This window comes from Kangiella japonica (genome assembly GCF_039523535.1).
Lineage (GTDB): Bacteria > Pseudomonadota > Gammaproteobacteria > Enterobacterales > Kangiellaceae > Kangiella > Kangiella japonica.
In genome coordinates this window covers 1,036,108-1,151,450 of record NZ_BAAAFM010000003.1, presented here as the reverse complement: position 1 = coordinate 1,151,450, position 115,343 = coordinate 1,036,108, and the positions used below count along the sequence as shown (strand labels likewise).

The following is a 115,343-nucleotide window of genomic DNA, read 5'->3' as shown; positions in this document are numbered from 1 at the left end:
TCCATATTCCTAATCTAGTTTCGTTGGCGGAGTCGCTAGCTGTCGCGGTTGAAAGTCTAAGCCCCGATACTAAGATTCAGTGGCTCGACAACGAGCAGTTTGAATTTAGCCGTCCTTAGTAAACACCTCTACTTCTGCGCTGTACTTTCAAAACCTGAGTAGTTGCTAAGCATTGCATTAAGCTTAGCAACTACTGCTTCACGTTCACTATCCGAATAAGGTTTCGGTTCGACCTTACCCCATACTGGGGCTGGCCACGCCAGATCGGTTTCGTAACGGACAATATGGTGAATATGAAGCTGCGGCACAATATTACCCAAAGCACCTAAGTTCATTTTGTCAGCGTTAAATGTTTTAGCCATCGCTTCTAAAACAAAGTTAGACTCTTTCATCAGTGTTGCTTTCTGAGACCCTGATAATTCATAGGTTTCGCGAATACCACTTACCCGCGGCACTAAAATTAGCCACGGATAATTCGCATCATTCATCAGCAATACCTGACACAGCTCAAAGTTCCCAAGCAGAATACAGTCGCGCTCTAGCCTTGCGTCTAATTTAAAGTCCAAAGAAGCTCTCCTCTTCAGGTTTACAGTTAGCACTATCCGTTGGTGCTGTGCCACGAATAAATGGTACTTCTATCGACTCTTCACAATAGTCATCAGCCAGTAACCCCGTCGCGGGATCAATCAACTTCCACTCAATATTTTCTTCATAGCCTAAACGTAGAGTTTCCGTCGGTATGCCGTTAAATATATCGGTAAACACAGGTAAGGCAGCTGATGAGCCTGTAATGTTTGCTTCCTTATTATCGTCGCGCCCAACCCAAACAACGGCCAAATGCTCGCCAGAGAAACCAGCAAACCATGAGTCTTTCAGGTCATTCGTTGTCCCAGTTTTACCTGCAAAATTAGTGAAAGGGTTTTGCTTATGCAAATAACGCGCAGTACCTTTTTTCACTACTAACTGCATGCCCGCTTTGACCAAGTAAGTATTTAACTCGGAAGCAATTCGTTCAGAGTCGATAGGATAACGCTCAAGCAACTCGCCTTTATTATCGGTCACCGCTGTAATTGCAGCTGGCTTAATCTTTAAGCCACCACTTGCTAGCGACTGGTATAAACCCGCTAACTCAATTGGCGTTAGTTCTAACACGCCCAGTGGCAAGGCATCCAGCGCTGGAACTTCGCCTTCTACGCCTGCTTGCTCGATAAACTCAGCTACGTTTTCAATGCCCACCTGCTGCCCAAGACGCGCCATGGCGATGTTGTAAGACTTCATTAGCGCTACAAATAAGGGTACCTGCCCATGATATTGACGGTCATAGTTTCGTGGCTGCCACAAGGTGCCGTCGCGCTGCTTAAGCGATAAAGCCTCGTCACTGATGATGGTAGATAAGTTGTATTTATTACTTTTTTCCAGCGCCGCTAACACCACGTAAGGCTTTATCACTGAACCGATTTGACGTTTCGCATCGATGGCACGGTTAAAACCAGCCTTATCAGAATAGCGATCGCCAACTAAGGCTAAGATGTTACCGGTGTCACTCGACGTGATAATCACTGCTGTTTGTAGCGAATCCTTTTCGATACCCTTACTTCGCTCAATAGTATCCAGTGTGGAAGCAACCTTCTCCTCGGTATAGCGCTGCATAACTGGATCGAGCGTAGTAAAAATTCGTAAGCCTTCCGACTTTAACTCTTCCTCGGAATAAGAGTCCTGCAAGCGACGGCGCACCAGATCCATAAAGGCTGGTACTCTTGATAGTTTCAATGCCGGCTTTGCCACCACTGATAACGTAGTTTCGCGCTGTTGCTTATACTCTTGTTCGGTTAAATGCTTTTGGTCGTACATCAATTTTAAAACTTGATTTCGACGCTTTAAGGCCGCTTCTTTTTTTCGGCGTGGGTTATAACCAGTTGGGCTTTTGAGCATCCCCACAAGCATTGCAGATTGCGCTGGCGTTAAGTCACGTACTCGTTTATCAAAAAAGTACTGACTAGCGAGCCCTACGCCATGGATCGCACGGCCACCATCTTGCCCAAAGTAAACCTCATTGTAGTAAGCCTGCAAGATATCATCTTTTTCATAGCGGACTTCTAGAATCACCGACATGATGGCTTCTTTAAATTTACGCCAGAGGGTACGTTCATTTGTTAAGAAGTAGTTTTTCACCAACTGCTGAGTAATGGTACTTCCGCCTTGCGAGCGACCGTCGCTGCGAATGTTATGCCATAGAGCACGCATGATGGCTTTCGGCGAGACACCGTTATGCTCATAAAAATCACGGTCTTCAACAGTCAATAACGCTTGCTTAAAGTGCTCTGGAACTTCCTCGAGTTGCACTAAAATACGATCTTCCAGTCGGTTTGGATGGAACTGCCCAATCAATAACGGATCCAGTCGCGCCATCTGTAGGCTTTCTCCAGTATCACGATTTTTTAGATTGGCAATGCGCCCTGATCGTATGTTGAAAGACACAGGAAGGGATTTTTGCTCACCATCCCAAAACTGGAACTCACGAATGTGGATAAAGAACGAACCTTGATAATTTTCGTAGTCCCCTTGGCGCGTGGCTTTAACCACTTTTCGGTAGCCTAGCAGCTCAAGCTCTTGACGTAAGCGAGTCGCGGTCATGGGCTTGCCATTTGCCAGTTCTAGCGACTGGGCATAAACCCTAGCCGGCAGCTGCCATCGGTTTTCGCTAAATTTACTCTGGATCACAGAGTCTAAATACAGTGTAAATCCTGCAAAAACGACCACAAAAACTAATAATAGCTTCCAAAATAAAGAACGGAGTTTTTTGCGACGAGTCTGCTTTGCTTGTGTCGCTTTCGTTTTTTTAGCGATTTTCTTTTTTGGTTTTTTTGACATATTATCAATACTATTCGTTACAATTGGTCTCATCTTAACAAATTAGACGTCGTAAATTATATGTTCTCTATAGCAAATTCTGTTAAAAATAAGGCACGACTCTTTTTTGCTATCGATATCCCACAAAACATCAAAAATAAGCTCGAAAAGCTACAACAAAAGAACCCTGTTTTCGCGGGGCGGGCAGTAAAGGTTCATAATTTCCACATTACCCTGCAGTTTCTAGGTTCCATTGATCGACAAAAGATTCCAGATTTAATCGACACCATCGATTCGCCTGGAATAAAGCCCTTTTCAATAAGCTTAGAGCGCTATGCCTATTACCCCAAAGCAGAGATTGGCTGTATCGAAGTTGTTCAAGGGAAAGACCAGTTAAAGGCAGTCAGGAAGCATATAAACCAATCAATAGCTCAAGAAGGCTTTTTTTCGCCCAAGGAAAAGCATGGTTTTCGACCACACGTCACGCTATTTCGGGAATGTCAGCCGGTTAGTGATTTGCAGCAAACCCTAGCCATAGAGTTAAAAGCAGAACATTTTTGCCTCATGGAGTCGGTGCAAAACGAGAAAGGAGTCTATTACGAAGTTTTGGAAGAATGGCCTTTGTATCAGCCCAGCATCAAAGAGCAGTTTTTTGGAATTAAGGACTAACCATTAGCTTTTAAGTCATCGCGAGTGAGCTGACGAGCGAAGCGTTCTCTATAATGAGATTGCCACGCTCCCGCTAGTCGCTCGCAATGACTAGATATCTTTAGCTTTTCAGCAATTTAGCCGCGATCGTTCTGAAGCCTAAACCAGTACCACCGGCTGACCATTTTGGCGTTGGACTGTCGTTATAAGCAGACGCTAAGTCGACATGAATCCAGCCTTGGCCGTTATTTGGTACAAAACGAGATAAGAAGCCGGCTGCATTACTCGCGCCACCTGGTCCACCACCTTTGACCGCACGGCTGTTTGCCGTATCAGCAAAGTGCGACGGGCAACGGTGCGCATGGAATGCCTCTAGCGGCAATGGCCAGTGACGTTCGTTTTCTTCACGAGCAATTTCTAAGAAGTTCTGGCTAGCATCCTGATCAAGCGCAAATACTGCGTTGTAGTCGCCACCAACGGCAGTTACCGCAGCACCTGTTAATGTCGCCGCATCAATTATCGTTTTAGCGCCCGACTGACCGGCTAATAACAAACCATCGGCTAGCACCACACGGCCTTCCGCATCTGAGTTCTGAATTTCGACAGACACGCCATTCGGGTAAGTCAAAATATCACCGAGCTTATAAGCATGGCCACTAATTAGGTTCTCAGCGCAGCACAAATATAAGTCCACAGGCTTGTCTAAACCACGAAGGATAGCTAAAGCCAAACCACCGGTAACTGTAGCAGCACCACCCATATCGGCTTTCATGTGTAACATGCCAGCGCTTGGCTTGATACTATAACCACCACTATCAAAAGTAATCCCTTTACCGACTAAAGCTGCCACTGGCATGCTGTTATTGTTTTTCGGATCATACTTTAGCTTGAGTAGTGCAGGTGGACGCGAGGAGCCACGACCCACTTCCCAAGTTCCGATATGGCCCTGATCTTTTAAATCTTCACCGACAATAATGTCGAAGCTGACATTGTCCGGAGCAAGGCTTTGTATAAACTGGGCCGCTTCTTCAGCCAAGACTAATGGCGCTAAAACTTCAGGCGTTTCATTAACCATCGAACGCATCCAACGGCTGACTTGGATTCTCGCATCTAACTCGCTATTGTCTTCGTCGCTAAGCTCTGCAAAATCTATCTGCACATCCACTTTCGGCTCGTAGGCGCCTTGGAAAAATGCCCACTGCTGCTCCAACTGCCAGTCGCCTTTCAAGCTAAAAAACGACAAGCCTTGAGTAATTAAACGGCGTGCTGCCACTTGAATTAACTCAGGATCGTTGGTGTGAATCGTCGCACTATCATCTTTGAAGCTCAGGATTGCGCCTTGGCCCCATTGCTCAGGTGCGCTTTCGCTGGAAAGATAAATATCTAAAGTCATAAGAATCCTTATTATTTGTATTTAGGGCAAAGGCTGCAATTAAAACAGATGCCCTAATTTTGACTGTTTAGTGGATAAGTACAGTGCATTATGAGGGTTTTGACCAAACTTCAAAGGCACACGCTCGACCACATCGATGCCAGCATCTTTCATCGAGCTGACTTTTCGAGGGTTATTGGTCATTAAGCGAACTTTACTTACGCCCAATACGTCGAGTGCGTCTGAGGCGACTTTGAAATCTCGCTCGTCGGCACCAAAGCCTAAGTGCTCATTCGCCTGTACCGTGTCCATTCCCTGATCTTGCAGGGAATAGGCTCGAATTTTGTTGGTTAAACCAATACCGCGTCCTTCTTGACGCAAATACAATAAAACCCCAGAGCCTTCTTCGGCAATTTTTTCCAATGCGGCGCGGAGTTGAAAACCACAGTCGCAACGCAAACTGAATAAGGCGTCGCCGGTTAAACACTCAGAGTGAATTCTTGCCAATACCGCCTGCTCTTTATCCCACTCGCCATACGTCATGGCGATATGCTCTTTGCCATCATTGGTTTCAAGCGCATGGATCATAAAGTCTCCCCAAGGAGTTGGGAGTTTGGCCTGGAGGCTATCTAATTGATTCATTTGGTTTGTATTACCACTAATATTGAGAACAGGACTATTTTACACGATGTGTCAACTAATCGACAGTCTGTAGCGAGTCCGATTCATTAACTCATGGCTTGAGGCTTCAGGATTTCCGCCACCTTGACCCAAAATTCATCCCAATTTTCAGGGGTATCTGCGTGCCCCGTGGAATGAATTTGGTGCTCCGCGTCCTGTTTCGCCGCTAAAAGTTTACTCAATGCATCAATCGGCACCGTGCGATCCGCTTCGCCATGCACCAGAAACGCTCGCCCTTTATAGCTTTTCAGCGCGGAAACGTTATCGAAGGGGTCACGCACTAAGAAGTGTGGTACCCAGCGCTGTTTGGCTAAATCCATGACACTCGAGTAAGTAGACATCAAAATCACCGCATAAGGTGTTTTTTCCGACAAGACACTTAAAACAGCACCGCCCCCCATAGAACGCCCAAGCAATGATATATGTTCTTTATCATATTGCGCCTGTTGCTCGACCCAGCTGTATGCCTTGAGCATACATTCTTTAATGGTTCTGTAGCTTGGCTTACCGTCAGAGCGCCCATAGCCAGGATATTCCACTAATACCACGCTGTAGCCTTGCTCACGGATATAGTCCACCCGAGGCGCCCAATCATCAATAATGTTGCCGTTACCGTGCGCCAACATGACGACTGGCGACTTATCGCCGTAGACATTTTTTAGAGGTGGCAAGAGGCCAAGCTCAAACTCGCCTTGTGAAAAAGGCAAGCGAATCAGCTCACCACCCGCTTGGGTAATTAGATCGGCATTATGAGCGGGCAACTCATGCACTGGAAATAGCAGTCGACGCTGTACTGTATAAAAAAACAGCACATAAATTACGTATAAACCGACCACAGCCAGCAAACCCCACAGAATCATTTGCATAAAACTCTATTGCGTCTATTTTTTATACTGATAGAATTCTTACATTCTATACCCATGCCCTTGGAAAAACTATGGGCTGGGCGTGATGAAGTAGCGCAGAATTGCGATAATTTGAGAAACTTTACACAATCATTGGCACTCAATAAAAAACATACTGGATACGATTTACTATGTCACATTTATGCTTAGTTACGGATATCAAAGACGGGCAAGCAAAAGCCTTTCCACACCCCTCGCCGAGCGAAGATCGCGACCTCATTATTGTGCGCCAAGGCTTGAATGTGTATGGCTACGTCAATCGCTGCCCACACGCAGGCACCAACCTCAACTGGCAGGACGACCAGTTCATGACTGACGACGAAAAGTATCTGATGTGCTTCACCCACGGCGCCCTATTCGAACCAAACACAGGCCACTGTGTCGCAGGCCCCTGCGCCGGCGCTAGCCTCAGAGAAGTGAAATTAGAAGTCGAAAACGGCAAAGTGTTTTACGCGGAGTAAGTTTAGAGGCAAGCTCAACTTATCTATTTAATGTCATTATATATTCTGTGTTGCAATTCTTTGACGGTGCCATTTCGATAAATCCCCCTTTATCGAAAGCACTATCAACACAAGCGCTAGTAGATTAAGGTCGAACATAATGCTACTAAAGGCCCACTCCGAAGGCACATCAGAGTAATAATTAGTTGTTAAATTAGACTCCACACCTGCTGGGGTAGTAAACATAGTCAGTATATTAAAAGCTAAATGTGCACCCACTGCGAATGAAATGCTTTTGAAAAGATAAGTGAAGTATGAATAAACCAAGGCAGACACAATTAAAAACCAGCTGTTTTCTAAAGCAGCTGCATGAATAAGTGCAAATAGCACAGCAGACACTAAGCAGCTCAACCACAGTTTAAGACCTAAACCTTGGCCGAGATCGACCAAGTACTTCCGAAAAAGCAGTTCTTCGCAAAGAACACCCACAGCAACAATGGCTATCAGTGGAATGCTTTCTATTACAATATCTTGAAAGTTAGCGACACCATCATCAAACAGTAGGTCTCGGTATAGGTTAACGAGTAGACAAGTAACGAATCCCGCTATAAAAAGCAGATACACCTTTTTTGACTTTATACTAAGTAATAAATTGGTTTTTAAGACAATTTTATATACCAATAAAATGGCGATAAAAAGTATAGAGATAGAAAGTGTCTGATTAAAAATCAAATTGTTTTGTAAGCGCGTTACATCATCGACAAAAGTTGTAGCAACAAATCCTATAGCTCCCCCCGCCAGCAACACAAATAGCACAAGAAACAGCACCGACAGTACCCACTGTTTTTTACTAATCATCTTTTTATTCCCTATATCCTTGATTATTATCCCGCGTATTAAATCATAAAGTACTGCTATTTCAAGCTTGTATCGGTTGCTTTAACTAGCGGTGATTACTAGACTGAAGCAAAGCAACAATAAATTATAAGTATGAAATTCTCTCCACCTTTAATAAAAACCACCCTACTTAAACGCTACAAACGCTTTTTGGCGGATGTGGTGAGTGATGAAGGTGATGGCGAGAGCCGTGAGTTTACGGCACACTGTCCTAATACCGGCTCTATGAAGAACTGTTGGCAGGAAGGCGATACGGCGTGGTTATTGGATTCACAGAACCCTAAGCGTAAGTATTTATACACTTGGGTTCTAAATCACAATCAAGATGGCGACTGGATTTGTATTAATACCCACTTGGCTAATCAGGTGGTCAGTGAAGGAATTGAGAATGGTGTTGTCGAAGAACTTCAAGGCTATGAGTCTTTGCAGCAAGAGGTGAAATATGGCGACGAGAACAGCCGTATCGACCTATTGTTAACAGATCCGAGTAAGCCCGACTCTCCTTTAAAAAAATGTTACGTGGAAATCAAAACCGTAACCTTGCTTGAATCTGGTGTTAACGAAAAAACAGGCGAAGAGTTTCAACCTGGTGCGGGGTACTTTCCTGATGCCGTGAGTACGCGCGGTCAAAAGCATATTCGAGAACTTGTCAGCATGGTCGAGCAAGGTCATCGCGCAGTGTTATTCTTTCTAGTGCAACACACAGGCATTAAAACGGTCAGTCCTGCGGCGCATATTGACCCTAAATATGCTGAATTATTGCACGATGCCGCACAAAAGGGGGTTGAAATCTATGCTTACAATACCCATATCAGCCCCGCAGAGATAAAGTTGCATCAGGCCCTACCAGTAATTATCTAATGATATCAACTGGTTAGGCGAAATCTCTGAAAATTATAGCTTATTTTGCCAAATTTGGCTTTTCAATTGGTACTTAGAGGGCTAATATCCTTCTTTCACTTTTTCAAAAGCTTGTCAATGCAAATATGAAATTGTGATATGACTTTCAGTCAATAGTTACCATAAAGTAAATGGAGCATTGGATTAGATGCCACGTAAAAAAACAGCTACGAATACTACCTTACAGAAGTTAGGTATTGAGCCTTACAAAGAGAAGAAAGGCGAAGAATACATGAACGATGCTCAGTATGGGCATTTCCGTCATATCCTTAGCGAATGGAAGCGTCAGCTAATGGAAGAAGTTGATCGTACTGTGCATCACATGCAAGACGAAGCGGCCAACTTCCCTGACCCTGTCGATAGAGCTTCTCAAGAAGAAGAGTTTTCATTAGAGCTTCGCACACGAGACCGCGAGCGCAAACTTTTGAAAAAAATTATTCAATCGATCAATAAAATCGATGACGAAGAATACGGCTACTGCGAATCTTGCGGTATCGAGATTGGTATTCGTCGTCTAGAAGCACGCCCAACCGCCGAGCTTTGTATCGATTGTAAGACTCTAGACGAAATTAAAGAGCGTCAATACGGCAGTTAATGCCCGCGAGTCCTAAAGAGTCTGTAAGAAATCCCCGAGTTCATGATCAGCGTGAACTCGGTGGCTCTATTTCCCCTATCGAAAAGCCTTCATTACGAGGACGCTTCGCACCCTCACCATCCGGCCCATTACACTTTGGCTCACTTGTTGCTGCTGTAGGTAGTTATTTAGTGGCGCGCTATTACGGTGCAGAATGGCAAGTTAGAATTGAAGATATAGACCCACCTCGTGAAGTCGAAGGCGCCACTGATACCATCCTGCGCCAACTCGAGGCTTTTGGTCTGCACTGGGATGGCCCGATTATCTATCAAAGCGAAAATATTCCACGCTTCAAAGATATTCTCGAGTGGTTAAAAGCTGAAGGGCTGCTCTACGCTTGTGACTGCACCCGCAAGAAGGTGAATCAACTCAGCGATAATGGACGTTACCCTAATATATGTCAGCATAAGAAGCTAAGCTTTGAGGGTGAAGTCGCTTGGAAACTGCGTCACGGCGACGGCGACTACAGTTTCTTTGATCAAATCCAAGGCAACTGTACTTTCGACGAGTCGCTTTATCGCGAAGATTTTACGGTTAAACGCAAAGATGGCTTGATGGCTTATCAGCTTGCGGTTGTTATTGATGATATTGATGCGGGTATTGATCATGTAGTGCGAGGAATTGATCTGCTAGACTCAACGCCACGCCAGCTACGTTTGTATGAAGTGTTAGAAAAGCCAGCGCCCCTATGGTTCCACTTACCTCTTGCCATCAATAACGATGGCAATAAGCTTTCTAAGCAGAACCATGCGCCAGCGATCGAAGCCAAAAACGCTAGCGTGTTACTTCATCAAGCCATTGCATTTTTAGGACAAAAGCCTCCTGTCTCATTACGCAGCGAGCCGCCAGAGATTATCATCGACTGGGCGATTGAGCACTTTCAACTCGAAACCATTCCACAGCAACAACAGATCCTTTATTCAGAATCCTAACCCCAGAATCATGACGTTTTGCCACAGTACGGCTTCAAAGCCCATACAAAGCCACAGTAAAGATCAACAGGGCCCAAGAGCTGTGCTATTATTGCACCATTGAAAATAACACATGACGTATGACACCTATTGATCTCAACAATAAAACGATGGTTCTCTGGCACAAAACATCAAAAAGATGGCGGGACAGCCACTAACATGAAGCAACCAGACCACATTATCCCTCGTGATCAACACACAGTATCACGCAAGGACATCAGCGACAGCGCCCTAAAAGTCCTTTATCGGCTGAATAAAGCCGGCTACGACGCCTTCTTGGTCGGCGGTGGCGTGCGCGATATTTTATTAGGACTAAATCCTAAAGACTTCGATATCACCACCAACGCGACTCCTGAGCAAATCCGTGCACTTTTTAGAAACAGCCGTATTATTGGCCGCCGCTTTAAACTGGTTCATATCATGTTTGGGCGAGAAGTTATTGAGGTCGCCACTTTCCGCGCACATTGTGATAGCAATATTCAACAAGCCAAAGACGGAATGATTCTGCGTGACAATGTCTACGGCACCATCGAAGAAGATGCCGAACGTCGTGACTTCACCATAAACGCCCTGTATTACAACGTTAGAGACTTTAGTGTCCACGATTACTGCAATGGCCTAACCGATTTACGCAAACGCCAGCTTCGCATGATTGGCGACCCAGAAACTCGCTACAAAGAAGATCCTGTGCGTATGCTTCGCGCCGTGCGCTTAGCGACTAAACTAGGGCTGACGATTGAAGAAAAAACACTAGAGCCAATCTCAAGACTCGCCCACTTATTAGAGCAAATCCCTGCCGCCCGTTTGTTTGAAGAATATCGAAAAATGTTCCTCGCTGGTAAGGGTGAAGCCATGTTTGAGGCGCTACAGACTCACGGCTTGCTCAGCAAGCTGTTCCCAGCAACTGAACAGTTACTGGCAGCTCATCCTGATTTTGAAGGCTTTATTCACGCAGCGTTAGAAAATACAGATAAGCGAATAGCCAGTGACAATACAGTCAACCCAGCATTCCTAATTGCAGTCTTCTTATGGCAGCCACTCTTAGAGCGCGCGCATCAGCTAGAAACTAAAGGCCACAGCTATAACGATGCTTTCTTTAAAAGTATGGGGCTGACCTTAGCTGAGCAAAGTCAGTTTATATCGATTCCAAAGCGTTACAGCTTAGTTATCCGCGACATTTGGGCACAGCAAATTCGCTTGCCACAACGTCATGGAAAAAAAGTTTGGGCAGTTTTGAATCACCCACGATTCCGCGCCGCTTATGACTTTTTGGTATTACGCGCCGAGTCAGATCCTTCGTTGCGCGAAATTGCCGACTGGTGGACTAAGTTCCAAGACGCTGACAAAGCTGAACAGCAAGCCATGTTGCCCAAAAACCGTCGTCGCAAGGGCAAGCGCCGTCGCAAACCAAAAAGCAAAGACTAAGCTATGCAGCGCGCAGTGGTGAGCTATATTGCGCTGGGAAGTAATTTGAACAACCCAGCCCAACAGGTACAACAAGCCTTATTAGCGATGGATCAGCTACCTGAAACTTACCTGCTGGCTTACTCAAGCCTTTATCAAAGCGCACCGATGGGGCCACAAGATCAGCCTCCTTTTATTAACGCTGTAGCTAAAATTAAAACATCTCTTGAGCCCCTAGAGTTACTCAACCAACTGCAAGCAATTGAAAATCAACAAGGTCGAGTGCGCAAAGAACACTGGGGCGCTCGAACAATTGATTTGGATATTGTCCTCTACGATCATACAATCATGCAGACAGACCGTTTAACGCTACCTCATTATGGTGCTAAAGAGCGTGACTTTGTGTTATTGCCTCTGGCCGAAATCGATCCACAGCTGGTTTTTCCAGACGGCGAATCTGTTAGCCATGCTTTGCAACATTGCGAGCGCTATCAACTCGAGAAGATTGCGCTCTCGCAATACAAGCCGCAACACAAATAAAGATAATAATGAAATACTATTTAGGAGACTTTGAGTCAGTATGAACATCAAGATACCTCATAACTTTATTGCGGTTGAAGGGCCGATTGGAGTCGGCAAAACCACTTTGGCTCGCAAGTTATCCGAAGTGCTTGATAGTGAGCTGATTCTAGAGCAAGCGGAAGAAAACCCTTTTCTTGAACGCTTCTACCAAGATCCCAAAACGGGAGCCCTACCGACTCAGCTCTATTTCTTATTCCAGCGAGCACGCCAACTTCAAGAACTGCGTCAGTCGGACATGTTCTCGCCACTTCGCATAGCGGATTATCTGATGGATAAAGACCGTCTTTTCGCGCGCTCAACGTTAGACGAAGAAGAGTTACGTTTGTATGAGCAGGTTTACGACAACCTTACAATCGACGCACCAAAGCCTGATTTAGTGATTTATTTACAAGCGCCAGTCTCTGTTCTTGCTGAGCGTATTAAGAAGCGTGGACGTCGTGAAGAAGTTCCTATCAGTGGCAATTACTTGCAAACTATTTGTGATGCTTATACTGACTTTTTCTATTATTATCATGAGTCACCGTTATTAATCGTTAACGCCTCAGGCATCGACCTCGTCGAGAACGAAAAAGATTTTGAAATGTTGCTCGAGCAAATCCACGCCACCGACTCTGGGCGTAATTACTTTAATCCGAGCCCGGTTTAAGCTCGATCAGAATTAGGTTAAGACGCACTTAGCTCAGCAACCCAATAGAATGATTAGCAGGGAATTTTCATGAAGTACACAAGCATTAGTCATATTGAAAAACTGAAAGCCAATGGCGAGAAATTCAGCTGTCTGACGGCTTACGACGCCACTTTTGCCGGCGTTATGTCCGAAGTCGGTATCGATATGATCTTAGTCGGCGACTCGTTAGGCAACGTGATCCAAGGTCAAAAAACCACTGTTCCAGTGACTTTGGAGCAGATGGAATATCATATTGAATGTGTCTCGCGTGGCAACCAAAACTGCTTAATCGCTGGCGATATGCCTTATATGAGCTACAGCACACCTGAAGAAGCTTACGACACCGCGCGCCGCATTATGCAAGCCGGTGCACAGATGGTTAAGCTAGAAGGTGGCGCTTGGTTACTCGACACCATTCAGGGGCTTACCGTGCGGGGCATCCCTGTGTGTGCTCACCTAGGACTAACGCCACAGTCGGTAGATGCTTTGGGTGGCTTCAAAGTCCAGGGGCGCGATCAAGATACGGCTGATGTTTTACTCGATGACGCGAAAAAGCTCGAAGCTGCCGGCGCTAGAATGTTGGTGTTGGAGTGCGTACCAAGCGAATTGGCCAAGAAAGTCGCTGAAGAACTGACTATCCCTGTAATGGGGATTGGTGCAGGCGTTGATGTCGATGGACAAGTTTTAGTGTTGCACGACATGCTAGGCATTTCTCCGTTTCAGGCGAAGTTTGTGCGTAACTTTATGGCGGACTCTAATGGCAACATCAAAGCCGCTATTGAGCTTTACCATCGAGAAGTTAAGGATAAAAACTTTCCTGCACCACAACATTCCTTCGACTAAAACTACTGACTCAATACCTATTCCCTATAGATACCTTGAACTATGATCATCGCAAAAACCATTTCAGAGTTACAGCAAGCTCTTTCTACATCACGCAAAGAAGGTAAAACTATCGGCTTTGTCCCAACCATGGGTAACTTACATCAAGGCCACCTAAGTCTGGTCGAAAAAGCAAAAGAGGTTGCCGATGTGGTTGTGGTTAGTATTTTTGTAAACCCGACTCAGTTTGGGCCGAATGAAGACTTTGATTCTTACCCTAGAACTTTTGACGCCGACTGCGAAAAATTGGACTCGCAATCGACAGATATCGTATTTGCGCCAAGCGTAGACGAGGTTTATCCAGGTTATGCAAGCAATAAAACACAACCGAGTTTAACCAAAGTTCATGTTGAGCAGCTAGGCAAGCAACACTGCGGCGCTTCGCGTCCGGGTCATTTCGATGGTGTGACCACTATCGTCAGTAAATTATTTAATATGGTACGTCCTGATATTGCAGTGTTTGGTCAGAAAGACTTCCAGCAAATTACGATTATTCGTCGTATGGTTCAGGATCTAAATATTCCAGTCAATATTATCAGCGCACCAATTTTACGCGAAGAAAACGGCCTCGCCATGAGTTCTCGAAACGGTTATTTATCCGCTTCAGAAAAAGATCAGGCGGCCGGTATCTACCGCATTTTAACTTGGGCCAAACAGCAACTTGAAGAGCACAAGCTCAGTTTTGATGAAGTTGAGCAAAGCGCGGTAAAACAATTAAACGACCAAGGCTTTAGAGTTGACTACTTCAACGTTAGTAATGCCGATACGCTGCAAGTCGCTGAAACTTCAGATAAGAATTTAGTGATCTTGGTAGCGGCCTTTTTAGGCAAGGTTCGGCTGATTGATAATATTCAAGTCACCTTATAATTCATCCGAAACAACTATAATCGTGTTTAAAAACGCTTAAAAACTCCTGCCAGGCGGGAGTTTTGCTTGCTACAGCCGGACAAAACTTTTCTCCTGCCCAAGCTCTTTTAGTTTTCAGTTACTCCCTTGCCTCGAATACTCTTTAATATTGTCGCTAACTAGCTTTCGCCTTTATACATTTTGATTTATGCTGATAAGTCAGTTTTAGCTGAGCACATAACAAAGACTAATCATTATAGGAGTCAGCGATGTCAGAGGTAAAAACCTACCCTATCATCAATAATCCGCAGTATGAGCCTCATATTGATGAAGACACTTACCACCGTATGTATCAACAATCTGTCTTAGACCCGGATAAGTTCTGGTCGCGTATGGCACACCAGTTTGTTGACTGGTTCGAGCCGTGGGAAGAAGTGAGTAATGTCGACTTCAAGAAAGCTGAAATCAGTTGGTTTAAAGGCGGTAAGCTCAACGTTTCCTATAACTGCATCGATCGCCACCTTAAAGATAAAGCCGAGCATACGGCAATCATATGGGAAGGCGATGATCCAGACCATCAGCGCTATATCAGTTACCAAGAATTACACGACGAAGTTTGTCGTTTTGCCAATGCTTTAAAAGCCCGCGGAGTCAAAAAAGGCGACCGCGTATGTATTTATATGCCGATGATTCCCGAGGTTGGTTACGCCATGCTGGCTTGTGCGCGTATTGGCGCGGTTCATTCGGTAGTATTCGGAGGCTTCTCACCAGAAGCCCTAAAAACGCGCATCCTCGATAGCGACTGTCAGGTGCTTATAACCGCGGATGCTGGCGTTAGAGGTGGCAAGCAAGTACCGCTAAAAGCGAATGCCGACGAAGCGCTAAGCTCCTGCCCCAATGTTCACACCGTGATGGTGGTTAAAAGCCAGAATGCTGATATCGCTTGGAACGAACAGCGTGATATTGACTACAACGAATTTAAAAAAGAGATGGAAGCGGAATGCGCACCAGAGGTAATGGACGCGGAAGACCCTCTGTTTATTCTCTACACTTCCGGCTCAACGGGTAAACCCAAAGGCGTACTACACACTACCGCGGGTTATTTGCTCTATACCGCCATGACTCATAAGTATGTTTTTGATTATCAAGATGACGAAATCTACTGGTGTACAGCAGATGCCGGTTGGATCACAGGCCACTCCTATATCTTTTATGGTCCGCTTGCCAACGGCGCAACCACTTTGGTATTCGAAGGCGTTCCTAACTACCCCACTACCTCGCGTTTCTGGGAAGTGATCGATAAACATAATGTCAGTATTTTTTATACCGCTCCAACCGCTATACGAGCCTTGATGGCTGCTGGCGATGAGGCCGTAAAAAAAACCTCTCGTCAATCACTACGTGTTCTAGGTAGTGTCGGCGAACCAATTAACCCTGAAGCCTGGGAATGGTATTTTAATGTTGTTGGTGAACAAAAGTGTCCGATTATAGATACGTGGTGGCAGACAGAAACAGGTGGCATTATGATCTCACCCTTACCTGGCGCAACTTCGCTTAAGCCAGGCTCCGCCACACGACCATTCTTTGGCGTGCAACCAGCGCTACTCGATACTGACGCGAAGGAGCTCGATGGCGTGGCTAATGGTAGCTTGGTCATGAAAAACTCTTGGCCAGGGCAAATGCGTTCGATTTGGGGTGATCACCAACGCTTCTACGACACCTACTTTTCACAATACCCTGGTTATTATTTTTCAGGGGATGGTGCAGAGCGTGATGCAGATGGTTACTACTGGATCACTGGTCGCATGGATGACGTATTAAATGTCTCAGGTCATCGCATGGGAACCGCAGAGATAGAGAGTGCGCTAGTCCTCCACCCTGCTGTGGCTGAAGCGGCTGTCGTTGGCTATCCGCATGATATCAAGGGACAGGGCATCTACGTCTACGTCAACTTGATGCAAGGCCAGCAAAGCTCTGAAGAGCTTCGAAACGAGCTGGTCGCTCATGTCGCAAAAGAAATAGGCCCTATCGCGAAGCCCGATAAACTACAGTTTGCCGACGATTTGCCTAAAACTCGCTCAGGCAAAATTATGCGTCGAATCTTAAGAAAAATAGCTGAAGATGATGTTGAAAACATTGGTGACACATCTACACTAGCTGAGCCAGCGGTGGTTGAAAAGTTGATCCAAGAAAAACTTTAACCGACAAAGAAGGCACTAGCTGGAGTCTTAACTAGGGGTTTTGATTCGAGCTTTTGCCTTCTGTAACCACTCTGAAGTCACGACAAATCCGCGCATAATTTCAGTGCCACTGCGGACTCCAACAACTTGCTGAATTCGTTGAAACATATAGCGTTCATTATGTCCATGAATTAGAATCGCTTTATTATCAAGCGGGCGGAGCTCTTCAACTTCTTCTGGCGCAATCTTTGAAAGCCAGTACCTTTTTGGTAATAAGTACCAGTCAATACTCGAGCTTAACTGTAAATGTGCAAAGTCTTCCCAGCTAGTCCAAAACCCTTTGAGATGCTTTGTGCTTACTTCGCAAGGATACCTAAAGTCATCATTCATATAATCGTCTAAAGGATAAAATAGTCGCCCTTTAGTTAATAATTTAATGGCATCAATATTGATATTTCTATCAGCAAGCCATTGCTTAATGAGTTCATTTTTTGACAGCGCCAATTGGTGCTCAAACAATCGGTCATATTTATTGTCAAATCGGTCTCGCAGATTGGGTCCAACCCAGTCACTCAAGGATCTGCCTTCACCTACTTTAAGGTAGAACTTAACAGCAAGCTCACAGTGAATATTCTTTTGACTCTCTTTGTCTTTAATAATGGAGTCGAATTCACCTAAAGTATGTTTATCGATAATGACCTGTAGGTTGTGCTCTAAAACTTCTAAGCTTTCACAGGAATAGACCAGGTGTTGCCATAATTGCTCAAAGTACACACCTAGGCGGTGAGTTGCTTTGTAATTAAAATTATTGCTGACCTTCATTCGATGGGTTAGATCTCGAATGCTCAATTCAGAGTTCAACTCCAATAACTCGGGTGATTTTAGCATCCAAGTAAGGTCATTATGATAGCGCGTCATGGCCGTGATTTAGAGGTTTCCTTTTTGATTTGGCTCAATCATAACAAATATTTGGTCGCCTCTCAGAAATAAAAAAGGGCCGACTTAGTCGGCCCTACTCACTAGCGGTATGAATTTATACAGGGGGTAAGTTCAAAAAGGAGAACATTCATACATTGAGTTAGCATCATGCGGGGGTACACACATCGCTAACCTTCGAGGTACACTATACCCAACTAGAACGTCTAAGTGTTCGGGGTTTGAGTAAATTCTAAGAAAAGATATGTAAAGGCGACTGACTATTCTTTACACTAGATCTTAGGCTCGCATGCTACTATGAGCAAAAATTAAGGTAAGCACAGCCCAATGTGCCTATTTATGGGAACTTTTAATGGTCAAATTATTACTTGCAGATGATGATATAGAGCTTTGTCAGCTTCTTCAGGAATACCTGTCTCAAGAAAACTTTGATATTACCGTAGCTCACGATGGAGCCTCTGCGGCAAAGCTAATTTTAAACGATACTTTTGATTTGATGATTCTCGATGTCATGCTACCCAACATGAACGGCTTTGACGTTCTTAAGGAAGTTCGTAAAGAGTCTCAAGTTCCTATTTTAATGCTTACCGCGCGTGGTGATGAAATTGACCGAATCGTAGGTTTAGAGCTTGGCGCTGATGATTATATCGGTAAGCCCTGCAACCCTCGGGAGCTGACAGCGCGTATCCGCTCGATCTTACGTCGCACTGAAACCGACTACAGTCGCAAGAAAAAGAAGCTACGCTCGATCCACCTTGATGACTTATACATCAATCCTGGCTCTCGTGAAGCTCTGGTGAATAATAAAGCCATGAAGCTTACTGCTACTGAATTCGACATTCTATACTTGCTTACTAGCCAAGCGGGCGAATTGGTTAAGCGTGACGACTTATCGGAGAAGTGCCTTGGTCGTTCGCTAGAAGCTTACGATCGCAGCATTGATATGCATATTAGCAATTTAAGACGTAAACTCGGCACCGACAAGACAGGTGAAGAACGAATCAAAACCGTGCGCGGCGTAGGCTATCAATATGTTTCGTACGATTCGTAGGCTAACCAAGCCCAATCTCTTCTGGAAAATCTTTTTGTGGTTTTGGTTAGCGACACTGCTGACTTTAACCACCATCATTTTTTTCTACAGTTTAACCTCAAAAGATACTCGCTTAGTTCCTGTCTCTAGTCAGGAGTCTGAGCTACTGCGCCAAACCGCTATTACCATTCAGCTACGCCACGTTATTGAAGAATATCAAAATGGGTTGCCGATAAAGCCCGAAGGTAGCAATAAAGCTCTCGACAATACTTTTATCATCAACAATCAAGGTTATGAAATAGCCGGCAAGCAGGTTCCTGAGGTTATCTACCAGCTAAGCGCCCATTATAAAAAGCGCAACCAAGCTGCCACAGTAACCATTAATAATTACTCCTATTCTGGACCTGAAATCGTTTTTAGTCGTGGCCAGTATTACCTGTTATTCATCAAACAAAAAAGCCAGCAACACTTTAGTACCGTGATAAGCCAGTTTTACCATTCGATTAGCGTATTACAGCTGTTAGCAGCGCTCGGTATCAGTTTCTTGGTTTGCTTTGCTTTGGCTTGGTACTTAACACGCCCCATTCACCAACTACAAAAAGCAACAAAAGCAATAGCCAAAGGCGATCTTCAAGCTCGTGCTAAGGACTTTATTGGTAAGCGGGCCGATGAATTTCATGATTTAGCAGAAGATTTTGATTTAATGGCTGATCGAATTAATCGCATTATTATGTCGCAGAAGCGTTTGCTGAGCGATGTTTCGCATGAACTACGCTCGCCCTTAACGCGAATGCAAATCGCCGCCAGTTTAGCCCAAAAGCATAGCCAGGCAGAGTGCGCCAAGCATATTGATAGGATTGAGGTGGAGGTTCAGCGTCTAGATGACCTCATCGGTGAGCTGCTGCAAGTGGCCGCTCTTGAGCGTGGACAGCAACACGGCAAGCCGGATACTTTCGTAGTCAATGACTTACTCGATATCATTATTAGTGACGCACAATTTGAAGCAGCCGCTAATAATAAAGAAGTCGTTTTTCTAAAGAGTCCGACTATCCACTTTAAGGGTTACTACAACTTGCTCGCTAGGGCGGTTGAAAATGTTATCAGAAATGCTATTCGACATACTCCTGATGGCACAAAAATTACCGTGCAAGTCAAAAAAGCCGGCCAGCACTTTTTAATTTTAATCAGTGACCAAGGCGAAGGTGTAGAAGAAGCGCATCTAACGAAAATTTTCGAACCTTTCTATCGCCCAACCGAAGCACGAGAAAGAAGCTCTGGTGGTACAGGTTTAGGCTTAACCATTGCTAAGCGTGGTGTGGAAATCAACGGCGGCACCATTCGTGCAGAAAACCACCCCCAAGGTGGCCTTTTAGTGACAATCTCTTTAAAAGCCTCGCGTTAATTACACGAGGCTTGTCAGCACTAAGCTTAAACCTTCGAACCCCAACATAACGATCAAAAGCCTTAAAAAATATTCCACAGCATAAATAGTGCCAGAGCTATTAAAAATGCTCCCAAAACCCTGTCAATCCAATGCCCAAATTGATTGAAGAAGCGACGTACTTTTTGGCTCGCTAAAATACAAGATAAGAAAACAAACCAAGCTGCCGTGACCACCGCCATCCACACGCCATAAAAACTCTGTATACTGAGTGGCGTTGTTGCATTAACCAAAGTAGTAAAGAGCGATAGGAAAAATAAGGTCGCTTTTGGATTTAAAACGTTAGTGACAAAGCCTTGGCGAAAAGCTTTAGCGTCGGTCATAACGGCTTTACCCTGAACAGGGTTTACCGTCGCGCTTGAGCTTTCCGCTTGAGCCCTTATAGCTCCCCAGCCGATATAGATTAAATAGGATGCCCCGGCGAGCTGAATCAGCTTAAAAAGCCAGTCAGTGCTTTTAATGAGTAAACCAATCCCTAACACAGCATAAGCCACATGGACAAATATGGCGAGGCCAATACCAAGACTTGTAATAATAGCAAAGCGCTTACCAAAGACTAAAGATTGTCGCATAACAATGGCGAAGTCAGGGCCTGGACTCATGACAGCCAACAGGTGCGCTGACGCTATAAGCAAAAATTGTTGCCAATAGTCCGCAAAATCACTCACAAAACCTTCTAAGCCCATCAGCCAATGACACCTATAATTTTCTCAGAGAGCTTAATCATCAAGGCACCGTAAGATGTGCAGACTAAAAACACAATGACGCTCAAAAAAGCGGCTATCGAGGCAGTCATCTTGATCTGAAAATGGCGGCTAAGTGGCACTTCTTGCGACGAGTCCTTCGCTCTACCTTTAAGCCATAACTGCTTCAAGTAGCCTCCGAGCAACCATAAGCTCACCGCCATGATCACTATACAACTGACGAGAATAATGACTTGCTGTTTTTCAAAGGTCAATGCGGCGCCTAAAACCACACCTGGCATTAAATAAACAGGCGCCCAAATTAGGGTGGCAATGACGACCGCCAGCAGAAATTTCTTAGCTGGCATATCTAGAATTCCGGCAATCAACGATATTACCGCTCGAATGGGCCCAATGAACTGACCGACTAGAATCCCTGCAAAGCCATGTTTCTTGAAAAAAGTTTCGGAGCGGTGCAGTAAGGTTTGGTGACGCTCTACCCAAGGCCAGTGGTGAACTCGATCTTTAAAAGCGACTCCTACCAAATACGAAACCGCTTGCCCTAGCGTTGCGCCAGCAAAGCTGAAAAAAGCTATCGGCCAGAAGTTGAGGGTCCCGGCACCTATTAGTCCTCCGACCCCGACTAAAAGTAACCAGCCAGGCATCACTAAGCCAATAATTGCCAATGACTCTAGGAATGCAATTGCTAAAACCACAGCACCTGCCCAGTGTGGGTTTATACGAATCCACTCAATAATGTTTGATACGATCTCTTCCATGGGGGCTAATAATGAATAAAGTTGCTTATAAAGGCGAACATTATCTGTAAATCCATGCCCCCAAGTCCAGTGTTTAGTTGCTTGCTAATTGCGTGAGCCTCGTTTATCGTTTGCATAATACGATGATTTTCCAGTTGTGTACTGGTGGAACTTAAGGAACTTGCTCTACATGAATGATAATACAAACGATACTTACCAAACCATTATCCAACAGCGCCAACCCCAAGATATTGAGCTGTTTCATAACGTTCATCCGGATGTAAAGCCACCAAAAACCGAGCTTGAAGATCTTTACACGGCTCATCAAGAAATTAACGATTATCGATCTGCGGGTGAATTTATCCGAAGCTTGGCACGTACTATAAAAAGATGGCGCCAACAAATGCCTAAAGATGCTGAGCCTACGATTGTGGCAATTTTGAATGGAGGCTTACAGATTCAAGTCTCTCGCTTGGTTCAAGAGTCATTCCACGGCATTAGAATTGAAGGTACCGCAGGAGGCAACCCCTGTATGGTGCTTGCCCATCAGAATAATGTTGAGTTACTTTGCTATGTACAGAAGGTACGAGAGGAAGAGCCTGAAAGACGTATAGGCTTTGTCATAGAGGGTAAAGAAACGGAAGAGTAGCCTTAACGCTACAGGAAGTTCTAAGCGCTAAATGGCTTCCTGTAGTGCATCTTCTTCAAAATCAATAACCACGTGGATATCAAGCTTTTCAGCCAGAAGCTGTAACTCTCGCTCAACTTCATCAATATCAAAGATAAAGTCCGTCGAGACTTGCAGCTTAACCTTGTAAGCAGCTTTGCCTGACTCACTTATATAACGCTTTCGTGTAAGCTCATCGACCACTAGCTGATTTCTAGATAAGGCCCTAAAAATTTCGACGTCTAGGACCTTGTCGCGTAAGCCATACAGCTCAATGTCAAATGCAACTTTGTCATTAAGAATACCGCTAGATAACGAGTGTCCAGGTGAGAATTCAAATTGCAACCGTTTAGAATTTAAACTTTCCAGACAAGCTCTAAAAGGTCCGAAATAAGCAATATTGATTGAAATATAGAAAAGACCGTTAAATCGATCTTCAATCCGGTGGAAGCGGGATGCTTGTAAGCGCCCGTTAAATCGATTCAAAATTTCAGACAAGGTTACAATGATATCTTCATTGTCAGTACCTGATACCGAAACAATTACTTCCATGTCACTGTTATCTGAATGCTGCAAACCTTGTTCACTGCCAGTCATGTTGCGCACTTGAAATACTCCGTTCATACCAATAGCACACCCAAAAACTACTATAAATTGTACAAATTTTCAACCGACTGGTTCATTGTTAAATTTTATTAACCGTTATTGCTATCATAACCCCTTCCTCCTAATATAAAGCAATAACACATGCAATGGAGACGCGACATGAGAAAAGCCCTAATTGTCTTAATCACACTAATTCTAATCACTGCCTGCGCCACCTCGCCTACCGGCCGTAATCAGCTAATTCTTTTCCCCGAATCGCAGATGGCTGAAATGGGTAGTGCAGCCTTCGCATCCATGAAAAAAAGCCAAACCATCGATACAAATCGCCGTCATAACCAGTACGTGAACTGTATCGTCAACAACCTGATCCCAGAGCTAAACAGTATGGCACCTGATATGCGCTCTACTCGATGGGAAACAAAAGTCTTCGTTGACGACAGTCCAAACGCTTTCGCCCTGCCTGGTGGTAAAATAGGCGTACACACGGGCATGTTCAAGGTTGCAGACAACCCTAGTCAGTTAGCAGCCGTAATTGGCCACGAAATTGGCCACGTATGGGCTCGACACGGTAACGCGCGGGTTTCTAATCAGTATGTGTCTAACGCGGGTTTACAGCTGGCTTCCGTATTAGCTGGTGAACCAACTACGGAAAAACAGCAGTTATTGAATTTGTTAGGCGTGGGGACTCAGCTCGGTGGATTAGCCTTTAGTCGTGAAGATGAGTCTGAGGCGGATGAAATTGGTTTAGAGCTTATGGCCAGAGCCGGTTTCGACCCAGCGGAAAGCGTTGAGCTGTGGAGAAACATGTCAAAAATGGGTGGCAGTAAACCACCTGAACTTTTGTCCACGCACCCAGCGAATGAAACTCGAATTCGTGACTTACAGTCGAAAATGGTAGAAGCTCAAAAAATTTACCAGCAAGCGCGCGCACGAGGTAAAAGACCGAACTGTCATCTTTAAGGTAAAACATTTTGACTTTCTAAAGCCAAAAAAATAGCGGGCCACATTGGCCCGCTTATTTATTGGTTAGTATTACTGGTCAGCTAAATAACCGCCTCGCTCGAAAATCCCTTCAATATAAAGATCTTCGAAATCCTTAGACACTGACTTTTGTACTTCAGGCAGCGACAACATATTGTCACGCCACTTCATTATCTTTTTATAATCACTCACAGGATCAACGCCAATATTATCCGCCACCAGTTGCGAGCGCATTAAAAATGGTGCAAATGAACTATCGACCAAGGTAAATTTTTTACCCTCGAAAAAGCCGTCACTGCCAATTTTTCGCTCAAGCTGTGAGAGCTTCTTAGTCAAGTCTTCCTCAATTTTGAAATAGGTTTCCTCACGACGAGCTTGGGTCAACTGGTGCTGAGCATTAAATAAACTACTACTAAACTCAATCCAGGCTCGTTGCTCTGCTTTCGCTAAAGGATCTTTGGCTAGCATTGGTTCGCCGTGTGTTTCGTCGAGATACTCGTTAATCACGGCCGATTCGAATAAGACATGATCTTGAACCCGCAGTAACGGAACCTTGCCTAGCGGCGATATTTCTAGGAACCAGTCCGGCTTCTTTTGTAGATCAATATATTCAATGGTGTGATCAATCTTCTTGTGCAACAAAGTAATAACCGCTCTTTGTACAAAAGGGCACAGTTTAAAACTTATTAAAATTGGCTGTTCTAAAGACGTCATATCAACAACTTCAAGTTAAGGGCTTTCGATCATAAATCATACTGTTGCATCCTATCTCAATATGACTCACCACAATTGAGCGACGAATCATCATTTTGCTGTAACACAGTCATCAGCATTAGCAGGCGCAACCCGTTGCGCTGTAACACGTTTGTGTTCAGCACTTTTTTCCAAACTTTACAAGACTGACTCTAGCCTACTTTTCTCTTCACACAGGTTCTATATTGTGTTTACAAAGTAGGCGTTTTATTGAGCAGCTCTTGAGAGCAACTTAGGCTAATGTAAAACGGATTTCGTAGAAAAGCAACCAGCCTTTAGCTTTGCAATAGGCAAAAAAAAGGCCTTCCGAAGAAAGCCTTTTTTCAACTAGTGCTCGTGTCCGCCAGCGCCATGAACATGGCCGTGAGACAATTCTTCTTCGCTTGGCTCACGTACTTCAACAACTTTTACGTCAAAGCTTAATGTAACACCTGCTAAAGGGTGGTTACCGTCAACAGTGACCGTATCACCGTCAACCTTTGTTACTGTAATAAGCTGTGGACCTTGTGGCGATTCAGCATTGAACTGCATACCTGGCTCGACTTTATCAACGCCTTGGAATGCTTGCATTGGAACTTCTTTGATTAGTTGCTCGTGGCGCTCGCCGTAAGCTTCTTCTGGAGTGACAGTTACAGACAACTCATCATCAACAGCTTTACCGACTAGAGCGTTCTCTAATCCTGTAATAATGTTTTTGTGGCCGTGTAAGTAAGCTAAAGGCTCATTGCCTTCCGATGTATCGACTAATACACCTTCTTCTGTTTTCACTGTGTATTCGATCTTAACGACTTTATTTTCTTCAATTTGCATAAATTACTCTCTTACTTTTTACAAAATTTTACTCAAACGGCATGCATCCGCTTGAGTACGGGAACTACACTCTGGGAGATAAAAGAATATGAAGTCTAAGATTCAACAGGGAAACTCTTATACAGAGTATTAAATTGTGATTAGCCTAATGCTAGAAATAAACATGGGGATCATAGAATTAATTACAACCCCAGTTTTGATACTCTTGGTTATCAAGAGCATAAATAGAACAAGACTTGTGGGCTTAGCAGCGAAGGAGCCTCTTTCGAAATACTCGTTCGGCTGACTAAGCCCAAATAACGCAACTTCGGGAAGTTAGCTAACTTTTTTGCCCGCAGCTTGCTGATCCGCATGATACGACGATCTCACCATTGGCCCGCTGGCCACGTTAGTAAAGCCCATCTCTTCTGCGATTTTGCCTAACTCATCAAATTCGTGCGGAGGCATAAAGCGTTTTACCGGGTGATGGTATTTACTTGGTTGTAAATACTGACCCATAGTCAACATATCCACGCCATGCGCTCGAAGGTCTTTCAACACTTCGATGATTTCTTCGTTAGTTTCACCAAGGCCGATCATTAATCCTGACTTGGTTGGAATTCCTGGGTAGCGTTCTTTAAACTTTTTCAGTAAATCAAGCGACCATTGGTAATCAGCACCTGGACGAGCCTGCTTATACAATCGAGGTACAGTCTCAAGGTTATGGTTAAACACATCTGGTAAACCATCAGCCATCTTGTCCAATGCTACTTCCATACGACCGCGGAAGTCCGGAACCAAGACTTCTACTTTCAGGTCTGGGTTTTCTTCTTTCGCTACTCGAACACATTCAGTGATATGTGCAGAACCACCATCGCGTAAATCATCGCGGTCAACCGAAGTAATCACCACGTAATTCAGTTTCATCGATTTCACCGAGTCTGCCAAATGCTTAGGTTCTTCTGGGTCTAGCGGCAACGGACGACCGTGTGCCACATCGCAGAAAGGACAGCGACGGGTACAGATATCACCCATAATCATAAAGGTTGCGGTACCGTGACCAAAACACTCAGGCAAGTTAGGGCAAGAAGCTTCTTCACACACAGTGTGTAGCTTTTTGTTGCGCAACATGTCCTTAATTTTAGTGATTTGGTTACCATTCGGAAGGCGCACACGAATCCAGTCCGGCTTACGCGGCATCTCTTCAGTTGGCATAATTTTTACAGGAATACGTGCCATTTTCTCTTCGGCGCGCATCTTGTGACCCGGTACGACTTTGCCCGTAACTTTTTTCTTACGAGGCGCTGTTTGTGCAACAGACTCAGGTTTTGACATAAAAAGTACTTAAACCTTACCCAATTACTCAGGTAGGCCCTTCATTTCAAGACGGCTATTATAGCCTAATTTGTTGCATAATTGATCCACTAAATCTGGCTGAATTCTCTCCAGAGTCTCGGGACCACCACGCTCAGCGACATGTGTCATCGCCATCCCTTGATATCCACAAGGGTTAATCCGTGCAAACGGCTCAAGATCCATATTAACATTCAAAGCCAAGCCATGAAACGACTTACCCTTACGAATTCTTAAACCCAGCGAGCAAATTTTGGCATCATCAGTATAAACACCCGGCGCATCAGAGCGGGGATAGGCCTCAATACCGTATAAACCAAGAGTATCGACCACCGCGTCTTCAATCGCTGAGACCAAATCTCGCGGCCCCATCTCCTTGCGTCGCAAGTCAATCATAAAGTAACCCACCAGCTGGCCTGGGCCATGATAGGTCACTTGGCCACCACGATCGACTTGCACCACAGGAATATCACCCGTAAATAATAAATGTTCGGGCTTGCCTGCCTGACCTTGGGTAAACACAGGATCATGCTCAACTAACCAGATTTCATCGGTTGTGTTGTCATCTCTTTCGTCCGTAAAACGCTGCATCCGTCGCCACACAGGCACATAGCTTTGATGGCCCAGCTCGCGGATTATTACCGAATTGTCGCTATTCATACTTAAATCTGCTTAATGTTGGCTTTTATAAAGTCATTTTTACGCCTTCGACGGTATGCACTTCTTTATACATAGCATCGACTTGCTCGCGATTTTCTACCGTTACGGTGAATGACAAAGATACATAGTTGCCATCACGGCTCAGTTTTGAGGATGGCGCATAATCACTTGGTGCATGGCGGTTAACGACTTCAGCCACTTCCATATCAATGCCTTCACGGTGGATAGCCATGACTTTAAAACAAATTTCGCACGGAAATTCCCACACTTTATCACGATCATATTGGGTCATAACTCTACCTCACCACTTATTTCACCTTGGTATAACTGCTCTTTTAGCTGTTGATAATATACATACATACGACGCCAGACGGGGCCTGCAACGCCATCACCAATTGTAACACCGTTTACTTTAATCACTGGGCGGATTTCTTTGGTCGAACTGGAAAGCCATATTTCATCGGCTAACTCCAATTCGTGCTCAGGGATCGGGCGCTCTTCATAGCGGATACCGTGCTTCTTGGCTAAAGCCAAAATAAACTCCCGTGTGACACCAGCTAACAGCTGCTCACTTAACGGCGGCGTGATCATAACACCATCGCGCACGATAAAAAGGTTGCTCGACGTTGCCTCATTCGCCTCACCATTGCGCACTAATATGGTGTCATCAGCGCCAGATTCAAGCGCTTTTTGCTTGAGCATACAATTTGCTAACAGGGTTATGGCTTTGATGTCACAACGCTGCCAACGAATATCTTCTTCAGTAATGACGGAATAACATTTAATATCAGCAACTTGCCAGTCTTTTTGCACCGGAGGTAGTGGCGAGATCATGGCCATCACCGTGGGTTTATCGAGCTCTGGAATGTCGTGGTGACGGTTAATGTAGCTACCGCGAGTGACTTGCAGATATATGGAGGCATTGTCAAAATCGTTCCGTTCGATTAAGCCTTGGCAAATCTCAAGCCATGTATCTTCCGGTTGCTCGAATGACATCAATATCGCACTCAAGCTTTTATGTAAGCGCTTGATATGGCTTGTAAAACGGAACGGCTTTCCAGCATATACTGGGATAACTTCATAAACCCCATCACCAAACAAAAAGCCCCGATCTAAGACCGGGACTGTTGCTTGTTCTAAGTTTAGAAATTCACCATTTAAATAGGCTATAGACATAATTCCTACTTATATCAACTAGTTATAAAGTTATAATCGCGAACTCTAAATATCTTTTTTGTACTAGTCTTCGAACCATAGGGCCATCGAATCCCACATACGACCAAAGAATCCAGCTTCTTCAACATTGTCTAATGCGACCATCGGTAAGCGCTTCACCACCGTATCACCCATGTTGAAATAGACTTCGCCGACTACTTGGCCTTTCTTAATAGGCGCCATAAGCTTACCATTTAATTTGTAGTTAGCTTTTAGCTCATCTTTTTCACTCTTCAACACAGTCAGCACAGCATCTTGAGCTAAGCCAACAGCAACTTTTTCTTCTTCGCCTTTCCAGACCTGCGCTTGATTTAGAGCCTTACCTGCGGCAAATGCTTTAACGTTGGTATAAAAACGGAAACCAAAATTGAGTAGTTTACGACTTTCGCTAGCTCTTGTTCCCATGCTATCGGCACCCAACACCACCGAAATCAGGCGCATGCCTTGCTTTTCAGCTGATGATACTAAACAGTAACCCGCTTCTTCGGTATGCCCTGTTTTGATGCCATCAACGCCTAAGGTCGTGTCACCAAGCAGTTCGTTACGGTTTTTCTGAGTAATGCCGTTATAGGTAAACTCACGCTCTGCGTATAAGCTGTAATCTTCCGGGAAGTCGGCGATTAAAGCACGCGCCAGTTTCGCCAAGTCACGGGCGGTTGATATATGGTTTTCATCCGGCAATCCAGTGCTGTTCATAAAGTGGGTGCTGTTCATGCCTAAGCGCTTCGCATATTGGTTCATTAAATCCGCAAAAGCTTCCTCGCTTCCGGCTATATGCTCGGCCATCGCGATGCTCGCATCGTTGCCTGACTGCACCACAATACCACGGTGCAAATCATCCACACTGACGTATTTGTTAACTTCAACAAACATCAGCGAACCACCTCGTAGCTTCGGATTTTGCGCCCAAGCATTTTTACTGATGAGAACCTGATCTTCTAGGCTAATATTCCCCTTGTGCAACTGATCCGCAATAATGTAACTGGTCATCATTTTGGTCAAACTGGCTGGTGGCAAAGGCTCATCCGCCGCTTCTTCCATGATCACGTTACCCGTTTCATAATCCATCAAGATCCAAGAACTGGCTGCCACATTCGGCTTTCTAGGTTGAATAGCATTGGCGACATTCGAAGCTGCCCAAAGGACAGCACCTACGATTACTAACAGGACTGAATAATTACGTTTCATCATTGCTTCTACACTATTTACTTAACTAAACTATTGATTTTTCAGTGACTTATTAATCAGTCACTACTCGAGGTGTACCAAAACTGTATTGCTTTAATTGGGATAAAATTGCTTCCGCTGCACGCGCATCTTCCAAGGGCCCGATTCGAACTCGATGCAACTTCTGACCGTTAACATTCACTGGAGTCAGGCTAATCGGTTGCTTAAAGTATTCACGCAAACGCGATGCCAATGTGTCTGCGCGCATTTCATCAGAAAAAGCACCCACCTGCACAAACAGCTTAGCATTATCATGTTGCTCGTCCATCGGCGGAATTTCTAGTTCACCATCAGGGTTAACTGCTTTTTGTGGGCCACCAGGCGAAGCCAACACCGTTACTTCTACTCGGGCCGTGCCGTGGTGATCGTAGCCTAGCTTTTTAGCAGCCGCGTACGACAAGTCAATGATACGATTTTTCACAAAAGGCCCGCGGTCGTTGATTTTCACAACCACTGAATCGCCTGTATCAATATTGGTTACTCGCGCGTAACTGGGTAGTGGTAAAGTTTTGTGAGCGGCGGTGTATTGATACATATCATACACTTCGCCTGACGAGGTTCTGCGGCCGTGAAACTTTTGACCGTACCAACTAGCAGTACCGGTTTCCGAATAGCCATCACCGCTGGCTAACACATGGTACACAACGCCATCCACTTCATAATATGGCGGGTTGCCGAAAGGGCTTTTTTCTTCAACCCTTGGCGTTGGCTCTTCAATCGGCCCATCTTCAAACGAACTCGCCGTTCCATCTGGTGCATAATCTGGAATTTTGCGATCGGCGGCGCTGCCGTATGCTGGCGCATCATCTTCGGCACCTGTACCACCGCTCGTGGTGGTACAAGCACTTAAAACGCTCAATGCGCCGACCAAACTCACTAACTGAACACTTCGCTTTAATATCATATCTAGTTACTCTAACGGCTATGATTCATCGTTAGCTTTGCTAACTGTTGGTAATGATTTTTTGGCCTGTGCCTTTTGTTGCTGAACATCGTATTCCGCAAGGATTTCCTGACTTAACTGATGTACTGCCAAGGCATACATAGGGCTACGATTATAGCGTGTTATGACATAAAAGTTGTGGAAGCCTAACCAGTAATCGTAACGATTCTCTTGCTTGTAGTGGTAAACACCCGCGATATCCTGATCTTTTGCTTTGCCTTGATAATCTAGGCCTGCTTTCCTTAACTGAGCAACGGTAAACTGCGGTTTTAGCTTCGTGTTTTCGAACTGTTTGGCCAATGTTGCGTCGATATCCACGAACTCAGCAACCGCCTCGCCCATACGCCAGCCGTGAACGCTGAAATAGTTTGCGACACTACCGATGGCGTCAGCCTTATTGTCGAACAAATTGATTTTACCATCGCCATCGAAATCCACTGCATAGTGGCGGTAAGAAGTCGGAATAAACTGACCCATGCCCATAGCTCCAGCATAGGAGCCTTTCGGTTCTTCCAGTTTCCAGCCTTGCTCACGCGCCAATACAAAGTATTCGGCTAGTTCACCGGCAAAGAATTTTCCGCGCTTTGGGTAGTGAAAGGCCAAAGTGCTAATCGCATCAAGCACAGGATAGCTACCTTGAATGCGACCATAATAAGTTTCTACGCCAATAATGGCTGTTATAACTTCTGCTGGAACCTGATACTTTTCTTCCGCACGTTTTAACAATTCTTGATTGTCTTGCAGAAACTTTACACCTTGTTTGATGCGCTTTTGCTGAATAAAGATCGGGCGGTATTCATACCAATCTTTCCCTTCAGCAGGTCGACTAATCGCATCAAGGATACTTTGGCGCTTCTCAGCTTTAGCCAATACCGTTGAGATATAGCTTTCGGTAAAGCCATGTTCTTTTGCCATAAATTGAGCAAAGGCTTTCGGCTCAGTCGGCGCTTCGCCAGCTGTTGCCTCAAGACTGCAGAAGCCAAGCCCAGAAGCCAGTAACACTGTTGCTATTATTTTTTTCATTAAATTCTCCTACAATGCAGAGCCAAAACATCACATAATTCGTCTAAATACAGCGCGCCTGTTCGCAGTTTGCGCGGAAGTTTAAGCCGAGTGTAGACGTCGGTGAGTTTGAATCGACATCAATATTCCAAAGCTTGCCATCAAAGTGACAATCGAAGTCCCACCGTAACTAATTAGTGGTAATGGTAACCCGACCACTGGTAACAAACCACTGACCATACCAATATTTACGAACAAATAAACAAAAAAAGTTAAGGTCAAAGCAGCGCCAAGTAAGCGACTAAAACTATCTTGACCCTGTAAGCTGATATAGAGTCCTCGCCAAATAACGAACAAATATATCGCCAATAAAATTATAATCCCGATTAAGCCAAACTCTTCGCCTAAAACCGCAAAAATGAAGTCGGTATGGCGCTCCGGTAAAAACTCTAGTTGAGACTGAGTTCCATTGAGCCAACCTTTACCATAAAGTCCACCCGAACCGATCGCAATTTGCGACTGAATAATATGATAACCCGAGCCTAGTGGATCACTTTCAGGATTTAAAAATGTCAGCACTCGTCCTTTTTGGTACTCCTCCATAGTGAAGTACCACATGATCGGTGCCAAAATTGCCGCGATACCAAGCGCACTGACGATGTATTTCCAGCGCAATCCCGCAAAAAAGATCACGAAGAAACCGGACGCAGCAATCAATAACGAAGTTCCCAAGTCCGGCTGAATCATAATCAGCACTGTAGGGGTTAAAACCAACGCTAAGCTTATGACTAAATGCTTAAAGCTAGGTGGCAAGGCTTTATCCGCTAAGAAAGCCGCCACCATAATAGGCACTGCTAGCTTCATAATTTCCGAGGGCTGGAAACGAACGCCTATATCAATCCAACGCTGCGCCCCTTTACTCGACTCTCCAAAAAAGAGAACCGCCAACAAAAAACCAATACCTACCACAAAAAATAACGGCGCCCATTCTTTAAGCGTCCTCGGCGAAACTTGCGCCAGCATAAGCATCACCACCATGCCAGCACCGAATCGAACCAGTTGTTTTTCAACCAGCGCCAAACTTTCGCCACCAGCGCTATAAACCACCAATAAACTAAAGCCCATCAGCGCACAAAGTCCAAACAGCAGTGGCACATCAATATGCAGTCGCCACAGCAAACTGCTACGAGCTTTATGCGTATTGGCAGCACTAGTGCGTAGCGCCATCACTGTTCTCCTCGTGGTTAGTTGGCTCTGCGTTTTGTTCCGGCTTAAGCGCTTCAAGCAGGTAGTAGTCCATGATTTCTCTAGCCAGTGGTGCAGCATTTGAGCCACCACCGCCAGCATTCTCCATCATAACTGCCAACGCTATTTTCGGCTGCTCAAAAGGAGCGTAACCGATAAATAGGGCATTATCATGGAATTCTTCTGCTATTTTTGTGGCATCGTACTGCTCATCCTGCGCGATACTCTTAACCTGCGCCGTACCTGTTTTGCCAGCGACCACATATTCAGCGTCCGCAAAAGCTGTTCTGGCCGTTCCTCTAGGTGGCTCCGCCACTTTCTTCATGCTTTCTTTCACTAAGTCGAGCCAACTGCCGTCGCCAGTATCTATTTGGTGATAGGACATAACCGGTGTATTCGACTGGTAGCGGTTGTCTTGCGAAAACTCTTTCACCAGCTGTAATTTATAACGGATACCATCATTCGCTAGGACCGCTGTGGCGTTAGCTAGTTGCAAAGGAGTCACCGTCCAGAAGCCTTGGCCAATACCGATATTAACTGTATCCCCGTTGTACCAAGGTTCGCCTCTAGCCGCTCTTTTCCACTCACGGGACGGCATAATACCTACTTTCTCTTCGACGATATCAATCCCGGTTTTTTGGCCAAAGCCAAAGCGAGTCATTCCTTCATGAATTCTATTGATCCCTAAGCGCACCGACAAATCGTAAAAGAAAGTATCGCAAGACTCTACAATGGCCTGCATCACATCAACCGTTGCGCCATGGCCCCAACGCTTCCAGTCACGATAGCGGTGATCGTTATTGGGTAATGAAAACCAACCGGGATCAGCAATTCGTGTATTCGGTGTTATGACCCCATCTTTGAGACCGATAAAAGCCAAGTGTGGCTTAATGGTTGAGGCTGGCGGGTAAGTCCCTTGCACCGCGCGGTTGTAAAGTGGGCGCTCAGGCGTTAATAATTTTTTATACTCTTTACTCGAAATCCCACCAGTGAACATATTGGGATCATAGGCGGGCTGGCTAACCATGGCGAGTACACCACCGGTCGATGGATCAACCGCAACCACTGCACCTCGTGCTCCAAGCTCATTCATTAACTCAGTAATTTTTTGCTGTAGCCCTAAGTGAAGGTAAAGGTGAATATCTTGCCCAGCTTGTGGCTCTTCTCGCTCTAATACGCGAACAATTCTGCCTCGCACGTCAGTTTCAACTTTTTCGCTACCCACTTCGCCATGTAGCCTATCCTCATAATAACGCTCAAGCCCAAGCTTACCTATCTTACTGGTGGCGGCGTAACGCAGGCGAGTCACACCCACTTCTCTATTGGCTTCTAAGTCCTTTTCGTCCATCCGCACCAGTTCTTCCTGAGTGATAGCGCCCATACGGCCAAGCACATGAACCAAGGTAGCACCATAGGGATAATAACGCTCAAGACGCGCTTCGACGCTGACGCCAGGGAAGAAGTGTTGGTTGGCCGAGAATATCGCCACTTCTTCTTCCGTTAAGTTGGACTTAATGGCATACGAATTAAATTTTGGGCGGAACTTTACTTGCTCTAAAAACTTTTCAATGCGCTCATCAGGAATTTGGAAGATGTCTCTTAAGCGGTTGATGGTATCTTCCATGTCATCCACTTGCTCTGGCACAATTTCTAAGGCAAAAATCGATCGGTTTTGCGCTAATAGCTTGCCCGTTTGATCGTAGATCAAGCCACGGACCGGTGCCACCGGCTGTACTCTAATACGGTTATTTTCAGATTGGGTTTGATACTTTTTATGATCGATGACTTGCAGCTTAAACTCACGCGCAATGAGGAAGCCCATAAGTCCCACGACAATGATTAACGCAACCACGCAACGCACGAAAAACATCGAAGTTTCTCGTCCTACATCTTTTATGGCTTCGCGTCTTTTTAGCATATTGTGTGAATTAACCGTCTTATTGCGACTTTATTAGAAACTGTTAGTGTTTGATGACTTCGAGTTTGCCACGTTTCTTACAAATGCCCCTCGACCGAGCTCACTAAAAAGTCTATTCTCGATGGTAGGGATGATTCACCGTCACCGACCATGCTCGATACAATGACTCAGCAATGATAACTCTTACCAAAGGGTGTGGAAACGTCAGGTTAGACAACGATATTTTTTGATTGGCACGCTCAAGGCAAGCTGGCGCCAGCCCCTCTGGCCCACCGACAAACAACACAAGGCTCGGGTGATGTTGTTGCCAGTGTTCAATCTGTTGTGCAAGCTGAGGCGTCGATAACTGCTTACCTTTGACATCCAAAGCAATCACCCAATCACCACTCGAGACATGAGCTAGCATCGCCTCACCTTCTTTATCGGTTAATCGTGCTATATCGGCATTCTTTCCGCGTTTGACCGCCGCAACCTCGATCAGTTCCAGCTGAAAGTCCCTAGGAAAACGACGCGCATACTCCTCATAGCCCTGCTCAACCCAGCTAGGCATTTTTTGACCGACCGTGATTAAGCGCAATTGCATGGGAGTACGTCAGTATAATTACTGAGAGCGAGCTTCTTTCCAGTTTGGGTCCCACAACTTTTCTAGTTGGTAGAAGTCGCGAGTTTGGGCAAGCATGATATGAACCACAACATCGCCTAAATCCACCAGTACCCACTCAGAAACATCATCACCTTCAACACCGAGAGGCATGACGCCCTGGTCCTTCATTTCACTGACTAAGTTATGCGCTACGGATTTAACATGACGGTTAGAAGTACCGCTCGCAACGATCATATAATCGGTCACTGAGCTTAGCTCACGAACGTCTAACACACTGATATCTTTAGCTTTTAGGTCTTCTAGTTGTTCTACAACAACGTTTTTTAACTGCTCAACTTGCATTGATTACCTTAACTTTTACGGTTTAAGCCATATAGGCCATACTGATTCATGTAGTCTAGTATACCATCAGGCAAAAGAAATCGGGGTGAAAAGCCTTGATTTATTTGTTCCCGGATATAGGTTGACGAGATATCTAACTGTGGCATCTGGCAGAAACCTACCTTGCCGTGACTATAGTGTGGCAAATGGTCGAGACTATCGATCGCGTGCTTTTGATAAAACTCTGCCATCTCACCGTCACTCGGCAGTTCGCTACTCGGGCGCCCGACCACTAAAATGTTGGTGAGGCTTATTAATTCTTGCCACTGGTACCATTGATTAAGTTTGGCAAAAGCGTCTGTACCCATCAAAAACACGAGGCAGGTATCTGCTTTTCCGGCGTCTTTTAATTCTTGGCGAATTTCACGCAAAGTGACCACGCTGTAGCTTGGTTCTGTACGGTTTAGCTCGCGGCTATCAATGGTAAGTTGGGGATATTTACTCAGCACCAACTCAAGCATTTCGATCCGCTGTTGCGCTGAGGCGCCAGGTTCTGGGCGATGCGGCGGGTATGCCGCTGGCATCAAAGAAACTTTGCCCTGGGGAAATCGGTTCAGCATTTCCTGCGTCATACGCAGATGGCCGAAATGAACAGGGTCGAAAGTTCCCCCCAGGATAATATGCATTAGCTTATTTTTTTCTGCTAAAGCTGGTGACATCAGCTCATTCCCAATTCTTTTTTGAGGTGGCTCAAGCCTTTGCTAGCGGCAGTAGAGGTTTGCGTTGAAGCTGGCTGGCTTGGTGCTGTTGTTTTTTTAGCTCTAAAGGGATTCACCCCAGCGATCAGACACACCACATAAGACAGCTCTTGCCACACATCGATATCTGCCTGACCTTTTATGCCCTTATCGATCATGGTTAGCCGCTGAATCATGGCGTACCACTTCTTCACGCTTCCTTTGGATAAGGCAACTTGAAGAATCTTTTGTTTTTTAGGCCACACACGATTGGTCTTGAATATTTCTGCCATGGGGGTGCCTTTCGCCATATCTTCTGACCATTTAGCAAGGCTTTGACATTCGCGCAATAATTGATTAACGATGGGTAGCGGATAAGTTCCTTCTGCCTCGATACTGGCTAACATGCGTAGCGCTCGTTCGGCTTGACCACTCAAGCAAGCGTCGCCCAGCTCAAACGTAGAGTAACGGGCGTTTTCGCCCACATAATCGCGAATATTATCGCCTGTTATAACGTTGCCTTCGGCGAGTAGCGACAACATTTGTAAATCTTGATGCGCCGCCAACAAGTTACCTTCGCAGCGCTCAACCAAAACCCCAACAGCGTCGTTGTCTAGCTGCACCTGCAAATTAGTAGCGCGCTGACGTAACCAGCCCCCTAAGCGTTCTGCAGGGATTGGCCAAACCTCAACCACAATTCCCGCCTGCTCTAGCGTTTTGAACCAAGAGGTGCGTTTTTCGTTAGCAAGCTTAGGCGCTATAACTAGCAACACATCGCTTGGCTGACTATTAATAAAACTTTGAATCGCTTCGCCTTGCGCTTTTTTGATGCTTTTATCGAAACGCCATTCGAGCAATCGGCTTTCGGCGAATAGCGACATTGTGCCTGCCTGATCCGTCAGTGGGTTTGAAGCATTGGTATCTTCGATGATTTGACGCTCAAGAATCCCCTGCTTTTTGCAATGGGCACGAATTTGATCGGCGGCTTCCATCTTTTGCCAAGGCTCGTCGCCAGCAACCAAATAAACTGAGACCCTTTTATTAGGATCGGTCTTATTTAAAGCTTGCTCTAATTTTTCAGGATAGACTTTCACGGTTACCTTGGCAGTTAAATGTGCGGATTAAGAATTTGGTTTTAAATGCAGCGTCGTTGCCATTTGCAATAATAAACGGTTGATCACATCTTGATGCATATCACTGATCAAACGCTGCTGCTCATTAACCTGGCCAGATTCTAACGTGCGCTGGTAGGCGAATTCGCGACGACTGCTTAAGGTTTGAGTTTCAGGTTCACCCTCAGTCACCATGCTAGGCGTAAGCAATTGATACTTAAGGGTAAATATCAACTCCAACTCACTCGCGCGGCCAAAGCTATCACGCGCAACGGTACGCTTTTCTGTGTCATAACCAATGACCGCCAGTTGCATTTGTGAATCCTCAGCAGCATCCACCAGCTTCGCGCCCTGCGACGTTAAGCGTTGCTTTAGGGTTCGCTCAAAGTTTGAGTTCGGGTTTTTGCTTAACACCCAAATCTTAGCGTTATCAAGCTCTGTACCAGCACCGCGCAACTGAAAGCCGCAAGCAACAACTAAGCTGCAAGCGGCTAACATTATCAGTATTAAACGAGTCTTCATCGAATTCCTAATCTATCGTTTCGCCCTAATTAGCAACAATATTAACCAATTTACCCGGAACCACAATCACTTTGCGAATAGTGTTGCCATCGGTGAACTTTTTAACGTGGTCATCGGCCAATGCTTGTGCTTCGACTTCATCTTTCGAGGCACTGGCAGCAACAGTGATTTTGGCGCGTACTTTACCGTTGACTTGCACCACGATTAACTTTTCGTCCTGCACCATGGCAGATTTATCGGCCGTTGGCCATTTAGCATCCACTACATCAAGACGCTCAGTATCATCCACCAAGTCACCAAGGGCTAGCCATAACTCTGAGCAAATATGGGGCACGATTGGTGCTAATAACAATACAGCTGTCTCTAGAGCTTCATGCAATACAGCGCGATCTTGCTCTGACATTTCTTCAGCTTTCGCCGCATGGTTTAAAAGCTCCATGACCGCGGCGATAGCCGTGTTAAAGGTGTAGCGACGATCATAATCATCGGTGACTTTAGCAATGGTTTCATGAGTCTTGCGACGCAATGCTTTTTGATCGCCATTCAAGCTTGCCACATCGAGCTTAGCCACTTTGCCTTTTTGTTGATGCGACTGCACCATCTTCCACAAACGACGCAAGAAACGCTGCGAGCCTTCAACCGCAGAATCCTGCCACTCCAAAGACTGATCCGGTGGCGAAGCGAACATGGTGTATAAACGCATTGTATCAGCGCCATACTGATCGACCATCGACTGTGGATCAATACCGTTGTTTTTAGACTTCGACATTTTCGTCATGCCAGCGTGAGTCACTTGGTTACCGTCTTTATCGACCGCTTTAATCACCTGACCTTTGTCGTCACGCTCAACAACCTCAACCTCTAGCGGCGATACCCATTGGCGCGCGCCTTTGTCGTCAACATAATAATAAGCATCAGCCAACACCATGCCCTGACACAATAGCTTTTTCGCTGGCTCGTCAGAATTCACCAAACCCATATCACGCAACAACTTGTGGAAGAAGCGGAAATACAGCAAGTGCATGGTGGCATGCTCAATACCGCCAATATACTGATCGACTGGCAGCCAATGATTCGCCTTTTCAGGATCTAACATGCCGTCTTCGTAATTTGGACAAGTAAAGCGCGCGTAATACCAGCTCGACTCCATAAAGGTGTCGAAAGTATCGGTTTCACGAATGCCTTCTACGCCATTAACCACCGCTTTTTTCCACTCTTCGTCAGTATTCAACGGACTAGTCACACCATCCATAGTTACGTCTTCTGGTAGGCGTACAGGAAGCTGATCTTCTGGCGCAGGAACAACCGACCCGTCAGGCATATTAATCATTGGAATTGGCGCGCCCCAATAACGCTGGCGTGAAACGCCCCAGTCACGAAGGCGGTAGTTCACCGTTTTGTTGCCTTTACCGAGCGATTCTAACTTTTCAGCGATAGCATCGAACGCTTGCTCAAATGGCATCTCCGAAAACTCATCCGAGTTAATCACGATGCCTTTTTCTGTATAAGCCGCTTCGCTAATATCTAACTCAGAACCATCGGCAGGCTTCACCACCGCAGCTTTGTCGATGCCGTACTTTGTCGCAAATTCATAATCGCGCTGATCATGTGCCGGAACCGCCATCACAGCGCCAGTGCCATAATCCATCAACACAAAATTCGCCACCCAAATTGGAATCTCTTTACCGGTCAGCGGATGCTTGGCGTATAGCCCAGTCGCCATACCTTTCTTTTCCATGGTCGCCATTTCGGCTTCCGATACTTTGCTGTTTTTGCACTCGTGTACAAAATCAGCAAGCTCTGCATTATTCTCGGCCGCCATCGTCGCAATCGGATGCCCCGCCGCAACGGCAAGATACGTCACGCCATACAAAGTGTCTGGGCGCGTGGTATAAACACGTAAATTCTCACCTTCAGAAAAATCGAACTCAACTTCAACCCCTTCCGAGCGACCGATCCAGTTTTTCTGCATGGTTTTGACCATTTCTGGCCAACCCTCAAGCTTCTCTAAATCTTCTAAAAGCTCTTCGGCATATTCAGTAATCTTAATAAACCACTGTGGAATTTCTTTCTGCTCAACCGGCGTATCACAGCGCCAGCAAGTACCGTCCACCACTTGCTCATTAGCAAGAACCGTCTGGTCATTCGGGCACCAGTTGACCGACGAGGTTTTCTTATAAACCAAGCCTTTTTCGTAGAGCTTAGTGAAAAACCACTGCTCCCAGCGATAATATTCAGGCTGACAGGTCGCAAATTCACGATCCCAATCAAAAGCAAAACCTAACGTCTGCAACTGACCTTTCATGTACTCGATATTTTCATAAGTCCAAGGCGCAGGCGAAGCATTATTCTTTACCGCCGCATTTTCCGCCGGCAAACCAAACGCATCCCAACCAAACGGTTGCATCACATTTTTGCCCTGCATACGCTGGAAACGCGAGATAACATCACCAATCGTATAATTGCGCACATGCCCCATGTGTAGGCGACCACTCGGGTACGGGAACATACTCAAGCAATAATACTTCTCTTTCGAAGCATCCTCGACCGCTTTAAAGGTTTGATTTTTTTGCCACTTTTCTTGAATTTTCCCTTCAATTTCAGAAGGTTGGTAGTGCTCAGTTAGTTGCATTGTCTGAAAATCTTTAGTTATTGAATATGATTAGGAGGAAACAGGCCAAAAGCCCCGGACAGCCTCAAACTACAAGCTGTTAATGTTACCTGACAGGGGGGATAGCAACAAGGTTAATTGTTAGGGTTTACTAGGTTTAGTGGCCTGATGCGACCTTTAGCTTTATCAGCGGTTATCACTCGTGTGTCGGCGAGAGATCTTTAGATAGGGTAAATATGATTAAATCTAATCACTACTCTCAATGTTAAGTGGTTTCTTCTTTTACGTTCATTTTTTGATCGAGCAAACGAGCAAAGGAAGTTCCTTTAGGGAAAACGAACCAAAAAACTCGCCCCAAAAGTTAGGCCTAACGGCTTCCCTCATCATTCAAAATTATTGACGTGCCGCAAAACGAAATTCTGACCCACAGGGACGTGGGGAATGCAATAGCAAAGCCGGGAGCATTGCTTGCCCTGTTTCGCCTTTGCTAAATTGGGCTGTTCCCGCGAGGGGATTCCCTTTGGGTCAACTACTAATTTGCCCTATAATTTCAAATGATGAGGCTAACTTTTAAAGGGGTAATTGGTGCTAATCTGCTTGGGCTAAGCTCACTACCCTCACAGTTGTGTACTTAATACTTTTAACCTTTCCTTTCTAACAATTCCTTTTTCGCCTGATTAAATTCATCTTCCGTAATAACACCTTTTTCTTTTAAATCAGCCCACCGCATCAACTCTTCCGACACAGAGTATGTTGCACTAAATTTACCTTTTTTTATCCTTATAGAATCATTTTTGTGATGACGCTTTTCTCTGAACCTTTGGGTTATACCCCCTATCACTCCCTTCAAGCTGTGCCTAAACCCTATTTTTTTACGAGAGAGTCTATTTTTGGCTCTTAATAAAAGTATAACCCCACAAAAAAGTATAACTGACCAAAAAACAATCGTAAAAGAAAGACGCAGCAAATACATTCCATTATGGTCTTGAATATACTCTTGAATATATTTTTTATGGTTGTTAACGGCATTATTAATGTCTCTCAATATTTCTTGCTTAACCATATACACGTTATCACTGGCATAATTAACATTATAGCCAGAAAAGGAAACATCCTGCTTATGCAATGAGTCTGTTATGACACTATAGTTTTTCCTTAATATTGAGAAGTCATCTAATGAATCATATTCTTCATCAATTGGAAAAAAGCGAGAACCCAACTCAGTGTCCACACTACCGTTACTATTTATCGAAGATACTTCTAGTCCATAATACTCACCCCATTTATCTACTCCTATATGCATTAACGGACTCTCACAGTATAGTTGCATGTATCCTCTATAATCATAAATTGGCATAGGATTGATATTAATTAAAAACTTTTGGAGACTTATTGCATACGAGTCATTAACCTCATCGCGTATTGTGGAAGCGAAGCATCCCGAAGATACCATTAGTGATACTTCAGTTCGTGCAATTTCTTCTGACCAAACTATAAAGTCTGCACGGTTGGAAAATGGTTTATCCATGACTGCTGCACTTATTGGGAGTGGATAAATCATCAACCAAAGCAAAATACTTAGAATCTTATTTATCATAATACTTCCTTACTTATTTCATATGCCGAGAGAAATTGGTTACGTCTAAAGACTAACCCAACCTACATAACTAATTTTTTCTTCTAAAGCCAAACGCCGCTCCCAAAAATACAATCACCAGCACCAGCAAAGTCCAATAGCCATACCGCAAGAACCATGTTGGTTTATTGTCGAGGACAAAAGCGCCGGCGAGTACTTTACGTTCGAAGCGTGGGATTTGATCCATCACGTGTCCGTTGGAGGCGATGACGGCAGTAAGTCCGTTATTGGTGCCTCTGATTACGGGAAGGCCTGTTTCGATAGCACGCATTTGGGCGATCTGGAAGTGTTGTAACGGGCCCCAGCTGTCGCCAAACCATGTGTCGTTGCTGATGGTGAGAATTGCTGTGAATTGGTCTTGGGATTGCTTGCCAAGCCCTTGAATTAGGCCTGAAAAAGCTATTTCATAACAAATCGCCGGCACTAACGCTGCTTTTTCGGTACGCAGTGGTGCTTGCTCGGGGCTACCCGGCGTAAAACTCGACATTGGTAAATTAAAAAAGTCGATGGCGCCACGTAAAAGCTCAGTAAAAGGAATATATTCGCCAAAAGGAACCAACTGTTGTTTATGGTAATGTTGCGACTCTTCACCGAGCAGGCGAACGCCCGAGTAGTAGACTTCACTATTATCAGGCTCATGCATCGGTATGCCCGTAATAAAGGTGCTACCCGACTCTTTAGCTTTCGCTTCGAGCTCAGACATTAAGCCTGGGACTCTGTTTTCAAACGCTGGAATACCACCTTCAGGCCACACCACCAAATCTGCGCCCCAATATGCATCGGTTTGCTCAAACAGACCGTACATGATCTGATTAAAGTACTCCGAATTCCACTTAATATGTTGATCAACATTAGGTTGCACTAAAGCAATGGTCAAGGTTTGCTCTTTGGTTGCTGCTTTGGAAAACATATACAGCGTGGCAACAAAAGGAATTGCCAACACCGTTAATATAGGGATTAGAAAACGTCGTTGTTGTGCGTAACCTTTAGTCGCCACCACTTCAGATAGTAGGCAACTTAGGATAACCACAAATAAAGTAACGCCATGCACACCGAGGAAGCCAGCCAAGCCCTGCATTAAGGCTTCGGTTTGGCTGTAACCCGCATACAACCACGGGAAACTGACAAATCCAGAGCCTCTGGCAATGTCTAAACCAATCCAGATGACACTGAATAGCATTATGCGTGAGACAAGTGAGTACTTACTAAAAATCTTCTGCATGACCCAGCCAAGAATACTGTAAAACAAGGCTAATATCATGGCGAAGACAATGGTCAGCGTTACCGCTAACCATGGTGCGGCATTACCAAAGGTGTTTATTGACACATAAACCCAGGAGACACCGGCAATAAATACACCAAAGCCATAGCCCCAGCCAAGACGAAAAGCTTTTTTAGGCGTTTTATCGGTCAATAGCCACCAGAAAGCGCCTATAGAAACTAACGCCAGCGGCCACCAGTTAAGTGGTGCAAATGCTAAGGGATAAACCGCTCCCGCGATTAAGGCAATAAAAAATGCCAGCCAGCCGTTCGGACTGGCAAATTTTTGTGTCATTGTTGGCTCTCTTGCGTATTATTATAGCTAACCCGCTGTTATCGTAAGCTTTATTTTGAAAAAGTTGCTTAATTGTGCAGGTACGAACAAAATTTTAAATACTATATGAATATTATTTGATGTTCATTTTTTGGCGAGCAAAAAACGAACCAAAAAACTCGCCCCTAAAAGTTAGGCCCTAAAGGGCAAACCTCAGAAGGAAAAATTATCAACGCGCCGCACCACGGGCATTCCTTTCAGTCACCACGAAACCTCCTTGTTTCGTTTCTGCTAAATTGGGCTATCCATGCCCAATTTGCACTATAATTTTGAATTCTGAGGCTAACTTTTAAAGGGGTACTTGGTGCATTTCTTCAACTACTCTTAAGCCCCCACCAAAGGCTATCTAAGATCCCTGTTCTTGTGCCAAGGGTTTCACCCGTAATAAATGAACTCGGCGCTGATCAGCGTTTAATACGGTGAACTTAAAGTCCCCCATTTTAATCGTTTCTTCGCGCTGTGGCATGTGGCCGAATTTATTGACCAGTAAGCCACCAATGGTGTCAAACTCTTGATCGGGGAAGTCTGAGCCTAGGCGTTCGTTGAAGTCTTCGATATCCGTTTGCGCTTTAATGATGTACTCACCATTCGAGTGCAACTTGATATTGCTTTCTTCATCGTCGATATCAAACTCATCTTCTATATCGCCAACAATTTGCTCAAGCACGTCTTCAATCGTCACAAGGCCAGATACACAGCCGTATTCGTCCACCACAATCGCCATGTGATTACGCTTTGAGCGGAACTCCGTCAATAGCACATCGAGGCGTTTACTTTCTGGGATGATGTAGGCTGGACGTAAAATATCTTTAATATCAAACTTTTGGCTACCATTTTCATCATAGGCATAGCTTAAGAGCTCTTTAGCGAGCATGATGCCTTCGATGTCATCGCGATTTTCACCAACCACAGGGTAGCGTGAGTGTTGGGTTTCGCTGACTATCGGCAGGATTTCCTGCAAGGAGGCATCTTCATGGATAACATTCATCTGCGAGCGCGGGATCATGATATCGCGCACCTGCATTTCAGCCACCTGTAAGACCCCTTCCATCATTGCTAAGGAGTCAGTTTTTATCAGTTTATCGTCTTTTGCGACCCGCAACACTTCAACCAGTTGCTGGCGATCTTGAGGTTCAGATTGGAAGATATCGAAAATTCTTTGGAGAAAACTCCTCGACGGAGGTTTGTCATCGCTCATGGCGCTCGGTTGTCCTCTAGTTGCCAAAACATAGTATAAATAGTTGATTAATCAATGATATAGGGGTTGTTAATCCCTAGTTCGGCTAAAATCTCAGCTTCTAAAGCTTCCATAATTTCAGCCTCTTCATCTTTTATATGATCGTAGCCCAATAAATGCAAGCACCCATGTATCACCATGTGTGCCCAGTGGTCTTCGAGCTTTTTCCCTTGTTGCTCTGCTTCTTTCGCCACCACCTCGGCGCAGATCGCAAGATCGCCTAACACCTTCTCTTCAGGCTGCATCTCTTGCAGTAGTTCTTGCATTAACTCAGGCGGTAAGCCTTCGGGTAGTTCAAAGGGAAATGATAAAACGTTAGTCGGGCGATTTTTACCACGAAACTGATGGTTCAGCTCTTGGCTTTCCTCGCTCGATACAATACGAATGGTAAGAGCCGTCGGCTTTTGGTTATTTAAAACCTTGCTAACGGCGGCTTGCGCCCAAGCTGAAAACTGCTCTTCTTGTGGCAAGCTTTCAGCATTGGTGGCTATTTGTAGTTCTAAATCCAAAGTACTCATTAACGAAGCGTCAACAATGGTATCTGTGAATTAATCAATCGATCTGCCATTAGAGCTTTTTAGCCGCGTCGTTGGCGGTATCAGCCGCACGCTTAGCTTCTGCAACATCAGCATCTTCATACGCTTGCACGATTCGCTGAACCACAGGATGGCGCACCACGTCTTTCGACTGGAAGAAGGTGAAGCTGATGCCATCGACGTCTTTTAATACGTCAATCACATGGCGTAAGCCAGACTTTTGACCGCGCGGTAAATCGACTTGGGTAATATCGCCAGTCACCACCGCTTTAGAGCTAAAGCCAATTCGCGTTAAGAACATTTTCATCTGCTCGACGGTCGTATTTTGGCTTTCATCCAAAATAATAAAGGCGTCGTTTAAAGTACGTCCGCGCATATAGGCAAGCGGCGCAACCTCAATCACGTTACGCTCCATCAGCTTCGCCACTTTTTCGAAACCAAACATTTCGTAAAGCGCATCGTATAAAGGGCGTAAGTAAGGATCGACCTTCTGCGCCAAGTCACCAGGCAAGAAACCTAAGCGCTCACCCGCCTCGACCGCTGGGCGTGTTAAAAGAATACGACGCACTTGTTGCTTTTCTAACGCATCCACCGCATTCGCCACCGCTAGGTAGGTTTTACCGGTACCGGCAGGGCCAATACCAAAACTGATGTCGTGGTGGATAATATTTTGCAGGTATTGCTTTTGATTTGGACTGCGCGGCTTAATTAACCCACGCTTGGTCACTAACGTCACGTTGTCATCAGCATGGGCTTTTGGCTTGGCCGATTCTAACTCAGTAGAAATCTCTTGAATCGCTAAGTGAATATCAGCGCTATCGAGTACCCTTTTCTTGGCGGTGTCGGCATAGAGGCTTTCTACCACCTGGCGTCCAGCAGCAATATTGATGCCTTCGCCGATTAAACTGACTGAGTTACCACGAACATTCACTTCAATGCCTAAGCGGCGCTCGATATGTTTTAAATGCTCGTCAAGGTAGCCACATAAAGCCGATAAACGTTTGTTATCGGCTGGGACTAATTCAAAAGTTTCGTTAGATAGTTTGGACAAGAATTAACCTTTGGACAATTGATGACTTAATGAACCAAGCCGTCTGGCTCGAATTCACCGCGTAATGAATTAGGGAAGGCATCAGTGATCGTCACTTCAGCAAACTTCCCAATTAAGCTGTGCGGGCCGACAAAATTCACAATTCGGTTGTTTTCAGTACGCCCGCGAAGCTCCATCGGATCTTTCTTTGATGGGCCTTCAACCAACACTTTCTCTTTATTGCCGATCATGTTGCGGCTGATTGAGAAAGCCTGCTGATTGATGCGCTGTTGTAAAATCGATAAACGCTGTTTCTTCACTTCCATCGGCGTATCATCGACGATATCCGACGCTGGCGTACCTGGACGCGCGCTGTAGATAAAGCTGAACGAGTGGTCGTAACCGATATCGCCAATTAACTTCATAGTCTCTTCAAAATCAGCCTCACTTTCACCAGGGAAGCCAATAATAAAGTCAGATGACATCGACATATTCGGGCGGATTTTACGTAAACGACGGATTTTAGACTTGTACTCAAGCGCTGTGTGGCCACGCTTCATCAGTGCTAAAACGCGATCTGAGCCGCTCTGAACTGGGAGGTGTAGATGGCTAACCAGCTCAGGAACATCTTCATAAACTTCAATTAAACGGTCTGAAAACTCAACCGGATGCGATGTCGTAAAGCGAATACGGTCAATACCATCAATCGCCGCTACATAAGTAATAAGCTCTGCTAAGTCAGCCGTATGGCCTTCATGAGTTGGGCCACGATAGGCGTTCACGTTTTGACCTAATAAATTCACTTCTCGTACGCCTTGTTCAGCCAGCTGTGCGCACTCGGCTAAAACGTCATCAAACGGACGGCTCACTTCTTCACCGCGCGTATAAGGAACAACGCAGAAAGAGCAGTACTTCGAGCAACCTTCCATAATCGACACAAACGCCGTAGGACCTTCAGCTCGCGGCTCAGGCAAACGATCAAATTTTTCGATTTCAGGGAAAGAAATATCGACCACAGCTTTACGCTTGGTACCGTCACCACTAGCTTCTTTAATCATTTCAGGCAAGCGGTGCAGTGTTTGCGGGCCAAAGATCACGTCAACGTAGGGCGCACGCTGGCGAATCGCTTCACCTTCTTGCGAAGCCACACAACCACCAACGCCAATAATCAAATCAGGCTTATCATTTTTTAAGTTTTTCCACTGGCCCAGCTGAGAAAACACTTTTTCTTGAGCTTTTTCACGAATAGAACAAGTGTTAAGCAACACCACATCAGCTTCTTCAGCCGAAGCAGCGGCTTCTAAACCGTGAGTTTTATTAAGCAAATCCGACATGCGAGACGAATCGTACTCGTTCATCTGACAACCCCAGGTTTTAATAAATAATTTCTTGCTCATGTGACCCTACTTGCTCCTGACGCTTAGCAATTTAGCTAAACTTAGCCGATTTGTTCAAAAAAGGGCGCGAATTATACCATCACGGAGGCGCTCTAAGCCAGTATTCACTGACTATTTTTTAAGCAGAGTTGTGGCCTGTTCGTAATCTTTCTAGTATTTTTTGATTTTATTTTGTTAAACTCTTTTGAATCAAAAAATAGGAGTCAAATATGATGAGAAGCAACATTCTAAAAGTATTGTGTGGTATCAGTATTCTTGCCCTTGCCGCCTGCTCAACAGAAGCAGAAAAAAAACAAATCCAAAAAAGCAGCGGTTGGACCATTAAAAGCAATCAATCTTTGTTGAATTTTAGCAGTACAAAGAATGGCGATATCGTAGAACAGCATGAATTTAACGGCATCACCGGCTCAGTCTCTAAAACTGGCGAAGTGCAAGTTACTGTCGATCTGACCAGCGTTGATACCAACATCCCTATTCGTGACGAGCGTTTGCAAAAACACGTTTTCAACACTGAGCAGCATCCAAAAGCACTTATCACAGCCAATATTGACCCTCAGCTACTTAGTGTTAAAGACAAAACTAAAACGACTATCGAAGGTACTTTGTCGCTCGCAGGGCAGTCGACAGACTTTAACGCGACTATTAGCGTGACTCCTGCTAAAGGAATGTTAATCGTCACAACCGAAGAGCCTGTCGTGCTTTCTGCTAAAGAACTTGGCGTTGCTGATGGCGTAGAGAAGCTTCGTGAAATTGCAGGCCTAAATAGTATTAGTGATGAGATCCCAGTAACTTTTTCACTTACCTTGTTGCATCACTACTAAGGCTCATCCTTATTTAAGCTTCATCAATGGCGACTTACAAGTCGCCATTTTTCTGCCCGATTCACTATAGTTTCCATCACTTTATTCACACAACAGCTCCATAATATTGCGTTTTAATAACATCATCGAACAACGCAATAGCTTCCAGCAAAGAGGAAGCTTCAAGGAGTAAATGATGAACACCACAACTAAATTAAAACAAGCTACTTTAGCTTTCGTTGCTATGATGGCGTTAGGTTTAAGTACCAACTTAAAAGCCGATCAGCCGACCGAACCATTAGAAAATGTTAAGCTCTTCGGCGTCGTTAATACGCTCGATAGCGAACGCAATTTAATCGCTTTACAACCACAGGCTAGCACTATAAAAGAAGAACGCTTCGATGGCCTCACCGTTCTTACCTTATCGCAAAGCTTCAGTAATACTAGTGACAGAGCTCTAAGCGGTTACTACCAAATTCCGCTGCCGAACCCAAGCGCACTGATTCACTATGAAGTGAGTTCTGATGGTGCAATCAATGAGCTGTCTGATCCACAAAAGGTTTCGCTGGAAAAAGGGCAAAGCATTACATACACGGTTCGTTATGAATTGCATTCAGACTTACTGGTAGGCTTCCACCAAGCACATGAGCCAATGTTTGAGGACTCCAGCTTAGAAGTAGAAACTGCTATCGCACAAAACTAACTAATATCCCCAAAGCATAGGAAGACTCTCAGACACGGACGTCATTTTTATCTACAAACGACAATAGTCTCCTCCACCCTTAGGACGCACCGCGTCCTTTTTTACTGTAAGTCAGATATGAATCCAGCAAGCCACACTTGCATTAATTTGGCTCTAGATCACATAAATAAAAGTACTCCCTCACAAAACAAAACCCTGCCAGTTCACAAAGGTACATAACTCTACAAAACGATACAGTTTTACAATTGAACCGACTCTTTTAGGTTGCTAGTTTGATTACCGTGTTATTAAAAAATTTTATTCGATTTAAAACACAGCCGCTGAAGGGGGTACTTCTAATCGATGCATTAAAGCCAAGCGCTTACGTCGATTAGATGCTTCAGCATCAATAATCAGAACAACTATCGACTCACTAATGAGAAGGAGATATCTATGAACAGAAGTTCAAAGTTCGTGCTTAGCGCATTGTCGCTGAGCATGCTGACAGCCGTCGGCCATGCCGCCGAACGCCAATCGTTACGCGACAATCCTGTTATCAACAACCTTATCGCTGAACAGCAAGCTCTACCGGGATCTGTCTCGATGAACGCGAAGCAGCTTGTTGGTCTACAAGGCAATAGCGACGCTTTACAGGTTCGCAAAAGTTACCACAACAATAACGGTACCGTCACCAAACGTTATCAGCAGTTTTATAAAGGTATTCCAGTTATCGGCGATGACGTCATTATTACGCGTAAAGCTTCTGGTCAATTCAGTTTTGCCCATGGCGCGGTGCTTCAATCCATCGAGCAAGACGTGCCAAGCGTCAAGCCAAGCATAACTTCTGCTGAAGCATTGTCCATCGCTAAAAATACACAAGCCTTTAACGCACAAGGCAAAACAAGCCGCTCAATTTCACACTACGAAAACGAAAAGTCTGATCTCGTCATTTGGCAAGACAACGATGGCGTGGCGAAGTTGGTTTACTCTGTAAGCTACGTTGCCCACGGCGATGAGCCTTCTCGTCCACAAATGTTTGTTGATGCAAAAACAGGCGATGTGCTGCATTCTTATGAGAATCTGCAAACGGCAAACGGCACAGGTCCAGGCGGTAACCAAAAGACGGGCAAATATTTTTATGGTACCGACTTTGATCCGATGAATGTGGCGCAGTCTGGTAACACTTGCACCATGAGTAACAGCAATGTCGATACCATCAACATGAACAACTCGCAGTACGGTGGTAGCATCCACAGCTTCACTTGCCCTGACAATACAGTGAAAGAAATTAACGGCGCTTACTCGCCATTAAACGATGGACACTTCTTTGGTGGCGTTGTATTCAATATGTACAACGATTGGTTTAATGCCGCACCTCTTTCACAAAAATTACGAGTTCGCGTTCACTACGGTAATAACTACGAGAATGCATTCTGGGATGGCCAGCAAATGACCTTCGGTGATGGCGCTAGCACGTTCTATCCTTTAGTGTCGCTTGACGTTATGGCACACGAAGTCAGCCACGGCTTCACAGAGCAAAACTCAGGCTTGGTCTATAGCAATAAATCCGGTGGTTTGAACGAAGCCTTTTCAGACATGGCCGGTGAAGCTGCTGAATTTTATATGCATGGCACAAACGACTTCTTAGTTGGTGAGCAAATTTTCAAAAGCAACGGTGCGCTACGTTACATGAACACCCCCCCGCAAGATGGCAGATCAATCGATCACCAGAACAACTTTACCTCAGGCATGGACGTTCACCACAGTTCAGGCGTCTATAACAAAGCTTTCTATTTACTCGCAACGACTAGTGGTTGGGATACGAAAAAAGCATTTGAAGTTTACACTCGCGCAAACCAAAACTACTGGACCTCTCGCACAAACTGGGACGATGCTGGCGACGGCGTTTTAGACTCAGCGTGTGATTTGGGTTATAGCGTCGACGATGTTAACGCCACACTACAAGCCGTAGGCATTAGTAGTAGCGTTAGTCCTGGTCGTGATTGTGGCGGTACGACACCACCTCCTCCTGGTGATAATGTTCTTAAAAACGGTGAGCCAGAAACAAATCTATCAGCCACCACTGGTAACGACATTCTTTACACCATGGAAGTACCTGCTGGCGCCACTAACATTAACTTCGCCATCAGCGGTGGTACAGGCGACGCAGACTTGTATGTGCGCAAAGGGGCTGCTCCAACCGATTCAACTTACGATTGCCGACCATACAGAAACGGTAATAACGAAAGCTGCTCAGGTAACGGTGAAGGCACTTACTACGTTCGCGTAAAAGCTTATTCAGGATTCTCTGGCGTAACGCTAACTGGTAGCTTCGACGATAACACAGGTCCTGGCACACCGCCTATCGATGAAACTTACAGCAACGTCTCTGTCGCACAAAATGCATGGGCTCGCTATACGCAAGACCTAAACGGTGACTACAGCTCCCTAACCGTGACTATTTCTGGTGGCTCAGGCGATGCTGATTTGTACGTACGCCATGGCTCACAACCAACCACTTCAAGCTATGATTGCCGTCCGTACAGATGGGGTAACGAAGAAACTTGTACCATCAACGCACCACAATCTGGTACATGGCACATTGGTTTACGCGGTTACAACACGGCTTCTGGTGTTACTTTAAACATCACAGCAACTCCTCAGTAACCCTGTTATCTTGCTTTTGAGGGGCTTCCCGCCCCTCTTCTCCATAAGTAACTTTCGAGCAATATTTAAAATTTAATCACAGCATAGGTAGCTCACCATGAAGCATCTAACCACCATATTTTTAATGTCTGTGGCCGCCACCTCTTTGTCTTTGACAAACTCGGCGTCTGCAAAACCAGACTCACCTTCGGCACAAAATCAGCCCCAGTCCGAGCAAACGGTATGGATCACGCTTGGAGCTGATGCCGCTGAAACCGTACAAAATAAATTTAAAGCAAACATCCCTATGTCTTTATCGGGCATTGTTGGTAAAAACAGTCCTAACCCAGTCGCTATAGCCCAAATTCCAGAATCCAAATTCATCGAGTTGAGCCAGTTAATGCATGACGAGCATAAGCGTTGTGGTGGCTTTTTCTATCACAGCACTCAGCAGCAAGCCCAAGAGCACGCTCACCAAATTCATCAAACTCAAAACTTTGCCACGGTCAACTACAGTATCGACAATCCCGAAGCTACAAATGCTTTAATTTCCAAGGTCAGTAGCGCCGACCTAACAGCTACCGTGAATAGCCTCACTAGCTATTACAACCGTTATTACACCTCCTCTACTGGTGTCGACTCAGCTAATTGGATTAAAAATCATTGGCAATCTATAGCCGCAGATCGAAGTGATATCAATGTGAAACTGTATGGACACAATAGTTGGAATCAGCCATCGGTAATCGCCACCATTACGGGCACAACTTACCCCGATGAAATCGTTATTATTGGCGGTCATCTTGACTCTATTAACTCCTACAACCGCTCTGGTAGGGCACCAGGCGCCGATGACAATGCTTCAGGCATTGCCGTATTAACTGAATCACTAGAAGCCATTGTCGAGTCGGGTTTTAAGCCTGAGCGTACCGTAAAAATTATGGGTTACGCGGCTGAAGAAGTCGGCCTTAGGGGTTCACAAGAAATCGCCGCTGAGCATAAAAACAGTAACGCCAATGTACTGGGAGTCGTCCAGTTCGATATGTCCGGTTATAAAGGCAGCTCACAGGATATTGTTTTTATTACGGATTATACCAACCAAGCTCAAAATCAGTTCCTGGCCGACCTCGCCGAGACATACTTGCCATCAATAAACTACGGTTATGACCAATGTGGATACGGTTGTTCCGATCATGCTTCCTGGCATAATCAGGGCTTTGCGGCCTCAATGCCATTTGAGTCTCACATGGGCAGCACTAATAGTGATATTCACACCGTTAATGACGATCACTTTAATGCTAGTCACTCTTTGAACTTCGCGAAACTCTCGGTAGCCTTCCTTGCCGAATTAGCGAAAGGAACCGTGGGTGACAGTACCCCACCACCGCCGCCACCAGGCGACAAAGTCTTAAAGAATGGCGTTCCCGTGACGGATTTATCCGCTACCACTGGCAACGATATCCTTTACACCATGGAAGTGCCTGCTGGCGCAACCAACATCCGCTTCGCCATTAACGGTGGTTCAGGTGATGCTGACTTATATGTGCGCAAAGGTGCAGCACCAACGGACTCGACTTACGATTGCCGCCCATACAGAAACGGTAACAATGAAAGTTGTTCAGGTAATGGTGAAGGCACTTACTATGTTCGCCTAAAAGCTTACACTAGCTTTTCTGGTGTCACGCTAATTGGCAGCTTCGAAGACAACACAGGGCCTGGTACACCAGCCATAGACGAAACCTATAGTAATGTTTCTGTTGCCAAAAATGCTTGGGAACGGTTCACCCAAGATCTCGATGGCGACTACAGCTTGCTAACCGTTACTATTTCGGGTGGCTCGGGTGACGCTGACCTGTATCTAAGTCATGGTTCGCAGCCCACAACTTCAAGCTATGACTGTCGCCCATATAAATGGGGCAACGAAGAAACCTGCACCATCAATGCACCACAATCGGGCACCTGGCACATAGGATTACGTGGCTATAGCGCCACTTCAGGAGTCACGCTTACCATTCAAGCAACGCCACAATAATATTTTGGCAGTCGTAGTTCCACGGTAGTGCACACAAGGATGTGTGCTTTTTTACCGAACTTTTAAAGTTTTGGCAGAAAATTTCGCCTAATTCCAGTAGCATTAAAACATCAAAGTCACCCAGCTTAAGGTTAATGTGTTTGTATGTTTACCGTTCTCGTTATTGGTACTTGTCTCATTGCGGCTATGACTCTTCTTCCTATTTCTCGAAATGAGAAATGGTGGGTGCGCGGTTTAGACTTTCCACGCTTACAGCTTGGGGTCATTTCTGCTGTCTTACTCATCCTCCAAATCAGCTTTTTAACGTTAACACAAATACAAAGTTGGCTACTTATCCTGCCCACCTTTTTATGTTTGTGTTACCAAAGCTGGTGGATTTTGCCTTATACTCGCTTAGTCAGACCTGAAGTGCAGAAATCAACCAATCAGCAAAAGCATACAATCAGCATCGTTACAGCGAATGTTCTGATGACTAACCGTAATGCTCGCCAGCTGCTCCAGTTAGTGCGCCGTTATAACCCTGATATTCTAGTCACTTTGGAAACGAATCAATGGTGGCAGTCTCATCTCGATCAACTTGAAGAGCACTACCCCCACACAGTTAAATGCCCCCTAGATAACCTATACGGCATGCACGTTTATTCTAAACTGCCTCTCAAAAACGCAGAGATTCAGTACCTTATTGAAAAAGACGTGCCTTCGATTCATGCGCAGGCACTACTCGAAAATGGCCAAACCATACGACTCCATTTCCTGCATCCAGCACCTCCTAGCCCCACTGAAAACGAAGAGTCCGCAGAGCGTGACGCAGAATTAGTGATGGTCGCGAAAAATATCGAAAAGAGTAAAAATAAGGCGCAACCGATTATCGTTACTGGGGACATGAATGATGTTGCTTGGTCGCGGACTACGCGTCTTTTTCGAAAAATTAGTGGTTTACTCGATCCACGAATTGGCCGCGGTATGTTTAATACGTTTCATGCTAACTATTGGTTTATGCGCTGGCCACTTGACCACTTATTTCACAGTGAACACTTTACGTTAGATAAAATCACGCGCTTGCCAGCTTATGGCTCCGATCACTTTGCACTCTATACACAATTGAGCCTAGAGCCACAAAAAGCCCCACAACAATCTGGCGTGGATAAAGAGGATGGTGATGACCAATTAGCAGACGAGATCATGTCGAATAAAAACGCTACCAGCACGAGTGTGCATAACCCAACATAATCTCAGTATTGATGACCAGAGAACGATTCTATTTGGCTAATTTAGCGCCAAGCCACGCAAAAGGCAGGTAGACCAATACATCCACTACCATGAACCAAAGCGGATGCGGGATCATAACTAGGTTCATGATTCCGCCTAGTAGAAATACCACACCACAAATAATGCCCAAAGTAATATGTTTATTGGGTGTAATTTTGCCACAGACAAAACCCGCGACTAGCGAGCCTAAGGCATGAGCAATAATCACGGTTAATAAAGCATCCACTGGCAAAGAGCCAACATACTCAGCATACGCTTCTTTGTCCTCGATGCTTAGATTTTCTGGCCACGGGAAACGCACCATATTGATAGACTCAATGCTGTAAATGACCAACCCACCGACAATAACGCCAATAATCACCGCTAAGATATTTTTAGCCACAACTATTCTCCTTCAGCCTGTTTCTTTTTGTAGGTACCATCAAACACCATTAGCCAGCTACCACCTTTGTTCACCGATATTTCCCACTGCTGTCGCACCGTGCCATCTTTTTGCGGTGTCCAAGTGATCTGATTCAAAACCGGCCCCTTTGGACCTTTAGTGACGCCTTGTAAAATCATCGAACGATCACTGACAGCACCATTGAGCTTTAACAAGGTACCACTATTATCGACCCAAGTTTGATGCCACGATGCTGTAGTTCGATCATAGATATTAAAACTATGACCAATATTCCCACTTTCGCCAACCCAATTTTCTTGTATGCTACAACCACCTAAAATCTTCTCAACGGTGTTCTCACCAACCTTTTCTCCCTCTGGATTAAACACTTCCCACTCACCAACCCAAAAATCGAATTGGCTATACTCTTCGCTCGAACACGGCGGAATTTGTATCGGCTCCTCCGCTGAGTAGGCGATTGAAGTTAGCAACAATAGTGCCGTTATCGTTAAATTTTTCATCAGGCCCCTCTTTTTTTATCCATACCCTATTTATGTTATATGTTCATTTGCTTTGCTTGTCCAATGACCCTATTTTTTATTATCTAAATTTTGCTCTCTCCCTAAAGGGATTCACTACAATCACCTTCCTATTTCCGCTATAACTTCGCCTTACTCAGCTAGCTCTAAGGGTATGCAAAGCACAAGCAGATAAGGTCTAACAATCCATTTTAAGCTTGCCAAGCCTCGCAGAAATTTTTGGATTTAAGCATTTGAGTGTCTGCAGCCTACGGACATAATAAACCAACACGAATTTCATTTTTTCCAATAATTTTGAGAACTGAGGGCGCGCTGGGGAAGATAACAGTTTAATACCGAAGGACTTTTCAGTATTTCTGAGCTTTAGTTTAGTTTCTTGAGAGATATGAATATTTGGAATGATTGCCACACAAGGTAAAATTGGTAAACAATTAACTATTGTCACTAGATACAGGATTCGATTTAGATATCAAACACCTTATCGTCTCTCCAAGCTTAATTTTAGTTTAAAATATAACAATAGTAAAAAACGCTTGACCACCCGCAAATGTAGGCGGCACAAGGGATTAAAAGTTACCCCCGTTTTTCACACAAGTTATCCACAGCTAATTACACAAGATATGCTCTTGCTACTAATACAAAAACGCACTATCTTGTATCTATTGGCTTAGATATATCTAAATATTGACAGGTCAATAGGAACAGGGACGACTGGCATCGTCCCTCCTAGTGATAGACAAGCTCGAAAGGTTGTTATCTATATTCAAAACAATCCTAGCAAATATTTGCTTCACTTGTCTATCGATTTACAAAACGCCTAATATGGAGGAAACTCAAAATGGCGAAGAAGACAAGCAAGAAAAGCTATAACCGTGAATTTATATTCATACCATGGATAACGGTTAAGTTAACGGTAAGTGGATTTATCATCCGTCTGGAGGTTAGTTTCGTATCCTTTTAGACAAAAAAAGGGAGCCGAAGCTCCCTTTTTAATATAACGAGTAAATAATTACTCTTGACCGGCTGGCGCTTGTTCTTGCGCTGGTGGGTCAATCATCGCTTTCATACTAAGACGAATACGACCTTGGCGATCGACTTCTAGTACTTTAACTTTAACCATGTCACCTTCTTTCAAGTAGTCGGTTACTTTGTTCACACGCTCGTGAGCGATTTGTGAAATATGTACCAGACCATCTTTTCCAGGAGTGATTTGAACGAATGCACCGAAGTCTGCAAGACGAACTACTTTGCCTTCAAACTCCATGCCAGCGGTGATTTCCATGGTAATCATTTCGATACGACGAACAGCTTCTGCTGCGCCTTCTGAATCGCTAGAAGCAACTTTAACTGTACCGTCATCTTCGATTTCGATAGTTGCGCCAGTTTCTTCAGTTAGGGCGCGGATAGTTGAACCACCTTTACCGATAACTTCTGAAATCTTGTCTACTGGGATCTTAATCGCTGTAATACGCGGTGCGTGCTCAGAAATATCTTCGCGCGGCTTAGCTAGCGCTTCATTCATGACATTCAAGATATGTAAGCGGCCACCTTGTGCTTGGTGAAGTGCTTTTTCCATGATCTCTTGAGTAATACCGTCAATTTTGATGTCCATTTGAAGTGCAGTAATACCTTCTGCAGTACCTGCTACTTTAAAGTCCATATCACCTAGGTGATCTTCATCGCCTAAAATATCAGAAAGAACAACGAACTTATCGCCTTCTTTTACTAAGCCCATCGCGATACCTGCGACTGGCGCTTTCATAGGTACACCAGCATCCATCAACGCTAACGACGTACCACAAACCGAAGCCATTGAGCTCGAACCGTTTGATTCAGTAATTTCTGAAACCACACGCAACGTGTATGGGAATTCAGCAATAGTTGGAACCATCGCTAAAACACCACGTTTAGCCAAACGTCCGTGGCCAATTTCACGACGCTTAGGAGAACCCATGAAGCCTGTTTCGCCAACACAATAAGGAGGGAAGTTGTAATGCATCATGAAGTGATCTTTGGCATCACCCATAATACTATCTTTAATCTGAGCATCACGCTCAGTACCTAAAGTAGCAACGACTAAGGCCTGTGTTTCACCACGAGTAAAGATTGCAGAACCGTGAGTACGCGGCAAAACGCCTGTGCGAATATCAAGAGCACGAACCATATCAGGCTCACGACCATCGATACGTGGCTCACCAGAAACGATACGTGTACGAACCACTTCTTTTTCGATGTCATGGAAGACTTCTTTTACTTCTTCAGCCGAAGGCTGGCCTTCTTCGTCACCCGCCAGAGCTTCTACAGTCTGCGCTGACAACTCATTGATTTTGTCATAACGGTCTGCTTTATCTGCGATCTGGTATGCTTCAACGATAGCACCGTGCATTTTTTCTTTCACAGCATCATATAATGCAGTGTTTTTAGCTGGTGGCGTCCAATCCCAAGCAGGCTTGCCCGCTTCAGCTTGTAATTCTTTAATCGCTTGAATCGCTACTTGTAGCTCTTGATGACCAAACATAACAGCGCCAAGCATGACGTTTTCTGGTAGTTCGTCAGCTTCTGACTCAACCATTAACACCGCTTGATCCGTACCCGCAACCATCAAGTCTAACTTTGAGTTAGCCATTTCTGTCGTTGATGGGTTTAGGGCATATTCGCCATCGATATAACCAACACGCGCTGCGCCAATCGGGCCAGCGAATGGGATACCAGAAATAGCTAATGCTGCAGAAGCACCGATCATTGACGGAACCGCTGGATCAACTTCTGGGTTAATTGAAACGATAGTAATGACAACTTGTACTTCGTTTAAAAAGCCTTCTGGGAATAACGGGCGTAATGGACGGTCGATCAAACGAGCTGTTAAAGTCTCTTCGTCTGAAGGGCGGCCTTCACGCTTCAAGAAACCACCCGGGATTTTACCCGCGGCGTATGTTTTTTCTTGATAATTCACCGTTAAAGGGAAGAAGCCTTGACCTTCTTTTGCTTCTTTTTTACCGACAACTGTTACGAATGCGGTAGTACCCTCAATATCTACGATTACTGCGCCAGAAGCCTGACGTGCAACGCGACCTGTTTCGATAGTGACTTCACGGCCACCGTATTGAAATGATTTCTTTGTATAATCCACAATTTTTTCCTATTTAAGTTACTTGGGCTTGTTTACCCACTTGCCATCAGAACCCACATCGTCCGAAAGCAAACAAAAAAGGGGCCTGCAAGGCCCCTTTAATTCTTAGCGACGTAGACCCAGCTTTTTAATCAAGTCTAAGTAACGGCTATGATCTTTACGCTTCAAGTAGTCTAGCAATTTACGACGCTGACTTACCATGCGAAGCAAACCACGGCGCGAGTGGTGGTCATGCTTATGCGCTTTGAAGTGGTCTTGTAAATGGTTGATTTGCGCTGATAGCAATGCAACCTGCACTTCTGGTGAACCCGTATCGCCTTCTGCGCGAGCGTGTTCTTGAACAATTTCAGCTTTCTTTTCTGCACTTAGTGACATAATTTATATCTCCAATGACGAGTGATTTCACTCGGTGTGTACTAACGAGTCAGCCAATCACTAATTCAGCCAACCCAATGAATGCGCGATTGTACCCTAAACCAATCCTTTTCAGCAAGTCTAATTACCTCTGAAGGGCCTTTATTTGCAAGCTATTACCCGGAAATACTGTTTCCGTAATGACTGCTCAGTGTCTGCAATCGAATGTGTGGGTTTTGCTTACGACAATTCCGCAAAAACTGTGCGAAACACGACTCTGTTTCATCCAGCTTTTCACGTAAACGGTGTCCGCCATCGAAAACGTGCAGATCCGCTTTTGCGGCCTGCGCAAAGCGAATCACATTCTCTACTGGGACAATATCGTCCTGCCAACCGTGGACCACGGTTACAGGGCATTCTAAACGCTCCAGATCCGCTTCAGCATAGCCATCCATATAAACTGCTGGTGAAATTAAGAAAATTCCCATAGGGTCATTGCTTAATCCTGCTACAGCGGAGACATAGCCCCCCATGCTTGTTCCAACCAGAATATATGGGCGTGATAAATTCATTAGGTAGTTATTAAGTTTTGTCACACGTTCGTTGGTGTGTAAGCGTCGGTAGTCCAAGGACTCCACATCAAAGCCTTGCTCTAGACAAACTCTTGATAAAGCTTGAATTCGATTTCCCTTTGGACCAGACACTTTACCGTGTGAAAAGATCACTAAAGGTTTCATTGATGGGTTCATAAGTTTCCTAATTATTCTGTTTTATCAATCGACGCGGGGCAACTTTGCCGTCATCGTCGATAAAGCCTATCCCTAAGAAGCCAGATGGCCCATTAAGAATAAACTCATCTTCTTCTGGCAGTTCACCAATCTGTAGCGACTGCCCCAAGCAGATGTAATAGGTTTCATCTTCGTTTAACTCAACAACAGGTAAATGATGCAAAGCTTTTTCCAATGGTACTAATAATTCGTCCATTGCAAGCTTTTCGTCTGCCTGCTTCATCGCTTCTAGTTGCGTTAGGCTGATGCAATCTTCCAGTTGCAAATGGCTCACCGCCGTACGACGTAACTCTTGAACATGAGCACCACAACCTAGCTCGTCTCCAATATCTTCGACCAAATTTCTGATATAAGTTCCCTTTGAGCAATGTACATCAAGCTCAAACTCATCATTTTCTAGGCGCAGAATGTCTATGGAGTGAATAGTCACTTCGCGTGCTTTCCGCTCAACTTCAATACCTTGGCGCGCCAGCTTATACAGTGGCACTCCATCTTTCTTTAAGGCAGAGTACATCGACGGAACCTGGCTGATAGTACCTTTAAATTGTTGCACTACCGTGACAAGTTGCTCTTCGCTCACATCAACCGGCTTCTCTTCGACAACCTCACCTTCTCTATCCGCAGTTGTCGTCTTTTGCCCTAATTTAGCGACAACACGGTACTTTTTATCCGCGTTTAGTAGAAAATGTGAAAACTTTGTTGCCTCACCAAAGCAGATCGGCAAAACACCCGTCGCAATTGGATCTAAAGCACCGGTATGACCTGCCTTTTGCGCAAAGTACAAAAACTTTGTCTGTTGCAAAGCTTTGTTAGAGGTCATATCGGTTGGTTTATCGAGTAACAATATACCCGTAATATCGCGACCGCGTTTACGTCGTCTTGCCATGGTAACTCCGAAGGTAGCGGTTAACGCTTAGGAATGATCGTCTTTATCAGACTGTTTCTTGTTAGCCGATTTTTGCTGATCGTCTGATACAGCTTTCTCAATTAGGCTCGACATACGCTGACCTTCTTGAATCGACTTATCGAAAAAGAAGCGTAGTGAAGGAACACTACGCATACGCATTTCTTTTGCTAACTTTGAACGTAGAAAACCTGCAGCACCACGCACAACTTCTAATGCTTCCTCGATCTCTTCTTGCTCGTCTTTGCCCAAAAAGGTTACAAACACTTTAGCGTTTTGAAGATCGCTAGTGACCTCAACTGCAGAAACAGTTGCTATACCCAAACGGGGGTCCTTCATTTCGCGTTGAAAGACCTGAGCCAGCTCACGCTGGATCTGATCGGCAACTCGGTTAGCTCTTGCTTGTGACATTTAGTTTCTCGTTATTCGAATGTTGGATTAAAGGCTACGTTGAATTTCAACAATTTCAAAGACCTCGATCTGATCGCCAGGCTTAACATCGTTGTAATTTTTCACACCAATACCACATTCCATATCTTTACGAACTTCCTGCACATCATCTTTAAAGCGACGCAGTGATTCGAGTTCTCCTTCATAAATAACCACATTATCACGCAATACGCGGATAGGGCTATTACGTTTAACGACACCTTCAGTCACCATACAACCTGCAATTGCGCCAAGTTTAGGTGATTTAAAGACGTCACGAACTTCAGCTAAGCCTATGATTTCTTGACGCGACTCTGGCGACAGCATACCACTTAGAGCAGCTTTCACTTCTTCAATCGCTTCATAAATAACACTGTAGTAACGAATTTCTACAGCATCACGCTCAGCAATTTTGCGTGCAGTAGCATCAGCTCGAACGTTAAAACCAATAATAATCGCGTTAGAAGCTGCGGCTAACGAAACGTCAGTTTCTTTAATACCACCAACACCGCTTGATATTACTTTAACTTCAACTTCCTCAGTTGCAAAGTCAGTTAACGACTTGCTCAATGCTTCTAATGAACCTTGTACATCTGCTTTGATAATAACGTTAAGCTGTTGCAGTTCATCGCTACTACCCATATTAGCAAACATGTTCTCAAGCTTCGCTTTTTGCTGGCGTGCTTGGAACTCTTCACGCTGCTTAATTTCGCGACGCTCAGCAATTTCACGCGCGGTTCTTTCATCAGCAACCACCGTTGCCTCATCACCGGCAACCGGCACACCTGAAAGCCCCAGAACCTCTACTGGAATAGAAGGTCCTGCCGAGTCAATCGGTTGGCCATTCTCATCAAGTAAAGCACGGACACGGCCATAGTATTGACCTGCTAACAGGATATCACCTTTGTTTAATTCGCCTTTCTGTACTAAGACAGAAGCAATCGCACCACGCCCTTTATCAAGACGCGCTTCGATAACAAAACCTTTGGCAGCGCCTTCATCAACGGCGGTTAGCTCAAGAACTTCAGCTTGTAATAAAATCGACTCGAGTAAGTCTTCAATACCTTCGCCCGATTTAGCAGAAACGTGGACAAACTGGACATCACCACCCCAATCTTCAGGGATAACGTCGTGCTGTGACAATTCGTTTTTAACACGATCTGGATCAGCTTCTGGTTTATCTATTTTGTTGACCGCAACGATCATTGGCACGCCCGCCGCTTTTGCGTGCTGTACGGCCTCTACCGTCTGTGGCATCACACCATCATCGGCCGCTACAATTAAAATAACGATATCCGTTACTTCAGCACCACGTGCACGCATCGAGGTAAATGCTGCGTGTCCTGGTGTATCGAGGAACGTCACCATGCCACGATCAGTTTCTACGTGATAGGCACCAATATGCTGCGTAATACCACCAGCTTCGCCAGTTGCGACATGACTCGCACGGATATAGTCAAGTAATGACGTTTTACCATGGTCAACGTGCCCCATAATGGTTACTACAGGTGCTCGCGGTTTACCCTCACCTTCATCTGTCATCGCGTCAGAAAGAGCAGCCTCTTCCATCGCATTTTCATTAATCAAGACTGGCTTATGGCCCATCTCTTCAACAATTAAACTCGCTGTTTCTTGATCGATTGACTGATTAACAGTGGCCATAACGCCGACTTTCATCATCGCTTTCATTAGCTCTGGTGCTTTAACAGCCATAGCTTTAGCGAGCTCACCCACGGTAATCGCTTCTGGAATTTCCACATTGTGGATGATTGTGTCCGTTGGCTTTTTGAAACCGTGTTTTTTCATATTGTCTGGAGCCTGATATACTTTTTTCTTTTGATTTCCACCACGTCTATATTTTTCTTCATAGGCGTTAGCAACTAAATCTGCATCGCTACTTTTCTTCTTACCTTTTTTCTTTTTTCGACGACTTTTGCCTGGGCCAGTCTTCTCTTCGAAGTCACGAATTGACATTGGCTTAGCAGGCTTGCTTGGATCAGCTTTTACCACTTTCTCTTCGGTTTCTTGCTTTTCCTCAAGCTGTTTTTCAATTTTCTTCTTAACGTCATCTGCGGCTTTAGGCTTAGCTTCTTTTTTCGCTTTACCCTTATCTTCAGCTTTTTCGGCTGAAACAGGCTGACTCTTATCTTCTGTCTTACGTTTCTGATTTTCTTTACGCTTAGCTTCTGCTTCAGCTTCTTCTTTCGCCTTACGCTCAGCCTCTTCTGCTTTACGTTTAGCTTCAGCCTCAGCTTCTTCTTTAGCTTTACGCTCAGCTTCTTCAGCCTGACGCTTCGCTTCTTCCGCTTCTCTTGCTTTAGCTTCTTCTTCCTCAGCAAGTCTTTGAATCTCTTCGTTTGAGCGTTTTACATAGGTGCGCTTTTTCTTTACAGCGACCTGTACAGATTTCTTTTTACCTTCAGATGACGTTACACTGAGCGTACTTTTTTTCGTACGACTTAGAGTAATTTTCTTAGGCCCTGTAGCCTCATCACCACCATGAGATTTTTGCAAGTACGTCAATAACGACTTCTTCTGATCTTCTGTAATAGTGTCATCTGCACTTTTAACTTTTGAACCGGCTGCATCTAACTGCTCCAGTAGTTTATCCACTGAAGTATTTAGAGTTTCGGCAAATTCTTTAACTGTTGTATCTGACATTTAGTCTCCCCGCTTAATGCTATTCCTGCTCCTAGGCTTATTCCTGATCATCAACCTGATCTTCAAACCAAGGGGCACGCGCGGTCATAATTAATTGAGCAGCACGCTCATCATTCAATTCTTCTATATCGGTCAAATCATCTACTGACTGTTCCGCCAAGTCTTCCATAGTAATCACGCCGCGACTTGCTAGAACAAAAGCCAAGTGACGATCCATGCCATCCATATTTAATAAGTCTTCCGCTGGCTCATTTTTTTCTAGCTTTTCTTCAGTCGCAATTGCTTTCGTCAATAAGATATCTTTTGCACGAGATTTCAATGCATCAATTAAATCTTCATCGAAGCCTTCGATTTCAAGCATTTCCGAATGTGGAACGTAAGCAACTTCTTCTAAAGTTGTAAAACCTTCTTGCGCTAAGATTCCTGCGAGGTCTTCATCAACACCCAGTTCGTCGGTGAATAATTTGATAATAGACTCTTCTTCAGACTGATTCTTTTTAGCGAACTCTTCCTCAGTCATCACGTTTAGTTCCCAACCAGTCAACTCACTGGCGAGGCGGATGTTTTGCCCATTACGTCCAATGGCCTGTGCTAATTGGTCTTCATCAACGGCGATATCCATGCTGCGTGAATCTTCATCAACAACAATCGACACCACTTCCGCTGGAGCCATGGCATTAATGACAAATTGAGCTGGGTTGTCATCGTACAACACAATATCGATTCGCTCGCCATTCAACTCACCAGTAACCGCCTGTACTCGTGCACCACGCATACCGACACAAGCGCCAACTGGATCAATACGCTTATCGTTGGTTTTAACTGCAACTTTTGCACGCGAACCAGGATCACGAGCAGCGCCTTTAATTTCAATTACTTGTTCGCCAATTTCTGGCACTTCGATGCGGAATAACTCTTCCAACATCTCAGGGCGAGTACGGCTCACAAATAACTGTGGCCCACGGTTTTCGTCATTGATATTAAACAACAATCCGCGCACACGGTCGCCGGCACGAACAGTTTCACGTGGCATCATTTCGTCACGTTGAATAACGGCTTCTGCATTATTTCCAAGATCAAGGAAAATGTAATCACGAGTAATTTTTTTAACAACACCAGTGACTAACTCGCCGACACGCTCACGGAACGCTTCTACAGTTTTAGCACGCTCAGCTTCACGAACTTTTTGTACGATAACTTGCTTCGCCGTTTGCGCTGCAATTCGACCGAATTCAATCGATTCAATCTGCTCTTCTACAAAGTCACCAAGCTGTACATCTGGGTCTTCTACTTGTGCTGCAGATAAAGTAGTTTCCGTTAATGGATCTTCAACGTCTTCATCACCAACAACTGTCCAACGACGATAAGTATCGTACTCACCTGTTTCACGATCGATGTCAACGCGCACGTCGATATCCACGCCACGCTTTTTCTTTGTAGCTGTCGCTAGAGCTGCCTCTAATGCACCAAAAATAACCTCTGGCTTGACGTCCTTTTCGTTGGAAACAGCCTCAACCACTAACAAAATTTCTTTATTGCTCATACGTGTCAACCTTCAATAAACTCGCGATTATTATTTCTTAACCCTTCCGAGACTAATCTTTTAGATTAATACTTTGCGATTAATTGGGCTTTTTCAATCTGCTGGACGCTAATGTCATAAACTTCACCGTCAACCAACAACTCGATCTGGCCATTATTTACTTGTTCAATAGTACCTTTAAATTTGCGACGTCCATTCAATGGGAATGACAAACGCAACTCAACAGTCTCGCCTACGTATTGCGCGAACTGCTGCTCTGTAAATAAAGGTCTATCCATACCTGGTGATGAGATTTCTAAATTGTAGAAACCACTAATCGGGTCTTCTACATCCAAAACACCACTCACCTGATGACTCACTTCAGCGCAATCATCCACATCAATACCATTCTCATGCTCGATAAAAACCCTCAATATTGAGTGTTTACCTTGCGATAGGTATTCTAGGCCCCAAAATTCAAAACCTGCGGCTTCGACGGCTGGACGAATAATTTTTTCCAGTTGTGACTGCTTGCTCATTACGCTCTCAATTCGTTATTTTCGTCTGGCTTTACATAAATGCCATATACAAAAAAAGGCCCATACGGCCCCATCATTTATCTATCTGACAAATCCTGTATTGGTCTAATCACAAGATTCATTATTATGATGGGCTTCAATCTGTCTAAACAGACTTCAACGACCCACACTGTTTATAACACACTTAAATTTGCTACAAACAATAAAGCCCCTATAAAGGGGCCTTATTATTATATTCATAATAGAAAGTCAGTCAACTTATGTTACTGGGCTGACTTCAGGTTTGCTTATTCGCAAAACCACCCTCATTTTGAGGAAGTTGGTAGCGGGGGCCAGATTTGAACTGACGACCTTCGGGTTATGAGCCCGACGAGCTACCAGGCTGCTCCACCCCGCATCCATGTTCTCTATTTCAAGAGTATCTTATTAGATTCTGGTTGTTCTAATAAGTTCGGCTTATAAGCCTCGTTGCTGTAGGTTTTTCTTACTGCCTACCTCAACGTGAAACGCATTATACTGACTTAAATGACTTTGACAAGGGGCATATAACAATAAATTACAGAAATATTAATCGCTACAAATATTCGAACGCTTGTGCGCATAACTGCATTAACTTTCCTGGGAATAATCCTAGTGCAACCACACTTAAACTTGTGATCCCTAAGCCAAGCCGCAGCCCCCGTACCGCCACGATTTTGTCCTCTTTTTCAGACTCGTCAAAGAAGATCACCTTCACTACCTTGAGATAATAGAAGAGTCCAATAATCGACATGACGGCGGCAAACACGGCTAGCCACACAAAGCCAGCATTTAATACCGCAAGGAATACTTCAAGTTTTGCCCAAAAACCTATAAAAGGAGGCAGCCCTGCCATTGATAAGAACAAGACGCTGATCAATAGACCGCCCCAAGGATTAGAACGACCAAGACCTTTTAGTTGATCTAGACTTTTAACGTCTTCGACACCTTTGCCTAAATATATTAAGCAACCAAAGCCACCAAGAGACATAATTGAATAGGCTAGGATATAAAAGAATGATGCGGCGAAGCCTTCCGCTGTACCGGTCAAAGCCCCTAACAGGAAGTAACCCATATGCGCTATCGCGGAATAAGCCAGTAGTCGTTTTAGGTTGTTCTGTACCAACGCAACGATATTACCGATGAGCATTGATAAGCAGGCTAGAATGATTAACAAACCCTGCCAATCGACAAGAGCCCCTATAAAACCATAGGCAAAGATTCTCACCATAAAACCAAACGCGGCTACTTTGGGGGCTGACGATAGAAACGCGGTAGTTGAGGTTGGTGCGCCATCATAAACATCCGGTACCCACATTTGAAACGGCACAGCACCAAATTTGAACCCAATCGCAACGACGATAAAGACTAGGCCAAAGCGTAACGTTAAATTAGGATCGTTGGTCGCAATGTAGTTTGAAATGTCGGTAAGGTGTATCTGCTGAGTAACGCCATAAACCAATGACATACCATATAGTAAGAAGCCACTAGCGATAGCGCCCATGACGAAATACTTAACCGCAGCCTCTGCCGCTCGGTAAGAGTGACGCTGCATTGCCACTAACGCATATAACGAAAGCGACAATAACTCCAAGCCTAAATACAGAGTCAGTAAGCTACCGCCACTTACAAGCACCATCATGCCGAGCACCGCAAATAGGTGCAGCAAGTAATATTCACCACGTAAAATCCTTCGCGGTAAAATATAAGGTCGCGCAAATAATAGCGCTAACATGGTTAGGAAGATGACGCTTATTTTAATAATCCCAGCCATCGGATCGAGAATAAAGTGACGTTCATAGAGGTGATATTGCACACTTGGGAATTGCACCATGCAAATAATCGCCGTCGCTAATAACGCTAGTTGGCTTAAGCGGTAGGTTAGGTTCCGGTCAAGGTCCTTCGAGAACACATCAACCAATAAAATCACACAACCTGCAGTTAGCAAGAATATTTCAGGCAGTAAATGCATTAAATTATAGGGCACCATTAACCTCCCAGCTTGCTAACGCTGCTTAACTCAAGTAACTGCTCAATACTTGGCTGCATAATATCGATAAGGAACTGTGGGTATACGCCCAAAGCAATAATGAGTACAGCAAGCACTACTAACACCGACTTCTCCCTTGTATTGACATCTTCTAAGCGCTCAATTTTTTCATTCGCTGCCTTGCCGAAGATAACTCTTTTGTAAAACCATAAGCTGTAGGCTGCTCCCAAGATTAGCGTTAAGGCTGCAAACAAGGCAATTCGCCAATCCGCCTGAAATGACGAAACAATGACAAAGAACTCTCCTACAAAACCTGAGGTTCCTGGCAAGCCCGCGTTGGCGAAGATGAAAAGCATCAATAGAGTGGCGAAGATTGGCATACTGTTGACGACCCCACCAAAATCACTGATTTGGCGCGTATGTAGCCGGTCATATAATACACCGATTGAAAAGAATAGCGCTCCCGATATTAATCCGTGCGACACCATCTGCACCATGGCACCTTGTAAGGCCATGGATTGAGCATCCGCGCTGGCAAGCTTTGCAATAACAAAAGTCCCTAAGGTCACAAACCCCATGTGGGCTACAGAAGAATAGGCGATGAGCTTTTTCATGTCTGTTTGTGCAATCGCCACAAAGCCAATATAGACAATCGCAATCAAGGACAAAACGATTAATATCATGGCATAGGTATCACTAGCATCCGGCGTAACCGGCAAGCTAAACCTTAAGAAACCATAGCCACCCATCTTCAGCATAATAGCGGCTAGTATTACGGAACCACCCGTTGGCGCTTCTACGTGCGCATCAGGCAACCACGTATGCACTGGGAACATTGGAATTTTTACTGCAAATGCGATCAAGAAAGCCCAGAATATCCACTTTTGCTCGGTTTCACTAAGTGGCATTTCCTGAAGAGCTTGAATCGAAAAGTCACCCGCTTCTCGCCCCATATAAATCAGCGCCACCAGCATAAATATCGAGCCAAAGAAGGTATAAAGGAAAAACTTGAGGGTCGCATAGATTCGATTAGGGCCACCCCATATACCGATCATCAAAAACATGGGAATCAGCATGGATTCCCAAAACACATAAAATAAAATGCTGTCTTGAGCTAAGAAGACACCGTTCATGCAACCGGTCATCAATAAGGTAGCAGCGACGAACTGTGTTTTACGAAACTTGATAGAAGCAGTGGAGCCACACAACACTAGCACATTGATTAAGCAAGTCAGCACAACTAACGGTAAAGCAATCCCGTCGACACCTAACTCATATGAAATATTTAATGAGGGGATCCATTCGCCGCGTTCAATAAACTGAAATTCTGTGGTGCTTGTACTAAAGCCGATTAAAATCCAGACACTTAACGTCAGCACCACCAATGAAATGGCGATAGCAAATCGTTGCGTCCAAGTTAATAATTTATCCCCAGGCCCCAAAAGCACTAATACCCCGCTCAACAGCGGTAGCCATATTAATAAGCTTAATACGGGTAACTGTTCTAACATAATGTTGTTTTATCCATTACCATAACCCTAGCCCTTAAACAGTAGCCACATGAGCAAAGCGACTAAACCTATGACCATCATTAAAGCATAATGGTATAAGTAACCAGTTTGTATTTTTCTGATCTTGGAGGCGATACTTTTTACCGTATTGGTGCCACCATCAATGATGCCTTCGTCGATAATGGCTTTGTCACCATAGCGCCAAAAAACTTGCCCAAGCCAACGTCCACTACGGGCAATAATCTTTTCATTAATTTCATCAAAGAAGTACTTTTTCTCAAGCAGCTTTTTTATTGGCTTAAAGAATATAGCCCACATAGTAATAAAGCGTGGCGCCCAACCATAAACAACCACTGCAGTAACGATCCCTAATAGCAGCATCAGGAATACTGGACTGGTTAAGCCATGTAGCGCAAAATTCACCGCGTTGGTGTAATGGCTTTCAACCGCGCCTAAAACATCGTGCTGTTCAAGAACGCTAATCGAGTCTCGGAAGAAGGAACCAAAGAGTAACGTTTTCCCAAAAACAAAGCCCGCCAGCAAAGACGGTACTGCTAAAGCTATCAATGGCCAGGTAATAACCCTTGGGGACTCATGAATTTGTTGGTATTGCTTCTCTTCGATCCGAGTTTTCCCATGGAAGACCAACAATAATAGCCTAATACTGTATATCGCCGTGACGATCACGCCCGTAAGTACGGCGAAATAGGCAAAGCTGCTAAAGCCACCGCTTGCCTCGGCGCTCGCCGAAATAATCGTATCTTTAGAGTAGAACCCCGAGAAAAACGGCGTTCCAATAAGCGCCAGTGTTCCTATTAATGTACACCAATAGGTTATGGGTAACTTTTTATAAAGCCCCCCCATTTTGCGAATATCCTGCTCATGATGCAGCGCAACAATCACCGAGCCGGCGCCAAGGAACAGAAGTGCTTTAAAGAATGCATGAGTGAATAAGTGGAAGATCGCTGCAGAATACGCTGAGACACCTAATGCAACCACCATATAGCCGAGCTGCGATAAAGTTGAGTAAGCAATAATTCGTTTAATATCGTTCTGAACGATAGCGACTAACCCCATAAATAAAGCGGTAATTGCTCCGATCACTGTGACCATGGCCAGTGCAGTTTCTGAAAACTCGAATAGCGGCGACATTCTCGCCACCATAAAGACACCCGCAGTCACCATTGTTGCGGCATGAATCAAAGCTGAAATCGGGGTTGGGCCTTCCATCGAGTCAGGTAGCCAAATATGCAGAGGAACCTGTGCCGATTTACCCATAGCGCCAATAAATAAGCAGATACAGATAAAGCTCAAGGCTGCCCACTCAACATCACCCCACACAGCAAAGGTTTTATTCAAATCCATCAATGCCAAGGCATTAGCCTGTGGTTGACCGCCTAGAGATACCAACTCTTCAGTCACACTCATAGTGGTAAATATAGGCGCATAATCGAATGTGCCAAACAATAAGAAAATGGCGCCTATGCCTAATATAAAGCCAAAATCACCAACTCTATTAACCAGAAAAGCTTTCATGTTGGCGAAGATTGCTGAATCTTTTTGGTACCAAAATCCGATGAGCAAATAAGAAACCACGCCAACTGCTTCCCAACCGAAGAACAGTTGCAGGAAGTTATTCGACATGACCAGCATCAGCATAGAGAAGGTGAACAGAGAAATATAACTGAAGAATCGCTGATACCCCTGATCATCGTGCATATATCCTATCGAATAAATATGCACCATTAGACTGACAAAGGTCACCACTAACATCATGATCGCCGTCAAGCTATCCAACAAAAATCCGATTTGGATTGTGACATCACCGAAGCTGGCCCACTCATAAATAGTGAGGTCTACTGGCGTCGCATCCCCCCATAGAAATACGAAGAACCATTTAACAGCTATGACAAATGACACAAAGACACCGATAATGGTGATTCGGTGAGTCGTGACTTTACCGAGCTTCTTGCCCAAAAACCCAGCAATAATAGCGCCCATCAATGGCGCCATTACAGCTAATAATAATTGAGCTTGAATCGTCATTAGCCTTTTAACTCCTTTAATTCAGCTACATCAATTTTCTTATTGGTGCGGAATAACACCACTAATATCGCTAAACCAATGGCCGCCTCTGCCGCTGCTACTGTTAAAATAAAGAACACAAAAATCTGGCCAACTTCATCATTAAGGTAACGCGAAAAAGCAATAAAGTTAGTGTTTACAGCCAGCAACATCAGCTCGATACACATTAATAAAGTAATCACGTTTTTACGATTAATGATAATGCCGACCACACTGATGGTAAAAAGTAAGGCACTAACTACTAAATAATGCGTTAAACTCATGAGCTTTTCTCCCCGTCTTTATCACCCTTGTCTTGTTTATTCTTAGACGCTTCTTTCTTAGGTGACTTTTTCTTCGACGACTTTTTCTTAGGTCTTAAGTGCGCATCTTGGCGACGCCCCAACTCCATGGACACAATTTTCAAACGCTCTTCTCGCGTCGTTCGATGCTGCAACGGTACGCTTTGCCCTCTGCGCTCTCGACGACCGCGGAAGGTTAAACTGATTGCAGCTATAATTGCGACCAATAATATTACTCCAGCAATTTCGAAGGCATAAAAATAATCGGTATATAGTAAACGGCCCAAAACCGTCACATTGCTATAGTCTGCGCTGTTTTTAGCTGGCTCAGGGATATCGCCTAACACTTGGCTTCGAATTACCCAGTAAATGGCACCGAATAACGCTAATGCGGTAAGAATCCCAAGCGGTAAATACTTACTAAACCCTGCCCTTAAACTGGCGTAATCCACATCCAGCATCATCACCACAAAGAGGAATAACACCATTACAGCACCGACATAAACCAGCACCAAGGTAACCGCTAAAAACTCAGCTTCTAGCAGCATCCACAAGGCTGCAGCCGAGAAGAAGGTCAGCACCAAGCACAGCACTGCTTGTACCGCATTTTTCATGCTAATCACACCTAAGGCACCAATCACTGTCAGCGTGGCAAAGGTATAAAACACTATAGACTCAACGGTCATAGCTATTCCTATGAAGCAATCTAACTTTCAGTTTATCGATATTTTGCATCTTGCTTTCTATCCTCAGCGATCTGTTCTTCATATTTATCACCAATCGCCAATAACTGTGCTTTTGTTAAAATATTGTCACCTCGTTTTTCAAGGTGATAGTCAAATACTCTAGTCTCGACAATTGAATCCACTGGGCAAGACTCTTCACAGAAGCCGCAGTAAATACACTTAAACATATCAATTTCATAACGCGTAGTGCGCCGCGTGCCATCGCTTTGTCTTGGCCCTGCATCAATGGTAATTGCCGCTGCAGGACAAACTGCCTCGCACAACTTACATCCAATACAGCGTTCCTCGCCATTAGGATAGCGTCGTAGTGCATGCAAGCCTCGAAATCGTGGTGACTGAGGTGTTTGCTCTTCCGGAAACTGTACCGTAACTTTTCGTCGCCATAAGTGCTTACCAGTCACTCGCAAACCATGGAGTAAGTCTTTGAGCGTAAAGCTTGTAAATAAGTGTTTTAATTTAGACATTAGAAAACACCTCGCCCAGCAAACCAAGGGCCAACACCAGCTTTTATCATTAACGCCAGCACCATCAGCCACACCACCGTCACGGGGATAAATACTTTCCAGCCTAGACGCATAATTTGGTCATATCGATAGCGAGGGAACGTTGCTCTAAGCCAAATCATTAGGAATAAGAAAAAGCCCGCTTTTAGCAACAACCAAGCAATTCCCGGAACCCAATTCGTTACCCCTTCCACATAAGGAATTCCTTGAAATGGATTGAGCCATCCGCCGAAGAAGAACAGCGCTGTCAGCACTGAAATCAAAATCATATTGGCGTATTCCGCCAAGAAAAATAGCGCGAATGAAATACCCGCATATTCAACATGAAAGCCCGCCACAATTTCAGACTCACCTTCCGGCAAATCAAACGGGGCTCGGTTTGTTTCGGCCACACCAGAGATCCAGTAAATAACTAACAAAGGCAACAGAGGAATCCAGTACCAATGCCAGAAGCCACCTTCTTGCCCCATCACAATTTGTCCAAGATTCATGGTGCCAGATGCCATTAAAACACCTACCAAGGCAAACCCCATGGCAATCTCGTAGGAAATAATTTGTGAAGCAGAACGTAGTGAACCAATTAGCGCATATTTCGAATTAGATGCCCAGCCGGCAATGATCACGCCATAAACCGCGATAGAGGTCATGGCTAAAATATACAACAACCCAACGTCGGTATCGGCCAATACCAGTTCGACATCAAAAGGAATTACCGCCCAAGCAGCAAAGGATGGTGCTATGAACAACACAGGAGCAAGTAAGAACAAACCTTTATTTGCCCCAGTCGGTATCACCACTTCCTTCATCAACAACTTAATTACATCGGCGATTGGCTGAAGCCAACCTTTAGGCCCCACACGGTTTGGCCCCAAGCGCATCTGCATGTAGCCAATAATCTTGCGCTCGGCGTAAGTTGTGTAGGCCACAGCTAAAATAAGAGAGCCAAGAATCAAACCTATTTTCGCGCCGATAATAAAAAAGTCGATGAGGATATCGAGCATTAGACGCCTCCCACTATGTTATGGAAGGGGCTTAACCTAGGTCGCTTTAAGATTTCTTGACCTTTAGCTAAGACCGTTTCTTGTAGTGAAGGCGAGCGACGTAGCCAACCATCGATTTGGTACATGTTTACAGGTCGAGGCGAGACTCCATCGCGAGCTAATCGCTCAGGGCATTGCCACTTAGGTTTAATTCGATCACCAACTGCGCTCAACCGGCCTTTGACTTCCTTGCGCACTTCTTCTGCCGACACATACTCAAAATTCTTTAAGTTCAGTAAATTTCCGAGAACTCGCAACACTTTCCATGCAGGCTTTGCTTCACCCGGCGCATTTACCGAAGCTGAAAAATCTTGCCATAACCCATTAACATTGACATAAGAGCCTGAGGATTCTAAAAAGCTTCCGATAGGTAAAATGACGTCTGCATACTCAAAAGCTTCGTCGTCAGCATGGCACGTTAATGAAACCACAAAGTCCGCATTAAGAAGAGATTGCTTAGCCACCTCCCCAATCACAGACTCTTTCCCTGGCTCAGTTTTTAATAAGACAAAACCTTTCTTACCTTGCTCAAAAATGTCTTTGATGTGCTGACCATCTTGTTCAACATCGGCACCCGCAGGACCGCGATGCGGAATGGCTCCTGCGAGATAAGCACCGACGCTGTTACCTCCGTGTGGTAAGAAGCCATATGTGGAACCTGACAAGTTTGCAATCGCTTTTGCCATCAAGCGGATCTCGCCCGCATGGCTAAATTCTAATGCTGTCGCGCCCAGAATAATGCTTGAGTGTTCGCCCTGTAAAAGCATTTCACCAATTTCGCGATGCTCTTGACTAATATTGATAGGCGCTAATAATTTTTCTAGGCCTTCGATATCCATTGTATCGGCCCATTGCTCTTTGTTTTTATCAGGTTGATGTTGGTATAAATACTTAGTGATGCCGGCTAATTGGACTAACCAAGTTTCAGCATCGGCTAAGATCTCATGACTTAAACTAAAGTTATGATAAACAGGGTAAAGACCAACTGAGGCAACGCGTCCAAATCGAGTCGCTTTGCGCAGCCTCAGTGAAGCTAAGGGTTGCTCTTTTCTTAGATTAGCCCCAATCAGCAAAGTGGCATCCAAATTTTCAAGCTCAGATAACTCAACTCCTAGTTCTGGGTGTAAAGGCTCAAACTGCTGACAAGAAAAATCCGTTATTCGCAAACGATGATCGATATTGTTCGAGCCTAAACCACGCATGACTTTTTGTAATAAATACATTTCTTCGGTGGTCGAGCTTGGATGTGCTATCGCCGCGATTTGATTGGCGCCATCGGTTTGCACCATCATGTTCAGCTTGCTCGCGGTTCGCTCTAATGCACTTTCCCAGTCAGATTCTTTCCACTCACCGTTGAGCTTTATCATAGGCTTTAGTAATCGCTCACTCTTATCAATAGCTTCATAAGAATAGCGATCGCGATCCGCCAGCCACACTTCATTCACCGCTTCATTATCTTTCGGTACGACACGGATAACTTTGTCGCGCAAGGTGTGCACGTGAATATTAGCGCCAATACAGTCATGTGGCGATACAGAATCACGCTGAGTCATTTCCCAGGCGCGCGCCTGATAGCGCGAGGGCTTAGCCGTTAAGGCACCGACAGGGCACAAATCAATAATATTGCCAGACACTTCCGAGTCCACTGATTGCTCGATAAAAGTGCTGATTTCCATATGCTCACCGCGTCCAACCGCACCGAGCTCACGGATCCCCGCAATCTCGCGACCAAAACGCACACAGCGCGTACAGTGGATGCAACGCGTCATTTCTGTTTCGATCAAAGGGCCAAGATCTTCGTCCACCACGGCTCGCTTCTTCTCGCTAAAGCGCGACACATCGTTACCATATTCTAAAGCCACGTCCTGCAATTCACACTCACCACCCTGATCGCAAATCGGACAATCAAGAGGATGGTTGATCAATAAAAACTCCATGACGGACTTTTGAGAGTCTTGTGCGAAATCAGACTGTGTATTAATCACCATACCATCGGATATCGGTGTGGCGCAGGCAGGTAGCGGTTTTCTACCGCCATCTACTTCGACTAAGCACATGCGACAGTTTGCCGCTATTGAGAGTTTTTTGTGATAACAAAAACGAGGAATGGTAATGCCATGAGCATCCGCCACTTCAATAATCATAGAGCCTTGCTCGGCTTCTATTTTTTTACCATCAATTTCGATTGAAACCATTGGTTAAACTCTTCCTCGTTAATTAACTCGTGTCTAACTGACTTTGCGTGCCTTCGAGCTGGTTTGTGGCTGTTTAATTTTTGCCACAAACTCATCTCTAAAATGTTTAATAAAACTCTGAACCGGCATGGCAGCGGCATCTCCAAGCGCGCAAATGGTCCGCCCCATAATGTTACCAGCAATTTCGTCTAGTTTATCCAAATCCTCAAGCTTACCCTCGCCACGATTAATGCGCATGATCATGCGTGACATCCAGCCTGTACCTTCACGGCATGGAGTGCACTGGCCACAAGATTCTTCATAGTAAAAATGCGCAATACGTGCCAACACTTCCACCATATCAGTGTCTTCATCCATAATAATAACCGCGCCTGAGCCAAGCATAGAGCCGGCCTTACTTAATGCGTCATAATCCATGGTCAAATTCATCATGGTTTTAGCCGTTAACACTGGTGCACTGGAGCCCCCAGGGATGACGGCTTTAAGCTTTTTACCATCTTTCATGCCTCCCGCCATTTCCAGTAAATCTTTAAACGGCGTACCTAAGCCTATTTCATAGTTTCCAGGCTTGTTGACATGACCTGACACTGAAAAGATTTTCGTGCCACCATTATTCTCTTTGCCAAGCTCTAAGAACCACTGCCCACCCTTCTCTAATATTACCGGGACTGAAGCAAAGCTCTCCGTATTGTTTACGTTGGTTGGTCGTCCGAATAGCCCATAGTTTGCTGGAAATGGCGGTTTAAATCGTGGCTGACCTTTTTTGCCTTCTAGCGATTCTAAAAGCGCGGTTTCTTCACCACAAATATAAGCGCCAGCACCAATATGACTGTGCAAATCAAAGTCCACGCCCGACTCTAGAATATTCTTTCCTAACAGCCCAGCCTCATAAGCTTCTTTCAGCGCCTGCTCAAAACGTTCGATGGGCTCATAAAACTCACCGCGCATATAGTTATAACCAACCGTTGCACCCATAACATAACCACCAATCGCCATGCCTTCGATCAGCTGGTGTGGGTTAAATCGTAAAATATCGCGATCTTTAAAAGTGCCCGGCTCGCCTTCATCCGAGTTACACACCACATATTTTTGCCCAGGGGCGTACTTTGGCATAAAGCTCCACTTCAAGCCCGTCGGGAAGCCGGCACCACCACGGCCACGCAGTGCTGACAGCTTTAATTCTTCAATAATCTCTTCGGCAGGCGTTTGCTCGGCAAGAATTTTGCGCCACATAGCGTAGCCGCCAGCTGACTCATAGGTCTTCAGCGTCCACGGCTGGTCGAGCTGTAATGTCCTAAAGCAAACTTCATTCGCCATAATCAGTGCTAATCCCGAACTTATTTCAGTTCGCGAATAAGGCTTGCCACCTTATCCACGGTTAAATTTTCATGGAACTGCTTATTCACTTCGAGCATGGGTGCTCCACCACAGGCAGCCATACACTCCACTTCTTTTAGTGTAAAAGTACCATCTTGGGTTGTTTCTCCGGGCTCAACCCCAAGTTCCTCTTTGAACCACCTTTTTATATCTTCGCTTCCAGCCAGCATACATGACACATTGGTACACAAAGAAACCACATATTTGCCCGCTTCTTTTAAGCGGAACATAGAATAAAATGTCGCGACTTCATAAGCGGCAATTTTCGGACAACTCAGGTATTCGGCAACTGCATCCATTAACTCTTGGGTTAGGTAACCGTGCTCTTCCTGAGCAATCATCAGGATCGGAATAATCGCTGCGCGCTTTCGCTCCTCTGGATATTTACTTACCCAGTTGGCGGCTTGCTCCAGTCCTTCTGTACTGAGCAGTTCCTGCAATGTTTTCGTTTCTGAATTTGCCATAGTTATCATTCAACTCATCGCTAACGATCAATTTCACCGAAAACGATATCTTGTGTGCCAATCACTGCCACCACGTCAGCTAACATGTGACCTTTGACCATTTCATTCATTGCCGCTAGGTGCGCAAAACCCGCAGCGCGAATCTTTACTCGGTAGGGTTTATTGGCGCCATCGGATACTAAATAGATTCCGAACTCACCCTTAGGGTGCTCAACCGCTGAATAAGCCTCGCCCTCTGGTACACAGTAACCTTCAGTGAATAATTTAAAATGGTGAATAAGAGCTTCCATGTCATGTTTCATGGTTTCTCTATCAGGCGGCGTTACCTTGTGATTATCTAGCATCACAGGTCCTGGATTTTTTCGGAGCCACTCGATGCACTGACGGATAATGTGGTTAGACTGGCGCATCTCTTCGACACGAACCAAATACCTATCATAGCAGTCGCCCGTTTTACCTAAAGGAATATCAAACTCTAACTCGTCATACACTTCGTAGGGTTGTTTTTTTCGTAAATCCCAAGCAACCCCTGAGCCACGCAACATTGGTCCTGAGAATCCGAGTTGTAACGCTCGTTCTGCAGGTACTACGGCCACACCGACGGTTCGTTGCTTCCAAATACGATTTTCCGTCAGCAAACTTTCATAATCATCGATACAGCCCGGGAAGCGTTCAGTAAAATCCCACAAGTAATCCAACAAGGAGCCTTGGCGATCAGCATTTAACTCTTCCGCTTTTTTCTTATCGGTAAATGGCGATTCTTTGTATTGCGGCATGCTATCGGGCAGATCGCGATAGACCCCCCCAGGACGGAAATAGGTCGCATGCATACGAGCGCCACTGACTGCTTCATAAGCATCCATCAAAGCTTCGCGCTCGCGGAAAGTATAAAGAAACACCGTCATAGCGCCTATATCCAAGCCGTGAGCGCCTAGCCACATCAAGTGGTTTAAGATTCTGGTAATCTCAGCAAACATCACGCGAATGTATTGTGCACGCTTTGGAGGCGTGATACCCATCAGCTTCTCAATCGCCATGACATAAGCATGTTCATTCGACATCATTGATACATAATCCAATCGGTCCATGTAGCCAATGCTTTGGTTATAGGGCTTACTTTCGGCGAGTTTTTCGGTAGCGCGATGCAATAGGCCAACGTGTGGATCGGCGCGAACCACTGTCTCGCCATCCATCTCTAAAATTAATCTTAATACACCATGGGCCGCTGGATGCTGTGGACCAAAGTTAATCGTGTAATTACGAATCTCAGGCATCACTTCCTCCTTGTTCAGGAGCGGCAACATACACTGTCTGCTCTTTATTTTTGCGGATCACTCGGGGCACTAATACTCGTGGCTCAATCGACACAGGTTCATAAACACAGCGGTTTTGTTTGGCATCAAAGCGTAACTCAACATTCCCTATTAACGGGAAGTCTTTTCGGAACGGATGACCAACAAAGCCATAGTCAGTTAATATGCGGCGTAGATCAGGATGCCCCGTAAATAGTATACCGAAGAGGTCGAAAGCCTCACGCTCATACCAATTAGCGCTAGCCCAGATGTCGATAACGGAAGCGATTGTGGGACGGTTTTCTTGGACAAAACATTTAACTCGAAGACGCTGGTTAAGACTAATAGAAAGCAAGTGATAAACCACCGCAAATCGTTCACCTTGCCATGGCTGATTCACAGCTTGCGACTCTTCTCTGCCACGGCTAAAACCAACTCCACTGGCTTCTGTCGTTGCCCATTCATCTTGACCATAAGTCATGTAGTCAACTACCGTTAAATCTATTAGCTGCTCAAACGCTAACTCATCGCGATCTCGAAGCTGGCGACACACATCCAACAAGTTTTCTTTGCTGACCTCAATCGTTACTTCGCCTAGAGCTTCTTCATTAGCAATCAATGAATCTGCAAACACGTCATTAAGTTGCTGTTTCAAAGCTTTAGGCACTGGTCACCTCGCTTTCAGAGTTATCCCTAGAGTCTGCATTTTTTAATCTATCTGCTTGAGAATTACGATTATGGCGGGCATTTCTGGCAATCACAGTCTGGCGCTTAATTTTATTTTGTAGTTGGATAATTCCGTAAAGTAAGGCCTCTGCCGTTGGCGGACAGCCAGGGACATAAATATCAACAGGTATAATACGATCACAACCGCGAACTACGGAGTATGAATAATGATAATAGCCGCCACCATTAGCGCACGACCCCATCGAGATGACCCACTTAGGTTCAGGCATCTGATCATAAACACGGCGCAATGCTGGCGCCATTTTATTGGTAAGAGTTCCTGCCACAATCATTACATCAGACTGGCGTGGGCTCGGTCTGAATATAACACCGAACCGGTCCATATCGTATCGAGCTGCGCCAGCGTGCATCATTTCAACAGCACAACACGCAAGACCAAAAGTCACGGGCCACATTGAACCGGTGCGCGCCCAGTCCAGTAAATCCTGAATACTGGTGGTTACAAATCCGTCGCTATTTAATTTATCCTCTAAACCCATGCCTTACTCCCACTCTAATGCGCCTTTTTTCCATTCATAGGCAAAGCCGATCAATAACAACAATAAAAAAACACCCATTGTTGTAAAGCCAAACCACCCTATCTCATCTAGCACAATGGCCCATGGAAACAAAAAAGCGATTTCGAGATCAAATATAATAAAGAGAATAGCTACCAGATAAAAACGCACATCAAACTTCATTCGAGAGTCTTCAAAAGCATCGAAGCCACACTCAAACGGTTTATTTTTAGCCTCATTCGGCTCGGTAGGGCTGGCAAAATAGCCCACCAATAGTAAGCCTACCCCAAACAGTAAGCCTATCAGGATGAAGACAAGAATTGGTGCGTATTGCTCTATCATAGGTCTATTATTTTGCCTGTGGAATTAACTCTAACTTGTTATAAATCAATAATATTTAGGCATTCTTATCGAATACCTTACCAGTAGATTTTAACTTTGGCTAGTGATGATTATACGCTAAGAATGATCGTCAACAATAAATTGAAAGTGACGCCAAAGTTTATTCAGTTTCAACCTAAACCTTGTCACTTATAGGTTTTACCTTTTGTGAAATAAGTCACTTTTTATTGCAAATATGACTCATTGTTTTATGATGGGTATTCGGGGAAGGGAGGAATTGGATATGTTTGACTCATTTCTACATTTATTAGGGATTAAGCCTAAAGCAGAGGTTGTCTTAGATAGCCGACCAAAAGCAACCACTACTCACAAAGTAGAAAAGAAGAAAATCTCCGTTCAAAAGCTTGCTAAAGGAATGACAGTAGTAGAGTTAGACCGTCCTTGGACTGAAATACCGGTCCTTTTTCAAGAGATCACCATTGAGTCTGACAAAGAAATTGCCCTTCTACAGAAATACTGTCAACACGTTTATATTGATTACCACTCTTACAACACCATTTATGCAGAGCAACTTCGCGATCGAAAGCGCACTTCCATTTACAAGAAACCAAACCTAACACCTCAAGAAGCGAGCGCTAAACTTCGAGAGGAAATGCCACGAGCTACGAAAGCCTTTGATAAATCGCGAAAGCATATTCTGGAGTTGATGGCAGATGTTCAGCGTGACAGCAAAATTGATATTGAGGGTTCTAAAGAACTTGTATCTAGCTGTGTTGATAGTATTTTGAGTGATGAGACAGCTTTATTTTGGCTGTCTAAAATTAAAAACAAAGACGAATATACCTCAGAGCATTGTGTTCGCGTAGGCATATTAGCCATAGCATTCGGCAAATACTTGCAACTTCCACGGGAACAGCTAGAAATGCTGGGGCTGTGTGGGATTCTTCACGATGTTGGCAAAATGAAGGTTCCACAACATATTTTAAACAAAGAAGGTCCGTTAACACCTGACGAGTTTAAAATCATTAAAGAGCACACTGTTTTAGGTTACGTTTTCTTGCGTAACCATGGTGGCATTGATGAGCAAGTATGTACCACAGCCTATAATCATCACGAACGCCTCAATGGTAAAGGTTACCCTCGTAAAGCAAATGAGGAAGTATTGTCACTGTATGACCGCATTATTGCGATAATTGACAGCTACGATGCCATGATTAGTGACCGTTGTTACCGTAAAGGGATGCCCCCTTCAAGAGCCTTAAACCAGCTCTATAAAGGTCGAGGTGAGCTATACGATGTTGAACTTGTGAAACAATTCATACAGATGGTTGGTGTATACCCTGTCGGTAGTTTAATTGAAATGAATAATGGCCAAGTAGGCGTCGTTCTAACCGTTAATGAAAACAGTAAGCTTGAACCCGTTGTCGAGTTGGTTACGGACGCTGAACGAAATTTGATAAAACCAATCTCCATAGACTTAACCAAGCAGCCAAAAGATGAGAACGGACAGCCTTTAAAGATCCTACATACCTTGGCGGATAACGAGGTCGACTTTGATTTAGAAGCGATAATAAAAGGGGCGGCATGACCTTCTAGGTTATTCTCACCACTGAGTATTACACTTTACTTCAAATAAGAGTGGTCTAATGCTTTAATTCCGGTTTGTACTCGTCTCCCGATTGCTCTAGAGTATTACTACCGAATCTTGTTTTCACAGTTTATGCCAAAGAACTCTGTACCATACCTTGATTACAAACCGCCCTTCTGGTGTCAAAATCAACATTTTCAGTCGCTACTGGCCAGTTTTAAACTCCGACGTTCTAGTTTAAAGAGAAAAGCAAAGGACCTGATTAATAACAGCCAAGAACATATTATTCAATGTCAAGACGGCGTGCGTTTGCAAAGTTTCTACACACCATGCAAAAGCTTAAATGGTGATGCACAACCACTAGCTATATTAATTCACGGCTGGGAAGGTAGTCACCAGTCCCTGTATTTATTATCAGCAGCCAACACACTTTACAACTTAGGGTATTCAGTTGTTCGACTTAATTTGCGTGATCATGGTAGCAGTCATCATTTAAACGCTGACTTATTCCACTCCAACCGGTTAGATGAAGTAGTTCAGGCGGTACAAACTATTCAATCGAAATACCAACCCAGTAAAACACTACTTTGTGGCTTTTCATTGGGTGGAAACTTTGCGCTACGAGTCACTAACAAAGCGACTACGCATAATATTAGCCTTGATCATACCATCGCTTTTTGCCCTGCTTTAGACCCTGCTGATGTATTGATAAAACTAGAGACAAGTTGGTCATTGTATATCAAGTACTTCATGCTTAAATGGAAACGTTCGATCCGTAAAAAACAAAGTATTTTCCCTGATTTATACGATCTCGAAGAGGACTTACAAACAGATTCAATGCGCGAATTGACTGAAAAGCTGGTTAAGTTTTATGGTGAGTATGACTCCATTAATGATTATTTCGATGGCTATAATATTTGTCATCAGCGACTCAATAACATTGATACTAAAACTACTATTATCATGAGCCAGGATGATCCTATTATTGATTATCGTGGTATTTATACCTTGCCTGACAGTCCCTTCATTCACAAGTATGTCACTCGTCATGGCGGTCATTGTGGATACGTTAAGAATCGTCGCTTAGAGAGTTGGATGGATGATTTCATTGGTCAAGAAGCGAAAGCTCTATTGAAAGAGCTCTCGCCTGCTGATTAATCTAATTAGATACTAATAATCCTCAGGGGCCGCCGAATAAGTAACCTCAACCGTGATGGTCACTGTATCCCCTAGCATTAAATTTACAGTAGCTTGTATATTTTGCCCTGTGGTAGTTAGGCTGGAACAGTTGGCCGCCGGAGAACAGCTTACCGAATCAATATTCAATCCTGCAGGAACTGTATCTGATACTAACGCACCGCTAACATCCCCCGGGCCGTCATTGCTCACAGCAATACTGTAAGTGCGTGTGGCTCCAGGTTGATAATCCCCAAGAGTATCACTTTTAGTCACTCTTATATCTGCAGTGCAAGGATAACGGCCCGCACCCGAAGAGCGAGAGCCAGCCCCTCCACTCACTGCGCCGTGAGCTTCGTTGCGAGTCGTAGTAGTACCATTTGCCCCTCCACTTAAGTTGACGCTAGGAGCACCAGCCCCTGGTGAAAATATCAAGTACCCGCCACTACCACCGCCACCAGGGCCATGCATTGAGTTTGCTCCTGTGTTTGCAGGATCAGCATCACCGCCCTGACCACCGCTAATATCCACCGTAACACCGCCTAAGCCCGATGTAGCCGTCAAGGCTACACTACCGCCGGCACCAGCACCGCCGCCACCATCGTTTTGTGGCGATTGTACGCCATCAGCACCAGAAGCATTCAGCGTAAGACTGCCAACTACTATGTTAGCTCGAACGATAATAATACCGCCACCGGCACCACCGTGCGGCTGACCTGTATTATTCGCCAAGCCAGCACCACCACCGCCACCCATGACAATTCGATTGAGTGATGATGGGAAGCTTGCGCCGCCGATACCACCGACATTCTCAGTTGCTGGGTTTAAGTCCCAGCCAACACCACCGTTACCTCCATTGCTAACGTTTCCGCCACCACCACCGCCAGAGTCGTTGCCCGCGTTACTCCATTCGTTGCCGCCACCACCTGCATTACCTGGCGCACCACGCCCATAATCCCCACCAGGATAACCGTCGCTAATTGCAACTCCATTTGTATCGATTACCTGCGTTCCATCGAATACATACTGTGGTGTGCCCGCGATTCCTTCGCCTTTACTAGAGTGGCGCAAGTTAGTGCCACTATTATTGTTAGCTTCTGTATCTACGTAAAAAAAACGGCTAGTGGCATCAGCCGCAAAACCTGTGCGGCGGTGTGCTCCACCTCTAAAACCAAGACCACTGACATCGATCGTACCGCCAGCACCATTTAAGGTATTAGCCACATCAATAGCCACGACGCCACCTTTTCGTCCGTCCCACGGCGCAGCAGTCACGGTGCCACTGATGGTTGCATTATTGTATTGTGGGACTTTAATAACTTGAAAGCGATGTTGCCCTCGAGTCAAAGTAGTATCAGCGTTTGTGTAACTGTAAGTCAGCCCTTCGCTTAAGTTTACGCTTGGGCCTATTACTGATTCGACCCTCGCAAATTCATACCTACCGGTTTGATTAAGAGCAGTGTAGCCACGCCCCGAAGTGCCGCCACTACCGTAGGCGCTTGAATTAGCAGTATTAAACTGGGCATCCTGCATTTGCATGATGATTACCAAATCACCCGTTGCTAATGACTCATTGGCACCGCTCGATGCACCTACAGTGAAAGTTGTAGAACCAGCTGAGGCACTGCTGGCTCCCTCGTAATAAGTATTGACTACCCCAGAAATAGACTGATCGCCATCGCTCGCAGGAACCGCACACATGGCAGCTTTTGCCCCAGAGGTAAGAAATAAACTAGTTATAACAAAAAAGGTTATCAACCACGCAATATTTTTATTGTTCATATTAGTACCAAAAATTCGACAAAAGTGTTTGATTTGTCGATAAATTAATCATATTCAATCAAAACTTATTATAGCCATCATTACCTGATTAACAATCATCTACTAAAATTTAATCTACATAAAAAAACCGCCCAAAGGCGGCTTTTTTATCGTTACTCATTTTTAGTTCAATGCCATAAGCTCGATTCGCGCAGCAGCCCCATACAAACTAGCCGCATCACCATCCACATATCCGTCAGGATTTACTTTAGGCCACAAGGCTCGCAATTCAAGTAGCAACTGTTTCGTTCGTTCGATATCTTCCGCGGCTCCTTCTTTTTGCTCAGTTGTTAAGCGCTCTAAGCGTTCAATCGCAATTTCAGTAAAACCGTAAGCGTCTTGATACTCGTGTACATTAACAATACTGCCTTTCTTCACGCCAATCGCATACTCATCCGCTGCGGTGCGGATCATTTGGCTAATACTGATTAACGCTTCTTTCGCACTCATAGTTTCTACTCTTGCACTACTATCAATGGCATCAAGCAACTCTGAGTAGGCGTTATCCACCGCTTCATCGCCTTGCTCTTGGTTGACCGCAGCTGCTAACGCTGCTAATTGTTTTGCAAAACCCTCAACACCACGCGCCTCAAAAACTGGCTCCAAGCCTGCGTATAGCTCATCTTTTGGATGTTTCATATGTGTTTTGGCCATCGCTATATGGCCTTCCTGATACAACTTAATACCTACCCATAGATGACCTCGTATCAGTCCTAAGCGAGCTAAGTAGGCAGCGTTATCCGAACTCAAGTCGGTTTGGGCTAAACCTTCGCCCTCGCCTCCCTCACCTTCACCGCCTTCGCCTTCATTTAGAGTCGCAGTGGATACACTTATCATTGTTGCAGGCGCGGATACCGACTCAAAAGCCCCTAACCCGTCGGCACTTGTTGCTGTCATGCTCGTCGCTATCAGCGCTGTACCAACACTCAACCAGATCTTGCGCTTCTCAAAACTATAGTTCGACATAGAATTACCCTTTAATACTCGATATTGATATACTGAGCATAATTTCATAGATGCGAATAATTCTCAATAACAAATTAACCTAAAGTTGGTGCAGTATGATTTTACATATCCAGAATTCAGTGGAGTCTGCAACGCTAGTGGCAATAACCGAAGCCCTGCTTAAAGAGCCGTTTGTGGAGGGTCATGAGACTGCAGGTCGCGCCGCTAAACTGGTTAAAAACAACCGTCAATTACGGCTACGCGGCGAAAAGCCTGCGGCACTTTTTATGTTACTTAACCACTTGAAAAAAAATAGCTTGTTTAAGAGCGCAACATTTGCCAAGCAATTTACTAATGTTATGGTCAATCAGTATCAAGTTCAGCAAGAATATGGTCTGCATATAGATGATGCGCTCATGGGCCAAGTTCGTACTGATATCTCTTTTACCCTGGGCTTGAGCGACATCAATACTTTTGAAGGCGGTGAACTGGTCATAGAAGATACTACTGGGGAACGTAGCTGGAAACTAGGAGCAGGCGACCTATTACTTTACCCAAGCCATTATCTTCACCGTGTAAACGCCATTCGGAATGGCCAGCGTTTAGCCATGATTGGCTGGATCCAAAGTCATATTAGACTGCCACATCAGCGCGAGTTATTATTTGATTTGAAATGTTCGATGCAAGAAGAATTTGAACAGCGTGGTAAAACGCCTCAGTACGACAGACTCAGTAAAAGTTACAACAACCTTCTTCGCGAGTGGGTTGATTAACTTTTCACCATACTCAACGTTCGAGCCTTTTAGCATTTCATAAAAAAGCCGCCCGAAGGCGGCTTTTCTGTATAACACTTATTGCTTTACAGGACGTAAACAAAGATAAATAACACTACCCACACTACATCTACGAAGTGCCAGTACCATGCCCCAGCTTCATAAGCGAAGTGATCTTTTGGTGAGAAGTGACCCTTCGCACATCGCAAGGTCATCACAATCAAGAAGATCGTGCCCACCGTTACGTGTAAGCCGTGGAAACCGGTCAACATAAAGAATGTCGAACCATAGAAACCACTACCTAGGGTTAAGCCCATTTCTTGGTAAGCATGCATGTATTCCCACACCTGCAAACCTAGAAAGATTACGCCCAAAGCTGCTGTAATAGCCGTGAATAGAATTAGCGTTTGGCGATTCTTCTCAAGTAAAGCATGATGCGCAATGGTTAAAGTAAAGGATGAGAATAATAGAATTGCCGTGTTAATTGCTGGCAATCCCCACGCACCCATTGCTTCCCAAGTTGTTGGGGCACCATTGTTAAGCTCACCAGGTGTCGCTGTCATTGGCCAGTTTGGCACCCACTCAGGGTATAAGAACTCATGGGTCGCAGCGTTGTTACTACTCCCTCCAAGCCACTCCATGACCAGCACTCGCCCGTAGAACAAAGCACCGAAGAATGCCGCAAAGAACATCACTTCCGATGTAATAAACCAAATCATTCCTTGGCGGAAAGAGCGGCTCATTTGCGCGCTATACAACCCATCTCGAGATTCTCGGATAGTGCTGCTCCACCATGTGGATAGCATATAAATTAATACCGCTAAGCCCAAATATAGTATGTAACCTTCGGGATAATTCCCCTGCACCATGTGTCCAGCACCGTAAGCCGTAAACAATAAGCCTATTGAGCCTATAAACGGCAACTTGCTCTGCGCTGGTACATAATACTTTTCGTATTCCGTATTTTGTTGTTCACTCATGTTTCTGTCTCCGTTTAAGACGTACCACTTGCGGTTACTATTATTTTGCAGCTACTTGTTCGTCGTCTGGCGTTACGTTATGAAGCGTATAAGCCAAAGTGATAGTGTCGTAGCGCTCTGGGATGTCTTTATCGACAAAAAAGCGCATCGGCATTTCCTCACTTTCGCCGGCTGCCAATATCTGCTGATTAAAGCAGAAGCATTCCGTTTTATTGAAATACTGAGCCGTTAAATTTGGCGAAAAACTCGGTATTGCCTGCCCTATCATTTTTTTACCAGTGCGATTTTTTACTGCAAATAGCACTTCATACTCTTTACCAGGATGGACCTTAATTTCAGTTTGAACTGGACGGAAATCCCAAGGCATATTGCCTTTGTTAATGGTCATGAATTGAATCTTGATTTCACGACTGGTATCCGGCTCCTGCTCTTCGTAAACGGCTAAACCGTTTACCTTTCCGTTAAGGCCTGTAATCTGGCAAAAGACATCGTATAAAGGCACCATCGCAAAGCCAAAAGCCACCATGATGATAACAACGACAAATAACTTCTTTGTCATTACTTTATTATCATTCTGGACTTGCTCTTGGCTCATTGCTTTAACCTCGGTTTCGTCTTATCAACCATTGTTAATCTAGTTAAACAGTTTTAACTAATCGATTTTCGGTGGCGTATCAAAGGTGTGATACGGCGCTGGCGAAGGCAGGTGAGTAAACTCAAGTCCTTCAGCATCTTCCCAAACTCGATCAGTCGCTTTCTCACCTTTCTCAAGAATGCATACTTTGATTAGGATCCAAGCGAAAAGTAACTGCATTAAGCCGAGTCCGAATGCACCAATACTCGACATCATATTGAAGTCTGAGAACATGATTGCATAGTCTGGAACACGACGCTGCATTCCCGCAAGACCCGAGAAATGCATTGGGAAGAAGGTCAAGTTAACGAATACAATCGATAACCAGAAGTGCCACTTCGCCAACTTCTCATCGTACATACGGCCGGTCCACTTAGGTAGCCAGTAATACACTGCCGCCATGGTTCCGAAAATCGCACCTGGGAACAATACATAGTGGAAATGCGCTACCACGAAATAGGTATCGTGATACTGCCAATCAACGGGGGTTAAAGCTAGCATCACCCCAGAGAAGCCACCGATAGTAAACAGAATCACGAACGCCAGAGCGTAAAGCATCGGAGTTTCATAGGTGATTGAGCCTCTCCACATGGTAGCGATCCAGTTGAATACTTTGACCCCTGTCGGGACCGCAATCAGCATCGTTGCAATCATAAAGAAGAGCTCACCTTTTACCGGCATACCCACGGTAAACATGTGGTGCGCCCAAACGATGAACGATAAGAATGCGATCGATGCTGTGGCGTAAACCATCGAAGAATAGCCAAACAGCTTCTTACGCGAGAAGGTTGGGATAATTGCAGAAGCAATACCGAACGCTGGTAAAATCATGATGTAAACTTCAGGGTGACCGAAGAACCAGAACACGTGCTGGAATAAAACGGGATCACCACCACCTGCGGCATCGAAGAACGAAGTGCCAAAGTGACGATCGGTTAACATCATAGTCACAGCGCCGGCCAGTACTGGCATTACCATCACTAGCAAGAAGGCTGTAATCAACCAAGTCCATACGAATAGCGGCATCTTCATCAAGGTCATGCCTGGCGCGCGCATGTTAAACACGGTCACGATGACGTTAATGGCTCCCATGATGGATGAAATCCCCATCAGGTGCACACCAAAGATAAAGAAGTCCGTCGACGGAGGACCATAGGTTGTAGATAGTGGAGCATAGAACGTCCAACCGAAGTTAGGCGCACCGCCATCCATAAATAACGTTGATAATAACAAACCGAAAGCTGCAGGTAAGATCCAGAAGCTCCAGTTGTTCATACGCGGTAACGCCATATCAGGCGCACCAATCATCATCGGAATCAGCCAGTTAGCCAAACCAACAGTAGCCGGCATTACAGCCCCGAATACCATGACAAGACCATGTAGCGTTGTCATTTGGTTGAAGAACTCAGGCTCAACAAACTGTAATCCAGGTTGGAATAGCTCGGCACGGATAACCATTGCCATAGCGCCGCCAACTAAGAACATGATGAATGAGAACACCAGGTACATAGTACCGATGTCTTTGTGGTTGGTCGTAAACAACCAGCGAGAAATGCCTTTTGGTTTATGGTCAGCCATAATTACTCCCCTCCACCATTTTTAATATCGTGAATTTCTTGTGGCTGTACTTTATCACCGGTGTCGTTCCCCCAAGCATTACGCTCGTAAGTGATAATTGCAGCAATTTCGGCTTCAGTTAACTGGCTTCCAAACGCTTGCATGGCCGTTCCTGGAACACCGTTTATTACCGTGTCGATATGCTTGGTTAAGCTACCTTCACCAGTAATCATTTCAGTACCAACCAACGATGGGAAAGGACCGTTACCCTCACCATTTGGCATATGACATGAAGAACAGTACTTGTTATACGCAGCTTCACCTTCAGCCATTAACTGACTCATAGTACGTTCATTCAAATCAGGACCAGCCTCAGCTTCGGCAACTTTTCCAGCATACCAAGCATCGTATTCGTTTTGTGGTAACACTTTAACCACAATCGGCATAAAGCCATGGTCTTGACCACAAAGCTCAGCACATACACCGCGATAGGTGCCTGGCTCATCAACTTTGGTCCAAACTTCATTAATGAAACCTGGAATTGCGTCTTTTTTCACTGAAAAGTCAGGGACCCAGAAAGAGTGAATCACATCATCTGAGGTCACCAAGAATCTAACTTTTTTATCAACAGGGATAACCAATGGGTTGTCGACTTCTAGTAAGTAGTTATCGTCTTCAATTTTAACACCAGAGAATCCTGAACCGGCATTTCTAGACATATCGCGTGAAGCTTGGTCTAGGTTAGAAAAGAATCTTACGTCATTCGCTAAATTGTCGTCGCCATCAATATACTTATACTCCCACTTCCACTGATAGCCCTTAACCATAATGGTAAGGTCCGAGTCGCTCGCATCTTCCATTTTGATTAATAAGCCAACCGCAGGAACGGCTAGTGCAATAAGGATGATAAAAGGGATAGCAGTCCAGACAATCTCAACAGCGGTGCTGTGAGAAAACTTAGCAGGGTTTGGATTTTTACTTTTACGATGCGCGAACATCGAATAGAACATTACGCCGAACGTGATAATACCGATAACCACACAGACCCAGATAGCAATCATATGCAATTCGTAGACTTCTCTACTAATTTCGGTCACACCCTCACGCATGTTGTACTTTATATCGTCACCACAACCACTCAACAATAAGGCTGAGAATGATGCAACGAACAAAGTCATTTTGCGGATCAATGACATGCTCTTCTCTCCATTACGGTTTATCCGCTGATGCGGAATTTATTATTAAAAACAAACGGCCCAAACACCAAAAAAACCCCCGTCCCACAATGATGCAGAACAGCTTAACAATGAGTTGGGTCAACATTTAGGCAAACATACTACTCGACAAACATTAAAAAAACTAGGCAGACCACAACATTTTCTATCAAAAAAGTTATCTATAGCCCCACCTAGTTTTGCTCCAGTCGTTGTTTTTTGGGCGTTTCAATCGGAAAGTCAGGATATATTTTTTTAAATTTTTCCCACTGCTCTTTAGCTTTTTCTTTTTCACCACTATCAAGCAACGACTCGATGTTCTTTAACCACTCTTTAGCTGGCAGGTACGGCGTATCGATAACCTCCCTACTACCCGCATTTTTAACGGCCTCAGGCATTGGCTGGTGATGATTTCCCTGCAATTCTGTTGCTTGAGTTTTCATTGCCATAGTTTCATCGCTTTGCACAACTTGCTTGGACTCGATCTCAGCCGCACTCGCCAAATACGCCATGTCTCGCTCTGCTTGTTGCGATCGCTTTGCACGTTGAACCTCTTCCCTCTGGACTCTTGCTCCAACTACAGCTAGCTGTTGCATCTCTTGCTCTCGCTGCTCTAAGGCTTGACGCTGGCTTACTTGCTCCTTTTTAGCAGGCGCGGCACTTACCCTCTCATGCTCAGTAAAACTGTTATCCTGCAATACTACAGTGGTCGCATTGACTCCAGCGACAGATTCTGCCGAGTAGCTTTCTGCAAATTCAGGCTTGCCATAACCGAGTTCAACCATAAATCGAGCAATACCAATCGTGACCACTAGCGCTGCCGCCATAGACACTGGTAGTTTTAAGCGCGTCCACCAGCTCCCTTTGCTATTCGCGGCTTGGCGTGACTCTAATTCTTGCTGAGCAAGTGCCATAATCGATGCATCGAGTTCCGAGCTGGTGGTTTCATTACTAGCCTCTTGATAAGCTTTGGTTAGCTTCTGCTTTGTGTCTTGCTCTTTGTTCATATCGTTGCTCATGACGCAACCTCCGCTTCAAGGTCACTTAAATAATGTTTTAATTTATCCATTCCGTAACGAAGCCGACTTTTAACTGCTTCTGGCTTTTCCTGCACAACCTCAGCGATCTCGTTGACCGTCATTCCCGTTTCAAGCTTCATCACCACAACTTCTCGCTGTAAAGTTGGAAGCTTCTCGACTGCACCAAGAAACTGTTGTTTTGAACGCTCATATTCTAGCGTGCTTTGTGGTTCACAACTTTGCTCGCCCTCGGCCTTATCTTCCCAGCCATCGTTAGCTTGAGTAAATTCTTTTTGACGGCCATGACTACGGTATAAATCAATCAGTCGGGTTCGAGCAATGTGATATAAGTAAGTTGTGAACTTAGCGGAGATTTTGTAGGACTTGCTGTGTTTTATCAGACGTTGCCAGGTATCTTGGAATAACTCTTCTGCTTCACTTTTATTGCTAACTTGTCGCAAAAAGAAGCGAAACAAGGGACCTTTATGACGAGTATATAGCGTTTCAAAAGCCTTGATGTTTCCTGAAGCAAAGCCTGCCATCAGCGCTTCATCGCTGACGACCGGCCCCTGTGCCTGAGGTTCAGAATGGGTATAACCTGCACTGTCTTTCAAATACCTAGCCTTATTATCATTTTCTGGGGTAAAACCAACCTCTTTATAGTGACTGCAGACTTGGGTTTGTGCAAGCATCTTCATTATCGTCATTGCTCCTGGTGGCTACTAACGTGCGCCCACTGCCGCTTTATCATCCAGCAATTTTGCCATACTGATTAACTGCATCAGCTCACCTCGATAGCCGTTTACGTCCTGCCCTTTCGAGGCTTGCGCTAATTGTTGTGCTTCGTCCCAGCTCCAGTCGCCTAAGAACTGTCCACCACGGAGTAACTCGGCAAAGCCTGCCACACTAGCCGCGAATCGTATGTTGTCGCCACCTTTTGATTGCCTTAATGTTTCTGCCTGAAGGTAGTCGCGATAAAGAGTACTTTTATCTTCATCAGGTAATTTATAACGCAAGCTAATCATCGCCGCTTCTGTCAGCTTATGGTCCTCAGTTTTTTCATTGTCGCTATAACGCAAGGGCTCCATTCTCTTACCCTCAGAGTCTTGCAGGACCACCTCATACAAAGCTGTCACCGTATGACCGGCACCAATTTCACCCGCATCCACCTTGTCGTTATTAAAGTCTTCACGCTCTAACATACGATTTTGGTAGCCTAGCAATCGATACTCAGCGACCACAGCTGGATTAAACTCCACCTGAATTTTTACGTCTTTGGCGATGGTCATTAAGGTTCCAGCTCGCTGATCGACAAGCAGCTTTTTAGCTTCAAGCAGGTTGTCTATATAGCCGTAGTTACCGTTTCCTTTATTTGCGAGCTGTTCCATAAGGTGTTCGTTATAGTTACCCGTACCGAAACCTAGCGCGCTAAAACCAATACCCGTTTTGCGTTTACGTTCAACCATATCGATTAACTGTTCGCGATTTACGGTACCCACATTAAAGTCGCCATCTGTCGCCAAAATCACGCGATTAATACCACCTTTAATAAAAGCTTTTTCCGCCATTTTATAAGCCAGTTCTATGCCTGCACCACCATTGGTCGAGCCACCAGCAGTCAGGCTGTCGAGTGCTTGCTCTATTTTTATACGATCGTTAGCTGCCGTAGGTTCTAGCACCACGCCCGATGCGCCGGCATACACCACCAGCGAGATCCTATCTTGCTCACGACTGCCTTTAGCCAACATCTTTAACGCTTTTTTGACCAAGCCTAACTTGTTAGGGCTGCGCATTGAACCCGATACATCGACTAAGAAGACCAGATTAGAAGGAGGTAACTCACTCGACGCCTCTTCATAACCTTTAATACCAATTTGCAGTAACTTCGCCTCCTTATTCCACGGTGCTGTCATTACTTCTGTCGATACTGAGAAGGGCATATCCTTGGAGTCTGGGGACGGGTAATCATAATTAAAATAGTTCACAAATTCTTCGAGGCGAACCGCATCGGTCGGCGGTAGCTGTACGTTATTTAGCATGCGTCTAACGTTGGAATAAGACCCTGTATCGACATCGATACTAAAGGTAGAAACAGGCTGCTCTGTTGTAGAGTGAACGTCAGAAGCTTCTATCTTTTGGTACTTTTCGTTTCGATACTGCTCACGATTAACCAAAGGTGTGGCCGCAACAGGGTGTGGGCCCGACACCTTTACTTTTTGTGGCGCCGCATAGTCTAATTCACTAAGAGCGACTCTTGAGCCAACGACCACTACCTTTTCAGCCTCTTTTGCTACCTGCCTTTGCTTACGCTCGACTTGCAACGCTCGTTGTTTCGCGTTGTTTTGTGCTTGATCTTTTTTAGCATGACTCTTAACTCGATCTGTTAATTCACGTTGCTCAGAAGTGGCAACCTTAACGGCATCAGACTTATGGTCTTTTGAGCTTTGGCAAGCGCTTAATGAAATTATCACCAAACTGGCGACCAAACCATACTTAAATCTTGCTACTTTTTTATTCGTTTTCATAATTAACTCCTGTCTAGGTCTACTCTTGAGGTTCTATCGCTCAGAAACTGGAACTACGCCATCGATTTATCCCTATTAACGTGGTCGTACCTAAAAAGGGTTAACTTTTTTGGAAAAATTGTTACAGTGACCCTAATTAGTCAAACCCATTCCAACCATGAACCACAAACAGCTAGAAAGCCTGGTGCACCAGGAAATCCCGATTACTCGTGCGCTTGATATTCGGATCGATGAGCTTAACGAAAATAGCATCCGCGTAATGGCGCCTTTTGAGGCCAATAAAAATATCCATAACACAGCATTCGCCGGTAGCATTTATACCGTAGCGACTATTGCCGGATGGTCTTTGGTTACAAGCATGGCCATTCACCACCAGCTAGAAGGCTCGGTAGTTTTAGCTAAAGCCAATATCCAATACAAAAAACCTATCAATGGCGATATCGTTGCTGAATGCCAAGTAGATAATAATCATCTCATCGATTCCTTTATTGCATCGTTTCAACGCAAGAATCGTGCTCGAATAGAGCTAGATATAAACCTTGTGGAAGATGGCGCTATAAAAGCAACCTTGCACGCTAACTTCGCACTAGTAGGATATTAATTATCCGCAAGGATGCTCTTCACACATTGAGTTCTTATCACCGTAAATTCAATGCGCTGTCATGAAACTGTCATACTGAGCCTATAACCAGCCTCTATAATTAGCGCCATTCTGTTTTTATTATTGCGCAAACCTTGCGCATAGAGGTTTTGTAAATGCCTAGTTTTCTTTTCAGTCGTGTTATAGCGGCATGTTTGCTTTGCTTTTGTTTACCGCCCCTGTCCGCCAATGAAAAAAATAGCGACACTAACAATAAAGCTTTAGCTGAGTCAGAAGTTTTATTCACCTTAAGTGGCTCCAACACCATTGGCGAAAAACTGGCTCCTGCTTTGGCGCGGTCTTTCTTAGAAAAACTTGGCGCTAGCAATGTCGAAATATTCAAGACTCATGCCGTCGAAAAAACAGTTGTTGGCGTTATGCCCGACGGTAAAAATCAAGCGATTGAAATTAAAGCTCACGGCAGTTCTACGGGTTTTAAAGCATTGGCCGACAAGAAAACCGATATCGCCATGGCTTCTCGTCGGATTAAGGATAAAGAACGCAAGTCGCTTTTAGCTGAACACGGTGATTTGAGCTCGGTCGAGAGCGAATACACCATTGCGGTTGATGGTCTCGCCGTTATTGTTCACCCAGAAATAACCATTAAGCAGCTAAATACCGAGCAACTAGCACATATTTTCTCAGGCAAAATCACCAACTGGAATGAACTTGGTGGTAACGATAAGCCAATAAAATTATTTGCCCGTGATGAGCAATCTGGAACCTACGACACCTTTAAATCCCTAGTCTTAAAACGCCATAAAGTCGCGCTGTCACCGCAGGCAAAGCGTTTTGAATCTTCAGGAAAACTCTCAAAGTTGGTAAGCACAACTCAAGGCGCTATTGGATTCGTTGCTTTACCTTACGTCAATGCCGCCAAGCCCATCGCTGTAGCAGAAGCGGGTGCTTCCTTATATTTTTCTCCAACTAAATTCACGGTGAGCACCGAGGATTATGCGCTAAGTCGTCGTTTATATTTATATCTCCCGGCGAACAGCACTAACCCTTACGCACAGCAATTTATAGATTTCGTACTGAAAGATGAAGCTCAAAAAGTTGTCGAGGAAAGTAATCTTGTCTCGTTAATGATCAATGATGCCACAGTGCGCTTTAATCGAAACTACCCACCTCGTTACTTAAATATGATTCGTGAATCAAAGCGCTTATCGGTCACCTTTCACTTTGACCATAATCTCCAACTTGATAATAAAGGCCAACGCGATATCGGTCGTCTTGTCGATTACATAAAACAAAACGCTATCAGTGATGTTTTTGTTTTCGGCTTTAGCGCAGAAAGTTTAGACACCTCTCACGACAAATCTCTGTCTAAAGAGTTAGCCAATACCATCAGCGCTAAACTTGAAAAACTGGGCGTGAAGCCTTTTTACACCCAAGGTTATGGCAGTCGCGGCGCCATTGCCTCTAATGACACTGAAAATGGCCGGGCCAAAAACCAGCGAGTTGAGATTTGGGTCGGACGCTAAACTAATGCTGCAATTACAAGCTGAGTAAGTGCTTACGAAGTTGGCTACAGGTCTGAACAAATAGCCGATGGAATTCTATAGGGCTTAGATTCTTCGACATTTGCTGACGCGAAATCAAATAATCTTCGGCGCTATCGCCCAGCTGTGCAAGCAAAGTCGACAGCTGGGCACTGACCGCGTGAAAGTCATCGACCTCTTGCATTAAGCGTAGACAATCAAACAGGAGTCCGCTTGCTTCTTCTCGAAACTGAAAGTGGGCACTCAGCGCATTACATTGATTCAGAGCCTTGCTTGCGCCCGCCAACTTTGGGCAGGCAGAGCTTTTTAGGAGCTGATAAATATGTTGCGCACAGGTGATATCGATTTCTATATCTGCAAAGTGATACCCTGTTCCGTTTAGAATGGGGGGAAGCGAAGCACCTTTTGCATTTTCGTACCAGTCAAACTCTGGAACGGTTTCACCTTCTGTCGCAAATTCTGCTACAAGCTTTTGCCGCACATCAAACTCTAGTTGCTTGCCAAGCCCCTGCGGGCTGCAAGAATCCAGCAATTGATGCTGATACGGAAAGGGATATAGCCGTAGATGCTCGCTTGCAGCGACTGACGAAGTAAGTATCGCCGTATAAAAAAGTTCTTGATTAGTGCCGTCACCGCTAGAGGCGAGCGCGACCAATGAATCCGTAACAACCAAGGAGATATCATCAGCATGTATTTCGCTTCTAGGATAAACACCGATTGGCGACATCAGTCGATACGCCCATTCAGCCTCTAACTTCTCTCTCACGCTAGCCATACTCCCCCCTCACTACGCCTATTTATACAAGGCTAAGAACAAACGCTTATGAGTCAGTCATAAAAAAGGCCAGCTATTGCTGACCTTTTTTATTAACGTTCGTACTGGTATATCTCGTGATTCTTTGACGGCCCGCTAGTGGACACTTCTAAATCTTTGATATGACCATTTTTCAAACTATAACACCAACCATGAACACTAAGCTTCTGTCCGCGCTTCCAAGCATCTTGGACAATGGTTGATTCGCATACGTTTTGCGCTTGTTGAATCACGTTCAATTCACACATTAAATCCGAACGCTCTGACTCATCAGTTATAGTCTTAAATTTTTCTTCGTGTTTAATATACACATCTTTAATATTGGTTAACCAGCTATCAATTAAACCTAATTGTTTATTACTCAAAGCTGCGTTAACACCACCGCAACCGTAATGACCGCAAACGATAATATGCTCAACTTTTAATACTTCTACCGCAAACTGCATTACTGACAAACAGTTTAAGTCAACGTGTGACACTACGTTTGCCACATTTCGGTGTACAAAGACTTCACCCGGCATCAAGCCCGTAATTTGGTTTGCTGGAACGCGGCTATCCGAACAGCCGATCCAAAAGTACTTTGGTGCCTGTTGCTCAGAAAGCTCGTTGAAGAAATTAGGTTTTTCCCCCAGTTTATTCGCTGCCCACTCACGATTTTGCTCAAGAAGTTTTTTTACGTCGCTCATTGTTTGTAACGTGTTTTAGACCGTAGGCACATAATAACATGGAATTTATTCCTAACTCAGCAACAAATTTTTACTTTTTCTTTCTTTGTAAGATTCGAACATTGACATAATAGCGCTTATCTTTAGTGTAAGTGCCAGAAGAGTTAGTTCCCGTAAACTCCCACCACCCTTCTTTCGCCATTTCGATCGCCAACTCATCCCACTTCTTGGTATGCTCAATGTCCATTTTAGACATCATCTCACACAAAGTCGCTTTACAGGTCACTCGGAAGTCCAAGAGATAGTTTGAATACGGATGGTTCATTACAAAAGTGGTTATCTGTTGCTCTATCGCAGGGCCCCAGCTCAAGTCTTGCTCCTCATTCATTAAATCGCGATGCAGCTCTGGCAAATCCTTACGGCGCTCAGGCGGGTCTAATAACTGATGATACTCTTCAGGAAAGTCGCGAAGATACTCGCTCACTTCATTTTCAGAGTTTGGCTGAGTAAAATCCTGCGGTGTTGCTCCTGCTCCAGACGAAGGTTGATTACCACCAATAACAACGCCATTTGGATTAGCAGAAGGGCCTATATTCTTGTTTTTATTAAGCTCATCCAGCGAAACAGCCTTTTTCTTGCCCCGCGTCTCGCCTATCTCAACGCTGCTTGCAGGCTCATCCACCCGAGGACCAACACCAAGGAACTCACCCAAGTCATTTCCTTCTTCTTTTTCTACGACGCTCCCAGACACCGCAGGCTCCAGTACTTCCTGCTTTGGTTGCAAAAGCCCATAACCAACAGCCCCAATAAAAATACCTACACCTACTTTTAATAACGTTTCCATCTTTTTATTCTCTCCTTGCTGTAAATACTTAATAAAATGTTCAAAGTTCATACGAGAGGCTTACTTTAACAACTCTCCCGCTTATTTCTAGCACCATTACCCCAAGCTGACAAAAAATACCCAATAAAGAGATTATTTACACAAATCAGACATTTTATTTAAAGCGAAAAAAGCCCCGCGATTGCGAGGCTCTTTGTAAATATTTAACGCCGTTAGTTTGCTTCAATTCAAGGTAACTTGGTTTTTAAGTGAGGGAGTTTGCAACTAATAATATACTTAAGTGCATTAAAAAAGGCCCTGCAACAATGCAGGGCCTTTAAGAGGGTATTTAACGCAGATGTTTTGGCTTTGTAACGCGGCGCAGGCTGTAATGAGGCGCGGAGTTGGCTCGAGCCAATGAGCACCGCAATTAGGCCTGCAACAAAGTTACAAATCAAAACAGCTAGTTAAATTACATCATGCCGCCTTAACATGACTTCAAGCCTTATTCCTATTGACATTCAATGGTTTATGAACACAATACTGTCTACATTGTTGGCTACAAATTGCAGCAAGGTAGAGGTAAATGAGTAATAAAGCAGAAACAAAACATCTAAAGTTACGTGGGAATATTTGGTGGTATCAACGTCGAGTTCCTAAACATCTAAGTCACCATTATCCGAATCAATCTTTTATTCAAATCAGTCTAGATACTGGCGATATTCGTGAAGCGAGAAAGAAACGAAACGTGTTGAACGGTGAACTTGAACGTAAGTCTTTAAGCATGACCTCAAACTCTGAAAGTCTAAGGTTTAGGGAACTCGTGCGAGAAATGGATAGAGACCGAAAGAACTATCCCCATGATTGGGATGCAGGAATTTATCCAGATCGCCTTGAAGAACAAGGACGGAAATTAGAGCTTGAAGCTTATATGACTGTAAATGGAAGGCAGGACTTCAGTCGCAAGTACAGGCTAACCATTTCAGAAGGCTTCCAGATGTGGCTTGATGACATTGGTCATACTAAGACTGAGGAGCACAGTAAAAAGATCGAAAAGGCGATTAAGAAATTCGGCACCTACTGTTTCAAGCATTTTGATTGGGTCGATTCACCCGATATTGCCATTGAAGACATTGAACGAAAGATGGTTTATTCCTTCATTAAACATCTAGGCAAGACACTTAAGAAATCTACAGTACAGGCGACTATCAGTCGTATCAATACTATATGGATGTACTTAGAACGTGTGGATGAATTAGAAGGTAAAAACCCATTCAAAGACCACATATACTCAAATGCAGAAGCCGACCAGTCCGAGAAGCGTGAAGCCTTTACGAAAGATGAAGTGAAGAAAATTCAGGCACATAAGTGGGAAAAGCCAGTCTATAAGTTGCTGGTGGATTTGGGTATCTATTCAGGTTGTCGTATTAGTGAATTATGTAACTTGAAGAAGAAAGATGTTGTCGAAGATGATGGCATTGTCGCAATGAATATTGAGAAGGGTAAGACAAGAGCCGCAACTAGGACAGTTCCTTTACCTGACTTTATAGGACAAAGACTTTTAGAGCATATTAAGGATAAAGATGAAGATGACCTTGTACTTGGTATATCGTCAAAGACGGCAAGTCGAACCTTCTCGAACTTTAAGACTAGGTACATATCACAGAGTAAATTAAAGGCATTCCACTCTTTTAGGCACATGTACATCACAGCAATGGAACGAGCAGGTGTCGAAGAGAATGTCACAGCTCAGATAGTTGGACACGAACGAGGCAAAACGATGTCTTATGGTTACTACTCGAAAGGACATGAGTTGAAGAAACTCAAAGAAGCAGTCGAAAAAGGGCTGAGGCTTATGGGAACTGCTGAATACTAATTTGAAAAACTTTCTTAGATGGGTCGTAAGAGGCTTCTTTAGTGTTTGGTATATGAAATTTGGAATATCCGATTTGAACTTGAATATGTCCTATTGAATACATCCAAACGAACGACTCATTATTGTTTGGCATAGTGTAATTTATCAACGGGCTAATACCAACTAAGTCAATTTGTGAGTACCCGATAGAGAGGTAGATATTAGGGTGGGCTTTGTCATGTAGTAGTGCCTCTGCAAGCTCGTGTATGGGAAAATGTATTGAGTTCGAAACTAATCTGCATCCAAATATTTTCGCAAAATAGAGTTGTACTCTGTCCATATGGAGCAGTGGCTCTTCCGAAAAGACTTCGTTTAAGTCTATAACCTTCGGCGTTTTGGCCTGATGAATTAACAGGTATGAATGGAGTCGCTGCCATGAACGGTCATACTTTTGCGTCCGGTCGTTATTACATTTATTACACATAGGAGCCTCACTTCGCAGTAACTCGGAACGCTTAAATGAGCTTATTTTTTTGCCTTCCTCTTCATTAAGCGTATGAAAGTACTTTGGAGCTTGCTGCGAAATTAAACCTAAAGTTGTTTTTAAATCTGAGTGCTTAATGAGGTGTTCTTTACTTAAAGGGGCCGTTTCACCACAAATCCAACATAAAATATCTGTCAAAATTATCAGCCTCTAGATATTGAACTTGTATGCCATGATTTATCCAGCAACTCGACAATATCTTCGAATATAGATCCAGAGAATGGCTGACAACCTTCAGAATATCCTGAATTTGAATACGTCAAGACGGTACTATTTTCTCTCACATCTATTAGCTCAACATTGATATAGTCGAAATTATATCCTCCGCCAATACAACGAGTCATTGAAGTGTTTGGTGCATGACCATCTAATCGAAGAATATACCGTGAAGTTGCTTCATTATACGCTTCTGACTTGGTCTCACTAATTTGTTTAATGGTTACGTTCTGAGAAACCATTCTATTTATTGTGAAACCTCTTTGTTTTAAGCGCTTTTCAATTTCAAATACCCATGGAGCTCTAACACCACTTATAGAAATTAACCTAGGAGAAGTTATTTTCTCATTTAAGTAACTGATTTCAGACTTTGTCGAGACACACCCGGACACACCGAGAACTGCAAAAACAGATATCAAGATAAAATAAATAGATCGCATATGTTGTTCCTTTTTAACACACCTCTTTACAGTACACTGTATCTGATAATATTTAAACTTTTTGAGTAATTATTCAGCAGTGCTGTCCATTTGGAATAAAACTTTCACTGTAAAAATCTGAGAGGCCAACTCGACAATGAAGAGGCCTCTTGTCCCCCCCCATAGGGTGCCTCTACACACCGCAAGAACACCGCTAAGACAATCTTCAAGCCAGTCGCAACACTCTTCTTGACCGAACACGAAGGCAACGCACAGGCTCTGCTGGTGGCTTTCGGTCGCAAAGTCGTATTCCGAAAATTTCCGGAGATTACGAGACTGGATATTTGCAGGCTCGGAATCGTCCACCAAAGTAAACCTTTTTGAACTCAGCTATTGACCGTTCACTTTCCGTTCATTTATATTGTGTTCACATAACCCTTAGACTTTGTTGAACGAATTGGAGTTATTATGACACAAGAACTTATCGGTTACGCACGAGTATCAACGACAGGACAGAAGCTAGACGTTCAGCTAGACGCATTAAATGCACAAGGCTGCACAAAGATTTATCAAGAGAAGCGTTCAGGTAAAACAGCAAACCGTCCAGAGCTGGAGAAGATGCTTGATTATGTTCGAGAAGGTGAAGCTATAGTTGTGACTAAGCTAGACCGTTTAGGGCGTTCAGTAGCTGACTTAGCGAATATCTCAAAACTACTTGATGAAAAAGGTGTAGGTCTAATTGTCCTTGACCAAGGCATCGACACGACAACGCCACACGGTAAGTTGATGTTTCATATGATTGCTTCTGTAGCTGAGTTTGAGTTGTCTTTACGCTACGAAAGACAGATGGAAGGTATTGCTAAGGCCAAAGAGCAGGGCATTAAGTTTGGTCGTAAGAAGCTAATTGACAGGGAAAGAGTCCACCAGCTTCGAGAGAAAGGCTTAAGCATGGCTAAGATTGCTGCTGAGTTGGACTGTAGCAAGGGCGCTGTGCATAAAATTCTGTCTGCATATGTTGCTTAGTCACTGTTGTTAACTGAATTACAAGGCAAATAAATGGCGATCTCTAAAGCTCTCTGAGATCGTCTTAATTCATACCAGTACATTCGTATTGGTCATTTCCATTTATGCTCATAGAAGATCGTACAGATCGCTCTAGGTGTATTCTTCCTCGTTACTTTCGTTAATTCATTAATAAATCAGAACTGAATGTGATGTCTAACGGTGAGCATGGGTTGACTCTCAGTTGATTAAGCAACAAAGCTTGATGTCTACAGGTTGGCTTGAAGCTGACGTTTACTATCATTTGGATGCTCATGAGCATTTCAAGAAAAACAACCAGCCAAGACTCATCAATAAAAAACGTTCTCAGAAGCTCTGAGAGATCGTGTTTTATGTGGCAAGTACATTCGTATTATTAAGGCATGGAAAAGATCGTGTAGAGCCTCTGGCGATCTCTCATGCACATTTCTGGTTACAAGACTCGATATAGTTCTAACTTCTGCGAATAAGTACATAATACAATCAGTCACTTTGATTTTAGCGGAATCTATACAGGCCAGTAAATACAAGGGTTAGGTGACTCCCTGACTTAAGAGAAATGGTATCTGTCAGTGTGTTCTTATCACTAGATTAGGTGCTTAGGTGACTCCCTGACTTCAGGAGAAAGAGTCACGACTCGAAATGGTTGTCTAAATGACTACCGCCCTGCGTTCAACACGAACACCTAGCAGTTTTAAGGGGGGGGGCTGCTAATTGGTGGTTGAATGTGGGTAGGGGGGTCTAAGTTTATCTTTAAGACTTCTTCTAGTCTGTCATTTACTAATAACTTAATAGTTAATACTTATTAATTAATGACTAAGAGAAGACTAAAAGAGAACTTAAAGATTGTCTTAGACAGTCTTAAGAGTGCAGCAATCATGTGTGTTAATTCATTAGTGAAGAACACAGATAAGTTTGTTTACTCATATCCTCCTTCGCCTAGGGCTTGTGCTTGCTCTAGGCAAACCCACCAACACAAGTACACCGAGAAGAACATTCAGCATTGGCTTAAACCTATCTAGTCGTGTTCTTCGTCCGTGTATTTGTTTTCGAAAAAGTCCATGAATTAGTACAGGTGTTCATCTTCAAGACCCTGCTTCGTGACAAAAACACCATCCAATAGATGACAGGTCGTCGACTTATCGACCCTGCAACAGACCTGTTTAAAATCAAAACACCATAAGGAGAACTTAATGAAAAACTACAAGATACTCAGCAACCCTCAGGTGCGTGTGAACCTCAACTCATTGAACCTACTGCTTATCAAACAAGAACAAGCTAAGCGACAAACTGGGAGTTCACGCAAAGTCGGTGCATCGACAATCATCAATGAATGTATAACCAAACAACTATCACGCTAACCCAAAGGAGGACAGGATATGAGTAAACAACTATCACGCTTAATCTTTACTGATGGAGCTGCACCTAACAACCAAAATGGATGTAAACACGGTGGTTTAGGTGTTGCAGTCCTTAGTGACCAAGGCGAAGTCCTAGAGACTTACAAGGCTCGTGTTGAGCCAGCCCAAGGCCAAGACACGACAACTAATGTTCGCTGTGAAATGCTAGCAGTAATCAAGGCTCTCGAACTTGCAGAGCCTTACGATATTATTCATACAGACAGCGATATGATTGCCAAAGGCTACAACGAGTGGCTTGAGGGTTGGAAGTTGAAAGGCTGGAAGAATGCCAATAAGAAACCAGTAGCTAACCAAGACCTATGGCAACGTATCGACAAGCTGAAGCAAGAGAAGCCTTGTGTTGTCGTTAAGTGGGTTCGAGGTCATAGCGGTATCTATGGCAATGAGCTTGCAGATAACTTAGCGACTGAAGCTGCTGCTTAACACTCTCCTCAACGACTCTCTGACTTACACATAAATAATTATTGGAGGATATTAAATATGAACACACTTAACATTAATCCTGAAGTTATTAACAATAAAGCTGTTTTGGTCATAGTTGATGCATATCAACAATCAGGAACGAGCAAAACAGTTGCTGAGTACGCTGCGGCTCGCGAAGGACTCTGCCCTAAAGTGGAAGACTACTTAAAAGAGAAATACGAAGTCGATAAATACGGAATTATTGACATTCAGGTGGACTTCGCTAGTGAAATTATTGGAGTTCTTGAGCAACGAGCTGAGAAAATATTAAACCGGTCAGATGACTTGACTTATGAATTTACGTGTTGGCTCACAGGTGGCTACGAAGAAGGGGCATCAGAAATGCATGATGCTTTATTGGGTGCATTCAAAGGTGATATGGCTCCTGTTGATAAGGCTTTAGAAATTTATTTAGCATCATCTGTTGCCAAGAAATACGCCTAAAGCGATCTGTAATATCTCCAGAGAAGACTTTAAGACTAACTTAAAGTTATCCCATTCCATTGATTAATTTCGATCTGAGAATGGCTCTCTGGAGGTCGTCTGGCTTGTCAGTTGGTGGAGTTAGGCTTGTCCTGAAACTCTGCTTGAATAAACTTAGTCAGCTTCTGGTTGACGTCTTTAAAGTCGTCGTTAAGTCTATGAGCAGTATTTAAGAAGCCTTGAGTTGTCTGTTCATCGAAGGCTTCTGATACTTCTAGGAATGCATGGGTTGACTGGAGAATAAAGTTAATCTCAGTTTGTAACCTGTCATATTCGTCTAAAAGAGTTGTCTGGTTCTTCATTATTTATCTCACCTAAAACCATTTAGGTTACTGATGGATTAATATGTGTAAAGTACAGTTCTTACTTAACAGATACGTAGGTATTTTCTTTAGCTTTGCTCAATGCAAGCTCTAAATTACAGTTAAGAGTTGCCTCTGGAAGAATGGCGTCTTTAATTAAAAATAACGCCTGCATCAATCACTATCATATATTATGACAAATTCTTTAATTACTCTTCGTTGGATTCTTTTATTTTCTCAGGCTTTTCAATGCTACTATTATATTCCACAATTTTATGCCAGTTTAACTCACCATTATCTTCAACGAAATTGACCATTAAATGTTTGAGTAACCTGTTTTTAGTTTTGTTATAACTTTCCAAGTATTCCTGACGGTGTTCGATAGCCGATTTTCCAATCGAATCTGAAATTCTTAAGTAGAAATCTTCTTCGCCAGAAAGCAAGTACCAAAATGCTTGTCCTGCGTACTTTTCTTTGGTAGATTTTTTAGATGCTTTGTTTCGGCCATATCCGTATCCAATTATTGTACGAATTTCCTTTTTCAACTTGCGCAATCTAGATTGCAACTCTAAAAACTCTGTCGATTGGCCTTTTGTACTTTGAGAATTGAAAATATTTGTGCCGGATTTGACCGCGATTGCCAAATAAGAATCACTAGTCTCAATAGATAGATCTGTTCCCGACGCGCTACCTACTGTAACAATTCTAGGGTCTTGAAACTCTGCATTAGTAGCAGTCCATAGTGCTAAAGGTTCAAAAAAGTCATTACCAAAAATTGTTTCGTCAGAGCTAGATAAGAAAGCATCGAGCTGAGCATCAATTAGGTCAGAGCAGTTTATTATTCCAACAGAACGAAATAAGTAAGGGTTTTTTTTAAGTAATCTACTAAGTTTAATTTCATTAAGCTTTTCAAATCGCTTTTCATATAGAATGTCTAGCAATCTTTTTACCTCATTATCTAAGGCAATCTGGTTTATCATTTAATTCTCCTTGACTGAATGTCTTTTAATTTATTGTGTACTGAAGTCCCTCTCATTCGCTTAGAGTGTACTTGTGAATTTCCTAATGCAACAGCACGTAACATTTCCCCGATCGCTTTCCCAAGAGGGATAGGTACGGCATTTCCGATTTGTTTATAACAGTTAGTGATTGACCCTTTAAAGCTCCAATCGTCAGGAAAACCTTGAATTCTAGCGTACTCCCTAACGGACAGCGGTCTTAATTCTCTAGGGTGGCCTAATAGTGTCGCCTTCTGAGTAGGGCTGGTTACTAATGTAGGAGACGGCTCATTGAAGCTCAGTCGTCGGAAAAAGCCGACTTTGCCTCCTCCAGATTTATAAGCTCCTCCCATTGCCTCCTCAACAATATTTTGAGGCAGAGACTTCCAATTACCACCTTCAGGTACCAACTTTAAATACTTTTGAATTCTTTCAGGTAGTTTTCCACAAGGCCCTACCGAATCCAATCCATCAAGAGCATCCCCGATGGTTTTCCAACGCATTGTCGGATTTTGGTGAAAATGGAAATGAGTTGGCATTGGAATATAGACTGGTTCATTATCTCTACTCCCAATTATGATAAGTCTCTCTCTAAATTGAGGTGTTCCATAATGTACAGCATCAACTACATCGTGAACTGTGTGATAGCCGATGTCCTTAAACTCTTTTAAGATAATGTCTAATAAGGGACGCTCTTTACTAGTCCCTTTGTCTACCATCATTGAAGATAGACCTTTTACATTTTCCATAATAAAGAAGCGTGGTTTAACTGAATTTACAACATGGACAAATTGCTGATAAAGTTGACCTCGTTCGTCGTCTTCACCCCGCCTTTTTCCGGCCGTAGAATATGCTTGACAAGGTGGCCCTCCTACTACTGCAAAAACATCTTCTTTAGAAATGTTTATGTCATTAAAGAGGAAGTCGCAACTTGGGTCATGAGCTATTAACTTTCGTATATCTCCCAATATAGCCTTGTGGTTATTTGCCTCTATGGTCTCAACACACCACTTGTCAAAATCTTGTGAAACAGCAACTTGCAAACCAGCAGTTTCAAGCCCTAGATCGAGCCCCATCCCACCTGAAAAAAGTGAAATAACTGGGTATGCAGGCGTGTTAGGTAGGGCAGCTATTTTAGACATTAAATGTGAATTTCCAAAATCATTATTTTATTCGAATTAACTTCGCCACGTTCGATGACTGAGACGAGAATTCTAACTTTTTTTGAAATGGATGTCACCTGACAAAAAAAAACGCTGAGATTAAGACTCAGCGTTTCTAGTAAAGTTTTTAAGCCTACTTCACTGTCTACATTTGTGTATATTTTTCTGTATACACTCTGTGTAAGTTGTTGATTTTATTGGTCTAAAATAGGTCAGCTTTGATTACATCATACCTGGCATGCCACCCATACCACCCATACCGCCCATATCTGGAGCAGCACCTTCGTCTTTCTTAGGTAGGTCGGTTACCATTGCTTCGGTAGTGATCATTAGAGCGGCGATAGAAGCTGCGTTTTGTAGCGCGCTACGCGTTACTTTTGCTGGGTCTAAGATACCCATTTCAACCACGTCACCAAACTCGCCTGTTGCTGCGTTATAGCCGAAGTTACCGTTGCCTTCTTTAACTTTAGCAACAACTACTGCTGGCTCTGCACCTGCGTTTGCGACGATTTGACGTAATGGAGACTCCATCGCACGTAGGGCAATCTTGATACCTACGTTTTGATCTTCGTTATCACCACGAAGCTCGCCTAGGTTTGATAGTACGCGTACTAGAGCTGTACCACCACCGGCTACAACACCTTCTTCAACCGCTGCACGAGTTGCGTGTAGCGCGTCGTCTACGCGATCTTTCTTCTCTTTCATTTCAACTTCAGTTGCTGCACCTACTTTGATTACGGCTACACCGCCAGCAAGTTTAGCAACACGCTCTTGAAGCTTTTCTTTGTCGTAGTCTGATGACGTTTCTTCGATTTGTGCACGAATTTGCTTCACGCGACCTTCGATTTGAGCTTTATCACCAGCACCGTCAATCACTGTAGTGTTGTCTTTGCTGATTTGAACACGCTTCGCTTGACCCAGTTGTGCAAGCTCAGTGTTTTCTAGGCTCATGCCTAAGTCTTCAGAAATTACTGTAGCGCCTGTTAGGATAGCGATGTCTTCTAGCATTGCTTTACGACGGTCGCCAAAACCAGGAGCTTTAACTGCTGCAACTTTTACGATACCGCGCATGTTGTTAACAACTAGTGTCGCTAGCGCTTCGCCTTCAACATCTTCTGCTACGATTAATAGCGGACGGCTTGATTTAGCCACGGCTTCTAATGTTGGTAGCAATTCACGGATGTTTGAGATTTTCTTGTCAACCAATAATAAGTATGGGTTTTCAAGATCAGCCATCATCGCTTCTGTGTCTGTCACGAAGTATGGCGATAAATAACCGCGGTCGAATTGCATACCTTCAACAACTTCTAGTTCGTTGTCTAGGCCAGAACCTTCTTCAACCGTGATAACGCCTTCTTTGCCAACTTTTTGCATTGCTTCAGCAATGATTTTACCAACGTTTTCGTCAGAGTTAGCTGAGATAGTACCTACTTGAGAAATGGCTTTTTGATCTTCACATGGTACAGCGATTTTCTTTAGCTCTTCGACCGCTGCAACAACAGCTTTGTCGATACCACGCTTAAGATCCATTGGGTTCATACCAGCGGCAACTGATTTTAAACCTTCGTTAACGATAGATTGCGCCAATACTGTTGCAGTTGTTGTACCGTCACCAGCGATATCGTTGGTTTGCGATGCAACTTCTTTAACCATCTGTGCGCCCATGTTCTCGAACTTATCTTCTAGTTCGATTTCTTTCGCTACAGAAACACCATCTTTAGTAATTGTTGGTGCACCAAATGATTTGTCTAAAACCACGTTACGACCTTTAGGGCCTAAAGTAACGCGAACAGCATTTGCTAGTGTGTTAACACCTTGCAACATACCTTTACGGGCTTCATCACCAAAACGTACGTCTTTTGCCATGATTAAATTCCTCTAAATTCGTTGAATGTATTCTTATTAGCCTTCAATTACAGCCATGATGTCGTCTTCGCGTAATACTAGAAGCTCTTCGCCATCGGCCTTAACTTCTGTACCGGCAAATTTACCGAACAAAACTTTGTCGCCGACTTTAACGTCTAGGGCACGTACATCGCCAGACTCTAAAGGCTTGCCATTACCTACAGCGATGATCTCGCCACGGCTTGGCTTTTCTTTTGCATTGTCTGGAATGACGATACCGCCAGCAGTTGTAGTTTCTTCTTCTAAACGACGCACAATGACGCGGTCATGTAATGGACGTAAGCTCATGTTTTTTTCTCCTAATAGAAAGTGTTTTACTTACTACGAAAAATCGTTTGGGGAAGATATGGGGTCATTTTTTTAGCACTCAAGGGGATCGAGTGCTAATTTTTTAAATTTTTTTCTATTTTTCTAATCGGTCGTGACGGGGTTTATCGGTTCGCTCATACTCGCCATCTACCGTATTACTATCATCCTCAGGCCGCGCCTGTCCGAATGGGTTGCCCCCGGCCTGATATGAACCACCAACGTGCATCCCTTGGACTTTAAACATTCCTTTTTTAATCAATGCTTTAGCAAAGTATTCTCGAGTTTGTGGAATGAGCCACAGGAAGCCAATAGCGTCGGTCACAAAGCCTGGCGTAATTAAGAAAGCTCCTGCGATAATTAATAAAACACCCTCAACCATTTCTTGCGCTGGCGCTTGGCCTTGGCGCATTTTTACTTGCAGCTTGGCGAAGACGCTAAACCCTTGCTGTTTTAGCATGGTGACGCCGATAATACCGGTTAATAAGATGAGTCCGATGGTTGGTAACGTCCCGATCAAGCTGCCGACACTAATTAGTACATAGATTTCAGTAACCGCTAAAACTATGAAAAGTAAGAAAAAACTTCTGAACCACATAAATTCGTGTTTCCCATCAGCATTTGCTGAAGTGCATTAATGGAAAGCTTATCAAAGCTATATATACCGTTATAATGGGGACAAGATACTCGATAACAAGTTCAGACAAAGGCTGTTTCATCATGGTTTTTTCTAAATCCAAAGACCTAGAGCGTAATTTTCAAGTAGCGCTATGCACCGCACCCGACCAAGCTACAGCTGAATTATTGGCTGAAAAAATGGTGCAACAAAACCTCGCTGCATGCGTCAATATCATTCCAGCAATCACCAGTGTGTATCAATGGCAGGGGCAGATTGAAAAAGAGCCAGAAGTTTTATTGGTCATCAAAACGGCTGAAGAGTTAATGCTGCAACTCGAAGAATTACTCAATGCGGAGCACCCTTATGAAGTATTCGAGCTGATAAGTTGCAATATTGAGCAAGCCGCGACGGCTTATTTGCAGTGGCTCAATGACTCGGTGTGATGCTTTACCATCCTTCACTCTATTGTAAAGTCATTGTAAATCATAAGATTTTGCTACCCAAACTGGTATTATAACGATGGATTTTTAACCGATGATGACAATGAGTTATATGAATATTTTGTTTAGGCTATTCGTAGCTTTTATGCTGCTCTTTACCACCAGTGCTCATGCCGCCAACACCATAGATCTGAACGAGATCCTGGGTGAGCAAGACTCTTTGCTTAAAGTCGAAGAGGCGTTTCAGCTCAGTGTCGACATTGTTGACGATAAAGCTCTGGTCAAATTTGAAATTGCCGATGGCTACTATATGTATTCTGAACGAATGCATATTTCGAGCCCGGACGCTGAGCTTGGCGAGCTTTATATTCCAGAGGGTAAAGAGAAAGATGACCCTTATTTAGGCCTCACTCAGGTTCACTACAACTTCCTCGAAGCGTCGGCCATAATTAAAAAAGCTAACGGCGACTTTACTTTAGTCGTTGATTATCAAGGCTGTGCCGAAGATCGCTTGTGTTACCCACCAACCACTACCGAAGTCAAGCTCAACCATTTTGTCGGCACAGCAGGGAGCTCTGAAACTGCGAAAAGCGTTGAAACAACGAGCAATGGCACCACGGCAGAAGCAGCTCCTTCGAGCGAGAAACAAAGCCAAGCCTACGTCAGTGAACAGCAAAAACTGTCACAACAATTAACCACATCGGGCTTATTCTCGAACTTCTTTTCGTTCCTACTAATCGGAATCGGCCTTGCCTTCACGCCTTGCGTCTTCCCGATGATGCCGATTATTTCAGGTATTATCGCAGGCCAAGGCAAAGATATTTCGACACGAAAAGCCTTTGGTTTATCGCTGACTTACACCCAAGCGATGGCAATCGTTTACACTATTTTAGGTATCGTGGTCGCACTTGCAGGCCAATCTATTTCGGGCTACTTCCAAAATCCAATCGTGGTGATTACGGCTGCGATTATTTTTGTTCTGTTATCGCTTTCGATGTTTGGCTTTTATGAATTACAACTCCCTTCAAGCCTACAAGCGAAACTTAGCGAGCGCAGCAATCAGCAGAAAAAAGGGAGCTATATTGGCACCGCTATTATGGGTGCAATTTCCGCAGTTATCGTGTCGCCCTGCGTTACCGTTCCTTTAATAGCGATATTATTGGTGATCGCCCAAACTGGAGACGTTCTGCTTGGCGCGGTTTCTTTATACGGTCTCGGCGTTGGTATGGGGATACCACTCATCATTATTGGTGTGACTGGCGGCAAGTTGCTACCGAAAGCAGGCCCTTGGATGGATGGTATTAAGGCAGCCTTTGGTGTTGCCATGCTAGGTGTTGCGCTCTACTTGGTTAAACACTTACTTCCTAGCTACTTATATATGTACGCTTGGGGTCTGCTAGCGATTATTCCGGGTTATTACCTATTCAGTAACCAACTGCCTCGGGCAGGCTGGAGCACCTTATTCAAAGGTCTTGGCCTAGCCGCAATTCTCTACGGAATTCTACTGTTTATAGGTGGCGCGCAAGGTCAGAAAAACTTACTGCAACCCCTTGGACATGTTAGCCAAGCAAGCAACGTAAGCGCTAGTAAAGAGATTACAGCACAGTCGGGCCATTTAACCTTTAAACGCGTTAAAACCCTTGGCGAGCTTAACTCGGCGGTTAATGAGGCTAGCGCTCAGGGAAAAACTGTGATGCTCGATTTTTTCGCAGAATGGTGTGCGGCCTGCTATGAGTTTGAAGAAAAAGTCTTTACCGACCCTAAAGTGATAGCGGCTCTTAGCAATACTGTGTTGCTTCAAGCAGACGTTACCGCTAACGATGCTGATGATGTGCAGCTGTTACAGGCTTATGATGTATTGGGCTTGCCGAGTATTATGTTTTTCAATCTTGAAGGTAAGGAGCTTCCCAGCTTTCGCGCCACTGGCTTTGAAGACGCTGAGCAATTCGAACAACGAATTCGCGCCGCCTTCAACCTTTAGCTGATTAGTAGCCCTCAACAAATAAGCCCTGAACGTCTTTTTATAGAACATTCGGGGCTTTTTATTTATTAAGCTATTATTTCAATATTGCTTAGACTAAATACGTTTATGAAGCTTTGCTTCTATTTGGCTTCAATCTTCGCAACCGCTCCTTGGCTCTTTCGCGCATCGACTTACGAATCACATAGTGCTCAATAAAGACCGTGCTTCGAGGTTGAGTTTGTGACCAAATTACACCAAGTAACACCAGTCCAGCGGCCATGTATTGCACACCATTAAGCTGCTCATCCAATATTAACCAGCCGAAAAATAAAGTACCTATTGGTAATAGGTTCATCATGCTACCG

Annotated in this window: 111 protein-coding genes and 1 tRNA gene (2 of these 112 only partly in view); 33 read left to right on the top strand and 79 right to left on the bottom strand. The window is 44.4% G+C overall.

Annotation, left to right across the window (positions count from 1 at the left end; all coding sequences use genetic code 11):
- Positions 1–119 carry the 3' portion of a M28 family peptidase gene (locus tag ABD128_RS08860; RefSeq protein ID WP_343989285.1) on the top strand. The gene continues 925 nt to the left of window position 1, outside the view, so the window shows 119 of its 1,044 coding nt (coding positions 926–1,044); its start codon lies off the left edge, out of view; it ends in the stop codon at positions 117–119.
- A gap of 9 nt (positions 120–128) precedes the next feature.
- On the opposite strand, the gene ABD128_RS08855 is transcribed toward ABD128_RS08860, so the two are convergent.
- The gene (locus ABD128_RS08855) at positions 129–566 is read right to left on the bottom strand and encodes an HIT domain-containing protein (RefSeq protein WP_343989283.1); all 438 of its coding nucleotides are present in this window, start codon (positions 564–566) and stop codon (positions 129–131) included.
- Positions 556–2,871 carry a penicillin-binding protein 1B gene (gene mrcB / locus ABD128_RS08850; protein ID WP_343989281.1) on the bottom strand — a complete coding sequence of 772 codons (2,316 nt, stop codon included), beginning with the start codon at positions 2,869–2,871 and terminating at the stop codon, positions 556–558. Before mrcB ends, ABD128_RS08855 begins: the two co-directional genes overlap by 11 nt.
- A gap of 60 nt (positions 2,872–2,931) precedes the next feature.
- Here mrcB and thpR point away from each other — a divergent pair, with 60 nt between their 5' ends.
- On the top strand, positions 2,932–3,519 hold the full coding sequence (thpR, locus tag ABD128_RS08845) for an RNA 2',3'-cyclic phosphodiesterase (protein ID WP_343989279.1): 588 nt from the start codon (positions 2,932–2,934) through the stop codon (positions 3,517–3,519).
- Between the two features lie 100 nt (positions 3,520–3,619).
- On the opposite strand, the gene pepB is transcribed toward thpR, so the two are convergent.
- The 3 genes from pepB to ABD128_RS08830 form a co-directional block, all read right to left on the bottom strand.
- Positions 3,620–4,891, bottom strand: a complete 1,272-nt coding sequence (pepB, locus tag ABD128_RS08840; RefSeq protein WP_343989277.1) for an aminopeptidase PepB — start codon at positions 4,889–4,891, stop codon at positions 3,620–3,622.
- A 39-nt stretch (positions 4,892–4,930) separates the two neighbouring features.
- A complete protein-coding gene (gene ribA, locus ABD128_RS08835) occupies positions 4,931–5,512 on the bottom strand; it encodes a GTP cyclohydrolase II (protein WP_343989275.1) in 582 nt (193 codons plus the stop codon).
- 86 nt (positions 5,513–5,598) lie between these two features.
- A complete protein-coding gene (locus tag ABD128_RS08830; protein ID WP_343989273.1) occupies positions 5,599–6,417 on the bottom strand; it encodes an alpha/beta hydrolase in 819 nt (272 codons plus the stop codon).
- 170 nt (positions 6,418–6,587) lie between these two features.
- On the opposite strand from ABD128_RS08830, the gene ABD128_RS08825 reads away from it, so the two are divergent.
- A complete protein-coding gene (locus tag ABD128_RS08825; RefSeq protein WP_343989271.1) occupies positions 6,588–6,917 on the top strand; it encodes a Rieske (2Fe-2S) protein in 330 nt (109 codons plus the stop codon).
- A gap of 36 nt (positions 6,918–6,953) precedes the next feature.
- Here ABD128_RS08825 and ABD128_RS08820 read toward each other — a convergent pair whose 3' ends face one another.
- Positions 6,954–7,754, bottom strand: coding sequence for a CPBP family intramembrane glutamic endopeptidase (locus ABD128_RS08820; RefSeq protein ID WP_343989269.1), 801 nt, complete (start codon positions 7,752–7,754; stop codon positions 6,954–6,956).
- A 132-nt stretch (positions 7,755–7,886) separates the two neighbouring features.
- On the opposite strand from ABD128_RS08820, the gene sfsA reads away from it, so the two are divergent.
- From sfsA to acs, 9 genes are all read left to right on the top strand, one after another.
- Positions 7,887–8,654: a DNA/RNA nuclease SfsA gene (sfsA, locus tag ABD128_RS08815; protein ID WP_343989267.1), complete on the top strand. Its 768-nt coding sequence runs from the start codon at positions 7,887–7,889 to the stop codon at positions 8,652–8,654.
- 187 nt (positions 8,655–8,841) lie between these two features.
- Positions 8,842–9,288 (top strand): RNA polymerase-binding protein DksA, encoded by a 447-nt coding sequence (gene dksA / locus ABD128_RS08810; RefSeq protein WP_343989265.1) that lies wholly within the window; start codon positions 8,842–8,844, stop codon positions 9,286–9,288.
- Entirely contained in the window at positions 9,288–10,259 is a 972-nt protein-coding gene (gluQRS, locus tag ABD128_RS08805; protein ID WP_343989263.1) for a tRNA glutamyl-Q(34) synthetase GluQRS, read from the top strand. Before dksA ends, gluQRS begins: the two co-directional genes overlap by 1 nt.
- A gap of 198 nt (positions 10,260–10,457) precedes the next feature.
- On the top strand, positions 10,458–11,723 hold the full coding sequence (gene pcnB, locus ABD128_RS08800; RefSeq protein ID WP_343989261.1) for a polynucleotide adenylyltransferase PcnB: 1,266 nt from the start codon (positions 10,458–10,460) through the stop codon (positions 11,721–11,723).
- A 3-nt stretch (positions 11,724–11,726) separates the two neighbouring features.
- Positions 11,727–12,242, top strand: coding sequence for a 2-amino-4-hydroxy-6-hydroxymethyldihydropteridine diphosphokinase (gene folK, locus ABD128_RS08795; RefSeq protein WP_343989259.1), 516 nt, complete (start codon positions 11,727–11,729; stop codon positions 12,240–12,242).
- A 40-nt stretch (positions 12,243–12,282) separates the two neighbouring features.
- Entirely contained in the window at positions 12,283–12,930 is a 648-nt protein-coding gene (locus ABD128_RS08790; protein WP_110200622.1) for a deoxynucleoside kinase, read from the top strand.
- Positions 12,931–12,999: 69 nt separating this feature from the next.
- Positions 13,000–13,794: a 3-methyl-2-oxobutanoate hydroxymethyltransferase gene (gene panB / locus ABD128_RS08785; protein ID WP_343989255.1), complete on the top strand. Its 795-nt coding sequence runs from the start codon at positions 13,000–13,002 to the stop codon at positions 13,792–13,794.
- Positions 13,795–13,836: 42 nt separating this feature from the next.
- Positions 13,837–14,700, top strand: a complete 864-nt coding sequence (gene panC / locus ABD128_RS08780; protein WP_343989253.1) for a pantoate--beta-alanine ligase — start codon at positions 13,837–13,839, stop codon at positions 14,698–14,700.
- A 248-nt stretch (positions 14,701–14,948) separates the two neighbouring features.
- The gene (gene acs, locus ABD128_RS08775) at positions 14,949–16,880 is read left to right on the top strand and encodes an acetate--CoA ligase (RefSeq protein ID WP_343989251.1); all 1,932 of its coding nucleotides are present in this window, start codon (positions 14,949–14,951) and stop codon (positions 16,878–16,880) included.
- Between the two features lie 27 nt (positions 16,881–16,907).
- Here the strand turns inward: acs and ABD128_RS08770 are convergent, their stop codons facing one another.
- Positions 16,908–17,747: a DUF1853 family protein gene (locus ABD128_RS08770; protein WP_343989249.1), complete on the bottom strand. Its 840-nt coding sequence runs from the start codon at positions 17,745–17,747 to the stop codon at positions 16,908–16,910.
- Positions 17,748–18,147: 400 nt separating this feature from the next.
- On the opposite strand from ABD128_RS08770, the gene ABD128_RS08765 reads away from it, so the two are divergent.
- Together ABD128_RS08765 and ABD128_RS08760 are read left to right on the top strand one after the other, a co-directional pair.
- Positions 18,148–18,846, top strand: a complete 699-nt coding sequence (locus ABD128_RS08765) for a response regulator (RefSeq protein WP_343989247.1) — start codon at positions 18,148–18,150, stop codon at positions 18,844–18,846.
- Positions 18,827–20,227, top strand: a complete 1,401-nt coding sequence (locus ABD128_RS08760; protein WP_343989245.1) for an ATP-binding protein — start codon at positions 18,827–18,829, stop codon at positions 20,225–20,227. The genes ABD128_RS08765 and ABD128_RS08760 overlap by 20 nt, the downstream gene beginning before the upstream one ends.
- Positions 20,228–20,289: 62 nt before the next feature.
- Here the strand turns inward: ABD128_RS08760 and ABD128_RS08755 are convergent, their stop codons facing one another.
- Entirely contained in the window at positions 20,290–20,952 is a 663-nt protein-coding gene (locus tag ABD128_RS08755) for a LysE family translocator (protein WP_343989243.1), read from the bottom strand.
- Complete coding sequence (locus ABD128_RS08750; RefSeq protein WP_343989241.1) at positions 20,952–21,728, bottom strand: DedA family protein; 777 nt, start codon at positions 21,726–21,728, stop codon at positions 20,952–20,954. The genes ABD128_RS08755 and ABD128_RS08750 overlap by 1 nt, the downstream gene beginning before the upstream one ends.
- Before the next feature lie 169 nt (positions 21,729–21,897).
- Between ABD128_RS08750 and ABD128_RS08745 the strand changes: the two genes are divergently transcribed.
- On the top strand, positions 21,898–22,356 hold the full coding sequence (locus ABD128_RS08745) for a hypothetical protein (RefSeq protein ID WP_343989239.1): 459 nt from the start codon (positions 21,898–21,900) through the stop codon (positions 22,354–22,356).
- Between the two features lie 27 nt (positions 22,357–22,383).
- Here ABD128_RS08745 and ABD128_RS08740 read toward each other — a convergent pair whose 3' ends face one another.
- Positions 22,384–22,998 (bottom strand): ACT domain-containing protein, encoded by a 615-nt coding sequence (locus tag ABD128_RS08740; RefSeq protein ID WP_343989237.1) that lies wholly within the window; start codon positions 22,996–22,998, stop codon positions 22,384–22,386.
- 141 nt (positions 22,999–23,139) lie between these two features.
- Between ABD128_RS08740 and ABD128_RS08735 the strand changes: the two genes are divergently transcribed.
- The gene (locus ABD128_RS08735; protein ID WP_343989235.1) at positions 23,140–23,940 is read left to right on the top strand and encodes a M48 family metallopeptidase; all 801 of its coding nucleotides are present in this window, start codon (positions 23,140–23,142) and stop codon (positions 23,938–23,940) included.
- A gap of 72 nt (positions 23,941–24,012) precedes the next feature.
- Here the strand turns inward: ABD128_RS08735 and ABD128_RS08730 are convergent, their stop codons facing one another.
- The 23 genes from ABD128_RS08730 to miaB all read right to left on the bottom strand — a co-directional run bounded on the left by ABD128_RS08730 (position 24,013) and on the right by miaB (position 48,403).
- Complete coding sequence (locus ABD128_RS08730; RefSeq protein WP_343989233.1) at positions 24,013–24,675, bottom strand: glutathione S-transferase family protein; 663 nt, start codon at positions 24,673–24,675, stop codon at positions 24,013–24,015.
- A 366-nt stretch (positions 24,676–25,041) separates the two neighbouring features.
- Positions 25,042–25,524 (bottom strand): FKBP-type peptidyl-prolyl cis-trans isomerase, encoded by a 483-nt coding sequence (locus tag ABD128_RS08725; protein WP_343989231.1) that lies wholly within the window; start codon positions 25,522–25,524, stop codon positions 25,042–25,044.
- 315 nt (positions 25,525–25,839) lie between these two features.
- Positions 25,840–26,760, bottom strand: a complete 921-nt coding sequence (lipA, locus tag ABD128_RS08720; RefSeq protein ID WP_343989400.1) for a lipoyl synthase — start codon at positions 26,758–26,760, stop codon at positions 25,840–25,842.
- Positions 26,761–26,862: 102 nt separating this feature from the next.
- Positions 26,863–27,516 (bottom strand): lipoyl(octanoyl) transferase LipB, encoded by a 654-nt coding sequence (gene lipB, locus ABD128_RS08715; protein ID WP_343989229.1) that lies wholly within the window; start codon positions 27,514–27,516, stop codon positions 26,863–26,865.
- Positions 27,517–27,541: 25 nt separating this feature from the next.
- Entirely contained in the window at positions 27,542–27,808 is a 267-nt protein-coding gene (ybeD, locus tag ABD128_RS08710; RefSeq protein ID WP_343989227.1) for a DUF493 family protein YbeD, read from the bottom strand.
- Positions 27,805–28,692 (bottom strand): aminotransferase class IV, encoded by an 888-nt coding sequence (locus ABD128_RS08705; RefSeq protein WP_343989225.1) that lies wholly within the window; start codon positions 28,690–28,692, stop codon positions 27,805–27,807. The genes ybeD and ABD128_RS08705 overlap by 4 nt, the downstream gene beginning before the upstream one ends.
- A gap of 63 nt (positions 28,693–28,755) precedes the next feature.
- Positions 28,756–29,922, bottom strand: coding sequence for a D-alanyl-D-alanine carboxypeptidase family protein (locus tag ABD128_RS08700; RefSeq protein ID WP_343989224.1), 1,167 nt, complete (start codon positions 29,920–29,922; stop codon positions 28,756–28,758).
- Positions 29,923–29,971: 49 nt separating this feature from the next.
- Entirely contained in the window at positions 29,972–30,862 is an 891-nt protein-coding gene (locus ABD128_RS08695) for a septal ring lytic transglycosylase RlpA family protein (RefSeq protein ID WP_343989222.1), read from the bottom strand.
- Positions 30,863–30,880: 18 nt separating this feature from the next.
- Positions 30,881–31,924 carry a lytic murein transglycosylase B gene (mltB, locus tag ABD128_RS08690; protein WP_343989220.1) on the bottom strand — a complete coding sequence of 348 codons (1,044 nt, stop codon included), beginning with the start codon at positions 31,922–31,924 and terminating at the stop codon, positions 30,881–30,883.
- A gap of 81 nt (positions 31,925–32,005) precedes the next feature.
- Complete coding sequence (gene rodA, locus ABD128_RS08685; RefSeq protein WP_110200603.1) at positions 32,006–33,130, bottom strand: rod shape-determining protein RodA; 1,125 nt, start codon at positions 33,128–33,130, stop codon at positions 32,006–32,008.
- Positions 33,114–35,066: a penicillin-binding protein 2 gene (gene mrdA, locus ABD128_RS08680; RefSeq protein WP_343989218.1), complete on the bottom strand. Its 1,953-nt coding sequence runs from the start codon at positions 35,064–35,066 to the stop codon at positions 33,114–33,116. Before mrdA ends, rodA begins: the two co-directional genes overlap by 17 nt.
- A gap of 112 nt (positions 35,067–35,178) precedes the next feature.
- Positions 35,179–35,649, bottom strand: coding sequence for a 23S rRNA (pseudouridine(1915)-N(3))-methyltransferase RlmH (gene rlmH, locus ABD128_RS08675; RefSeq protein WP_343989216.1), 471 nt, complete (start codon positions 35,647–35,649; stop codon positions 35,179–35,181).
- Between the two features lie 18 nt (positions 35,650–35,667).
- Positions 35,668–36,012 (bottom strand): ribosome silencing factor, encoded by a 345-nt coding sequence (gene rsfS, locus ABD128_RS08670; protein ID WP_343989214.1) that lies wholly within the window; start codon positions 36,010–36,012, stop codon positions 35,668–35,670.
- Positions 36,013–36,020: 8 nt separating this feature from the next.
- Positions 36,021–36,710: a nicotinate-nucleotide adenylyltransferase gene (gene nadD, locus ABD128_RS08665; protein ID WP_343989212.1), complete on the bottom strand. Its 690-nt coding sequence runs from the start codon at positions 36,708–36,710 to the stop codon at positions 36,021–36,023.
- Entirely contained in the window at positions 36,710–37,822 is a 1,113-nt protein-coding gene (gene holA, locus ABD128_RS08660) for a DNA polymerase III subunit delta (protein ID WP_343989210.1), read from the bottom strand. Before holA ends, nadD begins: the two co-directional genes overlap by 1 nt.
- Before the next feature lie 27 nt (positions 37,823–37,849).
- Positions 37,850–38,362 carry an LPS-assembly lipoprotein LptE gene (locus ABD128_RS08655; protein WP_343989208.1) on the bottom strand — a complete coding sequence of 171 codons (513 nt, stop codon included), beginning with the start codon at positions 38,360–38,362 and terminating at the stop codon, positions 37,850–37,852.
- Between the two features lie 25 nt (positions 38,363–38,387).
- The gene (gene leuS, locus ABD128_RS08650; protein WP_343989206.1) at positions 38,388–40,994 is read right to left on the bottom strand and encodes a leucine--tRNA ligase; all 2,607 of its coding nucleotides are present in this window, start codon (positions 40,992–40,994) and stop codon (positions 38,388–38,390) included.
- 619 nt (positions 40,995–41,613) lie between these two features.
- Positions 41,614–42,570: an SHOCT domain-containing protein gene (locus ABD128_RS08645; protein ID WP_343989204.1), complete on the bottom strand. Its 957-nt coding sequence runs from the start codon at positions 42,568–42,570 to the stop codon at positions 41,614–41,616.
- 70 nt (positions 42,571–42,640) lie between these two features.
- Positions 42,641–44,164 carry an apolipoprotein N-acyltransferase gene (gene lnt / locus ABD128_RS08640; RefSeq protein ID WP_343989202.1) on the bottom strand — a complete coding sequence of 508 codons (1,524 nt, stop codon included), beginning with the start codon at positions 44,162–44,164 and terminating at the stop codon, positions 42,641–42,643.
- A 385-nt stretch (positions 44,165–44,549) separates the two neighbouring features.
- Positions 44,550–45,401 (bottom strand): CorC family transporter, encoded by an 852-nt coding sequence (locus ABD128_RS08635; protein WP_343989200.1) that lies wholly within the window; start codon positions 45,399–45,401, stop codon positions 44,550–44,552.
- Between the two features lie 47 nt (positions 45,402–45,448).
- Positions 45,449–45,958 (bottom strand): rRNA maturation RNase YbeY, encoded by a 510-nt coding sequence (gene ybeY / locus ABD128_RS08630; RefSeq protein WP_343989198.1) that lies wholly within the window; start codon positions 45,956–45,958, stop codon positions 45,449–45,451.
- A 49-nt stretch (positions 45,959–46,007) separates the two neighbouring features.
- Complete coding sequence (locus ABD128_RS08625; RefSeq protein ID WP_343989196.1) at positions 46,008–47,027, bottom strand: PhoH family protein; 1,020 nt, start codon at positions 47,025–47,027, stop codon at positions 46,008–46,010.
- 26 nt (positions 47,028–47,053) lie between these two features.
- On the bottom strand, positions 47,054–48,403 hold the full coding sequence (gene miaB / locus ABD128_RS08620) for a tRNA (N6-isopentenyl adenosine(37)-C2)-methylthiotransferase MiaB (RefSeq protein WP_343989194.1): 1,350 nt from the start codon (positions 48,401–48,403) through the stop codon (positions 47,054–47,056).
- A 209-nt stretch (positions 48,404–48,612) separates the two neighbouring features.
- Here miaB and ABD128_RS08615 point away from each other — a divergent pair, with 209 nt between their 5' ends.
- From ABD128_RS08615 to ABD128_RS08595, 5 genes are all read left to right on the top strand, one after another.
- Positions 48,613–49,224, top strand: a complete 612-nt coding sequence (locus ABD128_RS08615; RefSeq protein WP_343989192.1) for a YceI family protein — start codon at positions 48,613–48,615, stop codon at positions 49,222–49,224.
- A 172-nt stretch (positions 49,225–49,396) separates the two neighbouring features.
- Positions 49,397–49,906, top strand: coding sequence for a hypothetical protein (locus tag ABD128_RS08610; protein ID WP_343989190.1), 510 nt, complete (start codon positions 49,397–49,399; stop codon positions 49,904–49,906).
- 432 nt (positions 49,907–50,338) lie between these two features.
- Positions 50,339–52,552 (top strand): M4 family metallopeptidase, encoded by a 2,214-nt coding sequence (locus ABD128_RS08605; protein WP_343989188.1) that lies wholly within the window; start codon positions 50,339–50,341, stop codon positions 52,550–52,552.
- Positions 52,553–52,649: 97 nt separating this feature from the next.
- Positions 52,650–54,560, top strand: coding sequence for a M20/M25/M40 family metallo-hydrolase (locus ABD128_RS08600; protein ID WP_343989186.1), 1,911 nt, complete (start codon positions 52,650–52,652; stop codon positions 54,558–54,560).
- A 144-nt stretch (positions 54,561–54,704) separates the two neighbouring features.
- The gene (locus tag ABD128_RS08595; RefSeq protein WP_343989184.1) at positions 54,705–55,790 is read left to right on the top strand and encodes an endonuclease/exonuclease/phosphatase family protein; all 1,086 of its coding nucleotides are present in this window, start codon (positions 54,705–54,707) and stop codon (positions 55,788–55,790) included.
- 28 nt (positions 55,791–55,818) lie between these two features.
- On the opposite strand, the gene ABD128_RS08590 is transcribed toward ABD128_RS08595, so the two are convergent.
- From ABD128_RS08590 to ndhC, 25 genes are all read right to left on the bottom strand, one after another.
- Complete coding sequence (locus tag ABD128_RS08590; protein WP_343989182.1) at positions 55,819–56,211, bottom strand: hypothetical protein; 393 nt, start codon at positions 56,209–56,211, stop codon at positions 55,819–55,821.
- 2 nt (positions 56,212–56,213) lie between these two features.
- Entirely contained in the window at positions 56,214–56,732 is a 519-nt protein-coding gene (locus ABD128_RS08585; protein ID WP_343989180.1) for a hypothetical protein, read from the bottom strand.
- A gap of 1,027 nt (positions 56,733–57,759) precedes the next feature.
- Positions 57,760–59,880: a polyribonucleotide nucleotidyltransferase gene (gene pnp / locus ABD128_RS08580; RefSeq protein ID WP_343989178.1), complete on the bottom strand. Its 2,121-nt coding sequence runs from the start codon at positions 59,878–59,880 to the stop codon at positions 57,760–57,762.
- A gap of 105 nt (positions 59,881–59,985) precedes the next feature.
- The gene (gene rpsO / locus ABD128_RS08575) at positions 59,986–60,255 is read right to left on the bottom strand and encodes a 30S ribosomal protein S15 (protein ID WP_343989176.1); all 270 of its coding nucleotides are present in this window, start codon (positions 60,253–60,255) and stop codon (positions 59,986–59,988) included.
- A 155-nt stretch (positions 60,256–60,410) separates the two neighbouring features.
- Entirely contained in the window at positions 60,411–60,983 is a 573-nt protein-coding gene (locus ABD128_RS08570; protein ID WP_343989174.1) for an alpha/beta hydrolase, read from the bottom strand.
- A 7-nt stretch (positions 60,984–60,990) separates the two neighbouring features.
- Positions 60,991–61,908, bottom strand: a complete 918-nt coding sequence (gene truB, locus ABD128_RS08565) for a tRNA pseudouridine(55) synthase TruB (protein ID WP_343989172.1) — start codon at positions 61,906–61,908, stop codon at positions 60,991–60,993.
- Between the two features lie 27 nt (positions 61,909–61,935).
- Positions 61,936–62,337, bottom strand: coding sequence for a 30S ribosome-binding factor RbfA (gene rbfA / locus ABD128_RS08560; RefSeq protein ID WP_343989170.1), 402 nt, complete (start codon positions 62,335–62,337; stop codon positions 61,936–61,938).
- A 27-nt stretch (positions 62,338–62,364) separates the two neighbouring features.
- Positions 62,365–65,016: a translation initiation factor IF-2 gene (gene infB, locus ABD128_RS08555; protein WP_343989168.1), complete on the bottom strand. Its 2,652-nt coding sequence runs from the start codon at positions 65,014–65,016 to the stop codon at positions 62,365–62,367.
- Positions 65,017–65,053: 37 nt separating this feature from the next.
- Positions 65,054–66,559: a transcription termination factor NusA gene (nusA, locus tag ABD128_RS08550; RefSeq protein ID WP_343989166.1), complete on the bottom strand. Its 1,506-nt coding sequence runs from the start codon at positions 66,557–66,559 to the stop codon at positions 65,054–65,056.
- A gap of 65 nt (positions 66,560–66,624) precedes the next feature.
- Positions 66,625–67,077: a ribosome maturation factor RimP gene (gene rimP, locus ABD128_RS08545; protein ID WP_110200576.1), complete on the bottom strand. Its 453-nt coding sequence runs from the start codon at positions 67,075–67,077 to the stop codon at positions 66,625–66,627.
- Positions 67,078–67,397: 320 nt separating this feature from the next.
- Positions 67,398–67,474: transfer RNA gene (locus ABD128_RS08540), tRNA-Met, on the bottom strand.
- A gap of 177 nt (positions 67,475–67,651) precedes the next feature.
- Positions 67,652–69,085, bottom strand: a complete 1,434-nt coding sequence (gene nuoN / locus ABD128_RS08535; protein WP_343989164.1) for an NADH-quinone oxidoreductase subunit NuoN — start codon at positions 69,083–69,085, stop codon at positions 67,652–67,654.
- On the bottom strand, positions 69,085–70,596 hold the full coding sequence (locus ABD128_RS08530) for an NADH-quinone oxidoreductase subunit M (RefSeq protein ID WP_343989162.1): 1,512 nt from the start codon (positions 70,594–70,596) through the stop codon (positions 69,085–69,087). Before ABD128_RS08530 ends, nuoN begins: the two co-directional genes overlap by 1 nt.
- A 27-nt stretch (positions 70,597–70,623) precedes the next feature.
- Positions 70,624–72,642 carry an NADH-quinone oxidoreductase subunit L gene (gene nuoL / locus ABD128_RS08525; RefSeq protein WP_343989160.1) on the bottom strand — a complete coding sequence of 673 codons (2,019 nt, stop codon included), beginning with the start codon at positions 72,640–72,642 and terminating at the stop codon, positions 70,624–70,626.
- Positions 72,642–72,944: an NADH-quinone oxidoreductase subunit NuoK gene (gene nuoK, locus ABD128_RS08520; RefSeq protein WP_343989158.1), complete on the bottom strand. Its 303-nt coding sequence runs from the start codon at positions 72,942–72,944 to the stop codon at positions 72,642–72,644. The genes nuoL and nuoK overlap by 1 nt, the downstream gene beginning before the upstream one ends.
- The gene (locus ABD128_RS08515; protein WP_343989156.1) at positions 72,941–73,648 is read right to left on the bottom strand and encodes an NADH-quinone oxidoreductase subunit J; all 708 of its coding nucleotides are present in this window, start codon (positions 73,646–73,648) and stop codon (positions 72,941–72,943) included. The genes nuoK and ABD128_RS08515 overlap by 4 nt, the downstream gene beginning before the upstream one ends.
- 32 nt (positions 73,649–73,680) lie before the next feature.
- Positions 73,681–74,172, bottom strand: coding sequence for an NADH-quinone oxidoreductase subunit NuoI (gene nuoI, locus ABD128_RS08510; RefSeq protein ID WP_343989154.1), 492 nt, complete (start codon positions 74,170–74,172; stop codon positions 73,681–73,683).
- Entirely contained in the window at positions 74,172–75,212 is a 1,041-nt protein-coding gene (nuoH, locus tag ABD128_RS08505; RefSeq protein ID WP_343989152.1) for an NADH-quinone oxidoreductase subunit NuoH, read from the bottom strand. The genes nuoI and nuoH overlap by 1 nt, the downstream gene beginning before the upstream one ends.
- Complete coding sequence (nuoG, locus tag ABD128_RS08500; protein ID WP_343989150.1) at positions 75,212–77,446, bottom strand: NADH-quinone oxidoreductase subunit NuoG; 2,235 nt, start codon at positions 77,444–77,446, stop codon at positions 75,212–75,214. The genes nuoH and nuoG overlap by 1 nt, the downstream gene beginning before the upstream one ends.
- A gap of 33 nt (positions 77,447–77,479) precedes the next feature.
- Positions 77,480–78,769 carry an NADH-quinone oxidoreductase subunit NuoF gene (gene nuoF, locus ABD128_RS08495; RefSeq protein WP_343989398.1) on the bottom strand — a complete coding sequence of 430 codons (1,290 nt, stop codon included), beginning with the start codon at positions 78,767–78,769 and terminating at the stop codon, positions 77,480–77,482.
- Positions 78,770–78,783: 14 nt separating this feature from the next.
- Positions 78,784–79,287 carry an NADH-quinone oxidoreductase subunit NuoE family protein gene (locus ABD128_RS08490; protein ID WP_343989148.1) on the bottom strand — a complete coding sequence of 168 codons (504 nt, stop codon included), beginning with the start codon at positions 79,285–79,287 and terminating at the stop codon, positions 78,784–78,786.
- A gap of 20 nt (positions 79,288–79,307) precedes the next feature.
- The gene (locus ABD128_RS08485; RefSeq protein WP_343989146.1) at positions 79,308–80,561 is read right to left on the bottom strand and encodes an NADH-quinone oxidoreductase subunit D; all 1,254 of its coding nucleotides are present in this window, start codon (positions 80,559–80,561) and stop codon (positions 79,308–79,310) included.
- Positions 80,554–81,234 (bottom strand): NADH-quinone oxidoreductase subunit C, encoded by a 681-nt coding sequence (locus ABD128_RS08480; RefSeq protein WP_343989396.1) that lies wholly within the window; start codon positions 81,232–81,234, stop codon positions 80,554–80,556. Before ABD128_RS08480 ends, ABD128_RS08485 begins: the two co-directional genes overlap by 8 nt.
- Before the next feature lie 4 nt (positions 81,235–81,238).
- Positions 81,239–81,805 (bottom strand): NuoB/complex I 20 kDa subunit family protein, encoded by a 567-nt coding sequence (locus ABD128_RS08475; RefSeq protein WP_343989144.1) that lies wholly within the window; start codon positions 81,803–81,805, stop codon positions 81,239–81,241.
- A 3-nt stretch (positions 81,806–81,808) separates the two neighbouring features.
- Complete coding sequence (gene ndhC, locus ABD128_RS08470) at positions 81,809–82,165, bottom strand: NADH-quinone oxidoreductase subunit A (protein WP_343989142.1); 357 nt, start codon at positions 82,163–82,165, stop codon at positions 81,809–81,811.
- Positions 82,166–82,448: 283 nt separating this feature from the next.
- Here ndhC and ABD128_RS08465 point away from each other — a divergent pair, with 283 nt between their 5' ends.
- Positions 82,449–83,753: a cyclic di-GMP phosphodiesterase gene (locus ABD128_RS08465; RefSeq protein ID WP_343989141.1), complete on the top strand. Its 1,305-nt coding sequence runs from the start codon at positions 82,449–82,451 to the stop codon at positions 83,751–83,753.
- A gap of 132 nt (positions 83,754–83,885) precedes the next feature.
- Positions 83,886–84,911 carry a YheT family hydrolase gene (locus ABD128_RS08460; RefSeq protein WP_343989140.1) on the top strand — a complete coding sequence of 342 codons (1,026 nt, stop codon included), beginning with the start codon at positions 83,886–83,888 and terminating at the stop codon, positions 84,909–84,911.
- Between the two features lie 12 nt (positions 84,912–84,923).
- On the opposite strand, the gene ABD128_RS08455 is transcribed toward ABD128_RS08460, so the two are convergent.
- Positions 84,924–86,711 carry a hypothetical protein gene (locus ABD128_RS08455; RefSeq protein WP_343989139.1) on the bottom strand — a complete coding sequence of 596 codons (1,788 nt, stop codon included), beginning with the start codon at positions 86,709–86,711 and terminating at the stop codon, positions 84,924–84,926.
- 162 nt (positions 86,712–86,873) lie between these two features.
- Positions 86,874–87,716 carry a hypothetical protein gene (locus ABD128_RS08450; protein WP_343989138.1) on the bottom strand — a complete coding sequence of 281 codons (843 nt, stop codon included), beginning with the start codon at positions 87,714–87,716 and terminating at the stop codon, positions 86,874–86,876.
- 95 nt (positions 87,717–87,811) lie between these two features.
- Here ABD128_RS08450 and ABD128_RS08445 point away from each other — a divergent pair, with 95 nt between their 5' ends.
- Positions 87,812–88,468 carry a Fe2+-dependent dioxygenase gene (locus ABD128_RS08445; RefSeq protein ID WP_343989137.1) on the top strand — a complete coding sequence of 219 codons (657 nt, stop codon included), beginning with the start codon at positions 87,812–87,814 and terminating at the stop codon, positions 88,466–88,468.
- Positions 88,469–88,554: 86 nt separating this feature from the next.
- On the opposite strand, the gene ABD128_RS08440 is transcribed toward ABD128_RS08445, so the two are convergent.
- The 7 genes from ABD128_RS08440 to ABD128_RS08410 form a co-directional block, all read right to left on the bottom strand.
- A complete protein-coding gene (locus tag ABD128_RS08440; RefSeq protein WP_343989136.1) occupies positions 88,555–89,448 on the bottom strand; it encodes a cytochrome c oxidase subunit 3 in 894 nt (297 codons plus the stop codon).
- Between the two features lie 40 nt (positions 89,449–89,488).
- Entirely contained in the window at positions 89,489–90,043 is a 555-nt protein-coding gene (locus ABD128_RS08435; RefSeq protein ID WP_343989133.1) for a cytochrome c oxidase assembly protein, read from the bottom strand.
- A 57-nt stretch (positions 90,044–90,100) separates the two neighbouring features.
- The gene (gene ctaD, locus ABD128_RS08430) at positions 90,101–91,660 is read right to left on the bottom strand and encodes a cytochrome c oxidase subunit I (protein WP_343989131.1); all 1,560 of its coding nucleotides are present in this window, start codon (positions 91,658–91,660) and stop codon (positions 90,101–90,103) included.
- 2 nt (positions 91,661–91,662) lie between these two features.
- Complete coding sequence (coxB, locus tag ABD128_RS08425) at positions 91,663–92,835, bottom strand: cytochrome c oxidase subunit II (protein WP_343989129.1); 1,173 nt, start codon at positions 92,833–92,835, stop codon at positions 91,663–91,665.
- 212 nt (positions 92,836–93,047) lie between these two features.
- Positions 93,048–93,872 (bottom strand): hypothetical protein, encoded by an 825-nt coding sequence (locus ABD128_RS08420; protein WP_343989127.1) that lies wholly within the window; start codon positions 93,870–93,872, stop codon positions 93,048–93,050.
- On the bottom strand, positions 93,869–94,570 hold the full coding sequence (locus ABD128_RS08415; RefSeq protein ID WP_343989125.1) for a sigma-70 family RNA polymerase sigma factor: 702 nt from the start codon (positions 94,568–94,570) through the stop codon (positions 93,869–93,871). The genes ABD128_RS08420 and ABD128_RS08415 overlap by 4 nt, the downstream gene beginning before the upstream one ends.
- Positions 94,571–94,594: 24 nt before the next feature.
- Complete coding sequence (locus ABD128_RS08410; RefSeq protein WP_343989123.1) at positions 94,595–96,397, bottom strand: vWA domain-containing protein; 1,803 nt, start codon at positions 96,395–96,397, stop codon at positions 94,595–94,597.
- A 157-nt stretch (positions 96,398–96,554) separates the two neighbouring features.
- Here ABD128_RS08410 and ABD128_RS08405 point away from each other — a divergent pair, with 157 nt between their 5' ends.
- Positions 96,555–96,998 (top strand): YiiD C-terminal domain-containing protein, encoded by a 444-nt coding sequence (locus ABD128_RS08405; RefSeq protein ID WP_343989121.1) that lies wholly within the window; start codon positions 96,555–96,557, stop codon positions 96,996–96,998.
- 155 nt (positions 96,999–97,153) lie between these two features.
- Positions 97,154–98,521, top strand: a complete 1,368-nt coding sequence (locus ABD128_RS08400) for a substrate-binding domain-containing protein (protein WP_343989119.1) — start codon at positions 97,154–97,156, stop codon at positions 98,519–98,521.
- Between the two features lie 13 nt (positions 98,522–98,534).
- Here the strand turns inward: ABD128_RS08400 and ABD128_RS08395 are convergent, their stop codons facing one another.
- The 3 genes from ABD128_RS08395 to ABD128_RS08385 form a co-directional block, all read right to left on the bottom strand.
- Positions 98,535–99,314, bottom strand: a complete 780-nt coding sequence (locus ABD128_RS08395; protein WP_343989117.1) for a hypothetical protein — start codon at positions 99,312–99,314, stop codon at positions 98,535–98,537.
- A 92-nt stretch (positions 99,315–99,406) separates the two neighbouring features.
- Positions 99,407–100,039: a carbonate dehydratase gene (gene can, locus ABD128_RS08390; RefSeq protein ID WP_343989115.1), complete on the bottom strand. Its 633-nt coding sequence runs from the start codon at positions 100,037–100,039 to the stop codon at positions 99,407–99,409.
- 70 nt (positions 100,040–100,109) lie between these two features.
- Complete coding sequence (locus tag ABD128_RS08385; RefSeq protein ID WP_343989113.1) at positions 100,110–100,913, bottom strand: hypothetical protein; 804 nt, start codon at positions 100,911–100,913, stop codon at positions 100,110–100,112.
- A 514-nt stretch (positions 100,914–101,427) separates the two neighbouring features.
- Between ABD128_RS08385 and ABD128_RS08380 the strand changes: the two genes are divergently transcribed.
- Positions 101,428–102,717: a tyrosine-type recombinase/integrase gene (locus ABD128_RS08380; protein ID WP_343989111.1), complete on the top strand. Its 1,290-nt coding sequence runs from the start codon at positions 101,428–101,430 to the stop codon at positions 102,715–102,717.
- Here the strand turns inward: ABD128_RS08380 and ABD128_RS08375 are convergent.
- Positions 102,695–103,378: a hypothetical protein gene (locus tag ABD128_RS08375; protein ID WP_343989109.1), complete on the bottom strand. Its 684-nt coding sequence runs from the start codon at positions 103,376–103,378 to the stop codon at positions 102,695–102,697. The genes ABD128_RS08380 and ABD128_RS08375 overlap by 23 nt on opposite strands.
- Before the next feature lie 5 nt (positions 103,379–103,383).
- A complete protein-coding gene (locus tag ABD128_RS08370) occupies positions 103,384–103,896 on the bottom strand; it encodes a hypothetical protein (RefSeq protein ID WP_343989107.1) in 513 nt (170 codons plus the stop codon).
- Positions 103,897–104,343: 447 nt separating this feature from the next.
- Between ABD128_RS08370 and ABD128_RS08365 the strand changes: the two genes are divergently transcribed.
- The 4 genes from ABD128_RS08365 to ABD128_RS08350 all read left to right on the top strand — a co-directional run bounded on the left by ABD128_RS08365 (position 104,344) and on the right by ABD128_RS08350 (position 107,243).
- Positions 104,344–104,898 (top strand): recombinase family protein, encoded by a 555-nt coding sequence (locus ABD128_RS08365; protein WP_343989105.1) that lies wholly within the window; start codon positions 104,344–104,346, stop codon positions 104,896–104,898.
- Between the two features lie 1,211 nt (positions 104,899–106,109).
- The gene (locus ABD128_RS08360) at positions 106,110–106,277 is read left to right on the top strand and encodes a hypothetical protein (RefSeq protein WP_343989103.1); all 168 of its coding nucleotides are present in this window, start codon (positions 106,110–106,112) and stop codon (positions 106,275–106,277) included.
- A gap of 18 nt (positions 106,278–106,295) precedes the next feature.
- A complete protein-coding gene (locus ABD128_RS08355; RefSeq protein WP_343989101.1) occupies positions 106,296–106,760 on the top strand; it encodes an RNase H family protein in 465 nt (154 codons plus the stop codon).
- Between the two features lie 57 nt (positions 106,761–106,817).
- The gene (locus ABD128_RS08350; protein ID WP_343989099.1) at positions 106,818–107,243 is read left to right on the top strand and encodes a hypothetical protein; all 426 of its coding nucleotides are present in this window, start codon (positions 106,818–106,820) and stop codon (positions 107,241–107,243) included.
- Positions 107,244–107,350: 107 nt separating this feature from the next.
- Here the strand turns inward: ABD128_RS08350 and ABD128_RS08345 are convergent, their stop codons facing one another.
- The 6 genes from ABD128_RS08345 to ABD128_RS08320 all read right to left on the bottom strand — a co-directional run bounded on the left by ABD128_RS08345 (position 107,351) and on the right by ABD128_RS08320 (position 112,554).
- A complete protein-coding gene (locus tag ABD128_RS08345) occupies positions 107,351–107,584 on the bottom strand; it encodes a hypothetical protein (RefSeq protein ID WP_343989097.1) in 234 nt (77 codons plus the stop codon).
- Positions 107,585–107,793: 209 nt separating this feature from the next.
- Positions 107,794–108,564, bottom strand: a complete 771-nt coding sequence (locus ABD128_RS08340) for a PmeII family type II restriction endonuclease (RefSeq protein WP_343989095.1) — start codon at positions 108,562–108,564, stop codon at positions 107,794–107,796.
- Positions 108,561–109,724: a DNA cytosine methyltransferase gene (locus ABD128_RS08335; RefSeq protein ID WP_343989093.1), complete on the bottom strand. Its 1,164-nt coding sequence runs from the start codon at positions 109,722–109,724 to the stop codon at positions 108,561–108,563. Before ABD128_RS08335 ends, ABD128_RS08340 begins: the two co-directional genes overlap by 4 nt.
- A gap of 243 nt (positions 109,725–109,967) precedes the next feature.
- The gene (gene groL, locus ABD128_RS08330; protein ID WP_343989394.1) at positions 109,968–111,614 is read right to left on the bottom strand and encodes a chaperonin GroEL; all 1,647 of its coding nucleotides are present in this window, start codon (positions 111,612–111,614) and stop codon (positions 109,968–109,970) included.
- A gap of 33 nt (positions 111,615–111,647) precedes the next feature.
- The gene (groES, locus tag ABD128_RS08325) at positions 111,648–111,938 is read right to left on the bottom strand and encodes a co-chaperone GroES (RefSeq protein ID WP_110200544.1); all 291 of its coding nucleotides are present in this window, start codon (positions 111,936–111,938) and stop codon (positions 111,648–111,650) included.
- Between the two features lie 115 nt (positions 111,939–112,053).
- Complete coding sequence (locus tag ABD128_RS08320) at positions 112,054–112,554, bottom strand: FxsA family protein (RefSeq protein WP_343989090.1); 501 nt, start codon at positions 112,552–112,554, stop codon at positions 112,054–112,056.
- A 122-nt stretch (positions 112,555–112,676) separates the two neighbouring features.
- Here ABD128_RS08320 and cutA point away from each other — a divergent pair, with 122 nt between their 5' ends.
- A complete protein-coding gene (gene cutA / locus ABD128_RS08315) occupies positions 112,677–113,018 on the top strand; it encodes a divalent-cation tolerance protein CutA (protein WP_343989088.1) in 342 nt (113 codons plus the stop codon).
- Between the two features lie 91 nt (positions 113,019–113,109).
- A complete protein-coding gene (locus ABD128_RS08310; RefSeq protein WP_343989086.1) occupies positions 113,110–114,996 on the top strand; it encodes a protein-disulfide reductase DsbD in 1,887 nt (628 codons plus the stop codon).
- Between the two features lie 106 nt (positions 114,997–115,102).
- Here the strand turns inward: ABD128_RS08310 and ABD128_RS08305 are convergent, their stop codons facing one another.
- On the bottom strand, positions 115,103–115,343 hold the end of the coding sequence (locus ABD128_RS08305; protein ID WP_343989084.1) for a DMT family transporter. The gene runs 746 nt beyond the window's last position; the window shows 241 of its 987 coding nt (coding positions 747–987); its start codon lies off the right edge, out of view — the gene reads right to left on this strand; the stop codon is at positions 115,103–115,105.

What these genes read in the sequence shown, in the direction of transcription:
- ABD128_RS08445 (WP_343989137.1), top strand. Translation starts at nt 87,812, where the DNA reads ATGATTTTACATATCCAGAATTCAGTGGAGTCTGCAACGCTAGTGGCA.
- ABD128_RS08455 (WP_343989139.1), bottom strand. Translation starts at nt 86,711, where the DNA reads ATGAACAATAAAAATATTGCGTGGTTGATAACCTTTTTTGTTATAACT.
- ABD128_RS08485 (WP_343989146.1), bottom strand. Translation starts at nt 80,561, where the DNA reads ATGCCTGAGATTCGTAATTACACGATTAACTTTGGTCCACAGCATCCA.
- ABD128_RS08435 (WP_343989133.1), bottom strand. Translation starts at nt 90,043, where the DNA reads ATGAGCCAAGAGCAAGTCCAGAATGATAATAAAGTAATGACAAAGAAG.
- rimP (WP_110200576.1), bottom strand. Translation starts at nt 67,077, where the DNA reads ATGAGCAAGCAGTCACAACTGGAAAAAATTATTCGTCCAGCCGTCGAA.
- ABD128_RS08490 (WP_343989148.1), bottom strand. Translation starts at nt 79,287, where the DNA reads ATGGCAAATTCAGAAACGAAAACATTGCAGGAACTGCTCAGTACAGAA.
- groES (WP_110200544.1), bottom strand. Translation starts at nt 111,938, where the DNA reads ATGAGCTTACGTCCATTACATGACCGCGTCATTGTGCGTCGTTTAGAA.
- ABD128_RS08460 (WP_343989140.1), top strand. Translation starts at nt 83,886, where the DNA reads ATGCCAAAGAACTCTGTACCATACCTTGATTACAAACCGCCCTTCTGG.
- acs (WP_343989251.1), top strand. Translation starts at nt 14,949, where the DNA reads ATGTCAGAGGTAAAAACCTACCCTATCATCAATAATCCGCAGTATGAG.
- ABD128_RS08345 (WP_343989097.1), bottom strand. Translation starts at nt 107,584, where the DNA reads ATGAAGAACCAGACAACTCTTTTAGACGAATATGACAGGTTACAAACT.
- ABD128_RS08600 (WP_343989186.1), top strand. Translation starts at nt 52,650, where the DNA reads ATGAAGCATCTAACCACCATATTTTTAATGTCTGTGGCCGCCACCTCT.
- ybeY (WP_343989198.1), bottom strand. Translation starts at nt 45,958, where the DNA reads ATGAGTACTTTGGATTTAGAACTACAAATAGCCACCAATGCTGAAAGC.
- leuS (WP_343989206.1), bottom strand. Translation starts at nt 40,994, where the DNA reads ATGCAACTAACTGAGCACTACCAACCTTCTGAAATTGAAGGGAAAATT.
- ABD128_RS08395 (WP_343989117.1), bottom strand. Translation starts at nt 99,314, where the DNA reads ATGGCTAGCGTGAGAGAGAAGTTAGAGGCTGAATGGGCGTATCGACTG.
- rbfA (WP_343989170.1), bottom strand. Translation starts at nt 62,337, where the DNA reads ATGTCACAAGCAAGAGCTAACCGAGTTGCCGATCAGATCCAGCGTGAG.
- nuoL (WP_343989160.1), bottom strand. Translation starts at nt 72,642, where the DNA reads ATGACGATTCAAGCTCAATTATTATTAGCTGTAATGGCGCCATTGATG.
- ABD128_RS08790 (WP_110200622.1), top strand. Translation starts at nt 12,283, where the DNA reads ATGAACATCAAGATACCTCATAACTTTATTGCGGTTGAAGGGCCGATT.
- ABD128_RS08765 (WP_343989247.1), top strand. Translation starts at nt 18,148, where the DNA reads ATGGTCAAATTATTACTTGCAGATGATGATATAGAGCTTTGTCAGCTT.
- ABD128_RS08820 (WP_343989269.1), bottom strand. Translation starts at nt 7,754, where the DNA reads ATGATTAGTAAAAAACAGTGGGTACTGTCGGTGCTGTTTCTTGTGCTA.
- ABD128_RS08350 (WP_343989099.1), top strand. Translation starts at nt 106,818, where the DNA reads ATGAACACACTTAACATTAATCCTGAAGTTATTAACAATAAAGCTGTT.
- panC (WP_343989253.1), top strand. Translation starts at nt 13,837, where the DNA reads ATGATCATCGCAAAAACCATTTCAGAGTTACAGCAAGCTCTTTCTACA.
- ABD128_RS08335 (WP_343989093.1), bottom strand. Translation starts at nt 109,724, where the DNA reads ATGTCTAAAATAGCTGCCCTACCTAACACGCCTGCATACCCAGTTATT.
- lipB (WP_343989229.1), bottom strand. Translation starts at nt 27,516, where the DNA reads ATGAATAGCGACAATTCGGTAATAATCCGCGAGCTGGGCCATCAAAGC.
- gluQRS (WP_343989263.1), top strand. Translation starts at nt 9,288, where the DNA reads ATGCCCGCGAGTCCTAAAGAGTCTGTAAGAAATCCCCGAGTTCATGAT.
- ABD128_RS08745 (WP_343989239.1), top strand. Translation starts at nt 21,898, where the DNA reads ATGAATGATAATACAAACGATACTTACCAAACCATTATCCAACAGCGC.
- nuoN (WP_343989164.1), bottom strand. Translation starts at nt 69,085, where the DNA reads ATGGTGCCCTATAATTTAATGCATTTACTGCCTGAAATATTCTTGCTA.
- pepB (WP_343989277.1), bottom strand. Translation starts at nt 4,891, where the DNA reads ATGACTTTAGATATTTATCTTTCCAGCGAAAGCGCACCTGAGCAATGG.
- ABD128_RS08655 (WP_343989208.1), bottom strand. Translation starts at nt 38,362, where the DNA reads ATGAAGACTCGTTTAATACTGATAATGTTAGCCGCTTGCAGCTTAGTT.
- ABD128_RS08750 (WP_343989241.1), bottom strand. Translation starts at nt 21,728, where the DNA reads ATGGAAGAGATCGTATCAAACATTATTGAGTGGATTCGTATAAACCCA.
- dksA (WP_343989265.1), top strand. Translation starts at nt 8,842, where the DNA reads ATGCCACGTAAAAAAACAGCTACGAATACTACCTTACAGAAGTTAGGT.
- panB (WP_343989255.1), top strand. Translation starts at nt 13,000, where the DNA reads ATGAAGTACACAAGCATTAGTCATATTGAAAAACTGAAAGCCAATGGC.
- nuoK (WP_343989158.1), bottom strand. Translation starts at nt 72,944, where the DNA reads ATGAGTTTAACGCATTATTTAGTAGTTAGTGCCTTACTTTTTACCATC.
- nuoI (WP_343989154.1), bottom strand. Translation starts at nt 74,172, where the DNA reads ATGTCTAAATTAAAACACTTATTTACAAGCTTTACGCTCAAAGACTTA.
- ABD128_RS08695 (WP_343989222.1), bottom strand. Translation starts at nt 30,862, where the DNA reads ATGATATTAAAGCGAAGTGTTCAGTTAGTGAGTTTGGTCGGCGCATTG.
- ABD128_RS08415 (WP_343989125.1), bottom strand. Translation starts at nt 94,570, where the DNA reads ATGAAGATGCTTGCACAAACCCAAGTCTGCAGTCACTATAAAGAGGTT.
- ABD128_RS08735 (WP_343989235.1), top strand. Translation starts at nt 23,140, where the DNA reads ATGAGAAAAGCCCTAATTGTCTTAATCACACTAATTCTAATCACTGCC.
- ABD128_RS08340 (WP_343989095.1), bottom strand. Translation starts at nt 108,564, where the DNA reads ATGATAAACCAGATTGCCTTAGATAATGAGGTAAAAAGATTGCTAGAC.
- ABD128_RS08320 (WP_343989090.1), bottom strand. Translation starts at nt 112,554, where the DNA reads ATGTGGTTCAGAAGTTTTTTCTTACTTTTCATAGTTTTAGCGGTTACT.
- ABD128_RS08370 (WP_343989107.1), bottom strand. Translation starts at nt 103,896, where the DNA reads ATGCGATCTATTTATTTTATCTTGATATCTGTTTTTGCAGTTCTCGGT.
- mrcB (WP_343989281.1), bottom strand. Translation starts at nt 2,871, where the DNA reads ATGTCAAAAAAACCAAAAAAGAAAATCGCTAAAAAAACGAAAGCGACA.
- can (WP_343989115.1), bottom strand. Translation starts at nt 100,039, where the DNA reads ATGAGCGACGTAAAAAAACTTCTTGAGCAAAATCGTGAGTGGGCAGCG.
- ABD128_RS08570 (WP_343989174.1), bottom strand. Translation starts at nt 60,983, where the DNA reads ATGAACCCATCAATGAAACCTTTAGTGATCTTTTCACACGGTAAAGTG.
- ABD128_RS08475 (WP_343989144.1), bottom strand. Translation starts at nt 81,805, where the DNA reads ATGGGTTTAGAGGATAAATTAAATAGCGACGGATTTGTAACCACCAGT.
- ctaD (WP_343989131.1), bottom strand. Translation starts at nt 91,660, where the DNA reads ATGGCTGACCATAAACCAAAAGGCATTTCTCGCTGGTTGTTTACGACC.
- lipA (WP_343989400.1), bottom strand. Translation starts at nt 26,760, where the DNA reads ATGCGCGCCGAAGAGAAAATGGCACGTATTCCTGTAAAAATTATGCCA.
- nadD (WP_343989212.1), bottom strand. Translation starts at nt 36,710, where the DNA reads ATGTCACCAGCTTTAGCAGAAAAAAATAAGCTAATGCATATTATCCTG.
- ABD128_RS08700 (WP_343989224.1), bottom strand. Translation starts at nt 29,922, where the DNA reads ATGATGAAACGTAATTATTCAGTCCTGTTAGTAATCGTAGGTGCTGTC.
- ABD128_RS08760 (WP_343989245.1), top strand. Translation starts at nt 18,827, where the DNA reads ATGTTTCGTACGATTCGTAGGCTAACCAAGCCCAATCTCTTCTGGAAA.
- infB (WP_343989168.1), bottom strand. Translation starts at nt 65,016, where the DNA reads ATGTCAGATACAACAGTTAAAGAATTTGCCGAAACTCTAAATACTTCA.
- ABD128_RS08730 (WP_343989233.1), bottom strand. Translation starts at nt 24,675, where the DNA reads ATGACGTCTTTAGAACAGCCAATTTTAATAAGTTTTAAACTGTGCCCT.
- ABD128_RS08645 (WP_343989204.1), bottom strand. Translation starts at nt 42,570, where the DNA reads ATGATAAATAAGATTCTAAGTATTTTGCTTTGGTTGATGATTTATCCA.
- lnt (WP_343989202.1), bottom strand. Translation starts at nt 44,164, where the DNA reads ATGACACAAAAATTTGCCAGTCCGAACGGCTGGCTGGCATTTTTTATT.
- ABD128_RS08610 (WP_343989190.1), top strand. Translation starts at nt 49,397, where the DNA reads ATGATGAACACCACAACTAAATTAAAACAAGCTACTTTAGCTTTCGTT.
- rpsO (WP_343989176.1), bottom strand. Translation starts at nt 60,255, where the DNA reads ATGTCACTAAGTGCAGAAAAGAAAGCTGAAATTGTTCAAGAACACGCT.
- ABD128_RS08825 (WP_343989271.1), top strand. Translation starts at nt 6,588, where the DNA reads ATGTCACATTTATGCTTAGTTACGGATATCAAAGACGGGCAAGCAAAA.
- miaB (WP_343989194.1), bottom strand. Translation starts at nt 48,403, where the DNA reads ATGAGCAAGAAATTATTTATTAAAACCTGGGGTTGTCAGATGAACGAG.
- folK (WP_343989259.1), top strand. Translation starts at nt 11,727, where the DNA reads ATGCAGCGCGCAGTGGTGAGCTATATTGCGCTGGGAAGTAATTTGAAC.
- ABD128_RS08420 (WP_343989127.1), bottom strand. Translation starts at nt 93,872, where the DNA reads ATGAGCAACGATATGAACAAAGAGCAAGACACAAAGCAGAAGCTAACC.
- ABD128_RS08385 (WP_343989113.1), bottom strand. Translation starts at nt 100,913, where the DNA reads ATGAACTTTGAACATTTTATTAAGTATTTACAGCAAGGAGAGAATAAA.
- ybeD (WP_343989227.1), bottom strand. Translation starts at nt 27,808, where the DNA reads ATGACCCAATATGATCGTGATAAAGTGTGGGAATTTCCGTGCGAAATT.
- sfsA (WP_343989267.1), top strand. Translation starts at nt 7,887, where the DNA reads ATGAAATTCTCTCCACCTTTAATAAAAACCACCCTACTTAAACGCTAC.
- ABD128_RS08585 (WP_343989180.1), bottom strand. Translation starts at nt 56,732, where the DNA reads ATGAAAAATTTAACGATAACGGCACTATTGTTGCTAACTTCAATCGCC.
- ABD128_RS08360 (WP_343989103.1), top strand. Translation starts at nt 106,110, where the DNA reads ATGAAAAACTACAAGATACTCAGCAACCCTCAGGTGCGTGTGAACCTC.
- ABD128_RS08440 (WP_343989136.1), bottom strand. Translation starts at nt 89,448, where the DNA reads ATGAGTGAACAACAAAATACGGAATACGAAAAGTATTATGTACCAGCG.
- ABD128_RS08615 (WP_343989192.1), top strand. Translation starts at nt 48,613, where the DNA reads ATGATGAGAAGCAACATTCTAAAAGTATTGTGTGGTATCAGTATTCTT.
- ABD128_RS08400 (WP_343989119.1), top strand. Translation starts at nt 97,154, where the DNA reads ATGCCTAGTTTTCTTTTCAGTCGTGTTATAGCGGCATGTTTGCTTTGC.
- thpR (WP_343989279.1), top strand. Translation starts at nt 2,932, where the DNA reads ATGTTCTCTATAGCAAATTCTGTTAAAAATAAGGCACGACTCTTTTTT.
- coxB (WP_343989129.1), bottom strand. Translation starts at nt 92,835, where the DNA reads ATGTCATTGATCCGCAAAATGACTTTGTTCGTTGCATCATTCTCAGCC.
- nuoG (WP_343989150.1), bottom strand. Translation starts at nt 77,446, where the DNA reads ATGGTTTCAATCGAAATTGATGGTAAAAAAATAGAAGCCGAGCAAGGC.
- ABD128_RS08830 (WP_343989273.1), bottom strand. Translation starts at nt 6,417, where the DNA reads ATGCAAATGATTCTGTGGGGTTTGCTGGCTGTGGTCGGTTTATACGTA.
- nusA (WP_343989166.1), bottom strand. Translation starts at nt 66,559, where the DNA reads ATGAGCAATAAAGAAATTTTGTTAGTGGTTGAGGCTGTTTCCAACGAA.
- ABD128_RS08355 (WP_343989101.1), top strand. Translation starts at nt 106,296, where the DNA reads ATGAGTAAACAACTATCACGCTTAATCTTTACTGATGGAGCTGCACCT.
- ABD128_RS08530 (WP_343989162.1), bottom strand. Translation starts at nt 70,596, where the DNA reads ATGTTAGAACAGTTACCCGTATTAAGCTTATTAATATGGCTACCGCTG.
- mltB (WP_343989220.1), bottom strand. Translation starts at nt 31,924, where the DNA reads ATGAAAAAAATAATAGCAACAGTGTTACTGGCTTCTGGGCTTGGCTTC.
- ABD128_RS08515 (WP_343989156.1), bottom strand. Translation starts at nt 73,648, where the DNA reads ATGACCGTTGAGTCTATAGTGTTTTATACCTTTGCCACGCTGACAGTG.
- ABD128_RS08705 (WP_343989225.1), bottom strand. Translation starts at nt 28,692, where the DNA reads ATGTCTATAGCCTATTTAAATGGTGAATTTCTAAACTTAGAACAAGCA.
- ABD128_RS08725 (WP_343989231.1), bottom strand. Translation starts at nt 25,524, where the DNA reads ATGCAAATTGAAGAAAATAAAGTCGTTAAGATCGAATACACAGTGAAA.
- ABD128_RS08405 (WP_343989121.1), top strand. Translation starts at nt 96,555, where the DNA reads ATGAACCACAAACAGCTAGAAAGCCTGGTGCACCAGGAAATCCCGATT.
- ABD128_RS08740 (WP_343989237.1), bottom strand. Translation starts at nt 22,998, where the DNA reads ATGAACGGAGTATTTCAAGTGCGCAACATGACTGGCAGTGAACAAGGT.
- rsfS (WP_343989214.1), bottom strand. Translation starts at nt 36,012, where the DNA reads ATGCAAGTTGAGCAGTTAAAAAACGTTGTTGTAGAACAACTAGAAGAC.
- ABD128_RS08410 (WP_343989123.1), bottom strand. Translation starts at nt 96,397, where the DNA reads ATGAAAACGAATAAAAAAGTAGCAAGATTTAAGTATGGTTTGGTCGCC.
- ABD128_RS08605 (WP_343989188.1), top strand. Translation starts at nt 50,339, where the DNA reads ATGAACAGAAGTTCAAAGTTCGTGCTTAGCGCATTGTCGCTGAGCATG.
- cutA (WP_343989088.1), top strand. Translation starts at nt 112,677, where the DNA reads ATGGTTTTTTCTAAATCCAAAGACCTAGAGCGTAATTTTCAAGTAGCG.
- nuoH (WP_343989152.1), bottom strand. Translation starts at nt 75,212, where the DNA reads ATGCTCGATATCCTCATCGACTTTTTTATTATCGGCGCGAAAATAGGT.
- ABD128_RS08635 (WP_343989200.1), bottom strand. Translation starts at nt 45,401, where the DNA reads ATGAGCGATGACAAACCTCCGTCGAGGAGTTTTCTCCAAAGAATTTTC.
- ribA (WP_343989275.1), bottom strand. Translation starts at nt 5,512, where the DNA reads ATGAATCAATTAGATAGCCTCCAGGCCAAACTCCCAACTCCTTGGGGA.
- ABD128_RS08770 (WP_343989249.1), bottom strand. Translation starts at nt 17,747, where the DNA reads ATGCTAAAATCACCCGAGTTATTGGAGTTGAACTCTGAATTGAGCATT.
- ABD128_RS08465 (WP_343989141.1), top strand. Translation starts at nt 82,449, where the DNA reads ATGTTTGACTCATTTCTACATTTATTAGGGATTAAGCCTAAAGCAGAG.
- ABD128_RS08595 (WP_343989184.1), top strand. Translation starts at nt 54,705, where the DNA reads ATGTTTACCGTTCTCGTTATTGGTACTTGTCTCATTGCGGCTATGACT.
- truB (WP_343989172.1), bottom strand. Translation starts at nt 61,908, where the DNA reads ATGGCAAGACGACGTAAACGCGGTCGCGATATTACGGGTATATTGTTA.
- ABD128_RS08755 (WP_343989243.1), bottom strand. Translation starts at nt 20,952, where the DNA reads ATGGGCTTAGAAGGTTTTGTGAGTGATTTTGCGGACTATTGGCAACAA.
- rodA (WP_110200603.1), bottom strand. Translation starts at nt 33,130, where the DNA reads ATGGCGCTACGCACTAGTGCTGCCAATACGCATAAAGCTCGTAGCAGT.
- pcnB (WP_343989261.1), top strand. Translation starts at nt 10,458, where the DNA reads ATGAAGCAACCAGACCACATTATCCCTCGTGATCAACACACAGTATCA.
- ABD128_RS08310 (WP_343989086.1), top strand. Translation starts at nt 113,110, where the DNA reads ATGATGACAATGAGTTATATGAATATTTTGTTTAGGCTATTCGTAGCT.
- ABD128_RS08380 (WP_343989111.1), top strand. Translation starts at nt 101,428, where the DNA reads ATGAGTAATAAAGCAGAAACAAAACATCTAAAGTTACGTGGGAATATT.
- ABD128_RS08365 (WP_343989105.1), top strand. Translation starts at nt 104,344, where the DNA reads ATGACACAAGAACTTATCGGTTACGCACGAGTATCAACGACAGGACAG.
- mrdA (WP_343989218.1), bottom strand. Translation starts at nt 35,066, where the DNA reads ATGCTAAAAAGACGCGAAGCCATAAAAGATGTAGGACGAGAAACTTCG.
- ABD128_RS08450 (WP_343989138.1), bottom strand. Translation starts at nt 87,716, where the DNA reads ATGTCGAACTATAGTTTTGAGAAGCGCAAGATCTGGTTGAGTGTTGGT.
- rlmH (WP_343989216.1), bottom strand. Translation starts at nt 35,649, where the DNA reads ATGCAATTGCGCTTAATCACGGTCGGTCAAAAAATGCCTAGCTGGGTT.
- ndhC (WP_343989142.1), bottom strand. Translation starts at nt 82,165, where the DNA reads ATGATAGAGCAATACGCACCAATTCTTGTCTTCATCCTGATAGGCTTA.